Consider the following 115,343-nt stretch of genomic DNA (forward strand, 5'->3'; position numbering starts at 1 on the left):
TTTAGGATGGAAATCTCCTATCGATATCAGAAAAGCTTTACTAGGAGCTAGCTCCTAGTAAAGCTTAACAAATGGATAGCTTCAAAATAACATTTTAGGTCTCACATCATTGACAAAGGTACACAGATACAGAAGGTAAGATTAGAATAACTCAAAAAACTTAAACAAACCTAATCTCATCAAAAATAAAAGGGCCACTAGCCCTTTTATATGATTCCATTATAGTGCGGCACGCAATAGTGCTTCTGAATTTTCAACATTACGCACAGAGCGTGGTAAGAAGGCGCGAATATCATCCTCTTTATAGCCAACTTGCAAGCGCTTTTCATCAATCAAGATCGGCGTTTTTAAAATACGAGGGTTCTGGATGATCACATCAATCACCTCACTCACACTAAGCTCCTCAATGTCAAATTTTAAAGCTTTAGCATAGCGATTTTTTGAAGATACGATACTTTCTACACCATTTTCTGTTTTTGATAAAATGTTAAATAATTCTTCTTTTGTTAGAGGGTCTTTTGCTAAATTTTGTTCTTTATAAGGTAATTGGTGAGCATTAAGCCATGTTTTAGCTTTTTTGCAGCTCGTACAACTTGAAATTGTATAAATCTTAATCATGTCAATTCTCTCTTTCCTTACATGATACTATTATCATACCACAGGCCCTCCTTGAATAAAATCCGTCTTAGGACCTATTTTTATTCCTCGATTTCAATAGCATCATCCAACTCTAGAACGACATCTTCCTGCTCAAGAACTTCTTCTTTAACAGACGCTACTGGCTCATCTGATGCCTCAATCAAGCCAAAATGCACGCGTACTTTACGATCAATTTCTTCTAGAATTTCAGGATGATCCAACAAGTACTTCTTAGCATTTTCAGAACCTTGACCAATCTTAGCATCGTTATAAGAATACCATGCACCAGCTTTTTTAATAATTCCTAAGTCACTGGCAATCTTCACCAACTCTCCTGCTGCTGAGATACCCTCACCATACATGATTTCAACCAAAGCTTCCTTAAAAGGAGGTGCTACCTTGTTTTTGACTACCTTAATTTTTGTCTCACGCCCAATGACACTACCTTTTTGGTCACCTGTTCCCTCAACTTTATTTGAAGTACTACGAACATCTAAACGCACAGAAGCATAAAACTTAAGAGCACGCCCACCAGGAGTTGTTTCAGGGTTTCCAAACATAACACCAACTTTTTCACGCAACTGGTTAATAAAGATGGCAATTGTTTTGGTTTTGTTAATGGAAGCAGATAGCTTGCGCATCGCTTGGCTCATCATACGCGCTTGAAGTCCCACATGACTATCACCGATATCCCCATCAATCTCCGCACGAGGAACAAGAGCTGCCACCGAGTCAATAACTACCAAATCAACTGCACCTGAATCAATTAACTTCCCTGCAATTTCAAGCCCCTGCTCACCAGAGTCTGGTTGTGATAGGAGTAATTCATCAATATTGACTCCTAAAGCTTGTGCATACAAAGGATCTAAAGCATGTTCTGCATCAATAAAGGCTGCAATACCACCTTCTTTTTGAGCTTGAGCTACAGCGTGAAGGGCAACCGTTGTTTTACCTGAACTCTCCGGACCGTAAATCTCAATAATACGACCTTTAGGATAACCACCTGCACCAAGAGCAATATCTAACGCTAGACTACCTGAGCTCATGACTTGAACTTTTTGCTCCGCACGCTCGCCCAGTCGCATCACTGCCCCCTTACCAAAATCCTTTTCAATGGTTTTTAAGGCATCATCTAAGGCCTTTTTACGCTCATCACCAAATTTTTTTGTAATTTCATCTAATTTTTTACCAGATTTTTTAGCCATTTTTTCTCCTTTATTTAAATCTAGAGACACATCTTTTTTATTATACTAAACTTTAGCTTTTTAATAAAGTCTGACGGACTAAATTTAAAGCATGTAGTACTGCTACTCTTCGAATCGTAGAACGACTTCTTCCTCCTAAAGATAGCTGTAAAATCTCTGTCCCATTTACGCTCGCCAAAGCAATAAAGACAGTTCCTACTGCTTGACCTTCTAATTCCTCTGGACCAGCAACACCAGTTAAGGAAATCGCAAAATCTGCACCTATCTTTTCTCTTGCTCCTTCAGCCATTGCTTGTGCTGTAAAGGAACTCACCACTCCATGCTCTGCTAGATCTTCTATATTAATCCCTAACATTTTTGATTTCTCCTCCATACTGTAGGTAACAAAACCACCCGAAAAAATCTGAGACGCTCCTGAAATATCAGCAAGACTGGCTTGAAATAAGCCAGCGGTTAGACTTTCAGCTGCCGTAATAGTTTTATTGTTAGCTTTCAAAAGATTAACCACCACTTCTGATAGACTTGTATCATCACCATAAGCATAAAATAGTTGAGAAAGTGGTTCTCGTTCTAAGATTTTTGATTCAAACTGGTCTAGTTTAAGAGTAGCCTCTCTTTGACTTTTTGCCTTAGTTGATAAGCGCAAAGTCACCTCACCAGTTTTCGCATAAGGCGCTAAAGTAGGATCAGTCTGTGTTTGAATCAAATCATCTAATAAAGTGACTAACTGACTCTCACCCATCCCAAAAAAGCGTAAAACACGCGAATAAAGTTTTTTACCACTGTCCAAAAGTGGCAATAGCTCCTCTCTCACCATCGGTTTTAACTCCCCTGGAGGCCCAGGGAGGACAACATAAGTCGTACCATCAACTGTACTGAGTCCACCTACTGCAAGTCCTGTGCGATTTTGTAAAGCAGTTGATCCTTCAATAATCTGAGCTTGACGTTCATTATTTGGTGTTCGACTGCTAGATGGCCGATGTGAGAAAAACTCATCTAGGCGCTGTTTAGCAGATAAATCAGTAACCAATTCACGATTTAAAAATTGCGCTAGGGTTTGTTTGGTCAAATCGTCTTCTGTTGGCCCTAAACCACCACATAGAATGATCAAATCACTCCGTTTTTTTGCAATGTCTAAAATCGATAAAAGACGCTCCGCATTATCCCCAACTACTGTTTGAAAATAAACATCGATACCAATCTGCGCCATCTGCTCAGATAAAAATTGAGCATTGGTATTAACAATCTGCCCTGTTAAAATCTCTGTCCCTACCGCTATCAATTCTGCCTTCATCTTTGCCTCCTAACTATTTATTCGATAATGATGGTCTTACTGTCATACTTTTTTTAATTTGTTAACAAAGAAACCAGAGTAGCGTCAAAACTGAGTACTCTGGTGTCTTATCTTTTCATCTACTTGACTAACATTTTCAAGCCAGATTTAATATAGTTTTCAGCGGTGTCAGTTGTCCCTTCAAAAAAGGCACGTATTTTTTTCAATTCACTAGCTTTATATCCCAGAACCAAAAGGGCTTCCATTGCTTCTTCTAATTCTGGATTACCAGTAGCCTTTTGATGAGATTTTTTCTGCTCAGGAGCTGTTTCGACAAATTTTCCTGCTAATTCTAAAACCATCTGTTGAGCTGTTTTTTTTCCAATTTTTGGAAACTTTGTTAAGTATTTAATATCGCCACTATCAATCGCAGCAACCAAGCCTTCGTTATCATCAGCTGCAATAATGGCCAAAGCTGATGTTGGACCAATTCCTGTAACAGAAATTAAATTTAAAAAAACTGATTTTTCATGCTCATCATGAAAACCATATAACAACTGGGCATCCTCACGCACCACATGATGTAAAAAAATGCGAACTTCTTGATTAACTAAATCAGAAAAACTATAAGGATTGGCAACATGTATGATATAGCCCAAACCCGCTGTTTCTACCACAATATACTTAGCAGTAATTCGTGTCACTACCCCTTTAATATAATCGTACATCTCTTTTCCTTCTATTCATATTTTCCCATTTCACGTAAACTTTGGTGGTTTTCTTGAATACGTCTAAACATTTTTTCCATATCTGATGTCGTAAAATGAACTAGAACTGGTCGTCCATGAGGACAATTATAAGGATTTTGGCACTCAGATAATTGAGTCAGTAAATCTCTTGCAGAGTAGTCATCTAGCTTATGATTAGCTTTAATACTACGCTTACAAGACATCATAATGGCCAACTCTGACCTGTAACCCTTAATGGAGACCTGATTGGTTAATAGCAACATGTCACACATCTCATAAACCCCTGACTCAATCTCTTCTTCTTTAAACCAAATAGGATGCTCACGCAAAATAAAAGTATTTGGACCATAATCTTCTAAGTAAACCCCTACTTGATTTAAGAGAGACATCTTATCCTTTAGACGCAAAAAATCATCCTTAGGGAACTCAAATAAATAAGGGACTAACAGTTGTTGCGAAGAATTGTCAACCTGACCAATTTTTTCCCGATAGTATTCATATTTCACTCGTTCCTGGGCAGCATGTTGATCGATAATGTATAGACCTTCTTTACCTTGCGCAAACAAATAAGTACCGTGCATTTGACCAAAGTAATCTAGTTCAGGAAATGTGGAGCTGACCTCATTTTCAAGTCTTTCTACAGCCTTGTCAATCTGATTTTTACTCGATTTCACTGACCAATCAAAATCTGGATGTTCTGAAAATGTGCTATCTTCTCCAATTTCTCTTCTGTTAGCCATCTTAATAGAAAAACTAACAGCATCTGTTCTGTCAACTTCTTTGTCAACATCCTTGTCAACATTGTCAAATCCCTTGACAGTATTTTCTGCTACTTGAGCTTCATCAAGGAAAAAATCTTGCTTAACAGCATCGTATCTCAATGGACTACTTTTTAAATTGAGAGTCGTTTGAACCGGTTTTGAGAGAGAACGTGTACTTGATTTTGCTAAGTTTTCAAGAGCATCTGGAATCAAATCTTGTTGACGCAAACTTTCCATGATAGCTGTTTTAATTAAATGCATCAGCTCAGCTTCTTTTGAAATACGAACTTCTTGTTTAGTTGGATGAACATTAACATCAGCAAGATAAGGATCAATCTGAATATCAATGACAGCAATAGGAAAACGTCCAACCATTAGTTTGGATCCATATCCTTCTAAAATCGCTCGGTTGATCAAAAAATTTTTAATATAACGCCCGTTAATTAATAGTGTAATATAATTACGGTTTGCTCTAGTCAGCTCTGGCAAACTGATATAGCCTGAAATTTCAAAATCCAAATCACTGGTACTAATTTCCACCATCTTACGAGCAGTGTTCAAACCATAAATTCCTGAAATAGCTTGACGTAAATCACCTGTTCCGGTTGTCTTTAGCAATTCACGACCATCATTAATCAATGTAAAAGCAATTTCTGGGTGTCCTAAACTTAAGCGGTTGACCACATCAATAATATGAGCTTGCTCTGCTTGTAAACTCTTCATGTACTTCAAGCGTGCTGGCGTGTTAAAAAAGAGATTTTCGACCTTTATTTTTGTTCCAATGGGTGTTGTGACAGGCTCTTGTTTTTCAACTTTACCCCCATTGGCCACAAGTAAGGTACCACTTGGGTCTGCCTGACTAGCCGTTTTAATCGTTAATTTACTAATAGACGCAATAGATGGTAGGGCTTCACCACGAAAGCCTAAGGTTCTAATCCGAAACAGATCTGCTTGATTTTTAATCTTACTCGTTGCATGCCTTCTTAAACTAAGAGCAACGTCAGACTGACGCATTCCTTCTCCATTGTCTGTGATTTGAATCGACTTGAGTCCTGCTTCCTCTATCTCTATTGTGATTTGACGGCTGCCTGCATCAATAGCATTTTCTACCAGTTCCTTGACCACACTAGCAGGACGTTCAATCACCTCACCTGCTGCAATTTGGTTAGCTAAAATCTCTGGTAATTCGATAATTTTTGACATTGCTTCCCTTTCTAAAGCAGTTTTTTCAATTCGTATAAGGTTGACATAGCTTCCATAGGGGTAAGATTTAAGACATCAACCTTCTGTAATTGATCTAATACAGGATGTGAAGCTTCTTGAAAAAGGCTGAGCTGCGTACTAACGGCTTCTTTAGTAACAGCAGATGGATTCACCTGAGCAACTATCTGAGCCGAGTGTTCTTCTAAATCTTTTAAAATGGTGTCTGCACGATTCAGTAAATTTCTCGGTAAACCTGCAATCTTAGCCACATGAATACCGTAAGATTTATCAGCAGGACCTTCAGCAATTTTGTGCAAGAACGTCACTTCTCCATCTTGTTCTAAAATAGAGACATGAACATTGACTAACTGTGTCAATGTTTTTGACAAAGTTGTCAACTCATGGTAATGGGTAGCAAACATGGTCTTTGCCCCAACATGCTCATGAATATACTCAATAATGGACTGAGCAAGGGCCATACCATCATAAGTAGCCGTTCCACGACCCAACTCATCAAATAAAATCAAGGAGTGCGGGCTAGCTAATTGAATCGCTTGATTAGCCTCCATCATCTCAACCATAAAAGTCGATTGTCCAGAAATCAAATCATCTGCTGCCCCAATACGTGTGAAAATAGCATCAAAAATTGGAAAATTAACATAATCTGCTGCAACAAATGCTCCCATTTGAGCCATAATTACGGTCAAGGCGAGTTGACGCATATAAGTCGATTTCCCACTCATATTAGGTCCTGTAATTAACTGAATCGTAGTATCAGTATCAAAAGTAATGGTGTTTGGAATATACTCTTGTACTCCCATCACTTTTTCGACAACAGCATGACGACCATTTTCAATCGAAATCATTTGGTCAGTATTAAATAGCGGTCGAATATAGTGATTATTTTCAGCCACAACTGCTAATGATTGCAAGACATCAATAGTTGCCAGTAGGCGGGCTAATTTTTGAAGGCGCTGAATGTATTTTTCAACCTGAGCACGAATAGACATAAAGATATCATACTCAAGATTAGCTGACTCTTCACGTGCTTCTAACATATCCCCTTCAATCTTTGCCAATTCAACTGTACCATAACGCTCTGAGTTTTTTAGGGTTGCTTTTCGAAAGAAATGCTCTGGGACCAAGTCAAGATTAGAGTTGGTTACATGGAAATAATAGCCATCTTTTTTATTGTAGTCAACTTTTAGATTAGAAATGCCACTAGCTTCACGCTCTTTAGCTTCTATCTCAGCTATCCATCCTGCTCCTTCTTTCATCACACGGCGATAGCCATCTAGTTTTTCATCAAACCCTGTTTTAATAATATTACCTTCTAAAATTGTCATGGGAGCTTCTGGATTAATAGCTGAGCTAATCAAGTGTTCCAACTCTGGTAGGGGATCCAGTTGTGCAACCAACTGTTCTAAAGCAGGGCTATCAAACGTTTCTAAGATAGACTTAATCATAGGAACATTGGACAAGGTTTTTCCAAGTTGAAGGAGATCCTTAGGATTAGCTTTTCCAAAAGAAACTCGACTAGCCAAACGCTCAATATCATAGATTCCTTTTAAGCTTTCTGTTAAATCATGGCGCTCAAAAAAATGGTCTAAGAAAGCTTGAATCACCTCTTGACGATTTAAAATTTTAGTTTGATTCACCAAAGGCCGATCAATCCAGCTACGCAATAAACGAGTCCCCATAGCCGTCTTAGTCTCATCTAGTAGCCAGTACAAACTACCATGTTTCTTTCCTGTCCGAGCATTTTCTAATAAGTCTAAGCTTTTTTTCGTGGCGTAAGTCATCTGCAAAAAGTCCTTAATTTCGTAATGTAAAGCTTTTTGGAGATGGCTAAGTTCTCTTAGTTGCGTGGTTTTAACATAAGCTAATAACTTACCTGCACTGCTTTTTTCAAGAGGTGTCAAGGCGTTGTCAATAAGGTGTAAATCTTCTATGGCCTCCAAACTCTCAGATAATAACAAGTTGAGTTGTTTGGTTAAAAGGTGCTTTTCTTGTTCAGGTAGCTGATACCCCAAAACAACTTCTTTTGCCTTAAGGTTTAAAATCTCTGATGTGGCTGTATCAAAATCTGATAAGGTAGTTGTATGAAACTCCCCTGTTGATACATCCATATAAGCAAGGCCATAAGAAAGACCATCTGTATCAAGAGAGACTAAGAAATTATTACTAGCATCCTGACTACTGGAATCAATAGCTGTCCCTGGGGTAATGACCTGAACAACTTCTCTTTTGACCACACCGACAGCTTTTTTTGGATCCTCCATCTGCTCGGCAATCGCCACCTTATATCCCAACTCGACTAAGGTGTCAATATATTGTTGCGCTGCATGAAAAGGCATGCCTGCCATTGGAATAGGATGATCTGCATTTTTATTACGACTCGTCAAGGTCAGCTCTAAAATTTGGGCAGCTTTTGTCGCGTCCTCATAAAATAACTCATAAAAGTCCCCCATACGAAATAGCAAAAAAGCATCTGGATATTCTTTTTTAATATCCAGATACTGCTGCATGCCTGGGGAGAGTTTTTCTTTTGTCATGATGTCAACTCCTCATTTATTTTATCTTCAATAGATTTTGTCACATACTGTAAAAGATCACTAGTGTCTTGTAACTTTACACGATAAGCTTGAACAAGGGGATTTTGATTAAGCTCAACCTCTAAAAGAATAGCAGCCTCACTACTGCTTTCATAAGCTTGAGATTTCTCTAACTTTTGGTATAAAACTGCTTCTTGCTGATAAGCTTTCATCTTTATAGTTTGCTCTTGTAATTGTGGTAATGATTTAACTTCTTTTTCTAGAGCTTGATAAGAAATCACATTAGGATGCTGAGCTAGAAGACTAGCTAGATGATCTAACTGTTTTTGAAAAGGCATCATAGTGATAACTCAATATCGCTTTCTAAATTTTTTGCCATCGCTTCATCTCGACAAATCACAATCAATGTATCAGCGCCAGCAATTGTCCCTAAGATCCCCTCCTCGTTCTCAGCATCAATAATATTAGCTAAAACATCAGCTTCTCCTAAATTAGTATGGATGACCAACATAAAACTTGCACGCGCAACCTTTAAGATAAACGGTGATATGGCTTCTAAAAAACTGCTATCTGTTAGATTAGATAGGCTATAATACAATCGACCTTCACCGTCCCGTAATTTTAATAACCCAATTTCTCTCAAGTCACGAGACAAAGTGGCTTGTGTTACAGAAATACCCTCTTCCTCTAAAAGAGCCTTGATCTCTTCTTGTGTTCCCACACGGCCTTTCTGGATAATTCGTTTGATTCTATTTTGACGTTCTTGTTTGTTCATGATATCCTCAATCTTGTATAAATATGCTAACTGATTATATCAAAAATTCCTTATTTTTTCGACACTTAAAGCAGGAGACTTCCTAGAAATCTTCTATTTTTAGTCATCAATTGAGTGATTTTATGTTAAAATAGAATGACTGATTAACAAAGGAGTACCTTTATGAATAACAAAGAATTGATTGCTTTAGAAATCAATAAAGTTGTCCCTGACTTGGACAAAGAAACAATTTCCAACTTACTTGAAACACCTAAAAATTCTGACATGGGAGATGTGGCCTTTCCTGCCTTTAGCCTCGCTAAAATTCTTAGAAAAGCCCCTCAAATGATTGCATCAGAAATTGCAGAAAAAATCGATGCTTCAGCCTTTGAAAAAGTAGAGGCAGTTGGACCTTACATCAATTTTTTCCTCGATAAAAAGGCTATTTCTGTAAAAGTGTTGAAAGAAGTCATCCGCAATAAAGAGCATTACGCTGATCAAAGTATCGGGCAAGGAAAAAATGTTGCCATTGACATGTCCAGCCCAAACATTGCCAAACCTTTTTCTATTGGACATCTTCGCTCAACTGTTATCGGAGACAGCTTATCCAATATCTTTAAAAAATTAGGCTATCATACGGTCCGCATTAACCACCTTGGTGACTGGGGTAAACAGTTTGGTATGCTAATTGTTGCTTACAAAAAATGGGGAGATCAAAAAGCTGTTGAGGAAAACCCTATCAGTGAACTCTTAAAACTCTATGTTCGTATCAATGAGGAAGCTAAAGAACATCCTGAATTAGATGACGAAGCACGTGACTGGTTCCGTAAGTTAGAAAATGGGGATGAAGAAGCACTTAACTTGTGGCAATGGTTCCGCGATGAAAGTCTAGTAGAGTTTAACCGCCTTTATAAAGAGCTTGATGTTAAATTTGATAGCTACAACGGTGAAGCCTTTTATAATGACAAGATGGATGAAATCGTTGAACTGCTTGAAGAAAAAGGTCTTCTTGAAGAATCAGAAGGTGCTCAAGTTGTCAACCTTGAAAAATACGGTATTGAACACCCCGCTCTTATCAAAAAATCTGACGGTGCCACTCTTTATATCACACGCGATCTCGCTGCTGCCCTTTATCGCAAACGCCAATATGACTTTGCTAAGGCCATTTATGTGGTAGGGCAAGAACAGTCAGCCCATTTCAAACAACTTAAAGCTGTCCTTAAGGAAATGGACTATGACTGGAGTGAGGATATTACTCACGTTGCCTTTGGTCTAGTCACTAAAGAAGGTAAAAAACTTTCTACACGTAAAGGGAACGTTATCCTACTTGAACCAACTATTGCCGAAGCAGTTAGTCGTGCTAAAGCTCAAATTGAGAGCAAAAACCCTAACTTGCCAAACAAAGATGCCGTAGCTCATGCTGTGGGAGTTGGTGCCATCAAGTTCTACGACCTAAAAACAGACCGTACCAATGGCTATGACTTTGACCTAGAAGCTATGGTTTCCTTCGAAGGAGAAACTGGACCTTATGTGCAATATGCTCACGCACGCATCCAATCCATCTTGCGTAAGGCCGACTTCACACCAGACGAAACAACAACTTATAGCTTATCTGATACAGAAAGCTGGGAAATTATCAAATTGATCCAAGACTTCCCACGTATTATTGTCCGCAGTGCCGATAACTTTGAGCCATCTATCATCGCTAAATTTGCGATTAACCTTGCACAAAGCTTTAACAAGTACTATGCGCACACTCGTATTCTAGATGACAGTCCAGAACGTGATAGTCGCTTAGCACTTTCTTATGCCACAGCAACAGTCTTAAAAGAAGCCCTTGCTCTTCTTGGAGTAGAAGCACCAAACGAAATGTAAACAAAATCCCATTTGGTAAATACCAAATGGGATTTTCTTAATTCAGATTCTTTTTCCTTCGAATCGTAAAATCGGAACTAACGACCTCATCTACATCTAAAATAGAGATAAAGGCATCTGGATCCATATCTAATAAAATCGCCTTAACATCTCTTACTTCGCTAGGGTTTAACACCACATAGAGTACCTGATAAGAAGTTCCTGAGTAAGCACCTTGTCCCTGTAAAAAGGTTACTCCTCTATTGATCTCATTTAAAATTCGTTTTGCTACCAAATCTGATTGTTTCGTAATAATAATCATTCCTCGAACACGATAACCACCATTTTGAACAACCGTTACGACTTGACTAAAGACAAAACTGGCAATTAAGGTATAAAGCATATGTTGTAAATCAATATAAGTTAGAGAACCTAATAAAACCAGCAGATCTATGGTTAAAAGCGTCTGCCCCAATTTGAAGCCGAATTTTTCCTCTAAGACACGCCCGATAATATCTGTTCCACCTGTTGTGGCACCATATCGAAAAACAAGACCACTTCCTACACCTGCAAAAAGACCAGCGACCACAGCCACCAACATCATGTCATTCTTTAAGGGAATTTCAATTGGAACACGTTGCCATAGCCAGATAAAAATAGACATGGTGAGGGTGCCATAAATGGTTAAAACTAATGATTTTTTTCCAAAAACACGTGCCCCCAAGACAAATAACGGTAAGTTTAAGAGTAGGGAAGAATAGGCAGGATTAAGACCTATTAAAAAATTGATGATAAGAGTAACTCCTGCGATGCCCCCTTCAGCTAAATGATAAGCCATATTAAACTTGACAAAACCAAAAGTATATATTGCAACCCCCAAAGCAATCATTAGCAGATTCTTAAAGGTTAATCGTTTATCTTCTTTCATCACGTATCCCCCTTACCACAAAAAAGGAAATCGGGATCAATCATCATCTCCCAATTTCCTCCTTTCTATTTTTTCATTTTTCGATATTTACTTTTTGATGCCACAAATTCTGGACTCATGACTTCATCAACATTAAAGACTGAAACAAAAGCTTGCGAATCAAGTTCTCTCACTAAGATCTTAACATCACGAACATCTGTAGGGCTCAAAGCAACATACATCACATCTTTTTCTCGACCAGAGTAGGCTCCCTCTCCTTTTAAAAAAGTTACCCCTCTCCCCAAATCTTTCATAATAACCTTTGAAATCTCTTGGGAGTGATTAGAAATAATGATCATGCCCCGAACAGCATATCCACCATTTTGAACTAGATTAACCATCTGGCTGTACATAAAGCTAGCAATCAAAGCATACATCATCTTGGGAATAGTGATATAGGTCAGCGATAAAATCATCACAAAAATATCAAATGCAAGAAGAGCTTGGTTTAATTGGATTCCAAACTTGTCCTCAATAACACGTGCTACAATATCAGACCCTCCAATAGTCCCCCCATTTCTAAAGACCAATCCACCACCTAAACCAGCAGTGATGCCAGCGAGCAAGGATACTACCAAGTCATCATGTTCTAAATCAATGACAATAGGAACTTTCTGGAAGATCCAAATAAAAAAATAGAGACAGAAAATTCCCTCAATCGTATAAATCATTGATTTACGACCAAATAAGTAAGCTCCTAAAAGGATCAAAGGTAGATTAATCAGATAGCCTGAATAGGTAGGGTTAATTCCAAAAAGGGCATGTAACACTAGTGTCAAACCAGATAAACCATTGGCTGCAATTTGATTAGCCATATTAAAGTAAACAAATCCAAAAGCATAAATAGCTGCCCCAAAGGCAATCAGAATCATATTTTTCAGACGAAACTGATAATCCACTATCATACAAAATCTCCTAAACTCCTACTGATCCTCTTCTACAAATCTTCCAATGATATGAACATTCTCCGCTACTGAAACAAAGGCTGTCGGATCATATTTTTTCATCAAATACTTAAACTCAGCATACTCTGAACGGGTGATAATAGTGATCAAGACACATTTTTTCTCGTGATTATAAGTTCCTTCTGCATCATTGATACAGGTCACACCACGATTTAATTTTTTGTGAATCATGCGAGTGACTTTATCAGGATTACTGGTGATAATCATAGCCTGCATTTTCTTTTGCTTGGTAAAGACAGCATCCGTCACACGACTAGAGACAAAGATTGTCACCATGGAGTATAGAGCATACTGCCAACCAAACAAAAGTCCCGCAAACAACATAATGACAGCATTCACTGCTAAGGAAATATTACCAACATCACGGCCTGTTTTCTTACGGATCGTTAAACTAACAATATCTGTCCCACCACTTGAAATATTAGACTTCAAAGCATAACCTATGCCAACTCCCATCACCAAACCTCCAAAAATGGCGTTAATCAAGGGATCTTTGGTTAACGTTATTTCAGGCATAAACTGAATAAATAAGGTACTTAAAGTAACTGTAATAAAAGTAAATACTGTAAATTTATGCCCAATCTTATACCAAGCCAATACAATCAAAGGAATATTAATAGCATAAAAGGTAAGAGCTACAGGAATTGCAAAACCTAGTAGGCGGTGGCTTAGAGCTGACAGAACCTGTGCTAAACCAGTGACACCACTGGAATAGACATGCCCTGGCTGAAAGAAAAAGTTGACTGCAATACTGGATAAAAGGGCATAAAGCAGGGAAGCGGATACCTTCTCTGCATATTTTTCCCTTGAAATACTTTGTAGGGTTTGAAACAATCCTACTTTTTTAGCAGCCTGACCAACTGCATACTTTGTTTTCTTTTTAAAACTAGCTTTTTTAATCATTGTCCTCTACTTGCAAAGCAAGCTCTTCAAGTTGTTTTGGAGAAACAAGGCTAGGTGCTTGTGTCATAGGATCACTAGCCTTATTATTTTTAGGAAAGGCAATTACTTCACGGATATTATCTTTACCAGCCAATAACATCACCAATCGGTCTAGACCCAAGGCTAAACCACCGTGTGGTGGGAAACCATAGTCCATAGATTCTAACAAGAAACCAAACTGTTCATTAGCTTCCTCAAGAGAGAATCCTAGAGCTTTTAACATCCGCTCTTGTAAGTCTTTTTGATTAATCCTCAAGCTACCACCACCAAGCTCATAACCATTTAAGACAATATCATAAGCAATAGCTTTTACCTTACTAAGATCACCCTCAAGTTCATGTGCTGTATCTGCTTGCGGCAGGGTGAAAGGATGGTGAGCTGACATGTAGCGGCCTTCTTCTTCTGACCATTCAAACATTGGCCAATCAACAATCCACAAGAAATTAAATTGTGACTCATCAATTAAATCTTGCTCCTTAGCAATACGATTACGAAGAGCGCCTAAAGTATTATTCGCAACATCTAAGCTATCTGCTACAAAAAGGACCAAATCATTTTCAGAAAGCGCTAAGCGCTCAACAAGAGCTGACTCAATATCTGTTAAAAACTTAGCAACTGGACCTGCTAAGTTAGCATCATTATACTTCACCCAAGCTAGACCTTTAGCACCGAATTGTTTGGCAAACTCTGTCAACTTGTCAATATCTTTACGAGAATAAGCATCCGCCTTACCTTTGACAATAATTGCTTTTACTGTCTCAGCTTCTGAAAAGACTTTGAAATCAACTCCCTTTACAGTTTCTGTCAAGTCTTCTAGAAGCATTTCAAAACGAGTATCTGGCTTATCTGAACCATACTTGTTCATAGCTTCGTCATAAGACATACGTGGGAATGGCAAAGTGACTTCAATCCCTTTTGTATCCTTCATCACTTTTGCGAGTAAACCTTCTGTCAAGTCTTGAATCTCAAGATCTGTTAAAAATGATGTTTCTAAATCAACCTGTGTAAACTCAGGTTGACGGTCACCACGAAGATCTTCATCACGGAAACACTTAACAATTTGATAATAGCGATCAAATCCAGCATTCATCAACAATTGTTTTGTAATTTGAGGGCTTTGTGGAAGAGCATAAAAATGACCTTGACTCACTCGACTTGGTACAAGGTAATCCCTCGCTCCTTCTGGAGTGGACTTTGTTAACATCGGTGTTTCTACATCAATAAATTCAAGAGCATCCAAATAATTGCGAATAGAATGTGTCACCGCTGCACGCAGTTTAAAGTTTTCGAGCATCTCAGGGCGACGAAGATCTAGGTAACGGTAACGCAAACGTGTCTCATCACTGATTTCTGCACCATCTTTAATTTCAAAAGGAGTTGTTTTGGCTACATTTAGAATACGCAACTGCTCAACATGTAATTCCACCTCACCTGTAGGCAATTTATCATTAGCTTGACCACGTTTTTCAACTTGACCTGTCACTTCAATAACATACTCACTACGTAATTTTTCGGCTGTAGCCACAACTTCTGCTGAAGCATTTTCTGGGTTGATCACCAATTGCATGATGCCTTCACGATCACGCAAATCAATAAAAATCAAACCTCCTAAGTCGCGACGTCTAGCAACCCAACCTTTAAGAGTTAGGATTTGTCCAACATGTTCTGTGCGAACACGTCCTGCATACATTGAACGTTTCATATTATTTCTCTTCTCCATCTAAAATATTCATTCCTTCATATTATAACAAAAAGCGCTTAAAAACCCCACCCATTTCAAAAGAGTTTTTCGTTGCTTATCCTAAAATCTAGATAAGATTATCTTATCAGACAAAAACCTCAGTAAGTTCAACTTACTGAGGTTTTTGTTAGGCTAACTTTTCTACAATAGCCGCAAAGTTTTCTGTGATTTCAGTAAAGCTTGCGGTGTACTCTTCACGCGTCTGATTATTTTTAATAGTGACTTGGCCACTTTCTACTTCACTTTCGCCAAGCGTTATCACTAACTTCGCACCAAAAGTATCTGCTGACTTGAACTGCGCCTTAATTTTACGGTTAAGATAGTCTCGTTCTGCTTTAAAACCTTGATGACGAATAGCTTGTACCAACTCTAAAGCCTTCCCATTAGCACCAGCTCCTAAAACCGCTAAATAAACATCCAAACTTTCTTCAACTGGTAGGCTGATCCCTTGTTTTTCAAGAATTAAAAGCAAGCGTTCAAGTCCTAGTCCAAAACCAAAACCAGCCGTTTCTGGACCACCGAAATACTCAACCAAACCATCATAGCGACCACCTGCACAGATGGTCAAGTCAGAACGATCAACAGTTGTGATGAACTCAAAAATCGTGTGATTATAATAATCCAATCCACGAACCATATTGGTATCAATCACATAAGGAATCCCCAAGCTCTCAAGCATGTTACGTACTTGATCAAAATGTTCCTGACTCTCTTCATCTAGATAATCTAAAATAGACGGAGCATTTTCCACTGCTAGCTTGTCTTCTTTTTCCTTAGAATCTAGGACACGCAAAGGATTTTCTTCTAGACGACGCTGACTATCTTTTGAGAGCGTCTCACGAAGAGGGGTTAGATAGTCAATCAAAGCTTGGCGGTAGGTCGCACGACTCTCTGGGCTACCCAAAGTATTAAGGTGAAGGGTCACATCTTTAATCCCTAAAGTCGTAAATAATTGATAAGCCATAGCGATCGTTTCAACATCTGTGGCAGGGTTGGGAGAGCCAAAGCACTCAACACCAATTTGGTGAAACTCACGCAAGCGACCTGCTTGTGGACGCTCATAACGAAACATTGAACCAATGTAATAAAGTTTAACAGGTTTTTGAACCTCTGGAGCAAAAAGTTTGTTTTCAACATAAGAACGGACCACTGGAGCTGTTCCTTCTGGACGTAGAGTGATGTGGCGCTCACCCTTATCATAAAAATCATACATCTCCTTAGTGACAATGTCTGTTGTATCGCCAACAGAGCGACTAATCACTTCATAATGTTCAAACATAGGTGTTCGAATTTCAGCATAATGGTATTTCTTAAATGTTTCACGTGCAACTTCCTCCACATACTGCCATTTAGCAGACTCTTGTGGCAGAATATCTTGTGTTCCCTTAGGTTTTTGCAATTTCATCTGTATTGATACAAGGCCCTATCTTTGAAAAATAAAGCATCATCCTTCAAAAACTAGCTAGCGTCTATTAGTGATACGACACCGCTACAGCCTCTTCACCTTTCCCTTAATTTCCTACCTATTTTACCACATTCTGCCCTCAAAAACTATCACTAGAAAAGGAAAAGACTGGTCAAGAAAGAAATTTTTCTTACTCCTTCATCACAAAAGAATGTCTCACTTTTTATGAAAATACATGAAAACCATTGTCTTTATCAGGGATCTGCGATATAATTTTCTAAGAAAACGTTTGCATAGAAAGGTTGCTTATGAAAAAAGAATTTCGATTAGTTCCCTACGGGGATACCCCTTATCACACTGGTTTAGCTATTCCTGTTTTTTCTTTACGTAGCGAAAACGATTTCGGTGTTGGGCAATTTAGCGATTTAAAGGCCTTGGCAGATATCACCAAAGCAAGTGGGCTTGATATTATTCAGATTTTACCAATTAACGACACCAATGCCACTCAAACCTTTAAGGATTCTTCTCCTTATACCGCCACTTCTGTTTTTGCCCTCCATCCCCTTTATCTAGACTTAACACCATTTGAAAAAGAGCTTGATTCAGACAGTCTTACAACTTATCAAAAAGAGAAGGCAGCATTCAATCAGCTAGAGGCGGTGGATTATCCAAATGTTATCAAAAGAAAACTCTTTTATGCTCGAAAAGTCTTTGACAAACTCAAAAAAAGTCTAGCTCACGACAAAAACTTCAAAGCTTTTAAAGAAGAGAAAAAAAGCTGGCTAGAAGCTTATGCTTGCTTTAACTATTATCTCAAGCAGTATGATAGTACCGATTTTACAGATTGGAAAGAGCATGCCGTCTATCAAGATCATTTCTATAAAGAACTACAAAAAAATGCTGAAGCTAAAGATTTCTTAGACTTCCAAGCTTTCTTACAATTCGTCCTTCACCAACAGCTCCTTGAGGCTACTCAATATTGTCATAGCATCGGAGTCGCCATTAAAGGAGATATTGCCATCGGAGTCGGACTTTTCTCAGCAGACGCTTGGCAAAATCCTGATCTCTTTAATCTGGATATGCAAGCAGGAGCTCCACCAGATGCTTTTTCCACAACAGGACAAAACTGGGCTTTACCGACTTATAATTGGACACGTATGGCAGAAGATGGGTACGCTTGGTGGAAGGCCCGTCTTAACAGTATGGCAACCTATTTTGATGCCTACCGCCTAGACCATATCCTTGGTTTTTTCCGTATCTGGGAAATTCCAACCTACTCTGTTCGTGGTTTACTCGGACACTTCACCCCTGCCCGCGGTTACTCCGTTGAAGAATTGGAACAAATTGGTATTCCTTTCCGAGCTTGGGGAGGGGAAAAGCGGTTTGTTGAACCTTTTATCAAGGATTGGGTTATCGACCGTATTTTTGGACGTGATCAAAGAGATAGAATTATTCAAAATTACCTCAATTATGTAGGCTATAAAAATTATGAATTAAAAGAGCCTTTTAAAGACCAAAAGACGATCGAAGCTCTAGATATTGAAGAATATATCAAGGATGGACTCTACCAGTTGACAGAAAATGTCCTACTCATTAAGGATCATGAAACAGATGGGTACTATCATCCCCGTGTCTCTCTAACACAAACTATCTCTTATCAAGAATTAGGCTATGAATTCCAAGAAAAATTTGATTGGCTTCATAATGACTACTTCTATTATCGTAATAATCATTTTTGGAAGGAAAAAGCTCTAGAAAAGTTACCTGTCCTCAAAAATGCAACAGATATGCTTGCTTGTGGAGAAGATTTAGGGATGGTACCTGCCACTGTTCCAGAAGTAATGGCAGAAACGCAGATTTTAAAATTAGCTGTTGAACGTATGCCTGATGACCCTTCTCAATTTGTTCACCACTTGGATCACTTAGATTACCTCTGTGTGGCAACTCCCTCTAGTCATGATACTTCAACCCTAAGACAGTGGTGGCAAGAAGATTTTGCATTTACGCAACAATATTATAACCAAGTAATGCACTTCTTTGGAGAAGCGCCACAAGAGGCTGGTCCAGAGGTGATTGAGAATATCATTTATCGCCACCTCAATTCTAATGCCATGATTGTCATTTTCCCACTACAAGACCTATTTGCTCTTAACACTGAGGTAAGCAATCCGAATCAAACAATCGAGCGCATTAATGACCCTTCTAATCCCAAAAATAGTTGGGATTATCGCATGCACCTCTCTCTTGAGCAGTTGTCTGAAAAAGCGGACTTTATTCAACAGCTTCATCACATGGTTACCAACTCTCGTCGAAGCAGCAAAGGCTAAAAAATGCTGTTCTAGTACCCTTTCTTAAACCAGTGTTTGAGGAAAAAATCTTAGAAAGTCCTATTGATCCGCTATGTAACTGATACAAATGAGTTTTCTTTACTCCCTAACTTGTAGGCTAGGACGTAAAGGAGACTTTTTTCATTTATCTAGTAACATCTGAAAATAATGATCGTTTCAAAAGCTTGACATCTATTCTAAAAATAGTATAATTAGAATAGTTCTAAATAATATTTATAATCATTCTAAATTAGAGGTAAACAATTATGACAACTAAAGACTATGGTAAAGCGCCATTTGTAACCAATATTGAGACAGCTACACTTGAAAATACTAACTACCGCACAGCTCTCTGGACAGGAGAACTCTTACAAGTTACCCTCATGTCTATCCCAGTTGGTAGTGACATCGGTGCAGAAGTTCACAATGAAAACGACCAGTTCCTCCGTATTGAGCAAGGGCACGGCCGTGTTATTATGGGTGAATCTGCTGATAAGATTACGCTTGATACTGAAGTTGGACCAGAAGATGCCATTTTCATTCCAAATGGAACCTACCATAATGTCATCAACATCGGTCAAGAAGACCTTAAAATCTACTCTATCTATGGACCAGCCCACCACGCTCATGGGACAGTTCATGAAACCCAAGCCATTGCTATCGCTGCTGAAGAAGCAGAAGAGCACGGTCATTAAGATGAACATTTTTCAACTTCAATCTGTCGGCTTATCAGATAATGATAAGTCGATTTTAACTGACATTAGTTTTACCGTTGCAGAAGGCGAGCGACTAACCTTGGTTGGACCTTCGGGCAGTGGAAAAAGCTCTATCCTAAAACTCTTGGCAGGCTTAACATCTGCGACCAGTGGGACTATTTTCTTTCAAGGAAAAGACCTAGCAGAGCTGGACATGCCGACTTACAGGAGAGAAGTTTCTTATTGTTTTCAACAGCCAGTTCTCTTTGGGCAGACCGTCCAAGATAATCTCCAGTTTCCATTTACCATTCGTCAGCTAGCCTTTGACCAGACCAAAGCCCTCAAGGCTTTAGAAACTGTGAATCTAGCACCAGAATTTTTAAGCAAGAAAATCACAGAACTATCTGGAGGAGAAAAGCAACGCGTTGCCCTCATCCGTAATCTACTCTTTGAGCCAAAGGTATTACTCTTGGACGAAATCTCTGCAGGCTTAGATGCCGAAACCAAGGCCATTGTCAACAAGCTCTTAGCAGACTACCAAGCTGCTAGAAATACTCTGATTGAAGTCACTCATGACCAGTCAGAGATTGATGCAGCCCAAAAGATTTTAAGAATTGAAGGAGGTCGTATCCAAGGATGAACGTTTCAGTAGATAATCTCTCCCTAGCCCTTGTTTTCGGACTGGTCTTAGTAGCCACGGGCATCAGTCAGAAGGAAAAGCTGGGCTTGACTAAGGATATTGTCATGGCCGTTGTCAGAACTGTCCTCCAGCTAATCTTTGTTGGCTACGTTCTTAAGTTTATCTTCCAAGCTTCAAATGTTTTTCTTAGCTTGATGATGATTTTGATTATTCTTTTTAATGCCAGTGTCCAAGCTAACAAACGCAATCCCAATAGCAAGAAATCCTTGCTTCATCCCTTTCTAGCCCTTTTAACTTCGACTGGTCTGACCTTGACAATCTTGGTACTATCGGGTGCTATCAAGTTTACTCCTTCGCAGGTCATTCCCATTTCAGGAATGTTGGCTAGCAATGCCATGACGGCCATCGGCCTGTCCTATCGGGCTATGTACAAGTCTTTCACAGATAACCGCCAACAAGTTTTGGAAAAACTCAGTCTAGGTGCCAGTGTTAAATTGGCTTCACAGGAGATTTTGCGAGAGGCTATCAAAACAGGCATGCAGCCTACTATCGATTCAGCCAAAACAGTCGGTCTTGTCAGCCTACCTGGGATGATGTCAGGGCTAATATTTGCAGGAGTTGATCCGGTCCATGCTATTCGTTATCAGATTATGGTCATGTTCATGTTGTTGTCGGCGACCAGTCTGGCTTCTGTAATCGCCTCCTATGCAGCCTATCAGACCTACTTTACGGATAGGGCCCAGTTGAAATTTGACTAATCGTTTCAGACTAGAGATAAAAGAAAAACACAGATAACCTTAGTTAACGTTATCTGTGTTTTTAGTTGTTGTCCAGCTCATGTTTAATGGTCTCACTAATCTTCTCGATAGAGAATAAAGGTCACAACAAAGGAAACGACGACTGAAATAATCAAGCCAGCAATAGCTGTGTAAAAGTATTTTAGCGTGTCCTCTCCGATGTAGGCTGCAATAGTTAGAAGCCCTGGCGAGCCACCTGAGAAGTTTCTGGCCCCTAAAATTCCTAGGAAGAAGCCTCCTACACCTCCAGCTACCATAGAGCCGATTAACGCTGCTTTATTTTGCAAGGTTACACCATATAAAGCAGGCTCTGTGATTCCAAAGATAGCCGTAAGACCTGCCGAAGAAGCCAAGGCTTTTTTATTGGTGTCTTTTGTTTTAACAGCAATCGCTAGCGCAGCACCTCCTTGTGCCACGTTGGAAGCTAACATCCCAGGCTGGGCAATGGTGTCATAACCAATAGTCATTCGGTTATTGATACCAATGGACACCAAACCATAGTGGGTTCCTGTCATGACAAGGAAAGGAGAGAAGATACCGACAATCGTTGGAACTACCCAAGGACCAAAGTTTTCTAACCATTTAAAGAAATCACCTAGCCAGTTTCCGACAATTGCCCCAATCGGACCAAGAACCAAAAGGGTCACAAGCGCAGTGATTAAGGTTGTTACCATCGGTACCAAGAAAAACTTGACTGCCTTAGGCGATACCTTATCCGCAAAACGCTCCACATAGCTCATAAACCAGACGGCTAAAATCACTGGAATGACCGTAGAAGAGTAAGAAGCTAGAGTCAAAGGTAGGGAGAAGAAGCTCAAGCTCTTTCCAGCTTCCTTAGCTGTCGTCACCATTAAGGTAAAGGTCGGATGGAGCAAGATAGCCCCCATCAACATCCCTAACTGAGGGTTAGTTTTAAATTGGCGAGCAGCCGAAGCCCCTAGAAAGATAGGCAGAAAATAAAAACCAGCATCACCGATAAAATTTAAAATCTGATAGTTGACATCATCTGCCGTCACCACACCAAAGACCGTTAACAGCGATAGGACCGCCTTAATCATCCCAGCTGCTGTAATGACAGGTAAGATTGGGGTGAAAATGCCTGAAATCACAGCCAGAAGCGTTTGTAGAGGTCCCTGTTTCACCTCTGTCGAACGCACAGACTGGTCAGAAAGATTGTCAACTAAGGCTGCATAAACATGGGGAACATCATTACCAATCACCACTTGATACTGCCCACCGCTTTTTGTTAAGCCAAGCACCCCCTCTAATGCTTCTACTGCCGTGTCATTAGCCTTTTTTTCGTCAACCAGACAAAAACGTAATCGTGTTGCACAGTGGGTAAGATCAGAAACATTTTCCTCTCCCCCTACTTGCTTTAAAATCTCCTGTGCTAACCCTTTATAATCCATATCCCACTTTTCCTTCCTAGTCAAAAAGCAGAGCAGGTTCAACCTTAACAAGCCGAGCCTGTCCTGCTCTTTTCTTATGATGTCCAGACCTTATCTGTAATAGTCTTGATTAAACGTAATTTTTTCCACTCATCTTCTTCTGTCAAGATATTGCCTTCCTCAGTTGAAGCAAAGCCACACTGTGTTGAGATACCAAGATTTTTTAGAGGAACAAGCTGTGCTGCTTCTTGAATACGTGCCACAATCGCATCAACATCCTCTAGTTGAGGATCTTTTGAGGTGATAACGCCAAGAACCAACTCAACATTCTCACGACCATTCCAGATATCTACTAGCGGAGCAAAGTCTCCTGAACGCTCATCGTCATACTCAAGGAAGAAAATGTCATAGTTGAGCTGACCAAGATATTTTGAAATGGTATGATAGCCACCCTCAAAAAGATAAGTTGACTTAAAGTTCCCACGACAAACGTGTGTTGCGACTGTTAGGTCGTCTGGTAGCCCATCTAACACCTTGTTGATCACATAAACGTCATCTTCTGCAATTTTTTCAAAGACACGACGCTCTTCTGGCTGATCTTTGTAGTCTTCTAGTTGTTGAATCAAATAAGCCCAAGTTGTATCATCTAGTTGCACATAACGCGCTCCTAAGTCATAAAAATGCTTGATAGTATCTTGATAAGCCTGTGCTAGACCATCAAGAAAATCTGTCCAACTATCATAATAATCAGCATACAAATCACTACGGTGATCGCGGTTAATGACCAAAGATGGACTTGGAATGGTTACCTTAGGAGTTACCCCTTCAGGTGTGATTGACTTGAGGTACTCAAAGTCACGGTAAAATGGGTGGTTTGGGTTCTCTGCAACCTTACCATTAAGGCGGACATTGGTCGTACGCGTCTTAGCGCCGTGGAACTTATAAGAGTCTTCTTGAAGGTAAGCTTCAAAACCTGTTAACTCCCACAAGAAGTCTAGGTGCCACCATGAGCGTCCAAACTCTCCATCAGAAACAACCTCAAGGCCATTTTCAACCTCATGATGCACCAACTCTTTTACCAATTGGTCTTGAACAACTAGAAGTTCCTCTTTTGAGATGTCTCCTTTAGCAAACTGCTCACGCGCCTCTTTTAAAGCTTGTGGGCGAAGATAGCTACCAACATGGTCAAAATGAAATTGCGTTTTTGTCATCTGTCTTACTCCTTATATTGCGAAATCAATTGCCCCTATTGTAACGCGAAAAGATATTGCTGTAAAATATATATTTACTATTGTTTGTTATAGTTTTAGACTATAAAAACGCTTTGTTTTAATAAAACAAATAGTGAGCTCTGTCCTTTCCTAAAAAAACGAAAAAAATTGTCAAGTAACTTTACTTTACAAAAAAGATTTGTTATACTGTTAAAGTTGGCAAAAGCCGAAACATACATTTGAAAGGAAATAAAGAAAATGGCAGTACCTGCACGTCACACTTCAAAAGCGAAGAAAAACAAACGTCGTACACACTACAAATTGACTGCACCATCAGTACAATTTGACGAAACTACTGGAGATTACTCACGTTCACACCGTGTATCACTTAAAGGATACTACAAAGGACGTAAAATCGCTAAAGCTGAAGCTAAATAATTAGAAGGGAGATACCATGCGCGTAAATATTACACTTGAACACAAAGAATCTGGTGAACGCTTGTACCTTACTTCAAAAAACAAACGTAACACTCCAGACCGTCTTCAATTGAAAAAATACTCACCAAAATTGCGTAAGCACGTTGTGTTTACTGAGGTTAAGTAAGGGGTTCACTACACGTCATTAGACATCAAAACATTGATTTTAAGCGATTTTTGAATTTTTGAAGTTCATTACATTGCAATAAAAATCAACCGAATCACTACCTTTTTCACTACCTTTTTTTGAAATAAGATTATTGATTCGGACAATCAAAGGCAAGAGGAGCTTCATAATGAGGCTCCTCTTTTTCACTACCATTCCTGAAAATTTTAGAAATAGTCTTGTCTTTTCTAAAATTTGGGGAATCCAAAAAGGCGGAGATAACTCCGCCTTTTGATATTATCTAGCATTAAGGGCATAGATGTAACTAACATAACAAGCTAAATCGCCTATCTGTTTTCTATTCCCTTTCATGTCTTCAAACCAAGATAAATCGTGTCCCTGTATCTGAGCATAGTTAACGTAAATTTTTAAAGTATAAATCACTTTATTATGCTTAACAGTACGAGCCTCATCTCTAGCCTGTTTTTCTTCTCGGCTTAGCTGTAACCACTCCCCACGAACTTTGGCATAGTCAACTGATGCTGATACAAAATCATTCCAGTATTGAAGAGAATCCTCATCACCTTGCTTTAGTACACCGATAAGGGTTTGATAGTATGAGGTGCAAACCTCAAAACTCAAAGCGTCTTTTTCATTGGTAAAATCTTGATAAGTTATCGAAATCACTGCTCTTTTTACCCCCATTCAGCTTCATTTGCTTTAAAGTGTGTCGTTTTCGTTGATGATAGACTGCCAATCTCTTTCTTGGTCTGTTAGACGGGTTTTCAAGAGCTCTGAGATGTCCTTATAATCTACAACCAAGGTCATTTTCGCCATTAGGCTTGCTACTCTACGAAAGTCAAAGTCTTCAAGGAGGTCTATTCCTCTTGTGGCTATAAAGACCGTTCCTGCTCGATAGGCGGTCATATAGATAAAGTGTCTGCTGTCGTAGTTTTGATAGCTCAATGAGAACTTGTCATAGATTTTCTCTAGCTCTGATGATGAAACGGTATCCACATGCCAATTATTACCGTACTGGTCAAACTTCTCTAGCATAAACTGATAATAGACATCTCTAGGGACGTTTCTCAGGCTGATAGAGACATTGTAGCCTAGCTTCTCGGCATCTGCCACTTTGGCAAGGGCTATCAGTTTATCAAGGTCTCCCTCGATACTGAGCTTATGCCCAGAAGCATGATAAGTAACATCAGTTTGCACTAAAAGCACGTCTAGTAGCTTTTCTTGGGTCATGGTCGATTCCTTTCTCTTATAGAAGAAACTACCTAGCAAAAGCTAGATAGTCTTCTGGTATATTGTGATAATCAGTAAGACGTTAAAATTATAAGATTATGTCATCACCCTGAGTTTTTTGCCTTGCTCTCTCATTATCTCCCATCTCTTGAATTACTTTTTCTACCATCTCTTCAAGCTCTATCTGTTGAATGATTTCATCTGCTAATTCTTTAATCTTTTGATAGATTAGCTTCTTCGCTGAACTATCAGGAAGTTTCTGAGCGATTTTATTAAGTGCATCAATAGCCAGTGCTAAATCAGAAGGAGGATTGGTTATAAAAACTTTTTCTAAATCAGATAGTAACCTATTTCTCAAATCATCATCTAAATCTTTAACAGCCTGAATACTACTTTTAATAGCTTCCATAGTTATCATCTTCTCTCCTCCTTACGCTTGATGCTTGCCTTTCTTGCTAAGACCAAGAAGAGCTAGGATACCAAATCCTAAAAGACTAAGTAGTGAGCTGTTGTCGCCTGTTTCTGGGAGTGTAGCTGTTCTAGCGACACGTGAGTAGCTAGCTTTAGCTTGTGATGGGGCTTGTGGGCTAGCTACTGCGACAGGTTGTGCTGTTTGTGTAACTCTAGACACTTGAACAGTCGGGCGAGAAGTTGCTTCACTTGGAGTCACTGGACTAGTCGGAACCGCTGGCTTACTTGGTTCTGCTGGTGTTGCTGGACTTGTTGGAACCGCTGGTTTAGCTGGTTCTTCTGGAGTCTCTGGACTTGTTGGAACTGCTGGCTTAGATGGTTCTACTGGTCGCTCTGGACTTGTTGGAACTGCTGGTTTAGATGGCTCTTCTGGAGTCTCTGGAGTCGTTGGAACTTCTGGCTTAGTTGGTTCTGCTGGTGTTGCTGGACTTGTTGGAACTGCTGGTTTAGATGGCTCTTCTGGTCTCTCTGGACTTGTTGGAACCGCTGGTTTGCTTGGTTCTTCTGGTTTCTCTGGAGTCGTTGGAACTTCTGGTTTAGTTGGCTCTTCTGGAGTCTCTGGACTTGTTGGAACCGCTGGTTTGCTTGGTTCTTCTGGTTTCTCTGGAGTTGTTGGAACTTCTGGTTTAGTTGGCTCGGTTGGAGTTACTGGCTTGCTTGGTTCTACTGGGGTGATAGGTTGGTTGTTTTGCAAGTCGTACTGGAGTTTGAGCGCTTCATAGTTTTTCCATGCGGTATCAGCGTGACTTTGAGCTTCTTGGTAGTTGGCTGTAGCTGTCGCAAGGGCTTCTTGGGCGCTATCTGCCTCTGCTTTTGCCTTGTCATAGTTTGCTTGAGCCGTTGCTAGACTGGCTTGAGCGGTGTTGATGCGCTCAAGGTTGGCTTTAGCTGTCGCAAGGGCGCTCTGTGCTTGACGTAAGCTATCCTGTGAGGCGCTGGCTTGAGCTTTAGCCTTATCTAGCTCTGCCTGTGCTGTCGCAAGCTTAGTGGCTTCTGTTTGAGCGGTTGCTTGGGCGCTGGTGAGCGCTTTTTGGCTGGCTTCTGACTTAGACTTAGCTTGAGCGAGAGCTTGGGTGTAGCTTGTGGCATCTACCTGTGCTTTTTCGAGGTTAGCTGTGGCAGTCGCATACTTGGCTTTGGCACTTGCTAGTGCATTTTGAGCGTCTGTTAATTGTTCTTGGGCTTCCACTAATTGACTTGATTGACTTGTCAATGCTTTATAGCGTGTTTTAGCGTAATCCAAAGTCTTTTGTGCTGTCGCTACTCGTGCTTCCGCTTCTGCCAATTGTTCTTGACTTGCTTTCAAAGCGGTGTTCGCAATTGCTAATTTTGTTTGAATTGCACTGGTATCCACTGCTTGGTCAAGTTTAATTGGTTTCATGAGCTTTTCAGCCTGTTCTTTGGCTTTTGTGACTGTTTTGTCGGAGAATAAGTCGGGATTATTGAGTACGAGTTTGTTGGTGTCGGCACCGGAGGTGATTACTGTTACCATTTTATCACCTTGACCATTAAGTGTTGGGTTAATTGCTACGCCAAGTGTTTCGGGAGTTAATAACCCTCGTAAATGACCATAATTTGAATCTCTGTCACCTAAGATCATAGTAATAACATTTTCTTTAACATTATTAAGTAATTGTGTTAAAGTTATATTATGACTAAAATAAAGATTATGTCTATTATGCGTATAACCATCACTTAGAGTTTCATTTGCTTCAATACCATATTTAGAATTAGCAATACCTATAATGTTTTCATCATGGTCCAAACCGGTCGTGATAGACATCTGACCATATTTATTTTTGTACAAGTCTGCTTTCATTTCAGCGTGCTGACGTACAATTTCACTTGCTACTGCTTCTGGTAACCCAATAATTCTACGAATTGAATTTACAAAATCCACAAAGAAGACATTCATTTGTTTACGAACTGTTTCCGGTAAGTCGTTCAAATCATATACTGTATCATCGGCATCGATATTTGTTGTGAATACTTGTTCAATAATTTCTTGTTTTAATTCTAACGGGATATTACTTAAGTACGCGTTAATTACTTTCTCACCGTTTTCATATGTATCTTCATCTTTTATATTCGTTAACGCTTTAATTGCTTTTGCAATATCTGCTGGAATATTGGTTTCAATGGTCCATGTCGCTTGACCTTTGGTTGCTTCCGTCAACTCTGCTTTAGCAGCATCCACGGCTGATTGAGCTTGGTTTACAGAATCTTGCGCATTCACTGCGTCTGCTTGAGTGCGAGCTAAGTTGTCTTCTGCGTTTTCCACATCACCTGCTACTGTCTCAATGTCTTTAGCTAGTTGTGCATCTTGAGCTTGGGCTTCTGCCACTGCATTTTCTGCAATAGAAACATTAGTTTCGGCTACACTTACTTCTACATTAGCCTCATCTACCGCTTTTTGCGCATCTTCAACACTAACCCCACTAGTACTGATATTTTCAACAGCTTTTGCATCAGCATCTGCTTGTGCTTTAGCTTCAACTACCGCTAATTCTGCTTGGTCAGTAATTGCTTTTTGGTCATTATACGCTTGTGTTGCGTTATCAACAGCTGTTTGGTTTTGCTCAACAACTGTTTCTTGTGCAGTCACTTGCGCTTGTGCGTTGGTAACAGCATCTTGAGCTTGGGCTTTAGCACTGCTAGATGCGTCAACATTTTTAGCATCTTGTAAAGTCTTATCCGCATCCGATAGGGCTTTTTGAGTGTCTGCTTGATTAGCTTGGGCTGAAGCTAAGTCTTGTGAGGCTTGATTTAGCTTGTCTTGAGCCGTTCTTGCCTCAGTCTTAGCAGTTGCCACTTGGTCTGCGGTGACGGTAGCGCTCGTCTCGCTTGTGCTGACCGTAGCTTCTTCTAAACTATCCGCTTGTGCGTCTTGACTGGCAAAACCAAGACTGGCTGTTGCCACCAAAGCACCAGCCAAATAAAGGGCTTTTTGCTTGTTTCTTTTCATAACAGTTTTTATCTCTCCTTAATAAGATACGACTAAGATTAAAGTTAGTTGTGCTTATTATACCCCCCCCCCGAATCCTTTTGTCAAGGGGTTTTTGACGGTTTTTATCTATTTTTTTGCCCTTTTTTCTACCTATTTATTAAAAGAATCTCGCAGAGAAAAGCGGAGGATTAGGAAACTGCTTGGACAAGTCCCTACAGACTTGTCCCTTTTTTTATTGGTGTACACCAATAACATTATGAGGGTTCCCCTCATGCACCACAACGACTAAAAAAAGGAGAGAAGCTTGTGACTTCTACTCCTTTTTGGGGTCTTATTGTCAGAATTTTCTCGTTTTTAGAAAATCCCATTTTTTTCAAATTTGTGTACACAAATTTTACTATGGGGATAACTCCCCAAGACCCCGACTCAATAAGTGAAATTATAGAATTTCATTTCGCCTTTTACTCTAACTGTCGTTACCCTGTAAACATATCCTACCAAAATTCCGCGTCTTGTCAAGTTAATATTTGATGACACTTTGTTTACAGGTTTGTGACAGATAAAATGCTAGGCATTCAAAAGGCAAATGGTTGTAGCGCTCTACCACCCTTTTCCCTTGTATAAGGGAAAACTTTTTCTCATAGCCACTTGCCTTGCCAAGGCAAGTGGCTTCATTTTTGTTCAATTTAATTAAAGAAAGGAACGTCATTATGGCATTCAAAAAAAAAGCCAACACAGGTTACTCAACATCACTCGCTCAAGAGGTTCTCAATGGCGAAACGCTCTATATCGTCGGACTTGAGCTGGAAACACAGTATGAGTACATCGAGGGGAAACCCACACAAAACATCAAAGGCTATCAAGTCTGGATAGCTACTGACAATCACAACCCGTTCAAGGTCAAATTCCTCCCAAAAGACCGTCCGAGCTTAGACAGCTTTGCCATCGGACAAGAGGTCACTTTTGAGGGCTTAGAAGCCTTGGAATTTAAAAACAATATCTACTTCAAAGCAACCGCTATTAACAAGAAAGGATAAGCATGGTCAAACAAAGCCAAGAAGCGCTAGAGCGCTTCTTAACTAACAATCTAAACAACACCCTCAGTCTCAATGGTGAAACGAGTTATACCAACTCTTTTTCCATTAAGCTCTTAGAGGAAGATAAGGGATTTTTGTTTATCCCTAATCTCCCTGTTTCTTATGCCTTGGACAGTGAGCTTTACTTTAAAATTGCGGACATTTGCGCTGGGATACTCTACCCTTACAAAACACTGCTGGTTCAAAATAACACCGTCTTTGTTCCCTATCGTGAGCACGAGCCTAATTTGGCTCGTGCCTTATGTTTTCCTTGGGTGGATGGGATTCCCACTCGCCTTGAGGTAGGAGATATTGACCCCTTTATCCGCAGATACGTCACCCCAAACCATATCCCCATTATGGCAAATGACGTGTCGCTGGATATGGATGACGTGGTACACCTTGCCATCAGTGGCTTTTCAGGTTCTGGAAAATCCTATTTTCTAGAATACCTTATCAGATGCTTGAGGCATATCACAGATGACATTACCTTGGTTGACCCTAAAATGGCAGACATTTACCTCCTAGGGCAAGACCTCGGCTTACCTGTCCTATCGCCTACGCACGGCTCAAATCTCAACAGTTTTATCACTGAGGTCAACGAAGCGCTAGGGACAGTCATAGACAAGATTTATGCTCGGCAAAAACTGCTTTTGGAAAATCCCCATGCCAGCTTAAAGCGTACCTACTTGGTCATTGATGAACTCCTCGCCCTTGTCCAAGGGTCTTCTCGTCAAGCCAAAGAAACCTTTGCCCAACTCTTGGGGACGGTTGCCCTATTAGGACGTGCCACTAAGGTTTCCTTGATTTTAGTCTCACAGCGCTTTGATGCACCTGCTTTTGGGGGCAATTTAGCCGTTAGGGAACAAATCAACTGCTCCATTATCTTGGGTGAAATCAATACCAATACCACCCAATTTCTGCTCCCTAACGCTCATATTGATAGCATTGTGGTGCCAAGTGGTGTCGGTACAGGTATCATCAAGTTTAGTGACGGTAAGCATGACAGTCATATCATGCCCCTACTGACCCCACGTTATCGTAAAGGAGATAAGACATGAAGACTCTCCCTTACAATAGCTTGATGACAAGTCTCATGCTCATGGTCTTAGCCCTCTGTTTTCTGATGATTGGGGGGATAGGACTAGGACAGTTCCCAAGCCTCGGTCAACTTCTCTTGAGGCTGGGGCTGATGGGGTTTGCCCTAGCCAGTCTTAGCGGAAGCCTCTGTCTTGTACTTGCCAAACTTGGGGGCATCAAGGTCAGGACTTCCTTTTGGCTCACATGGCGCATGAGACACTTCTGCAAATTCCAAGCCCTTGACACCAAAAGCCCAATGGTCATCAGCCAACAAGCCCCTAGCGCTAAGGTTATCCACCAAGCCAACCTATCTCTCCTAACGCTAACCGTTACCTTGACCAAGCAAACAGGGAAACTACTCTGGTATTTGCCCCTAGCCCATGAAGCCCAAGAGAAACTGGTTGAGCTTTTCCCAAAGGTTAAAATCGAGCTCAACCATCATGCCGAGGGCTATCTCTTTAATGACATTACCAGATTAAAAGGCAATTTGTATCATGCCCAAGGCTACCAAAGATAAGGTCTTGGTCGGAGGCTTTGTCGCAGACAAGGAGCTTCCGAGCAAGACCTTGGCACTTTACCAGTTTGTGCCAAAGAGACTCATTATCTCTTTAAAAGACTCTATCAATCGTATTTTTGGGAGTTCTGGTCTTGGCATAGAACTCCCATTTTCACTGTGCCAGTGTGCCAAAGAGCACGAAAAATCACACCATAGAAAGGTTACACATGGTTAAAAAACAAAGAGCTATCATGTACACCCAGCAACTACGACTGCTTCCTGATAAGGATTGGAAACAAGCGGTCAAACGGATTGTCAAAGCGACTGAACCCACTCAATGGGCTGGGATTGTCCATGATAAAGACCTCACAGAAGACGGCGACCCTGTCGAGCCTCATCTGCATCTCATGCTGTATTTTAAGCATGCCAGAAGCCCTCGAAATGTCGCTTGGGAGATTGAGGGCAAGACAGGCAAACGTGAAGAGGTTAAAACCGAGCGCCTAGAATTTTTCCAGCGAGTCAATAATGGCTACAGCTACCTTGTCCACCATACCAAAGGCGCTCAAGACAAATACCAATATGACCCTAGTCAGGTCTTTAGTAATTTTGACTACCCTAAAAAGCTTGAGCAGATTGAAAAACAGGTGCAACGCCGTCAGAATCAAACAGATAACGAACTGATTGCCGACTACCTCAACCAGCTGTATGACGGTGTTTTAAGCTTGGAAGAGGTCGAAGCTGAGTTAACAGGTAGCCTCTATGCCAAGGCAAGCAACCGTTTAAAGGCGGTGGTCGAAAAACGTCAGGAATTTTTGATTAAGGACTACATTGCCTACATGACCAGCCAGAAACGCTATAAGACAGTGGTCTATATCTACGGAGAAGCAGGGCTTGGAAAGACCAAGCTTGCCAAGCATTATGCCAAAGAATTGGGTTTAGCCTACTTTATCACTGGGTCGAGTCGTGACCCCTTTCAGACCTACCATCAAGAAGCGGTGGTTATCTTAGATGAGCTACGCCCTCGCTCCTTTCGATACGATGACCTGTTAAAAATCCTTGACCCCTTTAACTTTGAGGTTTTAGTGCCATCACGCTATTATGACAAAGCACTCACAGCCGAGTACCTCTTTATCACCAGTCCTTATTCGCCCCTAGAACTTTATCAAGAAGCCTTTGGGGGCAAAGATAGGACAGATAGTTTTGAACAGCTCAATAGGCGCTTAGATACGGTTTTACAAGTCACGGATGACCTGATTTATCCCATGGCTTTTGATAAAACTGACCAGACCTATCACCCTATAGAGGACAAGGCTTTTACCAATTGGGTCAAACCCAAACCCAGCGAAGACCACCCAAAAGAAAATTTTTTAGCACAATTAGAAAGAAGCAAACATGACACAGAACCCAAAAGAGACCATTAACCACTTATTAGCATTGAAAAATCAAGGATTGCACCCCACTAAACTCGCTATCCTTGATGATATGTTAGAAGACTATATCCTAAACGAAAGTGAGATAAACACAATGACAGACGTTACCTATTATTCTAAGCTCTTAAAAGGTCACCTTTACCATTTAGAGCGTAGCGACAAACCACAAGAGCTAGAAGCAGAAATCATTGCGGAAATCCTCTCAACCGCTCGCCTCCTTATCACAGCCATCGAAACAGAAAGAGGTATCTAATGACCCCACTACTCCTTAACCTAACAGATACAGACTACCAAGCACTCAGAGCCTTTACACACCGCATCACTGCTGTAGAAGAGTTGCTTCAAGATGAAACCATGAAAAGGCACTACCCAAGACTTGAACAAGAGTTAGACACGATTTACAGCGAGCAAAACGCTTTTATCGCCCACTTGAAAACCAGACAAGAAAAGACCATCTAATGCCAACAGCTATTGAACAGGGGTATCTCCATTACTTAGACAAACGCTTAGACAAGCTTTATCAAAAATGGGATACCCCTCATTTATTTCTATCTCGTCCACTCCTTCTCAAAGAAATAGAAAGCCTTCAACAAGAACAAGCCCTATTTCTAGCCTATCTCAAACAGAAAGAAGACCAAGATGCCCCTAACACCAGAAGAACAAGAAACCCTAGACCAACTACTAGCCCTAAACGATGATGAAAAACTCCAAATAACCAAAGAACTCATCACACTACTTTTTAAAGATGATATTGAAAGGAATAAAGAACAGAAATGGAAACACTTAGATTAAATCGAATAGAAGAACTACTTAACACCCTTGTTGCAATTCTGCAACAAGGGGTGGAAAAGACTTTTTCTTACGGCATCGTAACACAAAAAGAGCTCCTAAATATTTTACAAATTTCACCAAATACACTGAAATCGTGGGAAAAGAAAGGGTTAAAACGTTTAGAACCTCCAATTGAGGGGACACGTACTGTCTATTACAAGATGGAAGACGTTATTGAATTTTTAACTATTTGACTTCAAAATGTGCTAGAATAGGATTATCAAATAAAGACTGTGAGGATTCTATTCTAGCCCTTTGATTGTCCAATTTAAGAGGCTATATGAGTAAAGAAATCATTCAACATAATTGCAAAAAGGTAACTAAAATAACAAAACAAAATGGTGATACCAGTTACTCTATAAAAGGTGTTTATATTGGAACAGACATCAAAACAGGAAAACGTATTACTAAAACCATTACAGCAAAAACACTTAGAAGTTTGGATAGAAAAATTGTTGAGGCTAAAATTGAATTTGAAAAATCTGGCTCAACTGTCAAAGAAACTATTCAGATTGATAATTTTGAAAGTCTAGCTGAGGCATGGTTTAGTAATTTCAAAACATGGGTATCATCACAAAATACCATTAACAGAGTACGTGGCTATCTTGATACCTATATTATTCCCCACTTTGGGGAATACAAGCCTGAACAAATCGAGCCTTCTGATGTGCAACTTTGGGTAAATAGATTAGCGCAAAGAGCCAAAAAATCAGTTGAGTCTGGAGTAAAACGTGCTCAAAAAGGAAATGCAAAAGATTTTGGTGCAATGGCTCACAAGGTTAGTGATATTTTTGACTTTGGTATTACAAATTGTGGTTTGACAGCAAATCCAGCAAAAGCGATTAAAATCCCACCTAAACCCAAATCAAACAAAGAACGTATCATGGTTCTCCATGATAACGACCTTAAATATTGGCTATCCTATCTTGATACCTTACCAAACACTAGGGCTAATAGACGATTTAAAGTTATATGTAATACGCTACTAGCTTCTGCATTACGTATCAACGAATTATTAGCGCTGGAAATCACTGACCTTGATTTTGAAACCAATGAAATTCTTGTCAATAAAACACTCATGTGGAAAAGCGCAAATAGAAAGCTAGGTACCAAAGGGGAAATGATTTGTAAAAAATCCCCAAAAACAGATGCTGGAAATCGTAGGGTTGCTGTCCCGATTTCAATTTTGGAAGACCTTAAACAATTCCACGAAGAGATGAACCTGTACTTTCAGAAGCATGGCTTGCCCAAGTCTAAACTCATTTTTCCGACTATCTATGGCAACTATATGTGTGACAGAAATGAACGAGCAACTCTCAAAAAACGTTTGTCTGCACTTGGACTGCCTGATTATGGTTTTCACCTTTTCCGCCATACACACGCTTCGTTGATGCTAAATTCTGGAGTTAATTGGAAAGAATTACAACATAGAATGGGACATAAATCTATTACAACCACTATGGATACTTACGCTGAATTAGCACCTAAAAAGAGGTTTGAAGCTGTCGATATTTTCCTAAATAAAATGGGGGAATTAACGACTTGATTTTATCACTACCTTCATCACTACCTTTTTATTTAAAAGTGCTATAAACCTTGATATAATAAGGTTCTTAACTTAATTATTTAATCCTTACTGAGGTTAAGTAAGGGGTTCACTACACGTCATTAGACATCAAAACATTGATTTTAAGCGATTTTTGAATTTTTGAAGTTCATTACATTGCAATATAAATCAATAAGAACTCTACCTTTTACTCTACCTTTTTTAGATGAATATATCATTTGGATATTGAAGTTAAGCCCTGTTATCATTTGGATGGCAGGGCTTTTTATATTTGGTACACTAACTTCTTATCTATATTTTGGTGGAGCTGAAGTTGACATCTACAAAGTTTAATGTTAAAATTCATTCAAAAATATATTTGAATGAGGTGTTTTATGATTCAAAATGTTATTACTTCAATAATCCTGTATTCTGGGACAGCCGTAGACTTACTTATTATCCTAATGTTATTTTTTGCCAAAAGAAAAAGCAGAAAAGACATCATTAACATCTATTTAGGACAATTTCTAGGCTCTGTTAGTCTAATATTGCTAAGTTTGCTTTTTGCATTTGTCTTAGATTATATTCCTAGTAAAGAGATTTTAGGTTTGCTCGGTTTGATTCCAATTTTCCTAGGCCTCAAAGTTTTGCTTTTAGGAGATTCTGATGGAGAAGCTATTGCCAAAGAAGGTTTGAGCAAAGATAATAAAAACCTGATTTTTCTAGTCGCTATGATTACTTTTGCAAGTTGTGGTGCTGACAATATTGGTGTCTTTGTCCCATATTTTACTACCTTAAATTTAGCGAATTTGATAGTGGCTTTACTTACCTTTCTAGTCATGATTTATCTCTTGGTTTTTTCTACCCAAAAATTGGCACAAGTCCCTTCTGTCGGAGAAACTTTGGAAAAATATAGTAGATGGTTTATTGCCGTTGTCTATTTAGGATTGGGGATGTATATCCTGATTGAAAACAACAGCTTTGACATGCTATGGGCTGTGTTAGGCTAGGAGAAAAAATTATGAAAAAAGATAGTATCTGTCAAGTGGATGTTATAAATCAACAAAATGTTACAACCGCAACGAACTACCTTGAAAAGGAAAAAGTCCAAAAATCACTTCGCATTTTATCAAAATTTACCGATAATAAACAGATAAATATCATCTTTTATCTCCTTGCCGTCGAAGAACTCTGTGTCTGCGATATAGCCTGTTTATTAAATCTCAGTATGGCATCTGCCTCCCACCATCTTCGTAAACTAGCCAATCAAAACATCTTGGACACTAGAAGAGAGGGGAAAATTATATATTATTTTATAAAAGATGAGGAAATCAGAGATTTTTTTAATCAACTAGGATAACAACTATTTTTACTACTTTCTACTTTTCCATGATTATAGGGGGATTATATAAGTAATAAACCCCACTGGCTAATTAAAGTCAGTGGGGTTTTTGAGTGTTGTCCGTAGAATATTTAAACTACTTAACTAACCTAGTTACTCAATAATAATATCAAAATGTTTTTTATCAACTTCTTTTGGAGCGACGTAACTAATATTTCGTTTGGCATTGAAAATATCAGATTCTTCCAGTGATGTAGAGAGGCCGCTCCATGGCTCTAATGCGATAAAGGGACTCTGATTTGTAGTTGACCAAATCACTAAATATGGAAAATCTTCAAATGCAATCGAAAGTTTTTTCTGATGATTTTTAGATTTCAAGGTTACCTTTCGTGATGCTAACTGATCCAATGTTATGGCATCATGTTCAAACAGTTGATAGGACAAGTCCAAGGTCTTTTGATTTTCCAAGAATGGCCGGCGATCTTGCAGATCAAGTAAGCCAGTTTCTGGAAAACTTCTAGGTACTGTACAAGATTCTACTTTTTCAAATTCTAAATAATAGTCTTCATAACTCTCACCATCCAACAAGGGACAATTAAAACCTGGGTGACCCCCAATAAAGTAAGGTAGCTTTCTATGTCCCTCAAGGTTTTTCACCCGATATTCAGTTCGAATTGTATTGCCAAGTAGTGAGTAGTTAATGGAAAGTTCAAATTCAAAAGGGTAATTTTTTACGGTTTCTTCATTTGATGAAATAGAAAATTCCAAAGAATTTTCAGTTCTTCTTACATTTTTGAACATCATTTTTCTCACAAGTCCATGCCTTGGAATTGTGCCTGTAAATGTCGGCCTTTCTGCAGGTTCATAGATAGCCCAATTATTTCGTAAACTTCCACAAATCGGAAATAGAACTGGTGCTTGACCGCTCCAATAGGTCGGATCGCCTTGCCAAAGATACTCGATACCATCCTTGTCTTTAATGGAAATAATTTGCCCACCTAATTCAGAAAATTGTACTGTTAAGTTCTCATTTTTTAATTCGAGCATAAAAACTGCCTCCCTTATATGAAAACAAGGATGCTAACTTGAGCTAGGCATCCTTGTATTAGTTTTATTCAATAACCTGTGTTTCCGCTACTTTTTTATACCAATAAGCACTTTTCTTTGGATAACGTTCTTGGGTCTCAAAGTCAACATAGAACAAACCATATCGTTTCTCGTATCCATTTGACCAAGAAAATACATCCATCAAGGACCAGATGAAATAACCTTTAACATTGGCACCATCTGAGATAGCATCTGAAATCACTTCTAAATGCTTTTTCACGTAGTCGATTCGACCATCGTCATAGACTGTACCATCTACAAACTCATCTTTATAGCCTAGACCATTTTCAGTGATGTAAATTTTCTTATAGTTTGGATAGTCATTTTTTACACGCATGATTTGATCATAAAGACCTTGTGGGTAGATAATCCAATCCCAATCCGTTTTCGGAATATCGACTGGAGATTCTCTACGACCAACTCCCTTGATTTGATACTTAGAACTTCCCTTTTCACCTTTACCATTATGGATAATTTCCGTTTCTCCATCATGAGCTCTCATCCAATCACTCATATAGTAATTGATGCCCAAGAAGTCGTTCAAATCTTTTGCAGCATCTAAGGCAGCAAAGTCTTCATCACGAAGGTCTAATTCCCCACCATTTACTTTCAGAATATGGCGAACACCTTCAAGGGTCTTTTCAGAATAGTAACCCAAGTATGTTGCGTCTAGGATAAATTTATTATGAATAATATCTTCAAGTTCCGCTGCACGAACATCGTCAGGGTTGCTTGGATCATAAGGATATTTCGTTGGCAATGCATGTACAACACCAATTTCTCCACTATAACCAGCATCCTTGTATAGCTTAACCGCCTTAGCATGTGAAACCATCATATTGTGGTGAGATTGAAATACCTTAGCTAAGTCATACTGAATCCCTGGTGGGAACTTCCCAACAAGATATTGTCCATCACCAATTGGTCCAATTTCATTAAAGGTTGTCCAATAATTAACTTCTGTAAATTCTTTAAAACAGAATTCTGCATAGTTAACAAAATGGTCAATATTTTCACGGTTTAAGAAATCGCCATTTGAATGTAAAGCTTCAGGAGTATCAAAGTGGTGAAGAGTTACAAATGGCTCAACGCCACGCTTATGACACTCAGCAAAAAGATTGTGATAGAATTCAACACCTTTTTCATTTACTTTTCCAAACCCAGTTGGGAAAATACGGGACCAAGCGATTGAAATACGGATTCCATTAACACCAAATTCTTCAGCCAACTTCAAGTCAACAGGATAGCGATTATAGAAATCACTTGCTGGCTCAGCCGTATACCAGTAATTATCTTCTAGGTATTTGTCCCAAGCAACTGGACCTTTACCGTCTGTTTTAGTAGCACCTTCAGCTTGATATGCTGCTGTTGCACCACCGAAAATAAAATCTTTAGGTAATGTTTTTGACATTTGTTTTTCCTCTTCATCTAAAAAGGGAAGTTGAGTTCCCCCAACCTTCCCTAATGTTGTCTATTTTAATTTTCCATTTGTTGTTTAACAAAGTCCAAAGCGCCTTGTCCATCACGAGTCAATTTGATGTATTGTGCACCTTCTGTCTTAGCTAATTTGATACCAAGTTTATCTGTTTCTACTTTCAAGTCTTCATAGTTTGACGCTACTTGAGGAGCAAGGATAACGAGCTGATATTGCGGCAAGATTTCACGGTGACCACCATAGCTTCCTGCTGCTGCAGTAACTGGAGCACCATATTCTTTAGCTGCTTTTGTCAAAGCATTTGCAAGAAGACCACTTGTTCCTCCACCTGCACAGAGAACCAAAACATTTGTTTGTTCAGTAATTTCTTTTGATTCAACAGTTTCAGTTGCTCCTGCTTTTTCAAGAATGGCATCAGCTTTTGCTGTATTGAAGTTTGCGGCAACTTTTTCTTTCAACTCATCTGAAGATTTACCAGTGCGTTCTTCTTCCAGCATTTGTTCATCATAAACTTTCAAAAATGGATAATAAATGGCAACATCGACAACTATCAAAACAGCAGCTAAGATGAATGATAGTACTTGGAAGTTAGTACCTAGAACAAGTCCTAGGGGAGCTGGGGTTACCCAAGGAAGATTTGCAGTAAAACTATTCATTCCCAATGTCTCGATAAAGAATTTAAAAATCCAAACGTTAACAATTGGGGTTAAGATAAATGGAATGAAGAAAATTGGGTTCAATACCAGTGGAGCACCGAACAAAATTGGTTCGTTAACTCCAAAGAAAGTAGGAACAACGGACGCACGTCCAATCGCTTTATTACGTTTTGATTTCGTCAACCACATAAACATGAACGGAACAACCAATGTTGCACCAGTACCACCCATCGTAACGATGAACATTTGAGTACCTGATGTCAAAATCTTATCAGCATGTTCCCCTGCTTGAAGCAATTGTAAGTTAGCTTCGGCATTGGCATAGGTTATGGCTGCAATAGCCGGTTCTACAATTGAAGGTCCGTGAATACCAACAAACCAGAAGAAGGCAAAGGCACCAAAGATAATGGTAATACCAACATAACCATCTGCTGCTTGGAACAATGGAGCTAATAGTGTACCAATTGATTCCGCAACATTTACACCTAGTGCATTATGTACAAGAAGTTCAATAGCGTAAAGCAATACGACTGACGCAGTAAATGGAATCAAGTCTTTAAATACTTGTGAAATATTCGGTGGAACTTCATCAGGCATGCGAATAGTGACATTGTTTTTCACACAAACCTTGTAAACATTAACCGTAATAAAGGCTGCAATGAAGGCTGTAAGCAAACCTTTAGTACCCATAAATCCAGTTAAGAAACCACCATCTTTTGCTGGATTAGCAGCCATCAACAGGAAGCCAACAATTGCTGCAAGCATTGTAGAAATGAAGTTAATTTGATTTGTGCTAGGCAATGAGCGGTTCATTGAATCGGTTAATGCTTTTGCAGTTGTACCAGCAACAAACAATCCAAGAATTCCCATTGAGTAATTGTATGGAGTCATCAAAAGTGTTTCAATATCAGCGCTCCATTTGAATCCCCAAGCATTAGGAACATAAGCAATTAAGATGAAAATACTTGAGAAAAGAATGACCGGCATGCCAGCGATAAAGCCATCACGAATAGCACGGAGGTAAATATTCCGAGAAATCTTCTCAAAGAAAGGTTTCCCTTTCTCAATTTGAGCAATCAACCCTTTCATTATTTTGCTCCTCTCTTATACAACTCAATCATATGTTTCATTAGGTCTTGAAGTAAGATTGTAGTCATCAAGTGATCTTGACCATGCATGAGCGTCACACTAAAGGCTAAATCCTCACCAGCCGCTTCTTTCTGCAACAAACTTGTCTGAGCATGGTGGGCTTCAACAATACAAGCATTGGCCGCTTCAACTAGTTCTTCTGCTTTTGCGTAATCACCTTTTTGAGCAGCAGCCAGTGCCTCCATCAATCGAGAACGTGCATCACCAGAAAATGCAACAATCTCAAAACCTAATAACGTAATTTCTTCTCTGTTCATAATATGAACCTCCTTTTAAAATTGAATTGATTTACAATAACCGTTGAATATGTAGTACAATATAGAACCTTTCACTATCATTTACAGGCTTATCAACCAATGATGTAATCATCTCAAAAATCTGACTTCCAACCTGATGGGCTCTTGGATTCTGGAGCTTGATGTACTGTTCCAAACTAGCAATCGATTCATTTGACTGATGGGATCTATCTAAGTAATTCAGAAAATAGGACAAATGAATCATAAAGCGATCATAAAAATTGCTATTTTCTTTTGTGCGTTTAATCCCATTCTCCGTTAGAATTTGTTCAACATCTGCTATAATTTTTTTGCTGATGTCCTGTTCTTCACTTGTGGGATGAATGGTTTCACCTTTTGCATTGATTAAGTGAAGTGCAATTTTACCAATCTCATCATTTGGAAAATCATTTAGCAGCTTTTCACGAAACATAGCTAAGGCTTCACGCGCCATTTTATATTCCAATGGATATTCGGCTGAAATATTGGGTAGCCTACTTTCTTGATAACTGTTCTTTAAAACCGCCTGATATGCACAATAGATATGATCTGTCAGTGTCACATATAGATATTCTTGTACAGGGTAATGATAAGTTTCTACCAGATGATTGATAACCGTGTAGGTTGCCGAAATAAAATCTAAGGGAATATCTTTTAATAAGGTGAGAAAATTTTCTTTGGCTTCATCATTTTTCAGTGAAAAAATATTTTCTATCTTGTCCTTAACAATTAAATCCCCTTTTTTCTTTTGAAAGGTTATACCTAATCCCATCACGACTGCCTGTTCCCCATGTTCATTTTTCACCAGGGCAGCGTTATTATTTAGTAACTGTATAATCCTAAACATGTATCCCTCCTATATTTTTAAGCAAAAAAGACTACAAACAAACCGAGAATATCCTACTCTCAAATCCATTTGTAGTCTTGCCTAATCGAATTAGTTACAATCCACTCTATTCTTGCTGATGAGATTATTATAGCATATTCTCAGAAAATGTAAACCCTTTCTTTTAAGAAAATGGTAATTTTTTTAATTATTTTTCTAGCCAAGAAGTTGCTGTTTGAGACAAGACTGCATCAAGTCCCTCAATATTTTCACGACCAACAGTACGTAACCATTCACGCGCAGCTTCTTCACCTTGTTCAATATAGACTGGCACAACACCCGCCCAAGTTGCACGACCGCAGAGAACACCGTTAAATTTAGCACCTGCTTCATGTGCAAACACTAGTGTATCTTGGAAAAGCTTAGCAGAAACACCTGCACTTAGATAGATGTATGGCAAATGAGTTGATGCTTCTTGTTGACGGAAATATTCGGCTGCTTCTTCTTTTGTATAGACGACTTCCCCTGTTCCAAAGCCTTCTACAAAATTCATGTTCACAGGTACTTCTACCTTGAGAACATCCACTCCAAAGCGTTCATCCGAAAATACTTTCATAGCCTCATTTACTTTTCGAGGTTTGACTTTTGCAAATTCCACACTGGCATTGTCTTCAATCGTTTCATCGTAGCTCAAAATTTCCAAGAAGAATGGTAAACCTTCAGCCTGACATTCTGAACCCAAGCGTTCAATATAGGCATGTTTTTGAAGGTTGACATATTGGTCTCCATCAACATCATAATAGAGTAAGAACTTGATAGCATCTGCCCCTTCTTCTTTTAGTCGTTTTACAGACCACTCCACTAGGCAATCTGGTAAGCGACTAGTAGAGCTGGTATCATAGCCAGTTTTTTCATAAGCTAGGAGCAAACCGCACTGTTCGTCACGGGCGCGTGATGCTGGCAAACCAAATTCAGGATCTAACAGAATTGAGGAAGAAAACTGTGTTAATTCCTCTGAAACTAGTTTCTTTAGTTCTTCCATCTGCTCCACAGTAGGTTCTTCTGCCTGATGTTTTGCCATCATTTTTTTCAGGGCTCCACGTTGGTCGAAGGCAAGAGCTGAAATGACTCCTGCTTCATTGCTTACTTTTTCCATATATTTTCTTTTTTCTACTGTTAATACCATCTTAAACCTCCTCGACTTCGATTTGAGAATACAACGATTCTGCATTTTCTAAATTGACGTAACCCGTCTGTTCTTCCTGGGCATTTAACATGCCCAAAACATTAGCCTTTTTAAGTAATTCTGTATCAGGTAAGGCATGTACCAAACTAGCTGCAATACCTGCAACTGTTGAATCTCCTGATCCTACTGGATTGACGACTTTGATTTTTGGAATTCTGACACGATAGAACTTGTCATTGTGCTTGGCAAAAGCCCCCTTTGCTCCTAATGAGACGACTATCCATTCAATTCCTTGAAATAATTGACCAGATAGAACTGCTTTTAATTCTTGAATATCATCTGTGACATTTTTGCCAATTAACTGTGATAACTCCTCTGTATTTGGCTTGATAACGGTCGGCTTCTGCTGGCTTTCTAAAACGTTTTTCAGTGCCTCACCAGAACAATCCAGAACAACAGCTACACCATATTTTTTACAAAGTTCTACAATTTCTACATAATAATTGCTTGCAAGTCCCTTTGGCAAACTTCCTGAAATAGCAACAACATCTACATTGTTCAGAATAATTTCAAGGTGTTCGATAAAATTCAAGGCTTCATGTTCTTGAATAGTTGGTCCTTGTTCTAAAATCTCCGTCTGTTTGCCATCATGAAGAACCGCAATGCAATTACGTGTTTCGTTCCCAATTTCTACAAAGGAATTTTTAATATCATTTCGAGTGAGTTGTTTCTTTACATAACTTCCAAGTTCACCACCAATGAAACCAGTAGCCACAACATCTTCACCGATTTGTTTCAAAACTCGTGTGACATTGAGCCCCTTGCCTCCAGCTGTTTTTTGGACTTTTTCTACTCTATTGACAGTATCCAAATGAAAGGTATCCAATTGATAGGCAATATCAACCGACGGATTTAAAGTGATCGTCAAAATCATGTGAGCCTCCTAGTCGTGGTATTCTCCACGATCCCACTTTTCAAGAAATTCCGTAAAGAACTCTGGATTAGCCTGCTCTTGATTGAGCGTTTCAACTGCAGCAATCTTTTCGATCAAACGTTTGTTTTCTTCAGTTGGTTTGTATTCTGCTTTAATAAAGGCTTCAATGATGTCGCACATGAGCAACTCACCCGTAATTTTGCCACCAAAACCAATGACGTTGGCATTTAACTCTTCCTTAGCATAAAGCGCAGAGGTCATATCACGAACCAAGGCTGATCGAATACCTGGAACCTTGTTTACAGCATTGTTGATTCCAACACCTGTTCCACAAATACAAATTCCCAAATCTGCTTGTCCGCTTGCAACAGCTTCACCAACTTTTTTACCAAAGATTGGGTAATGAGTACGAACATTGTCATAAGTCCCAAAGTCCAATACTTCATATCCTTGATTTTTCAAATAATCTACCACAGCGATTTTTTCATACGTTACAATGTGGTCACAACCGATTGCAATTTTCATCTCTTATTCTCCTTTGTTTACAACAATTAGCACATTTTATTTAGCATATCAACACGAATTTGGTGACGGCCGCCATCATACTCACCTTCAACAAATCCTTTAACGATATTTTTAGCAATTCCTTCTCCTACAATCTCACTACCGATTGTAATAATACGCGAATTGTTGTGTCCTCTTGTCATATAGGCAGAACGTTCGTCTGAAACTTCTGCAGCGATCATGCCTTTGACTTTAGTTGCGGTCATAAATGGACCAACACCATAAGCATCAATCACAATACCAAGATTTCCTTCCTCTTGATTAACTGCTGCAACTACTGCCAAAGTTGTATCAACAAAATCACTTCCATCACTGACATCTTTAAAGTCATATGATTTTTCTAGCAAATAATCTTTAATAACGTCTTTTAGTTTTGAACCCGCTGGATCAGCACCGATAATGATTGTCATAACCTATCTCCTAACAAAAATAGAAAGTTGTAGCCATATTTGGCAGAATATCTTTGTTTTGCAAAACTTAGAAAAAGCGTTTTCGCTTTTTATGTTTAAATTATACAACCAAATAAACATAAAGTCAACATATTTTGTTTTATTTTTGTTTATTTTTTTCGTATACAAACAAAAAACCAACATTTCACTGTTGGTTTTGATAACTTTATTATTTTGTAGAAATAATTTCGATGTGCTTACTTAATAATTGGTAATTTTCATCCTTTGCATTCATATCTGTCACTAGTGCAGTTACATCATTCAAATCACAAAAGGAAGTAAAATCATCTTTTCCAATTTTTGAGGCATCCAGCAGTAGATATTTTTCTAAAGAATGTTTAATGGCAATATTTTGCGTATAGGCTTCGGCTAAGGTAGAGGTCATGACATCAGTTCCCTTAAGTCCGTTACCTGAAAAGAAAATCTTGCTGAATCGCATTTTTTCTAAACTTGTATTGGTAATTTCTCCTACAAAAGATTCTGTCACTTGGCGATATTCTCCCCCCAAGAGAAAGACTTGAAACTCCTCGGTCTTCTTTTGAGATAGGATTGTAAAAACAGGCATACAGTTTGTGATGACTGTTAGGCGAGGATTTTTAATGGCCTCAGCCAGAAAGGCCACTGTTGTTCCTGGACCTAAAAATACCGTGTCTCCATCTTCTATCAGTTGTGCAGCCCTTTCTGCTATCTCTTGCTTGGCTTCCTTATTTTGAATGTGTTTCTCCGAATGGGAATATTCCCGATATTGAAAAGCCTTATTACTTCTAGCCCCGCCGTGAATTTTTGTTAAGACACCTTGCTCTTCCAGTTCAATAAAATCACGTCGAACAGTCATATCAGTAACATTTAGCAATTCAACAATCTCAGAAATTCGAACTGTACCTTTTTTGTTTACCAATCGTGTAATTTCTTCTAGTCGTTCTCGTTTATTCATGTTTAATCCTTTGTTGTTTTTTTACATTATATCAAAAATCAACAAGAATATGTTGGAATTTTGAACATTTGTTCAATGTAATCAGTACATCTGGCTAAAAAATTGAATTAATGATTTAATAGGCAGGGCTTTTTGATTTTTTATGTTTTTGCAGAGCTTTTATATTCCAAGTTAGGAATAGATATTTCAGAAATTTTATCACTTGATATTGCAATCCTCTCTATAACTTTTCCAATTTATCTATCTTTAAATAAATAAAACCCCTTTGTAATGCTGTAGAAGATAACTAACAAACAAAGAATAATAAGGCTAGGTTGCCAAAAACCTGCTATTTCTGCTAAACTCTGCCCTAAACGTTGCCCTATAAAGCGAACTAACATTAACACAATAGCATTAAAAATGACAGAGACCAATGAAATTATTATTGAGTGCATTATTGCTTCTGCAATACGTATTTTAAAAAGTTGTAATTTTGTTATGCCCAATATTTGTAACTGTCTAATATCTTCAATGTCTTTATTAGAAGATAATATTGTGATAGAAATAAAACTAGTAATAATAAGCACAATTGGTGCAGATAGATAGGCAATGAAGGAGGCTCTTGCTTCATGGACACTATTTATAGTATCCATAAATGAGTACATATTTCTGGTATAGAGGATGAATCCAGAAATGAGAGTTATCCCTATAGTCATCGAAGTCTGTATACTCTTCAAATAACTAGGATTGTATAGTAGGTTCCAAAAACTTGTATTGATTGCATAATTTTCAGATGGGAGAATCTTCATTAATAATTTTATTAAACAAATCTGGGTGGACGGAGATAGAACTTGAATAATTAATATATGAGTAATCAATAAAAATAAAATCATGCCAGATTGTGTCACAATCACTTCTCTATTATTGGTAAAACCTGCTGAAATAATAATACCTATACACAATAACCATAAGAATAGACGAACAGAAACATTAATAAACTTAGTCGCCTTAACTCTCCAATTTCTACCATTTGATTTTGAATTTGATTCTTTTTTTAATAATCGAATAGAATAAAAATAAGCTCCTAATCCAACAATTGTTGGTACTATTAAAATACTCAATAATACAGTCTGAATATTGGATGTAATAACCAAATCAGGTAATTCATCTCTTCCTAATAAATTTTGTAAAAATTTATAGTAACTATCTGTCACAACGAAGGAAAGGATTGTCCCAAAACTGCTAACAATGACTGCCATTATGGAAAACTGACCAGCGATAAGTATAGATAATTGAGATTTACTTGCTCCTAAAATCGTCCATAATTGATAATCCTTTTTAAAGATATCTATTAGCAATCTTATATTATTTGAAATGAGAAAAAATAGAGTAGTACCTCCAAATATAATCAACATCTGAAAAAGTTGCGAAGCATTGATATTTGAAATTCTTGATGAGCTAGTAATGCCAAATAAAGATGTCCCAACAATCAGGCTAGATACAAGTAATAATGGAATTGTCCCAAACCATTGTCTCTTTGAATACTGAAACTGATACACAATGAGTCTTAACATATACTCTCACCTCACTCGCCAATAGTTTCAAGTGCCTGATAAAGTTCTTCTGCTGATGGCTTAGTAATTTCTTGCGAAATACAACCATCTTTTAAAATAAATGCTTTATCTGTTTTAGATGCAAGCTCAATATCATGTGTAACCATTAAAACACACTTCCCCTCATCAGCCATCTTTCTAAGCGATTCAAAAATCAATTTCCGAGAAATACTGTCTAAAGCACCAGTCGGCTCATCAGCAAAAATAACCTTACTATCTGATAAAATAGCACGAGAAATAGCAATCTTCTGCCGTTCTCCTCCTGATAGTGTTGATACTAATGACGATAGGTCGGCTTTAAAATTCAGATTATCCAATAAGGTTTTTACTTGATTCCTATCGGCAGTCTTCCCTGAAAGTCTTAGAGGTAGTGTAACATTTTCCAATGCTGGTAGAGCAGGAACTAGATTATAATTTTGAAAAATAATAGCAATGTCTTCACGTCTAAATTTAGCCAGTTTGCCATCTTTTAGCCTATATGGATTCACACCATTTATAACAACCTCGCCACTAGAGGGCTCTGATAGACTCGCCAAGCAATTGAGTAACGTTGATTTTCCTGAACCACTGATACCTAAAATAGAGATAAATTCACCATAATCAACAGATAAAGAAACTCCTTTTAAAACAGAGACAGTCTTACTTTTATCAAGTAAATAATCTTTGGTTAGGTTTGTTGCACTAACAGCTACATGATTAACCATAATCATCCTCCTAACTTTATAAATATTTTTAAATGTTAATCTACAGTTAATGATATATTATGAGTAGAAAGTCCAAAATAGCTACTAGAACGATATGTCGTATATGGTTCCTAGCCTCATTCTTTTTATACACTTCCATTATATACTAATTAATAAAATTAAACTAAGAAAAATAAACTATCATCTGAGGTTACCTAGAGAATATATTACGCAGCAATCAACACTACATATAATAGTGATAGATAAACAATCTAGAGGTGTTCGCTATGAAAAAACTTGTAAAGCATCACTTAGTTTTATTATTAGATATCTGGCACTAGTTTTAGCAAAGCTAATCAGCGTTGGAGGAACCTTATTGACACCCTTAAGACCCTTAAGTAAGTTCTTTACCGTGATATCCATCCTATATCTTCTTAGTTTCCTACTATTGTTACGAGTCATTATTGAGCAACTATGAGGGGGAAACTTCGCGATATTAAGTTTGGCTTTGAATTACCTAGTCCTTACTAGTTGGCGGGCACAATCCTTTTTCCTCTGTTGCTTTACACTTGTCTTTACTTGGTTGACAGTCGTATTTACATTGCAGACAAGGTAGTTGAACGGATTATTACGGCTGGATTAGTCGCTCCTATCATCGAAGAGTTGCTATTTCGAGGCTTTTATGTCGAGGTATTAACAGAAAATTACTCTAAAAGAGTAGCTATCTGAGGAACCTCTCTCCTATTTGCCTTAGGGCATCTCTCCTATGACTAACTTACAAATCCTCTTAGGAGGAATCCTATTTAGCCTACTACTATTTTTAGCTAATGAGCGCTCTAAAATACTCACTATCTTGTTGCATATGGTTTTGAATATGGTTACGATCTGCATCAAATTTGATAATAAATCTGATTTATTCGGAGGTAGTTTTAGTATTGATGTTTCCTATATCACCATTTAATGTTTGGATTAGCTAGTTTACTGACAGTTATCATCCGTAAGACAAACAGGACAGATGCCATACGCTAAAGTTCGATGATGATCCTATCTATAATATCACCAAATGGGCAAATATCTAGCATCACTTCTCAGAGCTCACTTTATTTTTTATTGGTGTACACCAATAAAAAATCATGCACCACAACGGCTAAAAAAAGGAGAGAAGCTTGTGGCCTAACTTTAAGCTTTCTTTAGGGTTTATTTAACCTTAGTTTTAGGTTTTATCGCTAAACTGGGTTTAAGAAATCAGTGAATGAGGTTAAAAACGCAATGAAATCTAAAAAATTCTTATATTCAGGGCTGACGCTACTCAGCATGGCAACTCTGACAGCATGTTCTCTTGGGACGAGCTCAACGACTACTAGTGGGCAAAATGTTACTGCAACTAGCTCAAGCTCAACGGCAACAACTGTAACATCTGATATTGACTGGGATAGCCTACCAACCAAAAATGTTACGCTATCAAGTGATACACTTAATATCACAGAAACAGGAACTTATGTTCTTTCTGGTGAGACGACAGCAGGTGTAACTATCAATACTAGTGGTAATGTTCGTATTATCTTGGCTGGAGCGACCATTTCAAGTTCTGACAGCGCTGCAATCAATGTCGAAGCAGCTGAAAATGTTGAAATTGAACTCAAAGATGGAACAGAGAATACTGTTAAAGACGCCAATTCACACAGCAATACCGATATTGAAGGAGCCATTCATTCTGAGGCGAACCTTATCGTATCTGGATCTGGTAGTCTAAAAGTCGAAGCTAACTATCAAGATGGGATTGTTTCAACAGACAATCTTATCATCAATGGTGGGAACCTCACCGTAACAGCAGCTGATGATGCGATTCGTGGTAAAGACTCTGTTACCATCAACGGTGGTACCTTAAACTTAACCGCTACAGGAGATGGCATCAAGTCTAACAATGATGAGGATACCTCAAAAGGTAATGTCACTATCACAAATGGTAATATTACGGTCAAAGCTGGTGATGATGGGATAAAAGCAGAGTCTAGCTTAGTGATTGACGGTGGAGATATCAAGGTCAGCGAAAGTGCTGAGGCTCTTGAGGGAACTAATATTACCATCAATGGCGGTACGATTGATGCTTATGCAACCGACGATGGCATCAATGCTGCGAGTGACGTGACAGGTGCTGATATCTTCATCAAGGTGACAGGTGGAGATATTAAAGTTGAAGTGGGTGAGGGAGATACTGATGGCTTTGATGCTAATGGTGATATCTACATCTCAGGTGGTACCATAGCAGTCACAGCTCAGTCAGCCTTTGACTTTGATGATACTGCAGAATTAACAGGTGGTACTGTTACCGTAAATGGTGAACAAATCACAGAAATTACTGCTACAGGACCTGGTGCTGGTGGTCCTGGTGGAGGAGCCCCTGGCGGTAACGCTCCTGGTGGCTGGTAACAACTAATAAAAACCAAGGAAGCTTAAAAGCTTCCTTGGTTTTTTGTTTTCAAAAATAAGACTTTATTGACTACTTAGACCCTTTTTCAAACTTTTCCATAAGCCCACATCATCGGTCTGTAAAATCAATCCAGCATAGGATTTTCCGATTAAAATGATCAACCCAAGAGTTGTTAGGGTTAATACAATCAAGGAAATGATACTCTCTACTGTTGTCGCAAAGCCATTCATCAAACGAATCGGCATAAAGAAAGTAGAAGTAAAAGGAAGATAAGATCCTACCTGTAAGAAAACACTATCCGATGAACCTTGACCTAAAGTCATCGCTCCAAAGAAACAAGCAATGACGATATACATGATGGGTTGAATAGCTTTATTCACATCTTCTTGTCGTACAACTAAAGAACCTGAGAGTGCTGCTAACACCACATAAAGTAAGAGACCAAAGCCGACAAAGAACATCATAGACCAATCTAAATTCTCAAACACTGCCTTAATCAAAGGCTCGATGCTTTGCACCATCTCCTTAGTGCCCTCTGTATAATCCAATACTTTATAAGTTGCTACTCCTCCGAGAAGATAAATTCCTAGATGTGTCGTGATAACAAGAAAAATTCCTAAAATACGACCATAAAAGTAAAGTGGAGCAGGGACACTTGAGAAGATAACCTCCATGATTTTTGTGCCTTTTTCACTGGCAATCTCCTGTGCGGTCAGACCAGCATAAGTCAAAATCATCATGTAAAGCATAAAAACAAGACCAAAGAAGGCAATATACTTCCCTGCTTCTGCTAATTCCTGTCCTTTGACCAACTGTTCCTTATAAACGGGCTGTTGAGTTAGAGTCGTGAGCTGTTCTTGACTAAGCCCTGCTTGTTGGACATTAGAAGCTTGTTGTAAACCTTGAAGAATCTGGTCCACTCGAACTTTCATCTCACCTGACAGGGACGTTTTACCATGATAAATCGCTTCTATGATACCATTGTTTATTTCTACTTCTAGATAAGCTGCAATTTTTTCCTGATCAAAAGCAGAGCGCGCCTTTTCTATACTAGAGTACGACAAAGTGATGTCTTCTACACTTTTAAAAGCCTTAGTCACTTCGTTGCTAGAGCTGATGAGAGCAACCTTATCTTGATTATCAGTTGACTGGTCTGTGAGATAGCCAACACCTGCTGAAATAAAAATAAAGATAAAAGGTGACACCACCATAAAAAAGAAGGTCCATGATTTTACTTGTCTAAGATAGGTTTCTTTTGCAACTAACAGCAATTGTTTCATTTGACTTCCTCCGATTTCAATTTAAAGATTTCATCAATGGTTGGTGCCTGCTGGTCAAAGGTTGCGAGATATTTTCCTTGACTAATCGTATCAAAAAGTTCCTCACCAGCTCTTTCATCATCTAATAACAAGCGCCATTTTCCTTGATTGGTTGCTTCAACTGCTAAAACATGAGGCAGATTTTCAAGGCGCTCCTTAGGAATATCTGAGGAGACAAACAAACGTGTCCGCCCAAATTGTAGGCGAATATCCTGAATCGCACCATCTAAGACAATCTGTCCGTTGTGAATCATCAAAAGTTGATCACAAAGCTCCTCAACATTAGTCATGACGTGGTCTGAAAAGATGATAGTTGCTCCCTTTTCTTTTTCCTCTAAAATCACGCGCTTAAGCAGGGCTGTATTAACAGGATCAAGGCCAGAAAAGGGTTCATCAAGAATGATTAAACTTGGTTCATGAATCAGTGTCACAATTAACTGGATTTTTTGCTGGTTTCCTTTGGATAAGCTTTTAATTTTATCGGTCACTTTTCCCTTAACCTCAAGTTTTTCCATCCAAATCGGCAACTTTTCTGCAACCTCTTTACTCGTCATGCCTTTTAGGTTAGCCAGATAGCGGACTTGTTCAAAAACCGTCAACTTGGGCATAAGACTACGCTCCTCAGGAAGATAGCCCACTTTCGGATAGTCCTGTGTCCCAAAAGCTTGACCATCTAGCTCAATTGTTCCCTCATATGACACAAAACGCAACAGAGAGTGGAAAAATGTCGTCTTACCAGCACCATTTTTTCCCACCAAACCACAAATGCTTCCTGATGGAATGGCAAAAGAAATGGTTTTTAAAACATCTTTTGAACCATAACTTTTAGATAATTGCGATACTTTAAGCATATTCTAACCTCCTTTTTAAATATTATATACTTAAATAACAACGCTTTCAATAGCCTATTCATAAAAACATTTATGACAGGTGCTATACTCTGGTAACAAGACACAAGAAAACACCCCTTTTCAACAGGAGCGTTTTTCTTGTACCTCATTAAAAGAGGCTAGCGCTAAGATTCCCAAAAATTTTTGATGAGATAAGACTTATCATTAGCTATAGATGTAAACCGTGTTTTTCATGCTCTGTTTGATCTTGATCTATCTCAAGTGCCAGTAACTGAATGTGATGAGAAGATAGACAAGTATAAATTTGCTCTTTAACAGCTTGATCAGTAAGGTGACTGGTTTTACAAATGTGCACTACCGCTTGATGATTTAAACCGTCTGAGGTCCAGACATTTAATTGATTAAGGTTTTCAACCCCTTCTAAATCTAAAAGCTCTGCTTCTAAGCTGACGAAGTCTAACTCTTTTGGTGTCGCATTTAAAAATAATTTGCCATTGTCCCAAAATTTGGGCACTGCTTTTGACAAGATAAAAGCTGAGATCACTAAAGATAAGAGAGGATCAAGGAAATACCAGTCTGTAAAACGTAACACAATAGAGACCAGAATAACAGCTAACCAGCCTAAGATGTCTTCTAAAAAGTGCAGGCTTAAAATGGCTTCATTTACTGTTTTTCCCTTATGCACCACCAAACTCGCCAACACATTAATTATGATAGCAATGACACCTAAAATCAACATGCCTTCTTTATTAACCACTTCAGGGTGAAATAACTTGGGAAAATTTTCGACAATTAAGAAAACAGAGCCTAAGATCAAAATACTTGAAGTTATCATTGCTCCTAACAGACTAAAACGCTTGTAGCCTAAACTAAAATTCTGATCAGCCCTTTTATCCGACATTCTCTCTGTTACAAAAGATAAGCCAATCGCTAAAGCGTCTCCAAAATCATGGACTGCATCTGCTAAAATGGCACTGGATTTAAATAAAAGACCAAAAATCAACTCAATGATTGAAAATACTAAATTTAAGAGAAAAGCTATAAATACATTTCGTCTAGCCATCTTCCTACTCCTTTTGTATAATAGTAACAACTTTACTCCCTTATTATCCTAAAAAAAGTGAAAGGAAAATAGAGGCAAAACAAATACTCTGTTCATTTCTGAACATATTGCCTCATTTGTACAGATATGGATCGTCGTGTAAAAAAAACAAAAGAGGCTATCTACACCTCCTTTACTAGCCTACTCAATCAAAAAAGCTATGATGAGCTGACTGTTCAAGAAATTATCAATCTTGCGGATGTCGGACGAAGTACCTTTTATGCCCATTTTGACAGCAAAGAAATGTTGCTTGAGCACCTGTGTCGTGATCTCTTTCACCATACCTTTGAGCAAAAAGAAAATGACCTAGAAGGGCTAATTAGCCATATTCTAAGCCATTTCTATCGCAATCAGGACAAGGTTGCCAGTCTCTTGCTCTCAAGAAATCTCTACTTTATGAACCGCCTCAAACATGAACTGGATAAACACCTCTTTCCCCTCTTTTTAGAAAAAATACAAGGCGAACGAGCGAACTTGCCTGAGGAGCTTTTAAAACATCAGATTAGCTCTGCTTTTATTGAAAGTACGATTTGGTGGCTCAAGCAAAGACAGACCATCAGCCCAGAGGAACTTAGTCAATATCTTTTAGCTTGGATTTGCCCTCAGAATTAAAGTAAGTTTTTTAACCCTAGTAAAAATGACACATTGACCTTATGAGTTGACATAGCTATGCGAATATAGCGGGAATCTAGGCCCACAAAATCAGAACCATCTCTAACTTGAATACCCTCAGCTGCCAATTGCTCTTTTGCATTTTCTAGCCCTGTATTGATCAATAAATAATTGGTCTGACTAGGGAAGACTTGTACGCCTAGGGCTTTTAAAGATTGGATAAGAAAATCACGCTCATGCTCCAACAAAGCATAAGTCTCCTCCATATAAGTTTCATCTTCTAAAGCTAATATGGAGGCTCTTTGTGCCACACTAGAAGTTGCAAACAACTGACCTGATTGACCCAAAGCCGTCAATAGCTCCCGATGACCAGAAATCGCAAAACCTAACCGAAAACCTGCCATCGCATAGGTTTTACTAAAGCCATCAAAAACAATACAATGCTGACTCTGACTCGCTATCGTTTTAAAGGAAATAGCGTTCCAAGATGGTAAAAATTCTATGAAACTTTCGTCAATCACAAGAAGAACATCTTTTTCTTGGCACTTTTCATGGATTTTTTTTAATAACCCCATCTCAATAACCTGACCAGTTGGATTATTGGGATGACCTAACACCATGACATCTAGATCTGATTTAATCGCATCTAAGACTGATTCATTCAAGATAAACTGATCTTCTGCCTTTAGGAAATAGCGTTCTAATTGACAGCCTGCTTCTTGTAAAACATTAGCATACTCTTCATAAGTTGGTTCAATGACAAGAGCTGACTTAGGAGCACGCGCCAAGACCAAACGCCAAATCAAATCATCCACCCCACTGCCACAAAAAATATACTGGGGCGAGATGGCATACTTTTCAGATAGCTTATGACGCAAAAAGAGCGCTTCTCTATCTGGATAATGGTCTCCTTGCTCCAAAATATAGCTACTATGATTTTTAACACGCTTTGGTAATCCTAAAGGATTGGTATTGACTGAAACATTAAGCATTTCTTCCTCCTATTTCCTCATTAAAACCCTATTTTGACTCCTAGCAATGACAAATGATAATAAAAAGAAACTAACAATTGTTCCTTCCCGAACAAAAAGCGGAAAATGAAAATAAACACTTATCGCCACTGAACCTAAAATACTCAAAAAATCCACTCCATAGCGATAAAACGAAAAACTAAACCGCGTTCGCGCTTCTAGCAATTGACAGGCCTTTTCAATAGGAAATTGCAACACACCATAAGCAATAACGTGGCCAACTCCATAGCCTGCCAAGCTTGTTCCAAGAATAAACATTAAAAAAGCAAAGACATAGGAATGGATAGCCAATTGACTAAGCACAGTGTAGGTGAAAAAATTGATCACATACCCAAAGCCAAATAAACTCAACACCATCAGAAAATAATTTCGCCAGCTCCTTTTTTGATCTAGTAAAAGACAGACTAATAAAAATAATAAATTAATTCCTGTTGTAATGACACCAATCGTTATCCTCGAACTCTCAGATAGAGCAACATTAAAAGAGTTAAAACTACTCACCCCGATACCTGCTTTAATGGTCAGACTGACCCCTAAAGCTGACAGAGTATAATACCACAGAGAAAGCCAGACCAGTTTTAAGGACACCGCTATCAACTCCTTTTTTAGTATGATGATTATTATAAAGATTTTATGATAAAATAAATATGCTAAATCTCACACTTGGGAGAGAAAAAATGAAAAAAATTTCCTATAAAGGACAATACCATTTGCCAAAAGAGCTACCTAAAGTAGTCCTTGACCAATCCTTTTTAACAAGCTACTCACATGGAGAGCAAATCCATCAAGCAAATACACCCTTAGATTATCTCTTTTTTATGATCAAAGGAAAAGGCAAAATCCTTCTGACGCAAGAAAATGGAAAAACCACAATCATCCAATTTATTCACCAAAATGATTGGATTGGAGAGTTAACCATTTTAGGCGCAGAGACCGAAACACGAGAAATTCGCTCCATCGGACACACAATCTGTCTGGCTATTCCTATGTCAGTAGTAACAGCCTATCTTCTTAATGATATTACTTTTATTAGACTGATGGGAGCTTATGCTGGTCATAAACTGGTGAGTCGAACCATGCATTTTTCTAAGAACCAAAACTATATCTTAAAACATCGCTTAGCTAGTTTTATTTTAGAAGTCAGCTCTGATAACCTCTATCAAGAAAATCATATACAAGTGGCAGAATATCTAGGCGTGAGCTACCGCCACCTTTTGCACACCTTTAAAGATTTTCGACAAGAAGGACTCGTCACCAAAGTGGGACACCAGTGCTTTAGGATTAACCTAACAGAGATTGAAAAACTGGCTATCCAAGATCCTAATTAATTTGTGAAAAGGCTTACATTTTTATATTTTATTTGTTATACTCTTATGGTAGAGGGAATTGATTCCCAATCAACTAAAAAGAGGATTTTGATGTGGCAAAAGAACAAGACACACTGATTTACAACATTGACAAAAGCATCAAGAAAAAGGCTGATTTGATTAACTGCCATTACTGGGCTTATGCTGTACGTTCGATTATGGCAAGTGTCTATTTAGCTTTGGGACTAGCAATCTCAGCCTATAGCGCTGACAAACTTAATCATATCGTTGAAGGACTCGGCAAGTTTAGCTATGGCTTGATGTTTGGTTGGTGTTTAGTGATGATTTTATACATGAATGCTGAACTTGGGACATCTAATATGATGTATATGACCTCAGCCATTCATAGAAAAGTCATCCCAACCCGAACAGCCCTTAAAATTTTAGCAACCTGTATCTTCTTTAACTTTATTGGTGCAGTTATTGTCTGCTTCTTACTCTCTTACACAACTCCCTATCAAATTGGCCATGTTGCTCCTGATAGTTATCTGATTGAAGCCAGTATTGCTAAATTAGCGAAATCACCTCTCACACAATTTGTGGAAGGAATCTTTGCCAATATTGTTGTTAATATCGCTGTTTTTGTAACCATGCGGATGAAAGATGATGCTGGACGTGTCATTTCTCTTATCTTTATTATCTTTATCTTTGCTTTTTTAGGTTTTGAGCACGTTATCGCAAACTTTTCAACCTTCTCGCTAGCCTTTTTCTCAAATGGAGGACCTGTTGAGGGCATGACATTGGGCTCTATCCTATCTAACTTCTTTTTCTCAGGACTTGGTAACTATGTTGGTGGCGGTCTCTTAATCGGCTTACTTTATAGTTGGTTAAGTAATAAATCAGATCTTTACATTGACTAAATCAAAAAAGTCTGTAGAAAGTACTTCTATTTGAAGAATTTTCTACAGGCTTTTTCCTATCCTAAAATATATAAAAATTTTATATATAAAGTCTTGACTTTCTCTCCTAATAAGTATATATTTTATATATAAAATAATTATATATAAAATTTTTATATAAGGAGGTGGGATTATGTATTTTCCAGTCCCCTCACTCTTAACAGAGTTTCTCATCCTCGCCATCGTTGAAAAAAAGGCATCTTATGGCTATGAGATTAGCCAGACCGTTAAGCTCGTAGCTGATATCAAGGAATCAACCCTCTACCCTATCTTAAAAAAATTAGAAAAAAGTGGTTACTTAAGCACCTACTCCGAAGAACATCAAGGACGAAAACGCAAGTACTACACTATCACCAGCTCTGGGCACGCGCAACTGGATTTTTTAAAAACAGAGTGGAGCAACTACAGCCATACTATTACAGATATTATCGAAGGGAGATTAAGACATGAAAAAGACTGAGTATCTAGCTCAACTAGAAAAATACCTAAAAAAATTACCTCACGAAGACTATTTAGAAGCCATGGAATATTTTAATGAATATTTTGATGAAGCTGGACCTGAAGCAGAAGAGGCTGTCATCGCAGAGTTAGGCACTCCAAAAGAAGCCGCTCATGAGCTTATCACCAATCTCCTTGATAAACAATTTGACCAGCAGGTAGAAACACCAAAGCGCAGTCCTAAAGAAATTGTTAGTCTCATTATCTTGGCCATCCTAGCTGCACCAGTTGCTTTTCCTCTTGCCATCTCTATCTTAGCCATTAGTTTTGCTTTTATTGTTGCCATCTTAGCCGTCCTTTTTGCGCTTCTAATGACTGGATTAGGCTTTATCATTACAAGTGGGGTGACTTTTTACGAAACGCTCACTAATCTTTCTGGAGCTAGCTCAAGCCTAGCCTTTGGTATTGGCATTAGCCTTGGTTTACTTGGTGGAGGTATCTTACTCACTCTTATCACCATCACCTTGGGAAAATGGACTGGGCGACTTACTGTCAAAGGACTAAGAGCAGCTTTTAAAGGAGGCAAATAACATGAAATTAAAAAAACTCTGGATTACCGCACTCCTTCTCTGCCTATCAGGAGCAGTCTTAACCACTATTGGGCTGTCAGGAGGAGCTTTAAAAGAACTTGAGAAAACTTATATCACAACAAAACGACAAGACATCACCTTAGAGGAGTTCAAACAATTAGACATTCAACTAAAAAATCAAGGTCTTTGGATTGTTCCTTCTGACGACGATCAGGTACATCTTGAATACTATCAAGATACCAAACAAAGCCAGAAACCTATCCAGTACCAGTTAACAAATGGTAAGCTGACCTTAACAGATACCCTCACTGAGTTTTCAGGCATACATGTGGCTAATCTAAAAGATTGGGTTCGTTCACTCTCAAATCCCTATCAAAATCAACCTTACACCATCATGCTCTCCATTCCCAAATCCATGACTCTTGATACTATTAAAGCCCAGTCACAAACTGGTGAGATCTCAATTGATCAAGTCAATGTGAAAAATCTTACTATTACTAGCCAAGATGGTAGTGTCATATTGGGGGCAATCCAGCCAGAAACCACACAAATCAAAACGCAAACAGGTGCCATCTCCCTTTCTAAAACCAAACTAACTCAACCCATTCTAGAAAGTATCGATGGAGAAATATCAGATTATGGTAGCCATTTCACACAGGCTCAATTCAAAACACAAACTGCTGAGATTTACCTAGACCAGTCCCTATTTAAAGGTCAGACGACTATCGCTAGCACTGATGGTAATATCACCCTTCAATTGCCAGAAAACCAAGAATCTCAAACACACATTTCAGCTACTAGCACTGATTTCGGGCAAGTTTCTATTCCTAAAAGTTACGCGAATAACACAAATTCAAGTACCACATTAGATTTAAAAACCGATACAGGAGATATTTCCGTTAACCCTAGCTACAGTGAGAACGACGAGTAAAAAGAAACAGGCATGAGCCTGACCTTTAAGTGACTGAGCTTTCCTTTATCCATTCTCTTTTTAACCTTTAACAGTCTCCTATGTGCTGAAATTTTATACAAACTATGAAAAAATGCTAGCGTCAGCTAGCATTTTTTTAAAACAGTAAGAGACTAATAAGCGCCAAAATAGCAGGTCCACCTTGTGTCAGAATAATTTTCTTATTAGCAGTCAAAGCCCCATAGGTTGCGGCTAAAATCACAAAAAGTAAGAAAATCATCACAATTTCTTTAGGTTGAGTAGAGAAATAAATCCCATAAAGTAAAAATAATGCCACTAAGCCATTATAAATCCCTTGATTTTTAAAGAGATTGTTAACAGAGGCACGTGATAACTCCTCTTTGGACATATTAAAAACACGACTTGTGCTATCAGATTGCGTCGCAATCGTTTCTAAATACATAATATAAAAATGCTCAACAGCAACGACAGTTGCTAAAATAATAGTAATAATTGACATTAGTTTTTTTCTCCCTTTAAATACTCTATATCCTCTAATCCATTGACTAACTTATTAAGTAGTCTAGATAGCTCTACTTTTTCATCATCCGACAAAATGTGCTCCATCTCTTCTTTTATTTGTAAATGGTGTTCAGGCGGGGAAAGACTTAAATCACGCTTAGCTTTATCAGTAGCATAGACAATCATCTCCCTTTGGTTTTTAGGATTCCGTACTTTTTGAACATAACCTCGCTCCTCTAAAATTTTCATGTGTCGCGTAATGGCTGCACGATCAATCTGTAATAAATCTTCTAACGTTTTTTGGCTACAAGGCTCATGAGCTAATAATTCCTCTAAAAGCTGATAGCGCGTTAAACTAATAGCCAATCTCTCTTCAAATAACTGACTGATCTGTTGTTCGCTGACTTTTATTTGATATAAAAGTTTGGGAATAGCCGTCATTTTTTCTCCCTTTTTGTTGATTTATCAATTGTTGATAAATCAATTATACTATTTAAAAAGAAAAAAGCAAGACTTTCGTCTTACTTTTATGAATTTTTTTTGCTTTGACGTTTGTAAAGCCCTGCTCCTAATGCGACGAACAGTAGCATAAATAAGCTCAATACTAAAAACTCTTGTCCAGCCTGACCCGTCATTGAAATCGTTTGACGTAATCCAGCTACCGAATAACTCATAGGTAAGAAAGGGTTAATCATTTGGAAGAATTTATCGGTCAGAGGCAAAGGATATGTCCCTGCACAAGAAGCTAACTGTAACAACAACAAGATAATTGACGCAAAAGCACCAAAACGTTCATGCCAAGTATAAAGAGCTGTGACCATTGCCATAAAAGTACAACTAGCCAAAACAGTTAACAGATAGGTTTGCCACTCATGATTAGCTGTTAGGCCAATCAAATGGACAGCAAAGTATAAAATGGTCCCAGCTAAAACAGCTATCACGCCATTGACAGCAAGTTTACGAGAAATCCAATCAAGACGTCCTTTAGGCTCTTTTCCAGATACTGTTTTTGTAAAAATCATGTTACTTGATAAGGCCGCAACCATTAAAGCTACTGACATCATATATGGCGCCATTCCAACACCATTTGTTTTGACCTGATCTGTATCGGTGTGGTTTAACGTAACAGGACTAGAGAGGCTAGAGGCATTGTCATCATTAGTTGACACCGTTGACAACTTATCACTAGCACTTGTCAATCCACTCGCTAAAGAAGCAGTTCCCGTGTTTAAACTAGATAAACCATTCATCAAGCTTAAACCACCTTGGGCTAACTGAGAAGATCCTGATGAAATTTGACTAGCACCCGAACTTAATTGACCAGCACCATCAACCAATTGTGAAGATTTGCTATTTAATGTCGTTGCCCCTTCCTCAAGTTGACTAGCACCTGTAACTAGCTGACTACTATTACTTGATAATTGACTAGCACCTTGTGAAAGTGTCGAAACAGCAGAAGTATAACGCTCTACACCTACTTGAAGTTGATTGGCACCTTCACTAAGCTGATTTTGGAGAGTCTCTACCCCTCCTGCGACTTGTTGGCTTCCTGGAACCAATTGTCCAGATAAAGCTGACGAAATTTGTGTCAATCCACTTGACAAACTTGTCAAACTACTTGAAGCAGCGGGTAGTACTTGGTTTGCTACTCCTTGCAACTGATTAAGCCCCGCTTGTTGACTAGAGGTGTCAATAGACGACAAGGTAGATTGTAAACTAGAGACTTGACTCAAAATAGACTGTGCTTCACTTGCTAAAGAACTCCCACCTCCTAGAGCAGAGGTTAATTCAGCTTGCTTATCTGGTGAAAGTGATTGATAAGCTGAAGTAGCCTGAACCTTAGCTAGTGCAGAAGACTCCTCTGAGGCAGAACTTGCAATAGCTTGAGCACTTGTGGCAATGGCTGATAAATAACCTGATACATCAGGCAAGTTTGTTGTCTGAGAACCCAATCCCTGAATACTCGTGTTGAGTTGTTCCAATCCTTGGCTAAGTTGACTAATTTGAGCACTTTGACTTTCTGACAAACCAACTTGACTTGACAGACTGGTTAAGCCAGCTGTCAATTGATTAGCACCATCTACCAAGGTTTGAATCTGGCTCGATGCAGCACTTAGCTGATTAACACCGTTAAGCAAATTAGCTGACTGAGCATCTAGCTGACTAGCTCCACTAGCTAATTGATCGACACCATTTGTATAACTGGCAATACCTGAGCTAAGACTGGCAGAGCCTGAAGCTAATTGCGAAACACCTGCTGTGTATTGTCCTAAGCCCACTGATAAGCTTTCTGCCCCATCCGAGAAAGTCAAACTCGAACTTGCTAACTGATTTAAATTATCAGATAATGTTTGACTACCATCTGATAGCTGTTTAGAACCATCTTCTAATTGCTGGCTTCCTTTGCTAGCTTTTTCCAACCCATCTGATAATTGAGAAACATTTTTAAAAAGACTACTAGTATAGGTGTAGCTGATATTTTTAGCAACACTGTCTTTTAATTTGCTCATCGCTGTTTCAGCCATCTTACTTGCCACAAAACTGTGTCCTTTTGATGTTTGATAAGAAATGGTCATTTTTTCAGGATGATCAGTTAATAAACTAGCTGCATTTTGAGAGAGATCTTTGGGAAGAGTAACCACCATAAAGTAGGTTCCTTCTTGCAAACCTTTTTCTGCCTTTGATGCGCTGACAAAATGATAGTCCAAAGCCTTATTTTTAGACATATTATCTACCATATCATCACCGATACTCAATTTTTTCCCTTGATAAGTGGCTACCTTATCTTGGTTTACAACTGCAACAGGTAACTGACTCACTTTTCCATAAGGATCCCACATCGAACTTAGAAAAATAATATTATATAAAGCTGGTATCAATGCTAAACCGAGCATCGTCACCCATAACATCGGTTTTTTTAGAATTGTTCTCCATTCTTCTAGCATAATTTCTCCTCTTTTTAGACATATTGTCTAATTTTTTGATATAATCATATTATACGATTTCATTATGATATTACAATATAAAAACTTTATTTTTAGACATAGTTTATAAAAATGTCTATAAGGAGAAAAGATGACCGAAGACAACAGAAAACAACGCACAAAAAAAGCCTTAGAAAAGGCTATGGCGGATTTACTCAAACAGCAAAGCCTTGATAACATCACCACCATTAAATTAGTGCAAACAGCAAAAATTAGTCGCTCAAGCTTCTACACCCATTATAGAGACAAGTATGAGATGATTGAGCAATACCAACAGACTGTATTTGCTAACATTGAATATATCTTTGATAAGCACGATTTAGATAAAGAAGCTATTATATTAGAGGTTTTTGATTACTTAAACAGAGAAGAATTATTAGCTGCCCTTCTCTCTCACAATGGAACACGTGAAATCAAAACATTTATACGACACAAATTGCAAATCCTCCTCACTAGAGACCTGCGCTATCGTTTCTCAACAGAAGGGCGCTCTGAATTAGAAGAACTATATAGCGGTATCTACTTTAGTCACGCTATATTTGGGGTCTGCCAAAAATGGATTGCTAGAGGAAAAAAAGAATCCCCTCAAGAAATCACCAAACTCTTACTTCAACTCCTTGGTAAATAACAAACTCACTATTTTTAGTATGCCTAAATAAAGGAAATCTAGGCCATTCTAATCGCACACCTATTAAATTTACTCCATTAAAAAAGCATCCAAAAGATGCTTTTTTTATCATATTATCGGTTCTACTAATCTTGAAATGTTATATTTTCCCACTCTAAGTTTTCATTAACATAATAATTGGAATAATAGGATGACTGATTTTCAGAAACAACATAATATCCTGCTTTTAGTTGAGAATGTTCAATTTTTTTAGCATGATCTTCAAAATAAGAAATATCAGAATCAGTTGAAATATGCAGGGTGGTAGAACCCATACTAAAATATTTAAAAGGATCTAAGGTATTAATCCCCAAAACAGGTGCTGCACCATTTTTATTCGCCTCTTGTAGATCCTTTTTTAATTCTTGGTTGAGATCAGAAGCATTGGCTGAGAAGGCCTCACCAGACCATTCATCAATCTCTACTTTAACATTTTCTAAGCCTGAGGCTTCTAACGACTGTTCAAGGGAACGTCGATACAAATCCATTTTCTCGTTTTTAAATAAGGCAACATCAAAAAACTCACTAAAAAGTTGGCTATCTCGCTCATAAGAGTCTGAGTAATGTCCTGTATATAAATCAACAATTTCATTATAAGTATAGGTTAGCTCTTTCTTATTCTTGTCAATTCCAATAACGAAATGGTAGGTCATTTTACTCTGTCCAACCTTTTCTGTATAAGTATAACTCATTCTTTGATTATGTAGATTGGATTGATTTTCCAAGTGACTAATTTCCCCTTTAAAACCTGCCTTTTTATAAATAACAGGAACTCTTTTAGAACTGATTTCATAGGGAACACTTAAGGTACTATCATAAGCATAAAACAAACTAGCAATCGTACCAAGAAAAATTACTGAATATACAACACACACTGTAATAAACAGATACTTCGCTATCTTTTGAATCCTATCTTTTAACAACATAGCATCTTCCTTCACATTTCTTTCATCCTCATATAATTCGTAGGTTTTCACAATCTCAACTTTTACTAGCTTTAACCCAATAGACTTATAAGTTCTTGTAAGACAAAGCAAAAAGCCCACTGTTGTAGGCTTTTTGTAAGATATATCTTAAAATTAAAGCATTTTGTTGTAGAATTCAACGACAAGTGCTTCGTTGATTTCTGGGTGGATTTCATCACGTTCTGGAAGACGAGTAAGAGATCCTTCAAGTTTTTCAGCATCAAATGATACAAATGCTGGACGTCCAAGTGTTGCTTCAACTGCTTCAAGAATTGCTGGTACTTTAGCTGATTTTTCACGAACTGAAATCACTTGACCAACTTCAACACGGTATGATGGAATATCAACACGTTTACCATCTACAAGGATGTGACCGTGGTTAACAAATTGACGAGCTTGACGACGAGTAGTTGCAAGACCAAGACGGTAAACAACGTTGTCCAAACGACGCTCTAAAAGAGTCATAAAGTTGAAACCAAGAGTTCCACCTTTAACTTTTGAAGCTTGTACGAACAAGTTACGGAATTGTTTTTCACCCATACCGTAAGTGAAACGTAATTTTTGCTTCTCAGCTAATTGCAAACCGTATTCTGAAAGTTTTGAACGGTTATTTGGTCCATGTTGACCTGGAACGTAGTTACGACGAGCAAGTTCTTTGCCTGTACCTGTAAGAGACAAACCTAAACGACGGGCTTGTTTCCATGATGGTCCTGTATAACGTGACATAAAAATGTCCTCCTAAAAATAATATAATTTGTAGGAAATAACGTCTTAGAAGATCCTGATTCGTGCAGGAAATCTTCGCCTAAACAGCAAAGGTTACTTTTCTAGCTGACTTCCTGTTGACGAGCTTCATATCTTCCTGCTGTTATTTCACACAAATTACATTCTATCATATACCGAGATATTTGTAAAGTTCTATTGTCTTTAATTTAGAGTAGTTTTTTAAAATTAGACTTATTTTCCTTTATGTTAAGCCCCATCAGTATAACTTTTCCATACTTTAGCTCATGAAAAAACAGCCCACTGGACTGTGACTCGCTTCTTCATCTTTTAGCTCATGAAAAAACAGTCCACTGGACTGTTTTTTTAATCAAAATATCTAATTAGTGTTTTTTCTGTTAAAATATCTGAATATGTATATGACTCTACATAAGTATTATCAATAGCGCCAGGAATAGCAGCTTCATCTCGATACTCTACAATAAATAAAGAAGGATAGACTTCAATTAAGCGACCAACCTTGGTCTTTTCACGCTTACGACCATTTTCTAAGGTCAACTCAACCTCTTGTCCCTCATGTTTTTTTATATCTTCCTTTATTTTCTTCATCTTAGCAACATCTGAAAATGCATCACTCATCTTTTTCTCCTATCTTTCTTCAAATTGTGCAATGCTAGAAAACTTGTTATATTCTTTTTGGAACATTAATTTGACGGTTCCTCTAGCACCAGCACGGTTTTTTTCCAAAATAACTTCAATTGTATTATCTACCACATGATCTGGATCATCTTTATCACTACGATCATAATAATCATCACGATATAAAAAAGCTACGATATCGGCATCTTGTTCAATTGACCCTGATTCTCGAATATCTGATAAAACTGGTCGCTTATCTTGGCGTTGCTCCACTCCACGTGACAATTGGCTCAGCGCAATCACAGGAACACGTAATTCTTTGGCCAAAATTTTAAGTTGTCGGGAGATATCAGAAACTTCTTGTTGACGATTTTCTGGCTTTGTCCCAGTAATCAGCTGTAAATAATCAATGACAATTAAACCTAGACCACCCACTTCTTTTTCTAATTTACGTGCTCTAGCACGAATCTCGGTAATCTTAATCCCTGGAGTATCATCGATATAGATCGGAGCTTCCGCCAAGTTCCCCTGGGCAATGGTCAAACTTTGCCATTCCTCCTCTGTTAACTGCCCTGTTCGTAAGTGATGAGCGTCAACAAGACCTTCAGATGCCAACATACGATCAACCAGACTTTCTTTCCCCATTTCCAAAGAAAATATAGCCACAGGTTGTTTCATTTTAGTCCCAACATTTTGAGCAATATTCAACACAAAAGCAGTCTTACCGACAGCTGGACGTGCCGCTAGAATAATCAACTGATCAGGGTGTAAACCTGTTGTAATCTTATCTAAATCTCTGAATCCTGTCGGTAATCCAGTGACATCAGATGTTTGTTGCGCTCGAATTTCTAAATTTTCATAGTTGATGGCTAACACTTCTGAGATTTTACTAAAGCCACTCTTATTGCTTTTCTCATTGATATCAATCAGAGATTTCTCTGCCTCTGATATAATATCCTCTGAGGGGGTTGTCGCATCGTAAGCTTGGTTGACAGATTCTGTCAACCTGCTAATGATATTGCGCAACATTGCTTTTTCTGCAACAATCTTAGCATAATATTCTGCATTAGCACTTGTAGGCACGCTATTGACAATCTCTAAAAGATAAGTCATGCCTCCAATATTCTGTAAATCATCTTGATCACTTAAAATTGTTCGAATTGTCAAAGCATCAATCGCATCATCACGTTCGCTTAGAGTAATCATAGCTTCAAAGATGATCCTATGTGCATACTTATAAAAATCCTTAGGCTCAATATATTCTCGTACTGTAATTAACTTATCAGGCGATATAAATATAGACCCCAAAACAGACTGCTCTGCCAGTAAATCTTGAGGCGGAATGCGGACATCAAGTGTCTGTTCAGACAAGCTTGTCACCTCCCAATCATTTCATAAGTTTACGCTTGGTTGACACGGATATTGATAACCCCTTCAACCTCTTTATGAATTTTCACAGGAACATCAATTAAGCCGATAGCACGAATAGGTTGTTCAACCTTAATATGACGCTTATCAAGCTTAATCCCAAATTGCTTAGCTAATTCTTCAGCAATTTTCTTAGCAGTAATAGACCCAAAGGTTCTACCATCAGGACCAACTTTTTCTGTAAACTGAACCAGGGTTTCCTCTTTTTCCAACAAGGCTTTGATTTCTTTAGCTTCTGCTAGCAACTCTGCTTCTGCTTTTTCTTGGGACTTTTGTTTGCCACGCAATTCTCCAATTGCTTGACTGGTTGCCTCTTTGGCAAGATTTTTCTTAATAAGGAAATTTTGAGCATATCCTGTTGGAACTTCTTTTACTTCTCCTTTTTTCCCTTTACCTTTAACATCTTGTAAAAAAATAACTTTCATTTTTATGACTCCTTATATTGATAATCTGATCTTATCTTTGTTACTAATATCTCTCGAACTTGCTCAATCGTCTCGCCGTCAATCTGACAGGCAGCTAAATTAAAGTGACCGCCGCCACCAAGATCTTCCATAATCCGTTGGACATTGATTTTACTTCGACTTCGAGCTGAAATAGCGACTTGCCCTCTATTATTACGAGTCAGGACAAAGCTAGCCTCTATTCCTGACATCTCTAGCATCGTGTCTGCTGCTTTACTAGCAATGACATTAGTGTAAACTTTATCATCAGGACCACTTGCAACAATAATATTGGGTACGATACGCTCCCCTTGCAAAATTAATTCATTAATTGAACGGTATTCTTCAAAGTCAACAGCCGAGATATTTTGAATTTCCACACTATCACTGCCATTAGCCCTCAGATAACTGGCAACATCAAAGGTGCGACTAGTGACACGTGTCGTAAAGTTCTTCGTGTCAAGCATAATTCCTGCCATCAAAACACTAGCCTGTACCTTACTAAGCTTGTTGGTATGTGCATTTTGAAATTGGATTAACTCCGTCACTAACTCACTGGCACTACTAGCACCACTTTCTATAAACGTCAATACGGCCTGACTTGGAAAGTCTTTATCGCGTCTATGGTGGTCCACCACAATAACCTGCGTGAATTTCCTGTAAAATTCCTCTGAGAGTGTTAATTGGATTTTAGAATGATCAACCATAATGAGTAAGGATTCTTTGGTTACCTTACTCATGGCATCTTCCACTGTTATAAGATGACTTTTGGCATCGGCCATCAAACGTCCTAAGGCTTTTCTAATATCTGAAGTTAATTCGTTTGGATTATAAACAGTGTAAACTTTGTCAATGATATTAGAAGCAAAAAAATCCATCCCCACAGCAGATCCTAAAGCATCCATATCTAAATTTCTATGACCAACAATAAAAACAGAATCCACGGATCTGATACGATCAGAAATTGCAGTCATCATCGCTCGAGTTCGAGTTCGGGAGCGTTTAACCGTTGACACAGTACCACCACCAAAGTAAAGTAACTCTTTGTGCTCTCCAACTTCTTTGACAACAGCTTGATCCCCGCCTCTAACTAGGGCCATATTGAGATTTTCCAAAGCTACTCTGCCAATCGTATCGTGTTGATGGTCGCCATAAGAAACCCCTATACTCAGGGTTAAAGGCAGATTTTGCTCTTGAGAAGCATTTCTAAATTGCTCTATTAAGGCAAATTTTCCATTAATTAAATCATCTAAGACACCATAAGACGTGAAAAAATAGAATCGGTCCATATTAACCCGTCTATAAAAAATATCCTTTGATTTAGAAAAGCTTGAAATAAAATTGGCGATAAAACTATTGATTTGAGAAACTTCCGCATCTGATAATTCTTCAGTCAAATCATCGTAATTATCTATAGAAATAATCCCAATAACTGGTCTTGCAAACCTTAACTGAGTGCTAACCTTAGCATCAACAGTACTATCAAAAAAATAAAATAAACCAGATGACTCATCTAAATTCGTCAGATAGTAATTTTTTCCAACTCTAATGCGCTGATTACTGGTATTGGCACGTTTACTTTTAATCAAGCGGCTAATGCTTTGACTATTAAATTTACCGTCATCATCAGAAAATATGAGCTGAGCATAGGGATTAAACCACTCCACTGCATAAGTCTCTGGATGGAATTTAATGACGCCAACAGGCATGGTATCTAATAAGTTTTTTAAACTAACCTCTGTCTCATCATTAAGGCGTTCTATTTGCTCAATTTCATTCCACTCATATGTTATTTTTTGATAGTAAAGCAAATAAATTAATGTTGCTAGGGCTAAAAAAACAACAAAAAGAAGACCTATCTTTGAAGATATTATCAAGCTAAAAATTGCTACGATACCAAACAAAATCATACCAATCATGATCAACTGAATGGTGTCAAAACGAATCTTTTTCATTTATCTAACCTCTTAACTAGCAATTATAACATAAAATTGCCTTAAAATAGATTACAATTGCATGTTAAGTGAGATCTATCAATTCTTCCGACGCGCTTTATTATTCCCTTCTAAATAAACCATCAAGATAGAAATATCTGCTGGATTGACCCCAGAAATTCGACTGGCTTGACCAATGGTCTCAGGATTGATTTTCTTAAACTTCTGACGTGCTTCTGTTGCAATCGAGTCAATTGCATCCCAATCAATGTTACTTGGAATACGCTTTTCTTCCATGCGCTTCATCTTTTCAACCTGGTCTAAGGCCTTATTGATATAGCCCTCATATTTAATTTCTGTTTCAATCAGTTCAATGAGCTTCGCATCTAAATCCTCAGCTGCAGGGCCAACAAAAGAAACCACATCTTGGTATTTCACTTCTGGACGTCGCATAAATTCTTTAGCTGTCACAGCATCAGCTAGGGGTTTAAAGCCCATTTCTTCCACTTTTTTATTAGTTGCTGCGACAGGCTTTAATTTTATAGATTCTAGGCGATTAATCTCATTATCAAATTGGTTCTTCTTAATTTCAAAGTAGGTCCAACGCTGATCATCAACCAGACCAACCTGACGACCAATGGGGGTAAGTCGCATATCTGCATTATCATGACGAAGAATCAAGCGATACTCTGCTCGACTAGTTAAGAGGCGGTAAGGCTCCAGTGTCCCTTTTGTCACCAAATCATCAATCATCACACCAATATAAGCGTCACTACGTTTTAAAATTAACTCTGGTTTGCCTTGAACTTTCAGGGCTGCATTAATCCCAGCAATCAAACCTTGACCTGCTGCCTCTTCATAACCTGATGTACCATTGGTTTGTCCTGCTGTAAAAAGACCAGACACTAGCTTAGTCTCTAAAGTTGCACGCAGCTGATGAGGTAAGACGATATCATATTCTATTGCATATCCGGTACGAATCATTTCAGCTTTTTCCAAGCCTTTAATAGAGTGGAGCAACTCCTTTTGTACGTCTTCTGGCAAACTCGTGGAAAGTCCTTGGACATAAATTTCCTCAGTATCCCGTCCTTCTGGCTCTAAAAAGAGTTGGTGGCGTTCCTTATCTGCAAACCGAACAATCTTGTCCTCAATAGAAGGACAATAACGTGGGCCAACCCCTTTTACGATTCCTGAAAACATGGGAGCACGGTGCAAATTATTATTGATGATATCGTGACTATTTTGATTGGTGTAAGTCAACCAGCAGGGCACTTGGTCTGTAACATAATCTTCGTCTTTTGATAAAAATGAAAAATGATTTGGTGTTTCATCTCCTGGTTGAATTTCTGTAACACTGTAATCAATCGAGCTAGCTTTAATCCTTGGAGGTGTCCCTGTTTTGAAACGCCCAATTTCAAAGCCTAAGTCACGAAGATTGTCAGCCAATGTCACAGACGCTAAACTGTTATTAGGACCTGAAGCATATTTCAAGTCTCCTAAAATAATTTCTCCTCGAAGAGCCGTTCCTGTCGTTACAACAACTGCTTTAGCTGAAAAATATTGGTTTGTTGCTGTTCTAATCCCAATAGCTTTACCATCTTCCACTAAAATTTCATCTACCATCGTTTGACGAAGGGTTAGGTTCTCTTGATTTTCAACTGTCCGTTTCATACTAAGAGCATAAAGTGCCTTATCAGCTTGGGCACGAAGCGCACGAACTGCTGGACCTTTGCCAGTATTTAACATTTTCATTTGAATGTAAGTTTTATCGATATTTTTGCCCATCTCTCCACCCAAGGCATCGATTTCACGAACAACAATCCCTTTAGCTGATCCTCCAATCGAAGGATTACAAGGCATAAAAGCTAACATATCAATATTAATCGTTGCTAATAGAGTCTTACACCCCATTCGACTAGCAGCCAGGCTAGCTTCAACTCCTGCATGTCCTGCACCGATTACAATAACATCATAATCTTCAGTAAATGTATATGTCATATTTTCCTCTTTTCTAAAATTTCATCGAGATATGGAACTAAGTTTTTCTTGTTTTCATCGCGGCTAGTAATCCATAGAAAATCAGTATGCTCTTCTGGATCAAGAAGAATTGTTTTGGGCTGTTCCGGAAGTGTCACTTCATAGACCAGCCTTGTAAACACCGCCTCTTTCTCTTTATCAAGCTGACTATCTTCATGGATAATGGTCAGATTTTCCTTGGCTATCGAAATGCCAGTCTCTTCAAAGCATTCTCGAACAGCAGCATCACGAGGCAATTCATTCTCCTCGACACGACCACCTGGAATATCCCAATATTGAGGAAAAACATTGGGGTTGCCACGCTTAATCTGAGAACGTTGAATAATCAGGTGACTGTCTGCAACAGTCAGTAAAACATGGGCAATCAGTTTGACAGGCATGGTTCCTCCCTTTTTTCTAATTATCCTTATTAACAAAATGCTGCAACTGTCCCTTCCAGCCAGCTAGCTCCGTCTTGAGAAAAGCAGGATTGAGGTCAAGATTTTTCAAGTCTGTAAAAGCAATCCACTCACACTGGCGGATAGAATCACCTTCTTCCAGATAGGTAACTGGCTCAGACAGTGGGGTAACAAGATAAAGAAATTCGATCTGATGGTAAGATTTCTCCTGCAAGTTAAACTGATTTTCAACAATAAAAGCTAGCGGTCCAACCTCCACATCAATTCCAAGTTCTTCTTGCATTTCCCGTTGCACAGCCTCTTTGGTTGTTTCGCCAAGCTTAATAGCACCACCCAAGGTGTAATAGTTCCCCTCCGGTGCCCTTACAAGAAATAGTTTCTCATCTTTTACTAACAATCCCGTCGCACGAACACCGAAGATTTGATTGTCGTGTCTCGTTCTGAAATCCATCTTCTCTCCCCAATCGCAAAAAATAGCCAAAACTCTCGAAAATTGCAGGACAAAAAAGCCTACAATTCCCATGAGCTTTGACCATCATGATAATTGTTACTCTTATTCTATCAAAAGATTTGTAGAATTTCAAATCTAGTGTTACGCTAACGTTTCAATATATTCTAAGCCCCAAGCCTCAACAGCATCCAGTACCGAACGAAATTTTTCGCCCATCTCAGTCAAGCTATACTCTACACGAGGGGGGACTTCTGCATAGACCGTGCGACTAATAATGCGATCCTCCTCCAATTGTCTAAGGTGCCTTGTTAACATGGTTTGAGTAATACCTGGAATCAGTCGCTGTAATTCATTGAAGCGTTTCGTTCCTGTACTGAGTTGGTAGATAATCACCAATCCCCACTTACCAGTCAAGACTTTTTGTGTTGTTGCAAAAGGGCAAATACCATATTCACTAACTTTTTTCAAAAAAATTCTCCTTTATTTATCACAATAGTATCACTTTTGATACCAACAAATGCAAAAGTACCTACTTGCATAATGGAATGCTTCAGCTATAATTGTACTATATCAAAAAAATTGGAGGACATCAAATGTCAACAAACTTGGAAATTTTTAATGCCTATAACAATGCTCTCATCGCTGGTGATTTTGCAGCTCTTTTTGAAACAATGGCTAATGACATTATCTGGCATCAACCCGGAAATCATTCAACATCTGGTGCTAAAATTGGTAAGGAAGTACTCGGAGCACATCTAGCAACTTTCGCCGAAAAAACAAATGGAACTTTCAAAGTAGTGACAAACTGGGTATCCGATAATGATACTCTTGTTGCCGCTAACGTAACATTTCTCGGTACTCGAACAGATGGTGAAGAACTAAACATGAATGGCATCGATCTTTTCCGTATGGAAGATGGCAAAATCAAGGAAGTTTGGCTCTTCTCAGCCGACCAAAAAGCTGAAGATGCTTTCTGGGGATAAGATAAAAAGCTTAGCATGAGGGTGCTAAGCTTTTATTTTTGATTAAATATACTGACAAGCCTCTCCATCCTTATAGGCCATGTCGATCATACCTCCTCCCAAGCATTCTTGTCCATCATAGAAAACAACAGCTTGGCCTGGTGTGATCGCCCGTTGCGGCTCTGCAAAGATGACCTCTGCCTTGTCCCCTTTCACCTTGACAGTCACTTGACTATCTGGTTGACGATAACGAAACTTAGCTGTACATTCCAAAGTGAATTCTTCTGGCATCTGACGTGTAAAGTGGACTTGACTTGCTTGTAAAGAGGTTGACATAAGAGATTCATGATAGAAACCTTGGCCGACATAGAGAATATTTTGGGATAGGTCTTTTCCGACAACAAACCACGGAGTATTGTCCCCACCGATTTGTCCACCGATACCAAGCCCTCCACGTTGTCCAATGGTGTAATACATCAAGCCTGCATGTTCTCCCATGTCACGACCATCAACCGTCATCATACGGCCTTTTTGAGCAGGTAGATACTGACTGAGGAACTCTTTAAAGTTTTTTTCACCGATAAAACAGATTCCTGTCGAATCTTTCTTTTTAGCTGTTGCTAAACCAGCCTTCTCAGCAATGTCGCGAACTTCAGATTTTTGCAAATGCCCCAAAGGGAACATGGTTTTCTGCAATTGTTCTTGTGATAATTGGCTAAGGAAATAGGTCTGATCCTTACCATTATCTGCTCCACGTAGCATATGAACGGTACCATCTTCGTCACGTGACACCTGAGCGTAGTGACCAGTCGCAACATAGTCTGCTCCTAAATTCATAGCATAATCCAAGAAAGCCTTGAATTTAATTTCCTTATTACACATGACATCTGGATTTGGTGTACGTCCTGCTCGATACTCTGCCAGAAAATACTCAAATACACGATCCCAATACTCTTTTTCAAAGTTGACAGAGTAGTAAGGAATACCAATTTGGTCTGCCACAGCTGCCACATCTTTATAATCTTCTGTGGCAGTACAGACCCCAAATTCATCTGTGTCATCCCAGTTTTTCATGAAAACACCAACAACATCATAACCTTGCTCTTTTAAAAGAAGAGCCGTAACAGATGAGTCAACACCTCCACTCATACCAACAACAACACGTGTTTTAGAGTGATCACTCATTATTCTTCTCCCATCAATATAAGATACCTCAGCTTAAAATCAATACCAAAAACATTTAAGATTTTCCGTCTCTAAAATGTTAAGCTTGACCTTTTTGCTCAGGTTCAATGTTAACTTAGCAGTATGATCTAAGTCATCAAAATTCGATTTGAAGGTCGATTTTGAAACGCAAAACTTGCGCCTAAACATTATATCACGATGTATCTGGAATGCAAGCGTTAAACGATGTCATTTTTTATTCTCTTCAATAATTTGTTATAATAAAACTGCGTTAAAAAAGGAGATAAAATGATGAAAGCACTAAAATTTCAATCCGTTTTTGATATTATTGGCCCTATCATGATTGGACCATCATCAAGTCATACAGCAGGAGCAGTGCGCATAGGAAGAGTCGTCGCCTCAATTTTTCACGATATTCCAGAGGAAGTTGAGTTTGAACTCTATCATTCCTTTGCCAAAACTTATAGAGGACACGGGACTGACTTAGCTTTAGTTGCAGGGATTCTAGGAATGGAAACAGACGACCCTAGGATTCCTAAAAGCCTTGAGATTGCTCATCAAAAAGGCATTAAAGTCTATTGGAAACTCAACAAAGAAAGTAATACTCCTCACCCCAATACAGCTAAAATTACGGTCAAAAAGGAAAATAAGAGCATGAGTATTACTGGAGTTTCTATCGGCGGAGGGAATATTCAAGTCACTGAACTTAATGGTTTTTCTGTTTCTTTAAAGATGAATACACCAACCTTGATTATTGTCCATCAAGATATTCCTGGAATGATTGCTAAAGTCACCGACATCCTATCCTCACAACACATCAATATCGCCCAAATGAACGTGACACGTGAAAAAGCTGGCGAGAAAGCCATTATGATTATTGAAGTGGATTCTAGAGACTGTGAAAAAGCAATGTTAGATATCCAAAATATCCCTCATTTACATAATGTCACTTACTTTGATTAGAAAGGATTACTATGTTTTATTCCATAAAAGAATTGGTCCAACAAGCAGATGATTACCATAATGGTAGCGTTGCTGACTTAATGATTGCCACTGAAATGGAACTCTCTGGTCGCCACAAAGAAGAAATCATTTCTTTAATGTCTAAAAACCTTGATGTCATGCTTGACTCTGTTCAAAAAGGGCTAGATAATCGTCAGTCTATCAGTGGGCTCACTGGAGGAGATGCTCTAAAGATGGATCGTTACATCCAACAAGGACCTACCTTATCCGATACCACAATATTGATGACTGTTCGAAATGCCATGGCCGTTAATGAATTAAATGCCAAAATGGGACTGGTATGCGCAACACCTACAGCAGGTAGTGCTGGTTGCCTACCAGCAGTCCTATCAACGACTACCCAAAAACTCCAACTTAACCAAAAAGAACAGCTTGATTTTCTATTCTCAGCAGGTGCTTTTGGTCTTGTCATTGCCAACAACGCCTCTATCTCTGGTGCAGAAGGTGGCTGTCAAGCTGAGGTTGGGTCTGCCGCTGCCATGAGTGCTGCTGCCCTTGTCTTAACAGCTGGTGGGTCTGCTTACCAAGCAAGTCAAGCTGTAGCTTTTGTGATAAAAAACCTTTTAGGATTGATTTGTGATCCTGTTGCTGGGCTTGTTGAAGTCCCTTGTGTCAAGCGTAATGCTTTAGGTAGTTCCTTTGCATTTGTCGCGGCTGACATGGCTTTAGCTGGAATTGAATCAAAAATACCAGTTGACGAGGTAATTGATGCGATGTATCATGTTGGCTCTAGCCTCCCTACTGCTTTTCGTGAAACAGCTGAAGGAGGTCTCGCCGCTACACCTACTGGAAAACGTTATGCCAAAGAAATTTTTGGAAAATAATTCCGTTGACTTGATGAAATAGACTAAATCAAACTGCGTTTAACATCCCTATTTTTTATAAACCATCTAATAGAAATACTTTTTATTAAGGTTTAATCTCATGCACAAAAGTTTACACCTTGACAATCACCTTTACACTGTCTTTACAGGAGGAAACAATGAAAACAATACTATTTGACCTTGATGGCACTCTGTTAGACAGTAGTCCAGGCATTCGACACTGTTTTATCAAAACCTTTAAGGAGCTTGGACTGCCTGTACCAAATGATCAAACCATTCAGAGTTTCATAGGACCTCCTCTTGAAACCACTTTTAAAACAATTAATCCAAACCCTGAGTTTATTAAACTTGCCATTCAAACCTATAGACGCTATTATCAAGAAACAGGTGTTTATGAGGCTACTGTCTATGAGGGAATCGTGCAGGCTTTGGAAGAGTTAGTGAGGTCTGGCTATCAACTTTTTATCACAACAAGTAAAAATCAAGAAATGGCCACTCTTATGATGAAATATTTTAAACTTGACAACTACTTTACAGCTATCTATGGTTCTACACCAACAGCTTTTATCAAAGCCGATATTATCAAACGGGTTATAAATGATTATCATCTGACATCGCATGAAACTTGTATTATTGGAGATACCAAATTTGACATTATTGGTGGAAAAACAATAGGCATCAAGACCATTGCCATAACTTGGGGATTTGGACAATCTAAAGATTTAGCACAAGCAAATGCTGTCATTAAACAACCTTCTGATATCAAAAAAGCCCTTGAAACTATATAAGTTTCAAAGGCTTTTTTACATACCCCAGGCAGATAAACCTTGAGCATTATAAGCATTTAGAGCTGCGTTAACTTGATCTTGCACAGTAGCTGTCGAGCCCCATCCTGGCATAGTCTGAAAGAGACCAGAAGCACCCGACGCATTTGATGCAGTTGCATTACCATTTGATTCACGCGCAATAATATATTCCCAAGTTGATTGTGGAACGCCTGTTGCTGCTGCCATCTGTGCTGCTGCCTGACTGCCAACTGTACCCGCTGTATTTCCATTACTAAGCACATAACCTGTTTGCTGGACTGGAGCTGAGGCTTGACTATAAGCAACTGTCGTTTGTGGAGTAACGGACTGTTCTGCACTATTGGAATAAGCCACCTGCTCTACATAGACTGGAGCAATATCTGTAGCCTGAGTAACTGATGCGCTCTGCGTTGCTTCTGTAGAGGTCACCAAAGTATTAGTATCATCTGACATTGTGACATCAGCCATATCTACCTCTGATTCCGATACAGATACAGGTACAGGTACAGAAGTACTCTCTTTCTGAGAACTTGCACTTTCAACCAATAATTTTTTATTTAAACTACTAGTGGAAGTTACTGATAAATTTTTTTCTGACTTAGAAGAAACTTTTTCTTGTCCAAGAACTGTTAAAACTGCCACTAAACAAGTAAGTAATAGACTAGCTATAGTAGCTAGTAGTTTCATTCTTTTTACTTTAGCCAAATGTAATTCTTTACGACGCATATTTTTTATCCTACCTTTTTCTTTTCCGTTATCCATCATAGCTTTTAAATGTTACCTGCATTTTGATCTTGTGTTAAAAATGTTACAAAAAAATTTAGTTTTTACAAAAAAACGTTTTCATAATAGATAAAAAAATTCATCAGAAAAAACTGATGAATTTATACTATTAATACCAACCATTAGCTAGCCAGAATGACTTAGCTGCTGACCATGAACCATAACGAGAAGTAACGTAATTATCTGCTACTTTTTCTTGATTTTCAGGTGACAAATCACCATTCAAATATGAGATGGTTAATTGGTAACGACCATAATACTGACCATTTTGCGCTGTATAACTGCCACTAGATTCTTTTTGTGCAATCCACTCTTTTGCTTCCGCATCAGCTGCACTCAAACTGCTTGTGGTTACAATTTCTGTTGTGCTAGAAGTGGAGCTACTATTAGTTGTTGCTGTGCTAGCAGTAGATGATAACTCCAAAACTTGCCCAACAGATAAGATATTAGCATCAGTCAACTGGTTTAAAGAAACCAAACTATCCACACTCGTTTGATGAGTGGCTGCAATAGAAGATAGTGTATCACCTGATTGCACTGTATAGCTATCTGCATTAACCAAGGCTGGTGCAAAAATTCCAGCTGCTGTTGCCAAAGTAGCTACTCCTAGTTTGATAGAATTTTTCTTTTGATTTAGTACTGATTTGATAGTCATAATAGACTCCTTTATTTTTTCTTGATGTTCTATATGATATCCTTTCTTTATTACTTTAGTTTTGTGCTTTAGTTAAAAATGTTACAACTGTATTGAAGACAGATAAAAAACCGTCTTTAAACAAGACGGTTTTAAGGTGATTTAAGAAAGAACAAAAGAATTCCCAAACCAATCAAAATCATTAAGCTTATACTGTCTTTCCCTTGCCACTTCAGTTGACGAAACTTACTACGACCATCTCCACCTTGATAACCTCGTGCTTCCATTGCTGTTGCTAAAGCATCAGCTCTTTTAAAAGACGAAGCAAATAAAGGGATTAAAATAGGAATAACAGACTTTACCCTCTCTATCAAGTTACCTTCACCAAAATCAACCCCTCTTGCCCGCTGAGCATTCATAATTCTTGTCGTATCATCCATAAGAGTCGGCACAAAGCGTAAACTCAATGACAACATCAAGCCTATTTCATGTACTGGCACTTTAAACCGCTCTAATGGCTTTAAAAGAGATTCTACTGCATCAGCTAAGCTCAATGGCATGGTTGTTAAGGTTAATAAGGTTGAAAAGAAAATAATCAAAACAAACCGCATAAAAATCAAGCCAGCCTGACTTAGACTATAGTCTGTAATTTTAAGAAAAGCAAAGGACCAAATAACGGTTCCACCTTGAGTAAATAACATCTGAAAGATAGTCGTAAACAAAATCAAGCCTATCATGGGCTTTAAACCGCCAATAAAGAAGTGAAAAGGAATTTGAGAAAGTAAAACAACAAATAAAGTAAAAACAAGCATAATAACATTTGTGATGACATTATTAGCCCAAAATATGATACCAATAAAAATAAACATGGCTAGAAGTTTAGTCCTAGGGTCTAGACGATGAATAAAAGACTGACCTGGAATATAACGTCCTAAGATCAATTTATCCATGTCCCACCTCCTTAATAAACTCTTCTAACGTAATTGGTAAACGCTCAAATTGACACCCCTTAAGCGCCAATTTTTGAGCAAATTTAGTGATTTTAGGGACACCAAGTTGTTTTTCTTCTAATAACGTCACATCTTGAAAAACTTGCTGAGGAGAACCTGATAAAATGACACGTCCCTTCTCTAAAACATATACTTCATCAGCATAGTTTGCAACATCATCCATTAAATGTGTTACCAAGACCAAGGTCATCCCTGATTGATGTAACTCTTTAAATAAAGTCATCAACTCCAAACGTCCACTTGGATCTAAACCTGCAGTTGGCTCATCCAAAACCAAGACACTAGGTTCCATGGCTAGAATACCTGCAATCGCAACACGTCTCATTTGTCCACCTGATAAATCAAATGGATTTTTATCAAACAAGGATTCTGGAATACCTACCAAGTTCAATTTTTCACGCGCTATCTGCTCTGCTTGTTCTTTTGATACCCCAAAATTTTGTGGACCAAACGCCACATCTTTTAAAACTGTTTCTTCAAAAACTTGACTCTCAGGAAATTGAAAAACAAGACCAACTTCCTTTCTCAATGATTTGATGGCCTTATTTTTAGAAGTCGGTGTAATAGTACGTTCATTGACTATCACAGATCCCTTTGTTGGGATAAGTAGGCCGTTTAGAAGTTGCATAATGGTTGATTTTCCACTTCCAGTATGGCCGATAAAAGCAGTAAAACTCCCATCCTTAATTGCAAGGTTAATATCAAAAAGAGCAGGACCTTCAAATGGGGTGCCCTGCTGGTAAGTATAACTCACATTTTGGAGATAAATTCCCATAAACTCTGTTCCAATTCTTCTTCTGTTTGATAAGCCTCTGGTTTAAACCCAGAAAACTGTTGTTCAAGCGCTAAACTCAATTTTACCGTAAAGGGAAGGTCTAACCCTAAATCTAACAACTCTTCGCCTTTTGAAAAAAGCTCCCTGGGCGTGCTAGAAAAAGCTACTTGACCTTTTTTCATCACCAAAACTCGATCGCTAAGAGCCACCTCATCTAAATCATGCGTAATAGAAATAACGGTTACACCTGACGATTGATGAATAGACTTAATAGTCTCAATCAATTCTAAGCGGCCCTTAGGATCTAACATACTGGTTGCTTCGTCTAAGATAATAATATCTGGTTGCATAGCAACAACTCCTGCTATGGCAACACGTTGTTTTTGTCCACCAGATAGGCGTGCTGGTTCTCGTGTCCTAAACTCTGTCATTCCAACCAATTCCAAAGCTTGATTGACACGCTGGCGCATCTCCTCATAAGCCACACCTTGATTTTCCAATCCAAATGCAATGTCATCCTCAACAGTAGCCCCTACAAATTGATTGTCTGGATTTTGAAAAACCATACCAATTCTATGACGTAAATCCCAAACATTATTTTCCGTCAATTCTTGTCCCATGATCTTGATGACCCCTGACTCAGCAGGGAGCAGACCATCAATTAATCGAACCGTTGTGGACTTGCCACTCCCGTTGTGGCCAATAATTGATAACCATTCTCCTTTTTCAACTGAAAATGTTACACCATCTAGTGTATAGTGATCTTGATGGCTATCATATTTAAATTTTAGGTTTTCAACTTCTATACTTTTCATAAGCGTTATTTAAAGGTGTCTTTGAAAAGGAAACTTGCTCCTTTAAAGTAATCATAACCTGAATAAAGAGTAAAAAATAAAGAAATATAGAGCATAATTTGTCCAAGCAAGTTAAAATGACAAAACAGTAAAATCACCGCCAGCATTTGTGTCGCAGTTTTTATCTTACCTGGCATAGCAGCCGCTAGTACCTCACCACCAGTTTCAACCAATAACAGTCGCAAACCTGTAACAGCCAATTCCCGACAAATGATCAAAGCTGCAACCCATGCTGGAGCCATACCAAGACCAACCAACATGATAAATGCGCTCATCACCAACATCTTATCCGCCAATGGATCTGCAAATTTTCCAAAATTGGTCACGACCTTCCATTTCCGTGCCAAATAACCATCTAAATAGTCTGTCAAAGAGGCCACAGCAAATAAAACAGCTGCTACGATATGCCAAAATAAACTATTAGGTAAAGAACTCACTATCAAAAAAATAGGAATCATAATAATCCTAATAAGAGTCAATAAGTTAGGAATGTTTTCTTTTTTTATCATCTTAATAACTTTCTTTTATTCAATATTTAAGGTAATGTAACTAGCATCAGTTGCTGACAAACTGGATAAATCTACAGCTTGGCCACCAATTTTTACAGAGACACCATCGGCAGATCCTAAACTAATGACAGCATTTGAAACACCGTCTTGAAGCGTTACGGTGTGAGAAGGATACCCCTCCCCTAAAATAATACCAGCTTCATCAATATCTGCATTAGTGACGCTAAACCATGCTTCTGAAGCACCGTCAAGACTGACCTCGATTGTTATAGGTTGGGACATATTTTTCGCTGTCACTGTTAGAGTCTCTCCCCCTCCTTCAACACTCAAAGTAGGAGTCGGGGACTCTGTACTCGAGCTAGTCTGCTGCGAAGAAGTCCCTGAAGTCACAACATGAGAACTGCTAAACGATGAACTAGATTCAGATGAGTCAATCGACGTCACTTGTTGCAAAATCATATAGAGAACAAATACCAAAATCAACGATGCAATAGTCCCTAAGATAATAAGAGGATAGTACGACAGATTCTGGTCCTTACTTCCTGTCCGACTGCTTCTTTCCTTAAAACGTCGCTCTGTCTGTTTTGTAGCTTCAGCCAAGGTGAGAGCTGTCTCATCGCCTAACATTAAAGATGAACGCTCTGCTTGATATTCTCGCTCAATCTGCATCAAGTAATCAAAATCTAGATTTAATATCTCAGCATAACGACTTAAAGCTTGCTCTTCCTCATCTTTTGGGAGAGCTTCAAAATTATTTAGCTCCATCGCTAATAAATAAGCTTGAGGCACTCTTGTCTTTTTATAAATATCCTCAAGTGTTAAACCTTGTTTAACTCGTGTTTCACGTAAAACATCACCTATACGCTTCACTACCTTTTTCCTCTTTATCTATACGTTTATGTAGAGAATATTATAACAAATTTTTACAAGTTTTTCTGACTTATTATTTAGGAAAAATAACAAAATCTGATGTATCTATATTATCAATAAAGGCTCGACAATAACTCATAAACGTCCGATAATCTAATTCTTCTAGAATATTTGGAACGTCAAAATAATTTTGCTGATGAGATAAATACGTCATAAATTGATTGACTGTATTTTCAGTATAATTTAAGTCTCTTAAAAATTCGCCATATATCTCTTTTCTTACAATATCAAAATGTTCTGGATTAACATCTGGATCCGATGCAAACTGACGTACTGCTTGTCGAATGCGATTAGACATCACAATAGGTTCCTGCGTATCCATCGTCACCACAACAAACTGATAATCTTTTCCAATTTCTACCTCAAAGTCAAAGGAATGATCCACTTTCCCTCCCTCATAAAGAGATTGATAGCGTGTAGAAGTCATACCAAACAACAAGGCAAACAAAATCCTTATTGACAAACGGTAAGTGATCACATAATTAGGATCAATCACTGTACGACATCTAAACCCGACAGCTAATTTTGCTTGAACAATATCCATGTCAAATGACGAAGATGAGACAACAGGATAGTACTCGATTTCTGGGCGTGATGGCGCCTTCTTCTTTCTAATTTTCAGACTCTCCTGTTTTTCGTTGACAGATTTGTAAACTTCCTTGACATCGAAATTTCCTACCACGACTAAACTTAAATTAGAGGGATGATAATACTTGGTATAAAAAGATTCCAAGACCTCCTTATTGATAGCCTTAATGCTATCCACACTTCCTGCAATATCCTCGGATAAAGCTGTGCGGGGATAAAGATTTTTTAAAATCCCTAAATAAAGACGATAATCAACATCATCTTGATACATTTCAATCTCTTGCGTGATAATACCTTGCTCTCTAACAATAGACTCCTCATCAAAATAGGGGATCTGAACAAAATCTTGGAGCAAATCTAAACAAGCTAATAAGTTTTGACTGGTCGAAAAATAATAGCTTGTCCGATCAAAAGTTGTAAAAGCATTAACATCGGCACCAAGATTTGTAAAATCCTGTAAGACATCACGCCCTCCTGGCATTTCAAATAATTTATGCTCTAGAAAGTGAGCAACACCTTCTGGAAAGGGTATTTTTGTTCCTGTCAACTTTGTGTCAAGAGAGCCACTAAAACTTGTCAACATCGCATAGGATTCATGGTAGTCTTTTCGTGGTATCAAATATAAAGATAACCCATTTTTTAATTGTTTGTAATAGACAGTTTCCTCTAACTTTGGATAAGTATAAGTTTCTAACCCCCTTGTCATTACTGTCCCTCCAAAATATAAAGAGCTTGTAATTTTAATTGCTGTGCAACTCTCATCATATCTTTCTTACCAACTGTATTTATTTTTTGAAGCCACTCTTCTAACTCTAGAGCTTGCTCACCATAAATTTCCTTATTATATCTAAGTTCCATCAAACTATCTAGATAATCTTCTGCGATACGTGCTTGGTTAACCAACATCTTTTTAGTTTGCTCAATCTCACGCTTTGAAAATTTTCCTAAACGAATAGAGCTTAATTGTTGATTAATCAATCGCAATGTCCGTTGACGGTTTTCTCTGTCTATTCCCGCATAAATTTTTAAGTATTGCGTTGACACATCATATTGACTAGCGATTGTATAAGCTAAGCCTGCTTTTTCTCTAACATTAGTAAATAACTTAGAGTGAGCATATCCTCCTAAAAGACCGTTTACTAATAATAAAGCAAAATAATCATCGGATCCATATGTTACCGGTAGATGATAGGCTAGATTGAGAATGGTTTGATGTGTGTCTCGACGCTCTATTTTTTCTCGTGTTATATTAGTAAACTGATGTTCGACTGAAAATTGAGGACTACTTTTTCTATCTTCTAGAGGAAAATGATTCACTTTTTGAATCACACGATAATCCTCCACCTCTCCCAATACAAAAATATCAATCCTGTCTTGTTGTAACATGCGCTGAAATTCTTGAAAAACAGTATAACTGTCCTCTTTTTTTATCAATTCTGGGTTTCCATATTTAGAATACTTTAAAACAGTATCACCAAAATAAAGTTCCCTTACCGCAAGATCTGAAGCATAATAAGGATCTTCTAAATCAGCCACCAAACTATTTATCAAGTTTTGTTTTTCAATATCAAATTGCTTAGGTTTGTATTGAGCAACCGATACCAGAGGATGAAATAAAGCTGCTTCAAGAAACGAGAGAAGGCTGTCTAATATACTATCTCCCGACATCAAAAAAGATTCTTTGACAAAGCTAATATTAATATCTACCATATGGCTGAGACCTCTAGTAGAGATGGAAGTCGAAAAACTAGCCCCATAAAGTCGTGCTAATTCTTGTCTAAAAGCCTGCTGTGTACTATAAATAGAATTAACAGATTCTAACATTTGAGCGACTAGAGCTCTACGTGCTAGAGTTCTTTTATCTCTTTTCCCTGTAAATCTGACTTTTATATGATTTGTCTTAAATTTATTACTCTTTATAAAGTGTAAATAAACACCTTCTGCTATTTTCATTTTTCTTCCTTTTATCCAGAGTTATTGTCTTTCATTATACCATTTTTATGCTATAATGACTTAGATTTAGAAAGAGGTATCGTTATGCAATATAAATTATTTAATGAATTTATTACTCTACAAGCACTTCTCAAAGAACTTAGCATTATTCCAAGTGGAGGGGCTATAAAGGCTTTCTTATCAGAAAATGATGTTTATTTTAATGGGGCTTTAGAAACACGCCGTGGTAAAAAATTGCGCCTAAACGATTGTATTACTATTCCTGAGTTGGACATTGAAATTCTCCTAATTGAACCTAGTCTTGAGGAAAAAGCTAAACATCAAGAAGAATTGGATGAAAAAGCACGCGTCGCTGCCTTGGTGAAAAAGCTCAATCAAGAAAATAAAAAGAAAGCAATTAAGAAAAAAACAACACCATCTCGAAAAAATCCAACCCAAACTCAACAGAAAAAACCTATACGCTTTCCTGGAATATAATTATGTGGATTTCATCAATCACTCTAAATAACTTTCGTAACTATAACCATTGCCAAACAGACTTCTCACCTGACCTAAATATTTTTCTCGGAAAAAATGCCCAAGGAAAAACCAACATACTTGAAGCTATTTACTTTTTATCCTTAACACGTAGCCATCGAACAAGGCAAGACAAAGAGCTTATTCACTTTCAGGAAAAACAACTGACAGTCTCTGGGACCGTAGCCAAGCAATCTGGAGAGATTCCTCTAGAAGTTACCCTAACGCAAAAAGGGCGAGTGACTAAAGTCAATCACTTAAAACAAAATAAACTGTCTGATTACATCGGAAATATGACGGTTGTTCTTTTTGCTCCTGAAGATCTGCAACTAATAAAAGGTTCTCCTGCCTTAAGAAGAAAATTTATGGATATTGATTTAGGACAAATCAAACCACTATATCTATCAGTTTTAGCCCAATATAACCATGTTCTCAAACAAAGAAATAGTTATTTAAAATCAGTTGACAACGTTGACAAGGACTTTCTTGCAGTACTTGATCAACAATTATCCTACTATGGAAGCCGTGTCATGAAACACCGACTAGAGTTTATCACGACTATTCAGCATTATGCTCGAGAACATCAATACTCCTTATCAAGCCAAACTGAGAATCTAAAAATAAATTACCTCCCCTCTTTTACATTCTCAGACACTGATCAGCTAGAAAATTTATTCTTACAAGCTTTGCAGAAACAACATCAACGAGATATTTTCAAAAAAAATACCTCAATCGGACCTCATCGAGATGATATCGATTTTTTTATTAATGACATCAATGCCAGTTTCTGTAGTCAAGGTCAACATCGTAGCCTTATTTTATCACTCAAAATGGCTGAAATTGATATTATAAAAGAAGGAACAGGAGAGTCTCCCATTCTTTTACTTGACGATGTCATGAGTGAACTTGACAATACTCGTCAATTAAAACTTCTTGAAAACATCCAAAAAAACGTTCAAACCTTTGTCACCACAACAAGTTTAGAACATTTACATCATTTACCAAGTAACTTAAAAATCTTTACAGTAACAAAAGGGGAATTGACAGAAAAAAAAGCTTGAAATCTCAAGCTTTTTTTATTGTGCTTTGACAACACCCAGTAAGACAGCTCCAACAACAAAACAAAGGATACCTATAATCGTCCATTTGACTTCTTTTTTTGTTTTTGTCTCACCTAAAAATAAAATACCACCTATGATTGAAATAATCATTCCTAATTGTGAAAAACTAAAAGCAATTGCTAATCCTGCTGTTTTTGCTGCAAGTAACATAAAAATATTCCCAATTCCCCACAGAATTCCGACAAAAGAATTTTTTAAAACAACTGGTGCAAAACTAATTTGAAAACGCATCAACAACATTGCGCCAAGGACCATCCCAATTGACATTGGAAAAACAACTGATAAGGCATCAAATTTCATAATATTGTTAAATAAAATAGCATAAGAAAGGTAGCCAATCGTTGAATAAGTCAGAGCCCTAATGCCTTTTGAAAACTCTGTCAACTGACCTTCTGTTTGACTAATTTCCTCATCGCGTTTACTTGAAAAGTAAATACCTGATAGTAAAAAAGCTAGCGCAATAAAACCTAAAATAAATTGTATCGGACGGGTCCACTCCCCAAAAATAAAAACGCCAATGAGGCTTCCAAATAATAACTGAGCTCCACTTGATAATGGGTTAGCAACAGACACGCCCATGTATTTCATTGCATGAAATTGTCCATTTTGTCCCAAAGACCATAGCATTCCTCCCAATATCCCAAATAAAAGTAGTGTCCAGTCCATTGTCGGACGAACAACAACAAACACGATACTAGCAAAAAATAAAGCTCCAAGTGTCATCCCAAATGTTTGCTGGTTAGCTGTTCCCCCAATTTTATTACTTGCAAAACCAATACTTCCCCAAGCTAACATCGGTATTAGGGCGTATAAAATCCCCTCCATCTATTTTTCTCCCTTCATTATTAGTAGCTGTAATAGTTTATCTTATTTTAATTTTTTTGGCAAGTCTCATCAAATGACTACTCAAAAATAAAGAGATGAATTGTTCAACTTGCCCATTTAAACAAATCATCTCTTTTTTATCTCTTAACCCAATAAATCTTCTAAAATGACTCCAAATTTTTCAGCATTTGAAAGATCACCTTGAGCCAAAAATCCATTTAAAGCTTTGACCACCCACTTGGCTATTCCCAGTTGATCTGATAACTCCGAATAATTGAGGCTTTCAAGAATTTCAAGCAGTAAAACTTCATCAAGAAGCTCAAAAAAAGTTGACAATAAAGCGCCATCCACCTTATGTTGAGAAAAATAAGTGACTAGAAAAGCTTGGTCATCATCAGCCAATAAAAGGTGTAAGCTGAGTTTAGAGAGGAATAATTTTGCTAGTATTTTTAAAATCCTCTCATCAGCGTCACTTTCAGAAAAACATTCATGTAAAGTAAGAAGCTGCATCAAATCTTTCTTCTCATATGCTGTTTGCAGGTCCAACAAATCCTGATTAACTGACTCCTCATCTTTTCTATCTTCCTCTGAGCTCTTACTAGCATCAAACAATAAAATAGTACCTTTCCCCACTGAACGTTGCTCAAAATCAGCCAAACTCAAATCCATAGCCGCTAAAGCAGCAATAAACTTGTCAATAGCTAATTGAGTTTCCCCATTTTCAAAACGCGAAAGTGTAGATTTTGATAAATCAGCACCCTTGGCAACCTGTGTTAACGAATAACCTTTTAGTTCTCTAAGAACTTTAAATTCTTGTCCATAATTTGTCATACTTCTATTTTATCAATAGAGTTCCGAAAACGCAACTTTGTTTACAAAAAAAAAAAAACTGTTACAGATCTTTCTCTGTAACAGTTTCTCTCTTAGTGTAAGGAATAGTTTGGAGCTTCGTTGGTAATTTGTACATCATGTGGATGACTTTCAATCAGACCTGCCCCACTCATCTCAACAAACTGAGCATGTTCATGAAGAGCAGAAAGATTAGCAGCACCTGTGTAACCCATACCTGAGCGAATACCTCCAATCAACTGGAAGACAATATCAGATACCGCACCTTTATAAGCAACACGCCCTTCAATACCTTCTGGAACAAGTTTATTGGCTTCATTCACTGCACCTTGGAAATAACGATCGCTTGACCCTTTTTTCATAGCTGCAATAGAGCCCATTCCACGATAAGACTTGTATTTACGACCTTGGAAAATCTCTGTTTCACCTGGTGCTTCATCTGTACCAGCAAACATTGAACCTAACATAACAGCATTTCCACCAGCTGCTAAAGCTTTAACAATATCTCCTGAATATTTAATCCCACCATCAGCAATGATCGTTTTTCCATACTCACGCGCAACAGCTGCCGCATCATAGATAGCCGTCACTTGAGGAACACCGACACCAGCCACGACACGTGTTGTACAAATTGAGCCAGGACCAATCCCTACTTTAACCACGTCAACACCCGCTTCATAGAGGGCACGAGCACCCTCAGCAGTTGCGATATTCCCAGCAATCAGAGTTTTATCTGGGAAAGTAGCACGAATCTCAGCGATTTTACGGAGAACACCCGCAGAGTGACCGTGTGCTGTATCAATGACAATAGCATCAGCACCTGCATTAAAGAGGGCCTCTGCACGATCAAATGTGTCAGATGTCACTCCCACGGCAGCCGCCACCAAGAGACGACCAAATTCATCTTTAGCCGCATTTGGAAATTCGATAACTTTTTCAATATCTTTGATTGTAATCAAACCTGAAAGACGACCATTATCATCCACTAAAGGTAGTTTTTCAATACGGTGTTGGTGCAAGATTCGCTCTGCTGTCGCAAGATCTGTCCCAACAGGTGCTGTCACTAGATTTTCACTGGTCATATGCTCTGAAATCAAACTATTGTAGTCTGAGATAAAGCGCATGTCACGGTTTGTGATGATACCTACCAATTTACGATTATCCATTGTCTCAACAATGGGAACACCACTAATACGGTAACGCTCCATCAATTCTTCAGCTTCAGATACTTTACTATTTGGCGTTAAGAAGAATGGATCAATAATGACACCATTTTCTGAACGCTTAACTTTACGAACTTCTTCAGCCTGGTCTGCAATGGACATATTTTTATGGATAACTCCAAGCCCACCTGCACGCGCAATGGCAATTGCCATCTTACTGTCTGTAACAGTATCCATAGCTGCTGTAATAATCGGAATATTCAGTGTCAAATTTGGAGCTAGTTTGGTTGACATGTCAACTTCATTTGGAAGAACATGACTTTCAGCCGGAATAAGTAATACATCATCAAAGGTGTAACCTTTTTTCAAAAATTTAGTGTCCCAATTTGACATTAAAAAATCCTCTTTTCTTTAGTTTAGCGTTTAACGCCTATTTTTTATTGTTACTATGATAACACTCTAACACGATTTGTCAATCATTATTACTATATCAGCTCAGAAATCATTTTAAAAATAGTTAATCCCCATAGCTGCTTTGACGTCTGACAAGGTTTGAGAGGCTGTTTCTCTAGCTTTTTGACTCCCCTTTTCAAGCATACGGTAAACCTCTCCCATATCTTTAGCAAATTCTAAACGGCGTTCACGAATAGGGGCTAACTCACGTTCCATAATCTCTAAAAGATAACGCTTGGTTTTCACATCACCTAAACCACCTCTTTGATAGTGCTCCTTCATAGCAGCGATCTCATCTTGGTCTTCTGCTCTGCCAAAAACATCTAAGTAATGAAAGACCATATTCCCCTCAATCTTACCTGGATCTTCTACTCTGATATGGTCTGGGTCAGTGTACATACTCATCACTTTTTTTCTTACTGTATCTGCATCGTCAGCAAGATAAATACCATTATTCAAAGATTTAGACATCTTAGCATTTCCATCCAAACCAGGTAGGCGACCTGCAGCTTCATTTTCAGGAAAAATTCCTTCTGGCTCCACTAAAACATCTGTTTGATAAGTATGATTAAAGCTACGCACAATCTCACGCGTTTGCTCAATCATAGGTTTTTGGTCTGTCCCTACAGGCACAAAATTTGCCTTAAAAGCTGTAATATCTGCTGCTTGAGAAATTGGATAAACTAAAAATCCTGTGGGAATTGATTCACCAAAACCTTTTTGAGCAATTTCTGTCTTAACCGTTGGGTTGCGCTCTAGACGCGCTAAAGATACCAAATTCATATAATACATCGTTAGCTCTGCCAACTCTGGAATCTGGCTTTGAATAAAAATAGTCACTTTATCTGGATCAAGACCTGCCGCAAGATAATCAAGTGCAACATTACCAATTGACTCAATGACCTTGTCTGGTGTTTTAGCATAGTCTGTGAGGGCTTGTTGGTCAGCGAGAAAAACAAACATGTCATATTTGTCTTGATTTTGTAGCAAAACACGATTTTTCAAAGAGCCAACATAGTGGCCAATGTGTAACTTTCCTGTTGGTCGATCACCTGTTAAGATAATGGGTTTCGTCATTTTTTCTCCTTTTCATTTATAACACAAAAAATCCCCACACAAAAAATTGTGTGAGGGCGTTATTTCTTGATAACACGGTACCACCTCAGTTAGTAGCTCAACTACTATCTCTATTCCTCAAAAAAGGATTGCACGATAAGGGGTGCCTACCTGAAGATTATGGTTTCTCTTCATCTTTTTTACCAGTCCATTTCAGAACAACCAAACTACTGGCTCACAACAACCGCCAGCTCTCTGAAAGCTGATTAAACCTACTTTTCTGATTAAAATTCATTCTACGCTATTTACAGATTTTTGTCAAATATCTCTCAATTCTATTTCTAACTTGACCGCACTAGTTTCATACTTCATAATAGTTTTGTTAAAAATGTTTGATAGGAGAAACAATATGCCTAAACTAAAAGATCTAAGTCTTGTCACGATAGGTTGTCTAATAGCCGCTACTGGACTAAATACTATGCTAATGGATAACAATATTGTATCAGGTGGAATCGGCGGGCTCGCTATTAGTATGAATAAATTATTTGGGTGGAATCCTGGTAATTTTGCACTCCTAGCTAATATCCCTTTACTGATCCTTTGTTATATTTTTTTAGGGCGCACTACTTTATTAAAAACACTTTATGGTGCTTGGATTTACCCTATTTTCATTAAATTAACAGAAAAGTTACCAACTCTTACGCATCAGCCCCTTCTTGCTGCCTTATTTGGTGGAGTTATATTAGGCGTGGGATTGGGACTGGTTTTTTTAGGAAATTCCTCTACAGGAGGTACAGCTATCCCCACTCAAATCATCCATAAATATAGTCCCTTATCATTAGGAGTGGTGATGACGATTGTTGATGGTTTGGTGGTTGCAACTGGTCTAGTTGCCTTTGATATAGATACTGTTCTGTATTCTATTCTCTCTCTTTTAACGATTAGTTATGTGGTTGATATTGTTACTTCTGGATTCCAATCTTCTAAAAATGTCATGATTGTCTCTCAACAACACCAGAAAATCAAAAACCATATTACGACTGATCTTGATCGAGGCGTAACGGAAATTCCTATTTTAGGAGGTTATACAGGACAAGAGAGACTCATGCTCATGACAACTATCTCTAGTCTTGAATTTCCAAAACTACAAAAAGAAATTCTTAAACTTGATGAGACCGCCTTTATTATCGTTGTCCCTGCAACACAGGTCATGGGACGCGGATTTAGCCTCACTAAACAACACCAACTCAAGGAAGATGACCTTATCCCTCCTATGTAAAACCCCAATAGCTTGAAAAAGGGGCTTTTTTCCTGTAAAATGAGAGTGACTATATATAAACGAGGTATTCACATTGCTTACAGTATCAGACGTATCGCTACGTTTTAGCGACCGTAAACTTTTTGATGATGTCAACATCAAATTTACAGCAGGAAACACCTATGGCCTTATTGGTGCTAACGGTGCAGGGAAGTCAACTTTTCTTAAAATTTTAGCAGGTGATATTGAACCCACAACTGGTCATGTCTCACTTGGACCTAACGAGCGCTTATCTGTCTTACGTCAAAATCACTTTGACTATGAGGATGAACGTGCTATTGATGTCGTTATTATGGGAAATGATGAGCTTTACAGAGTCATGAAGGAAAAAGACGACATTTACATGAAACCTGATTTCTCTGAAGAAGATGGTGTTCGTGCAGCTGAATTAGAAGGAATTTTTGCTGAACTCGGTGGCTGGGAGGCAGAAAGCGAGGCTGCGCAGCTTTTACAAAATCTAAACATCTCCGAAGATCTCCACTACCAAAATATGAGTGAGTTAACAAACGGAGATAAGGTTAAAGTCCTTTTAGCTAAAGCACTTTTTGGTAAACCTGATGTTCTCTTACTTGACGAGCCTACTAACGGTCTTGATATTCAGTCTATCAATTGGTTAGAAGATTTCTTAATCGACTTTGAAAATACCGTTATCGTTGTTTCACACGACCGTCATTTCCTCAACAAAGTTTGTACCCATATGGCTGACCTTGATTTTGGAAAAATTAAAATCTTTGTCGGAAACTATGATTTCTGGAAACAATCTAGTGAGCTTGCAGCAAAACTTCAAGCAGACCGAAATGCAAAAGCAGAAGAAAAGATCAAAGAGTTACAAGAATTTGTTGCACGTTTCTCTGCTAATGCTTCTAAATCTAAACAAGCAACTTCTCGTAAAAAAATGCTGGATAAAATTGAATTAGAAGAAATTATTCCTTCTAGCCGTAAGTATCCTTTTATTAACTTTAAAGCAGAACGCGAGATGGGAAATGACCTCCTCACTGTTGAAAATCTGAAAGTCACTATCGATGGAGAAGTCATCTTAGATAATATTAGCTTCATCCTACGTCCAGGAGACAAGACTGCCCTTATTGGACAAAACGATATCCAAACCACAGCTCTTATTCGTGCGCTTATGGGGGATATCGAATATGAAGGAACCATCAAATGGGGCGTCACCACTAGCCAGTCATACCTACCTAAAGATAATAGTCGAGACTTTGCAAGCGGGGAGTCTATCCTGGACTGGTTGCGTCAATTTGCAAGTAAAGAAGAAGACGACAACACTTTCCTTCGTGGCTTCTTAGGTCGTATGCTCTTTTCTGGTGATGAGGTTAACAAGTCTGTCAACGTCTTGTCAGGAGGAGAAAAAGTGCGCGTAATGTTATCAAAACTCATGCTTCTAAAATCAAATGTACTTGTGCTTGATGATCCGACCAACCACTTAGATTTGGAATCTATTTCAAGTCTTAACGACGGTCTAAAAGCCTTCAAAGAGTCGATTATCTTTGCCAGTCATGACCATGAATTCATTCAAACCCTAGCTAATCATATCATTGTTATTTCAAAAAATGGCGTGATTGACCGTATTGATGAAACCTATGATGAATTCTTAGAAAATGCTGAAGTTCAGGCGAAAGTTCAGGAACTTTGGAAATAAAAAGCGTCCAACGCTTTTTATTTTTACACTGATAGCCATAAGGAGACCACATGACTTTTTTTACAAAGTACCGTAATATCATTTTCTATTTAATGAGTTTTCTTTTTCCAATCCTCATTATGTTTGGAGTCCTCTTATCTTTTGATATCACCTGGGGAAGTGAGACAACTATATTAGCTAGTGATGGTTTTCATCAATATGTCATCTTTGACACTACTCTTAGAGATATTTTACATGGAAAAGATAGTCTATTTTACAGTTTTACAAGTGGACTAGGATTAAATTTTTATGCTCTCATGAGTTATTATTTGGGGAGTTTCTTTTCTCCCTTGACCTATTTTTTTGATAAATCCTCAATGCCTGATGCCGTTTATCTCTTTACTCTTCTAAAATTTGGGCTCATTGGACTCTCTAGTTACTTTAGTTTACACAAAGTTTACAATAAGCTAGAACGATCGTTTACTCTAGTCCTCTCTACGTCCCTTGCTTTAATGAGCTTTTTAACCAGTCAGCTTGAACTGAACAAGTGGTTAGATGTCTTCATTCTAATTCCACTTATTCTATTAGGATTGCATCGTCTGATTAACAAGGAAGGAACCTTACTTTACTACGCTACTTTAACCATACTGTTTATCCAAAATTACTATTTTGGATTTATGACAGCTCTATTTTTACTCCTATGGTTCTTTGCGCAGTCCTCTTGGGATTTCAAACATCGTATCAAGAGATTCTTAGATTTCTCTATTGTTTCCATCTTGTCAACCTTGTCAAGTATGGTTATGCTACTTCCTACTTATCTTGATTTAAAAACCCACGGGGAAACCTTTGATACCTTTACAAACTGGCTTTCTGAAGATGCTTGGTGGCTAGATATTTTTGCAAAAAATATGGTTGGTGCTTATGACACTACTCAATTCCATGCCCTACCCATGATAGCGGTCGGTCTTCTTCCACTGACTCTCAGCCTGATTTTCTTTTTCCTTCCATCTATTAAGTGGTCTGTCAAATTATCCTATGGCATATTACTGATTATTCTTATTGCCAGCTTTTACTTAGAGCCTCTTGATCTCTTTTGGCAAGGAATGCACGCACCAAATATGTTCCTTCACCGCTATGCTTGGGTTTTCTCTTTTATTTTGATTTACATGTCCGCAGAAACCTTGTCAAGAACAAGTCAATGGACACTGAAACTGATAACCCCTAGTTTTTTATTTTTAGCGATAGGATTTGGACTTACCTTCTTTTACTCAGACCATTATCCATTTCTAACGTCTGCCAACTTTATGCTAACAGGTAGCCTCCTATTGGCCTACTTTATCATTTTATTTAGTCTAATTAAAAATTACATTGACAGTCAGTGGTTTAAATTATTTCTCTCTTTCTTCATGATTTTAGAAGTCAGTTTAAATAGTTTCTATTACGTCAAAGGTTTATCAACTGAATGGAACTTTCCCTCTAGAGAAGGCTATACTAAAAACCTCACTGCCATTGACAGTCTTGTCAACTTTGCAAACGAAAACACATCAACCTTTTTCAGAATGGAACGACTTTTACCACAAACAGGAAATGATAGTATGAAATTTGCTTATAATGGCATTTCTCAATTTTCATCTATTCGTAATCGCGCCTCAAGTAGCCAACTAGATCGCTTAGGTTTTCGATCAGATGGAACTAATTTAAATTTACGCTATCAAAATAACACGCTTATTGCTGACAGTCTCTTTGGTATTAAGTATAATCTATCTCAAGCAAATCCAGATAAATATGGCTTTGAGCAAGTCAAAACAGTCGATGAGATGAGCCTTTATGAAAATCGTTTTTCAACACAGCTTGCCATCTTGACAAACAGCGTATATAAAGATAGCGATTTCACTATTAATACCTTAGATAATCAAACCAATCTCCTTAATAATCTAACGGGACTAAACTACAATTATTTTACACGTCTATCCTATTCACCAATCAGTCAAAATACACAACTTGGACAAAAAGTAACTGTTAAGGAGGTTAATGGAAAAACCCAAATAACCTATCTCCTTACTACACCTCAAAATAGCCAAATATATGTTAGCATGCCTAATATCACTTTTGAAAATGATGATCAAAATAATGTCCAAATCACTGTTAATCATAAAACGACTAATATGGTCACTGACAATGCCTACTCATTTTTTAATATTGGCTATAACAAAGAAGCACAAACATTAGCTGTCACCTTCCAATTTTCAGGGAATAAGGAGATAAGTTTTAATCCTCCAAATTTCTATGCTTTAAATTTAGACTATTATACCGAAGCTATCGAAAAACTGTCTACAGCACCTGTTTCAGTACAAGAAAAAGGCAATAAAGTTGTCATCAAGTATGATAGTAATAAAGACACCTCGTTATTTTTAACTCTTCCTTATGACAAAGGTTGGAAGGCCTATCAAAATAATAAAGAGATACCGATTAGAAAAGCTCAAAAAGGATTTATGGCAGTTGATATCACTAAAGGTAAAGGGGAGGTAACATTAATTTTTATTCCAGATGGTTTTAATATCGGACTACTGTGCTCACTAGCTGGACTTAGCCTTTACTTAAGCTACGCTTACTTTTATAGACCAATAAAAAAAGATTAAAATATAATAAAACTCTCTTCTTGCTAACTGATAGCTACTAAAAAATCGGATATTACTTGAAATAATGTCCGATTTTTTTCTTTTATTAACTTTTAGATGGCAGGAGAAACTAATTCCCTTAATCAAAAAAACCTTATTACTAAGGTTAAGGTTTCTTTGATGTCTTATCACTCCGGCAGCAGGACTCGAACCTGCGACATCATGATTAACAGTCATGCGCTACTACCAACTGAGCTATGCCGGAAATTATAGTCCGTACGGGATTCGAACCCGTGTTACCGCCGTGAAAAGGCGGTGTCTTAACCCCTTGACCAACGGACCAATTTTAGGGATAACAAATAACTTATAAGCTATTATACCATAACATTTGTTTTTGTCTAGCTCTCTTATACTTTTTCTCGTAATATTTTCTTATTGACAAAAACTCCTTATTTTTGATAGAATGGAGGAGTTGATAAAGTGGTTCCATAGCTCAGCTGGATAGAGCATTCGCCTTCTAAGCGAACGGTCGCAGGTTCGAATCCTGCTGGAATCAAAAAAACCTCATCAATTTTGATGAGGTTTTTCTGTTGCCAGTAACCAGTTGATTAACACTAATGGTAAAATAACCAAATACAGAGCATACTCTTGCCAATAATCACTAGTCACCTTGGCTAAAAAAACACCAATCATAAAACTAATCAAAATCCAAACGGTATATAATGATTTCTTTAACAATTGATGGTCTTTTTCTGCAAGGGCTTTTGTTAACATCCAGGCAACATTTTTCATATTCCCTGTCATCATAACATTAGCATAAGCCACTCCCCTAATTTTTTTAAAAGTATCAAGCTGAATGGAGGCAAAAAACGCCAAACCTGCCAGAGTAACATTTGAAGACACAATAGGACTGCTAAATGCAATCAATAACATCAAAATTAATAGAAAAAAACTTCCTAAGAAATGCCAATGATAGCCTTTTTTTTGTGCCCAACGTCTTCCAAAATACACAAAAGACTGTCCTAAAATAAAAAATAAAATAGGTAAGATATAACTAAAACTTTCAGCGTACTTTCCTTCAGCTAAACGAATCATCATATAAATCAAATTACCAGTTTGCACTCCCGCAAATCTTCCTTCTTGTGTTGCAAAAGTGAAACTATTAACAAAACCGCTGATAAATGTGACTAGGGTAGCCACCCTTATCCCTTCAAACATTCGATGAGTATTAGTCGAATTCATACTATTTCCTTTTGTCTAATATTTGCAACTATTTATGATAAGGACTACCTTGTTGAATCATAAAGGAACGATAAATTTGTTCAATTAACACTAGCTTCATCAACTGATGAGGGAGGGTCATCCGCCCAAAGCTCACTTGCAAATGGGCACAATCTTTCACTCTTTGATCCAATCCTAAACTCCCCCCTATAATAAAAGTTAACGTAGAATACCCTTGAACTGTCGCAGCTAACAACTTTTGACTCAACTCTTTTGAATCGAGCTCTTTTCCTTCAATAGCTAAAACAATAATATAATCTCGTTCTCCAATTTTATCTAAGATACGAGCACCCTCTTTACTTAATATCTGTTGCTTTTCTGCATCGGAAGCTGTATCTGATATTTTTTCATCTGGTAGCTCAATCTGCTCTAGTTTAGTGAAGCGACTCAAACGTTTGGCATACTCCGCTATTCCTAATTTTAAATATTTTTCTTTTAAACGTCCTACTGTGATAAGTTTTACTTTCATACGTTTTATTGTAACATATCCACATTAACTTTAACAGGTTATCCACAAAAAAATCTGAATTGTCCCTCTAAAACCTTGATATTTCCGTATTTTTTTGAGATAATCTTTCTTATCCACAACTTGTGGATAACTTTTTGTAAACAGTTTAAGCTTCCCTTAAGTTTTAGGGCGTATGCTTACTAAAAAATAGTGGAGGATATCTCATGAAATTGAACCCCTTAAAAAAAGGACAAGGAAAATTTTTACTCAGTTTAGTTGCTGCTGGTGGATGTGGCGCGTTCTTAGCGGTAGCTATTTTAAATGGTACACAATCTAGTAGTCTTGCTAATCAAGTCACAACTAGTAAGGTGACCTATAATACTGAAACCTCTACAACTGAAGCCGTAAAAAAAGTACAGAATGCTGTCGTCTCAGTGATTAGCTATCAAACAAATACCAACACGAGTGAACTTGACTCTCTATATAGTCAAATTTTTGGACAGGAAAATTCCAAATCTAATAGTGATCAACAAGAAGCTGATATTTCAAGCGAGGGGTCCGGAGTCATTTATAAAAAATCAGGCAATGAAGCCTATATTGTAACCAATAACCATGTTATTAGCGGAGCTGAAAAAATCGAAATCATGCTGTCTGACGGTAGCAAAGTAGTGGGCCAACTAGTAGGAGCTGACACCTACTCAGATCTAGCAGTTGTTAAAATTAGCTCAGATAAGGTCACAAGTACTGCAGAGTTTGCTGACTCTGATAAACTGAATGTTGGAGAACCAGCTATTGCTATTGGAAGTCCTCTAGGAAGTGAGTATGCCAATTCTGTTACCGAAGGGATTGTTTCTAGTCTAAGCCGTACTGTTACTTCTCAAAACGAAGACGGAGAAACGATTTCAACCAATGCCATTCAAACAGATGCTGCCATCAACCCTGGTAATTCAGGTGGCCCTCTCATCAATATTAAAGGACAGGTCATTGGGATAAACTCTAGTAAAATCTCTGCGAGCGGTTCCCTAACAGATAGTGTTTCTGTAGAAGGGATGGGCTTTGCTATTCCCTCTAACGATGTCGTCTCTATTATTAATCAACTGGAGCAAAATGGTAGTGTAGAGCGTCCAGCTTTAGGAATTACCATGTTAGATCTCAGTCAACTATCAACAACTTATCTTGAAAAATTATCTCTTCCAGGAGAGATTACTACTGGTGTTGTAGTGGTTAATACTCAAGACAATATGCCTGCTAGTGGGAAATTAGAAGCAAATGATGTTATTGTTTCTATTGACGGGGAAGAAGTAACTAGTATAAGTGATCTTCAAAGTATTCTATATAAGCATAACATTGGTGATGAACTAGAGATTACTTACTATAGAGGACAAGAGAAAAAGACAGCCAAAATTCAACTGGAAAAATCAACAAAAGATTTACAAACAACAAACAGCAGTAACTAAACATTAGACCGGTACATTTTAACAATAGTCTATCGCCTAACAAGCACAGACTATATTGACCTGGAGTGGTTTACCTCATTTGATCAATAGGATAAACCACTCTATTTTTGCAGATATAAATGACTATAAGGAGAACTTAAATATGGAGGAATTTCAGTCTATTCTGATAACAGATATTCTCCCGAATCCCTATCAACCAAGAAGAGAATTTGATGCTATTGAACTTGAAGAACTTACTGACTCAATCAAAGAAAATGGCATTATCCAGCCAATAATTGTTAGAAAATCTGAAATTTATGGATTTGAATTAATTGCTGGAGAACGTCGATTACGAGCTTCTGCATTAGCTGGCTTAACTTATATTCCAGCTATCATCAAAAATATTACATCTCAGGAAAGTCAACAACAAGCTATCGTCGAAAATCTGCAACGATCTAATTTAAATCCCATCGAAGAGGCGAAAGCCTATTTGCAACTAAAAAATTCTGGTCTAACCCATGATGACATTGCTAAACAAATGGGGAAATCACGTCCTTATATTTCAAATAGCTTACGTTTAATGAAGCTCCCCCCAGCTATCCAAAAAGCTTTGGAAAATAAAAGCATTAGCCCTGGGCATGCACGTCTTCTCATTAAACTTGACCCTAAACAGCAGGCTGAGCTATTTGAACAAATTCAAAAACAAGGGTGGAGTGTTAGAGACTTAGAAAAACAGCTAAAAAAACAAAAAAATACAACTCCCAAAAATAAAAATACTGACCCGCATCTCAATCACTGGGAAGAAGAATTAAAAAAAGAACTTGGATTAACCGTACAGATTAAAGCCAAAAGTAATCAGAAGGGAAAAATTATATTATCCTACCATAACTTCGAAGAATTCAACAGAATTATTAACAAGTTAAAATAACTTGTGCGTAAGAAAAAATCACTGACAAACTTATACACAGGTATTCATTCAAAAGTTTACTGTAATAACAATGTTTTTACGTTATCCACATTTTGTGGATAACTTTTTTTAACACTGTGGATTTTATTGAAATACTTGTGGAAAACTATCTGGCTTTATGATACAATAAGTTATCAACAATTCTTCACAGGAGTTTACTATGACAGAAAATGAACGCATTTTTTGGAATAGGGTTCTTGAATTAGCCGAAAGCAGATTAACACGTGGTGCTTTTGAGTACTATTTAACAGATATTAATCTTCATAGTATTGAAGATCAAATAGCCATTATTGTCATTCCAGATAGTGATAGGAGGCTCTTCCTTGAAAAAAATCTAAGTGACATTATATTAACGGCTGGTTTTGAAGTTTTCGATTTAAAAATCACTGACCACTATGTCCTAAAAAATGAACTTCCAGAAACAAAAAAAGATGAGGCGCTTCCTTCTGCAAATCTTGCTAAACCAGCCGTAGCTGATGTCGAATCTAATCTCAAAAGCCAATACACTTTTGATAATTTTATTCGAGGAAAAGGAAATGAATGGGCTTTAAGTGCCTCCATCGCAGTCGCACAAGACCCAGGTGGAACCTACAATCCACTATTTATCTATGGTGGACCTGGTTTAGGAAAAACCCATCTACTCAATGCTATTGGGAACACGATCTTAGAAAATAATCCCAACACGCGCTTAAAATACATCACTGCTGAAGACTTTTTGAATGAATTCACGAGACATATGCGACAAAATGAGGGGAAAGGCTTCCAAGAAAAATTTCGAACATTAGACCTTTTACTCATCGATGATATCCAATTCCTGGCAAGGCGCAATCTCTCAGGAACCCAAGAGGAGTTCTTCCATACTTTTGATGCTCTACATAAAGCCAACAAGCAGATTGTTCTAACCAGTGATCGTACACCTGATGAACTAAAAGACTTACAAGATCGTATCATCACGCGCTTTAGTTGGGGGTTAACTATTGATATTACCCCTCCAGATTTTGAAACAAGGGTTGCCATTTTAATTGATAAAGTTAAAGAATACCCTTACGAATTCCCAATTGAGACGATTAAATATTTAGCGACACAATTTCACTCCAATGTCCGAGAATTGGAAGGCGCACTCAAAGATATTAATTTAGTTGCAAATGTGAAACAGTTGGATCTTATCTCCATTGATACCGTTTCAGAAGCGATTCGAGCTCGAAAAAATGATCGAGCTAAAACCAGCTCTATATCTATAGAAGCGATTCAAGAAGAAGTCGGAAAATTTTATAGCGTTACCGTCCGTGAAATCAAAGCAACTAAGCGAAATCAAGATATTGTTCTAGCTAGACAAGTAGCCATGTTCCTATCTCGCGAACTAACAGATAGTAGCCTTCCTAAAATCGGTAAAGCATTCGGAGGAAGAGACCACTCTACAGTTCTTCATGCTTATAATAAAATCAAAAACATGATTGAAAAAGATGATGGTCTGCGTTTAGAAATTGAAAATTTGAAAAATAAAATTCTCTGATGTGGACAGTTATTCACACTTATCCACAACCTGTGCACAACTTCTAAGCTAGAAGTGGCCTTTCCTTTTCTTATTTTTCCACAGTTTCCACAAGACCTACTATTACTACTATTACTATACTAATTTATAAAGGATTTCCACATGATTCAATTTTCTATCAATAAAAATCTATTTCTTCAAGCCTTAAATGCGACCAAACGTGCCATTAGTAGCAAAAATGCAATTCCTATCTTATCTACAATCAAAATTGAAGTAAACCCTAATGGGATTACCTTAACAGGCTCAAATGGACAAATTTCTATTGAAAACTTTATTTCAACCTCTAATCAAAATGCAGGCCTATTAATCACCTCTGTCGGAAGTATCTTATTAGAGGCAAGTTTTTTCATTAACATTGTTTCAAGTTTGCCAGATGTTAATATTGATTTTAAAGAAATAGAACAACAACAAATTGTTTTAACAAGTGGTAAATCAGAAATTACCCTAAAAGGAAAAGATGTTGAACATTATCCCCGTATTCAAGAAGTTGCTGCTTCCAAACCTTTGGTATTAGAAACAAAATTATTAAAAAGTTTAATTTCAGAAACGGCTTTTGCTGCTAGTACCCAAGAAAGTCGTCCTATTTTGACAGGGGTTCATCTTGTCTTAAGCCAAAATAAAGAATTTAAAGCAGTTGCAACAGACTCGCATCGTATGAGCCAGCGCAAATTGACTTTAGATAAAATGACAGATGATTTTGATGTTGTCATTCCAAGTAAATCTCTTCGTGAATTTTCTGCTGTTTTTACGGATGATATTGAAAGTGTCGAGGTATTTTTATCAAATAATCAAATGTTGTTTAGAAGTGAAAATATTAGTTTTTACACTCGTCTTCTTGAAGGGAATTATCCAGATACTGATCGTCTTTTGATGAATCAATTTGAAACAGAGATTATTTTTAAAACTCAAGCTCTTCGTCAAGCGATGGAACGTGCTTACTTAATTTCAAATGCGACTCAAAATGGTACCGTCAAGTTAGAGATTAACTCAGGGCTTGTTAGCGCCCATGTTAACTCACCAGAAGTTGGAAAGGTAAACGAAGAAATTGATACCGAGCATCTTGTTGGAGAAGATCTCTTTATTAGCTTTAATCCAACTTACTTGATTGAAGCTCTCAAGGCTTTAAAGAGTGATACGGTCCGTGTCCAATTTGTTTCACCAGTTCGTCCTTTTACCTTAACGCCAGGAGATGATAGCGAAAACTTTATTCAATTGATTACACCAGTCCGTACGAATTAAGATAAGTTTAAGTCTCATACTTTATACTATGAGCATCCTAAAACTTTTCTTTTTCATAAATCTCCTAAATGCCCAGCTTTCTGACTGGGTATTTTTTTGATATAATGACAAAAAAGAGATAAGGAGTGGAGTATGTACCAAGTGGGATCCTTTGTTGAGATGAAAAAGCCCCATGCCTGTGTGATCAAATCAACTGGTAAGAAGGCTAATAAATGGGAGGTTATCCGTCTAGGAGCGGATATCAAAATTCGCTGTACCAATTGTGACCATGTGGTGATGATGAGTCGATATGATTTTGAGAGGAAGATGAAGAAGGTTCTGCCAAGCGAAGTCTAGTTGTAAGCGGTTAGCTCGACAAATTCGAGCTTTATGCATAGCTAGTAACCTGTCCCAAGTTGAGTTGGTAGAAGCAATTTTATATTTTCTATAATCTTGTCTCCAAGTGGAAAATGATGCTTTTGAATACTTGAACGAAGCATACAAGCAACCAGTTGAAAATAGAGAAATTTTTCTGTCTATCCTCTATATGATCATTTAGCTTCTCAGAGTTTGGATTTTGCAATGGGGATAAAATAATTTTCAGAGTCCTGTCATTTGGCAGGATTTTTATCTACTTTTCTGCTATAATAGTCATGATTGAATTTTTAATTGGAGAGTAAGAAAATATGGCTTTAACAGCAGGAATCGTAGGTTTACCAAACGTTGGTAAGTCAACCCTATTTAATGCAATTACAAAGGCAGGTGCAGAAGCTGCCAACTATCCATTTGCTACTATTGATCCAAACGTTGGCATGGTAGAAGTACCTGATGAGCGTTTGCAGAAATTGACCGAACTCATCACTCCTAAAAAGACAGTGCCAACGACTTTTGAATTTACTGATATTGCTGGTATCGTAAAAGGTGCTTCAAAAGGTGAAGGACTTGGAAATAAATTCTTGGCCAATATTCGCGAGGTTGATGCGATTGTTCATGTAGTTCGTGCTTTTGACGATGAGAATGTCATGCGGGAGCAAGGTCGTGAGGATGCTTTTGTAGATCCTTTGGCAGATATTGATACCATCAATCTTGAGTTGATTTTAGCCGATCTTGATTCTGTCAATAAACGCTATGCGCGTGTAGAAAAAATGGCTCGTACGCAAAAAGATAAGGAATCTGTTGAAGAGTTTAATGTTCTTCAAAAAATTAAGCCAGTTCTTGAAGATGGGAAGTCAGCACGAACAATCGACTTCACTCCAGAAGAAGAAAAAGTTGTAAAGGGGCTTTTCCTCTTGACGACTAAACCAGTCCTCTATGTTGCAAATGTCGATGAAGATAAAGTAGCTTCGCCAGATGATATCGACTATGTTCAACAAATTCGTGACTTTGCAGCAACAGAAAATGCAGAAGTAGTGGTCATTTCTGCGCGTGCTGAAGAAGAAATTTCAGAGTTAGATGAAGAAGATAAACAAGAATTTCTAGAAGCAATCGGTTTAGCAGAATCTGGCGTAGATAAATTGACACGTGCAGCCTATCATCTCCTTGGACTTGGTACCTACTTTACAGCAGGAGAAAAAGAAGTCCGTGCTTGGACCTTTAAACGCGGTATCAAGGCACCACAAGCAGCTGGTATTATTCACTCTGATTTTGAGCGTGGCTTTATTCGTGCGGTAACGATGTCTTATGATGATTTAATCAAGTATGGCAGTGAAAAAGCGGTTAAAGAAGCTGGACGACTTCGTGAAGAAGGAAAGGAATACGTTGTTCAGGATGGAGACATCATGGAATTCCGCTTTAATGTGTAAGATGAAAATTGGTTGGAAAGTATTTTCCAGCCTTTTTGGTCTAGAGTTAAAAACAGATACAATATAGAAAGAGGAGAAGAATGGTCAAATTGATTGTTGGTCTGGGAAACCCAGGTGCTAAATATCATGAAACGAAACACAATGTTGGCTTTATGCTGGTAGATCAAGTTGCTAAAACTTTAAACTTATCTTTTAGCTTGGATAAAATTTTTAAAGCAGAGGTTGCGAGTGGTTTTTTTAATGGTGAAAAGATTTACCTAGTGAAACCAGTCACTTTTATGAATGAAAGTGGTATTGCAGTGAAAGCTTTATCAAGTTATTTTAATATTGCCATTGAAGATATGATTATCATCTATGATGATCTGGATATGGCTGTTGGTAAAATTCGTTTTCGTCAAAAAGGTTCAGCAGGTGGACATAATGGCATCAAGTCTATTATCAAACATCTTGGGACCCAAGAATTTGACCGTATTAAAATTGGTATTGGACGTCCCAAATCAGGGCAATCGGTGGTTAGTCATGTCTTAAGTACTTTTGACCAAGAGGATTATGCTAGTATTTTGGCGACTTTGGATCGAGTAGAATCGGCCCTTGATTTTTATCTGTCAACAGGTGATTTTGCGGCAACAATGCAGAAGTATAATGGGTAGTTATGAATATTATTGATTTATTTTCCAAGGATAAAAAAATTCAAGCTTGGCAAAAAGGGTTTGCACAAAACGAGCGCCACTTAGTGATGGGCTTATCAGGAAGTAGTCGTGCTCTAGCGATTGCTTCTGCCTTTCAAAAAAATGGCGGTAAGATTATTGTTGTTTTATCGAGCCAAAATGAAGCAGAGCAGTTGTTGGCAAATTTATCTGCGGTCTTGGATGACATCTTTTTGTATGATTTTTTTGCCGATGATATGGCAGCAGCTGAATTTATTTTTTCTTCATTTGATAAAAGTCAGTCCCGTTTACGCGCATTGGATTTTTTACTTGGAGATAAAGATGGAATTTTGGTGACCAGTTTTGTTGGGATGCGAGTATTACTGCCTTCCCCTGAAACTTATTCTACCTACCATTTACAACTACAAGTAGGTGAAGAAAAAGATTTAGAGAAACTGACTAAATTTTTATTGCGAAATGGCTATAGTTCGGTCAAACAAGTTCTTAGTCCAGGAGAGTTTAGCAGACGAGGGGATATTTTAGATATTTATGAACTCTCAAAAGATCAAGCTTATCGGATTGAATTTTTTGGTGATGAGATTGACGGTATTCGGACTTTTGATATTTCCTCTCAAAAGTCTCTTGAAAGTTTAGACAGCATTTCTCTCTCGCCTATTGACCCACAGGTCTTAACGGAGGCTGATTGGCAGCGTGGTTTAGAGTTTTTAAATCAGGCTATTCAGACGGCAAATAGTGAGCAGGAGCTTTATTTAAGGGAGCTTATTTCAACATTAGAGGCTGGTTATCGGCATAAGGATTTAGGACGGTTTTTATCTGTTTTTTATGAAAAAGAATGGACTTTGTTGGATTACTTACCTAAAGGGAGTTGTTTAGTCTTTGATGATTTTCAAAAACTGGTGGATAAACAAGCTAAATTTGAGCTTGAACTGGCTAACCTTTTAACAGAAGATTTACAACAAGGAAAAGCAGTCTCTCGTCTTTCTTATTTTGCAAATCCTTATCACAATTGGCGTTCCTATCAGCCAGCCACTTTCTTTTCAACTTTCCATAAGGGCTTGGGGAATTTAAAATTTGATGCGGTACACCACCTGACACAGTATGCCATGCAGGAATTTTTTAACCAAATTCCTTTGTTAGTTGATGAAGCGAAGAGGTACAAAAAAAATGGCTCTACAGTTTTGTTTCAGGTGGATTCTGATCAGTCTTCGGAACGGTTGAAAAAGCTGTTTGAAGAGTACGGATTTGAAGTTTTGATCACACAGGCAGATCAACTTCAAGAAGGTCAAATTCAGCTTTTTGTTGGTCATCTGTCAAATGGGTTTCATTTTGCCGACGGGCGTCTTGTCTTGATTACTGAAAAGGAGATTTTTCACCGTAAAGTCAAGCGTAAGCTTCGTCGCCAATCCATCAGTAATGCTGAGCGCTTGAAAGATTATAATGAGCTTTCTAAAGGAGATTATGTAGTCCATCAAGTGCATGGTATTGGGCAATTTCTAGGGATTGAGACACTTGAAGTTTCAGGGATTCATCGTGATTATGTAACCATTCAATATCAAAACTCTGATCGCATTTCTCTGCCTGTTGAGCAGATTGAAACTCTTTCTCGCTATGTAGCAAGTGATGGTAAAGTACCTAAGGTTAATAAGCTAAATGATGGGCGTTTCCAAAAAACAAAGCAAAAAGTAGCTAAACAGGTTGAGGATATTGCAGATGATCTGCTTAAACTTTATGCTGAGCGCCACCAACAAAAAGGGTTTGCTTTTTCACAAGACGATGAAGAGCAGGAGCGTTTTGATCAAGACTTTGCCTTTGTGGAAACTGATGACCAAATCCGCAGTATAGCAGAAATCAAAAAAGATATGGAAAAAGCTCGTCCAATGGACCGTCTCTTGGTAGGAGATGTTGGGTTTGGTAAGACTGAGGTGGCGATGCGAGCGGCATTTAAGGCCGTTAATGATGGTAAGCAGGTAGCTGTTTTGGTCCCTACAACAGTTCTTGCTCAACAGCATTATGAAAACTTTAAAAAACGATTTGAAGATTACGCTGTTGAAGTTGATGTCATGAGTCGTTTCAAGACAAAAAAGGAACAAGATGAGACGCTCGAAAAAACTAAAAAAGGGCGTGTAGATATTCTTATTGGGACGCATCGTTTATTGTCAAAAGATGTTATTTTTGCTGATTTGGGTTTAATTATTATTGACGAGGAACAACGCTTTGGTGTTAAACATAAGGAGCGTCTAAAAGAGTTAAAAACGAAGGTTGATGTGTTGACATTGACTGCAACACCTATTCCTCGTACCTTACATATGTCGATGTTAGGGATTCGTGACTTATCTGTTATTGAAACTCCTCCTACCAATCGTTATCCCGTTCAGACTTATGTTCTAGAGACGAATCTTGGGATGGTGAGAGAAGCTGTTTTACGTGAGATGGAGCGTGGGGGGCAAGTCTTCTATGTTTATAATAAGGTGGAGACCATTGAGCAAAAGGTGGTAGAATTAAAGGATCTGCTACCTGAGGCAGAGATTGGCTTTGTTCATGGCCAGATGGGAGAAATTCAGCTAGAAAATACCCTATTGGATTTTATCAATGGTGTGTATGACGTCTTGGTGGCAACAACTATTATTGAGACGGGAGTCGATATTTCCAATGTGAATACTCTCTTTATTGAAGATGCTGATCATATGGGCTTATCGACTTTGTATCAACTGAGAGGACGTGTTGGACGGAGTAATCGGATTGCCTATGCTTATTTGATGTATCGTCCAGACAAGGTACTAACAGAAGTTTCTGAAAAACGCTTGGAAGCTATTAAAGGGTTTACAGAGCTTGGTAGTGGTTTTAAAATTGCTATGAGGGACTTGTCTATTCGTGGTGCTGGTAATATCTTAGGGAGTGCTCAAAGTGGCTTTATTGATTCCGTTGGTTTTGAAATGTATTCACAATTGCTAGAAGAGGCTATTGCTAAAAAACAAGGGAAATCTCAGGTTCGCCAAAAAGGGAATGCGGAGTTGTTATTGCAAATTGATGCTTATATTCCAAGAGAGTATGTGGATGATGAACGTCAAAAAATTGAAATTTATAAACGCATTCGCTCCATTGAGACACGCCAAGATTATGAAGAGTTGCAAGATGAGTTAATAGATCGCTTTGGAGAGTATCCAGATCAAGTGGCTTATTTAATTGAAATCGGTCTTGTTAAGGCTTATCTGGATCAAGTGTTTGTTGAGATGGTGGAGAAAAAAGAAGGACAGTTATATGTTCGATTTGAAAAACGTTCGCAGACAATCTTTTTAACTCAAGACTATTTTGAGGCTTTATCAGCGACAGATTTGAAAGCTCGTATTAGTGAACATCAAGGAAAAATTGAGGTCATCTTTGATATCAGACGTCAAAAAGATTATGAGATTTTAGAGGAATTAGTCAAGTTTGGAGAAAAATTTGGAGAAATTAAAGCAAGAAAAGCACAGTTCAGTGAAGATAAAGGCTAGTTTATTTATTGTTATAAGTGGTCTCATCTCTAAGGTACTTGCAGCCTTATACCGTATTCCTTATCAAAATTTAGTTGGCGATCGTGGTTTCTATGCTTATCAACAACTTTATCCTATTTTAGCGATTATTTCGACCTTAGGCTTAGTTGGGCTTCCGAATTTAGTCTCAAGTTTATACCATAGTCGAAAAAAAATAAGTTTATCTAGTTTCTTTTTCATAGAAATTCTCTTTTCTGTTCTAGCTAGTCTCCTTTTTTTCGGTATGGGACCTTTTTTGGCTAAGCTGATGGAGGCTCCTTCTCTAGCTTTGGCTCTCCAGTTGATTGGGGTAAACTGGCTTTTTCTTCCCTTTATTTCTTTTTACCGTGGCTTAGCTCAAGCACAACAAGAGATGAAGTTAACAGCTGTTAGTCAGGTATTAGAGCAATTTGTTCGAGTTGGTGTGATTATCTTATCAGCTATTTTTTACCTTACTAAAGGACTTGATATCTATCAAACAGCTACTCTGGCTTCCTTAGGAAATAGTTTAGCTAGCTTGGTGGTACTAGGTTATCTACTTGCGGTGAGTCCGTATAAATTAAGGGATTATTTTGGGCAATGGAATTGGGATTGGTCCTTTTTAGGAACTTTAGGCTTGGAAAGTTTTAATTTCCTTCTTTTTTCAATTTATCTCTTATTATTTCAATTGGTCGATGCTTTTAGTGTGAAAAGTGCATTGGAAAATTCAGGTCTCTCAGCTTTAGATGCTGAGACAGCTAAAGGGATCTATGATCGAGGACAGCCTTTAATTCAGTTTGGATTGGTCTTTGCCACGGCTTTATTTACCTCGCAACTCCCTCATCTGACAAGGGCTTATCAAAAAGATAAAAAACGATATGTTAAAGAAAGTCAGTCATTCTATGATGTGATCGTTTACTTGAGTTTGACCCTAACCTGTGGCTTTTTGAGCCTTTTAACTCCAATAAATCAAGTCCTTTTTGAAGATCATTTAGGCGACAAAGCTCTAGCAATCTATACCAGCTTAATATTCTGGACCAGTTTGTTACAATTTTTCCATCAGAAGTATTTCATTGAGGGGAGAAGCCGCCAGGCCATTTGGTATTTAGTGATGGGCTTAGCATTGAAAATAGGACTCACTTATCCTCTCACCTACTTATTAGGACCAGTAGGAGCTTCCTTAGCAACGATTTTACCGTTTCTTATTCTTTTAGTTTTATTTTTGAAAAAAGCAGAGCTTAGTCAGGATTGGCGTTATAACTACAAATTTTGGTTAGGCTTAGTTATGATGGTACTTGTGGTAAAGATGTCTAATCAGTTATTACCTAGTGAAAGTCGTTTGGGTCTATTATTGAATGTTATGATATCAGGGCTGGGTGGAGCAAGTTTTTTCTTGTATTATTGTAAAGCTTGGCAGGTTTTTGAAGAGGACTTATGGGCTTTTCTACCAATTTCAAAAAAAAAGTGATAAAATATGAAAAAGAGTTTGAGGTGACGAGATGAGATTAGATAAATATTTAAAAGTATCGCGTATCATAAAACGTCGTCCTGTCGCTAAAGAAGTAGCAGACAAAGGACGTATCAAGGTGAACGGGGTGTTAGCAAAAAGTTCTACAGATTTAAAAGTCAACGATGAAGTTGAAATCCGTTTTGGCAATAAACTTTTGACTGTACGAGTCTTAGAAATGAAAGATAGCACTAAAAAAGAAGATGCTTTAAAAATGTACGATATCATTAGTGAAACAAGGATTGAAGTAGATGAAGAAGCCTAGTGTTGTTCAGTTAAATAATGACTATATTAACGATGAAAATACCAGACAGCGTTTTGAGGAAGAGGAAACACGACAAAAAAATCGTTTTATGGGGTGGGTTTTGATTTGTGTCATCCTACTTTTCATTCTTCCGATTTTTAATTTGGTTCAAAATTATAGTGCATTGCAAAAAAAAGAAGCTGAAATCACAAAATTGCAGACAGAATTTAAACAGTTGAAAAACGAAAGTAAAGTCAAGCAAGATTTTGCTAAAAAACTTAGTGATGAAGACTATGTTGCTAAATATGCGCGTGCCAAATACTATTTTTCAAAGACAGGAGAAACAATTTATCCCGAACCGGATTTATTACCGAAGTAATATGGAAAATTTACTAGAAAAAGTAACCTTATTTTTATCCTACTCAGACGATAAGTTAGAAGAGTTAAAACAAAAAAATCAAGCTCTACATTTAGAAGAGTCTGATATTGAGCGACAACAATGAGTTGGGTAGCTATTGTTTTATCCCTATACTTTAGTGTGTGGCCTTCTGTAGGGGATACTAGTTCAAAAAAGAATACTTTTCCCCTAGAAGAAATGATGCCCTTGGTGAAAAGTTTAGAAAATCCATTTTTTTCTTTTGACAAAATTCCTGCTAAACCTATCAGCACTCACTTAATAGTGACTTATAAAGATCAGGACCTAACACAGGAAAAAGACTATCTCCCTTCAAAAACAGTTTTGGATATAGTGATGTTGACTTATAATCAAAATGCGCAACCGATTTTTAAACTGTCAGATGGGAGTTATATCCTAGCCAGTAAACTAAATATTGTAGATAGCTCTTCGTTGCTAGCAGAGGAAACTCCAGAAGTTTACTGGGTTAAAGCAGATGCAAGTTATTATGAAGCCCCTTATACAACTGGTGTGAAGAAACGATCTGGGATTGATAAATCTTATCAGAAGGTTTCCATTACTGAAAAAGTCCAAACTCAATATGGTATTTATGCAAAAATAAGCGATAAAGTATGGGTACCAATAACAGATTTAAGCCAAACTGATCATCGGATGGAGGCAGTGCAACTTCTTTTAAATAAAAAGTACAATCAGTCTAATCTTTCGATCTATGTCAAGCAACTTCAGTCAGATGAGGTGGCAGAGATAAATGCTGATAAAAAAATGTATTCAGCTAGCATCAGTAAGCTTCCTATCTTATACTATACCCAAAGACAAATTACTAATGGGGAGTTACAGCCCACACAACAATATCAGTATATTGATGCTGTTAATGCTTTTTCATCTGCTTATAAACCTGAAGGAAGTACAGTCCTCCCTCATACTGCCAATCATCAAGATTATAGTATTGATGATTTGGAAAAAGCCGTGGCACAAGAGTCTGATAATGTTGCCAGTAATATGCTAGCTTATTATGTAACCCAGCAGTTTGATCCTACTTATACTAAAGTGATTGCTGCTGTCGTAGGGGAAACTTGGGATATGTCAAAACGAGAAGTATCTGCTAAGATGGCTGGTAAGATGATGGAAGCTCTTTATTATCAAGATGGCAAGATTATGGATTATTTGTCTCATACTGAGTTTGATAACCAGCGTATTGCAAAGGATATTTCAGATCGTGTGGCCCATAAGATTGGAGATGCTTATGATTATAAACACGATGTTGCAGTCGTTTATAGTGATTCTCCCTTTGTCTTATCCATTTTTACGAATGAATCTTCGTATGATGAGATAACACGTATTGCAAATGATATTTATAATATATTAAAATGATGGATAAAAAAGTTTTAAAAGAAGTTCAAGAGAAAAAAGAATTTAACCATCATGATAAGGTTTTAATTGCCTTATCAGGTGGTATAGATTCAATGAATCTCTTGGATTTTTTATATCGTTATAGAGATGATTTAGAGATTTGTTTAGGCTTGGCACATTTCAATCATAAACAACGACCAGAATCAGACAGAGAAGAAAGTGAATTGTCACAGCTAGCAAAAGAGTTAGGTTTACCCTTTTATACAGCTCATTTTGAAGGGAGATTTTCAGAAAGTCTGGCTAGAGATCAGCGGTATCAATTTTTTAAGAAAATTATGGAAACTGAAGGTTACACAGCCTTAGTGACGGCTCATCATCAGGATGATCAAGCAGAAACTGTTTTTATGCGTATTTTACGGGGGAGTCGTCTGAGACATTTAAAAGGTATGAAGCGGGTTCAGCCGTTTGCAAATGGTGAACTCATTAGACCCTTTTTATCTATCTCAAAATCAGAACTAGCTAACTTACCCCATTTTTATGATAGCAGTAATGCCACTTTGGACTATTTAAGAAATCGCATTCGAAATCTTTATCTACCAACACTTGAGAAAGAAAATCCTAAATTGAAACAGCAATTGCTCAATCTTTCCCATGAAGTTAGTTTATTGACTGAAGCACTAGATTCCTTATTAGCTAGTCATACGATAGAGGATATAGAATGGTTCCAAAAACAAACCTACCCTATCCAGTATTATCTTTTTCAAACTTATCTAGAGGCTATTCCAGACTTGCAGTTAACGAAAGCCCAATTTTATGATTTACTAACTATGCTACGAAGTGATAAGAATTATTATCTTCCCATCAAGCAAGATTATCACTTCATCAAAAATTATAGTCACTTCGAAATAAAAAAAATCAGTCCAC

Annotated in this window: 115 protein-coding genes, 3 tRNA genes, 2 pseudogenes and 1 other annotated feature (1 of these 121 running past the window's edge); of the genes and pseudogenes, 52 read left to right on the plus strand and 68 right to left on the minus strand. The window is 38.0% G+C overall.

What is annotated here, in order from left to right:
• Positions 1-219: 219 nt before the first annotated feature.
• From spx to argR, 8 genes are all read right to left on the minus strand, one after another.
• Positions 220-618, minus strand: a complete 399-nt coding sequence (spx, locus tag ACVRWY_RS00530; RefSeq protein ID WP_354367284.1) for a transcriptional regulator Spx — start codon at positions 616-618, stop codon at positions 220-222.
• 80 nt (positions 619-698) lie between these two features.
• Positions 699-1,844 (minus strand): recombinase RecA, encoded by a 1,146-nt coding sequence (gene recA / locus ACVRWY_RS00535; protein WP_354367282.1) that lies wholly within the window; start codon positions 1,842-1,844, stop codon positions 699-701.
• A 52-nt stretch (positions 1,845-1,896) separates the two neighbouring features.
• Positions 1,897-3,138, minus strand: a complete 1,242-nt coding sequence (locus tag ACVRWY_RS00540) for a competence/damage-inducible protein A (protein WP_354367280.1) — start codon at positions 3,136-3,138, stop codon at positions 1,897-1,899.
• A 119-nt stretch (positions 3,139-3,257) separates the two neighbouring features.
• Positions 3,258-3,845 (minus strand): Holliday junction branch migration protein RuvA, encoded by a 588-nt coding sequence (gene ruvA, locus ACVRWY_RS00545; protein ID WP_354367278.1) that lies wholly within the window; start codon positions 3,843-3,845, stop codon positions 3,258-3,260.
• A gap of 11 nt (positions 3,846-3,856) precedes the next feature.
• Positions 3,857-5,830, minus strand: a complete 1,974-nt coding sequence (mutL, locus tag ACVRWY_RS00550) for a DNA mismatch repair endonuclease MutL (RefSeq protein WP_354367276.1) — start codon at positions 5,828-5,830, stop codon at positions 3,857-3,859.
• A gap of 11 nt (positions 5,831-5,841) precedes the next feature.
• The gene (gene mutS, locus ACVRWY_RS00555; RefSeq protein WP_354367274.1) at positions 5,842-8,385 is read right to left on the minus strand and encodes a DNA mismatch repair protein MutS; all 2,544 of its coding nucleotides are present in this window, start codon (positions 8,383-8,385) and stop codon (positions 5,842-5,844) included.
• A complete protein-coding gene (locus ACVRWY_RS00560; RefSeq protein ID WP_354367272.1) occupies positions 8,382-8,726 on the minus strand; it encodes a YlbF family regulator in 345 nt (114 codons plus the stop codon). Before ACVRWY_RS00560 ends, mutS begins: the two co-directional genes overlap by 4 nt.
• Positions 8,723-9,160, minus strand: a complete 438-nt coding sequence (argR, locus tag ACVRWY_RS00565) for an arginine repressor (protein WP_354367270.1) — start codon at positions 9,158-9,160, stop codon at positions 8,723-8,725. The genes ACVRWY_RS00560 and argR overlap by 4 nt, the downstream gene beginning before the upstream one ends.
• Before the next feature lie 162 nt (positions 9,161-9,322).
• Between argR and argS the strand changes: the two genes are divergently transcribed.
• Positions 9,323-11,014, plus strand: a complete 1,692-nt coding sequence (argS, locus tag ACVRWY_RS00570; protein ID WP_354367268.1) for an arginine--tRNA ligase — start codon at positions 9,323-9,325, stop codon at positions 11,012-11,014.
• Positions 11,015-11,051: 37 nt separating this feature from the next.
• Here argS and ACVRWY_RS00575 read toward each other — a convergent pair whose 3' ends face one another.
• The 5 genes from ACVRWY_RS00575 to hisS all read right to left on the minus strand — a co-directional run bounded on the left by ACVRWY_RS00575 (position 11,052) and on the right by hisS (position 17,013).
• Positions 11,052-11,921, minus strand: a complete 870-nt coding sequence (locus tag ACVRWY_RS00575) for a YitT family protein (RefSeq protein WP_354367266.1) — start codon at positions 11,919-11,921, stop codon at positions 11,052-11,054.
• Between the two features lie 65 nt (positions 11,922-11,986).
• The gene (locus ACVRWY_RS00580) at positions 11,987-12,865 is read right to left on the minus strand and encodes a YitT family protein (RefSeq protein ID WP_354367264.1); all 879 of its coding nucleotides are present in this window, start codon (positions 12,863-12,865) and stop codon (positions 11,987-11,989) included.
• An 18-nt stretch (positions 12,866-12,883) separates the two neighbouring features.
• Complete coding sequence (locus ACVRWY_RS00585) at positions 12,884-13,828, minus strand: YitT family protein (protein WP_354367262.1); 945 nt, start codon at positions 13,826-13,828, stop codon at positions 12,884-12,886.
• The gene (gene aspS, locus ACVRWY_RS00590) at positions 13,821-15,569 is read right to left on the minus strand and encodes an aspartate--tRNA ligase (RefSeq protein ID WP_354367260.1); all 1,749 of its coding nucleotides are present in this window, start codon (positions 15,567-15,569) and stop codon (positions 13,821-13,823) included. The genes ACVRWY_RS00585 and aspS overlap by 8 nt, the downstream gene beginning before the upstream one ends.
• Positions 15,570-15,735: 166 nt before the next feature.
• The gene (gene hisS / locus ACVRWY_RS00595; RefSeq protein ID WP_354367258.1) at positions 15,736-17,013 is read right to left on the minus strand and encodes a histidine--tRNA ligase; all 1,278 of its coding nucleotides are present in this window, start codon (positions 17,011-17,013) and stop codon (positions 15,736-15,738) included.
• Between the two features lie 308 nt (positions 17,014-17,321).
• Here hisS and ACVRWY_RS00600 point away from each other — a divergent pair, with 308 nt between their 5' ends.
• The 4 genes from ACVRWY_RS00600 (at position 17,322) to ACVRWY_RS00615 (ending at position 21,433) form a co-directional block, all read left to right on the plus strand.
• Positions 17,322-19,340, plus strand: a complete 2,019-nt coding sequence (locus ACVRWY_RS00600) for a 4-alpha-glucanotransferase (protein WP_354367256.1) — start codon at positions 17,322-17,324, stop codon at positions 19,338-19,340.
• Between the two features lie 266 nt (positions 19,341-19,606).
• The gene (locus ACVRWY_RS00605; protein ID WP_354367254.1) at positions 19,607-20,035 is read left to right on the plus strand and encodes a cupin domain-containing protein; all 429 of its coding nucleotides are present in this window, start codon (positions 19,607-19,609) and stop codon (positions 20,033-20,035) included.
• Between the two features lies 1 nt (position 20,036).
• Positions 20,037-20,675: an ABC transporter ATP-binding protein gene (locus tag ACVRWY_RS00610; RefSeq protein WP_354367252.1), complete on the plus strand. Its 639-nt coding sequence runs from the start codon at positions 20,037-20,039 to the stop codon at positions 20,673-20,675.
• Positions 20,672-21,433 (plus strand): ABC transporter permease, encoded by a 762-nt coding sequence (locus ACVRWY_RS00615; RefSeq protein WP_354367250.1) that lies wholly within the window; start codon positions 20,672-20,674, stop codon positions 21,431-21,433. The genes ACVRWY_RS00610 and ACVRWY_RS00615 overlap by 4 nt, the downstream gene beginning before the upstream one ends.
• 95 nt (positions 21,434-21,528) lie before the next feature.
• Here the strand turns inward: ACVRWY_RS00615 and ACVRWY_RS00620 are convergent, their stop codons facing one another.
• Complete coding sequence (locus ACVRWY_RS00620) at positions 21,529-22,881, minus strand: PTS transporter subunit EIIC (RefSeq protein ID WP_354367248.1); 1,353 nt, start codon at positions 22,879-22,881, stop codon at positions 21,529-21,531.
• A 74-nt stretch (positions 22,882-22,955) separates the two neighbouring features.
• Positions 22,956-24,071 carry a vitamin B12 independent methionine synthase gene (locus tag ACVRWY_RS00625; RefSeq protein WP_354367246.1) on the minus strand — a complete coding sequence of 372 codons (1,116 nt, stop codon included), beginning with the start codon at positions 24,069-24,071 and terminating at the stop codon, positions 22,956-22,958.
• A gap of 258 nt (positions 24,072-24,329) precedes the next feature.
• Here ACVRWY_RS00625 and rpmF point away from each other — a divergent pair, with 258 nt between their 5' ends.
• On the plus strand, positions 24,330-24,509 hold the full coding sequence (gene rpmF / locus ACVRWY_RS00630) for a 50S ribosomal protein L32 (RefSeq protein ID WP_018164771.1): 180 nt from the start codon (positions 24,330-24,332) through the stop codon (positions 24,507-24,509).
• Between the two features lie 16 nt (positions 24,510-24,525).
• Positions 24,526-24,675, plus strand: coding sequence for a 50S ribosomal protein L33 (rpmG, locus tag ACVRWY_RS00635; protein ID WP_001265622.1), 150 nt, complete (start codon positions 24,526-24,528; stop codon positions 24,673-24,675).
• Between the two features lie 276 nt (positions 24,676-24,951).
• Here the strand turns inward: rpmG and ACVRWY_RS00640 are convergent, their stop codons facing one another.
• From ACVRWY_RS00640 to ACVRWY_RS00655, 4 genes are all read right to left on the minus strand, one after another.
• Positions 24,952-25,359 (minus strand): hypothetical protein, encoded by a 408-nt coding sequence (locus ACVRWY_RS00640; RefSeq protein ID WP_277650069.1) that lies wholly within the window; start codon positions 25,357-25,359, stop codon positions 24,952-24,954.
• Positions 25,360-25,374: 15 nt separating this feature from the next.
• On the minus strand, positions 25,375-25,905 hold the full coding sequence (locus ACVRWY_RS00645; protein ID WP_354367243.1) for a hypothetical protein: 531 nt from the start codon (positions 25,903-25,905) through the stop codon (positions 25,375-25,377).
• 88 nt (positions 25,906-25,993) lie between these two features.
• Positions 25,994-26,323 (minus strand): hypothetical protein, encoded by a 330-nt coding sequence (locus ACVRWY_RS00650; RefSeq protein WP_354367241.1) that lies wholly within the window; start codon positions 26,321-26,323, stop codon positions 25,994-25,996.
• Positions 26,324-26,335: 12 nt separating this feature from the next.
• Entirely contained in the window at positions 26,336-29,341 is a 3,006-nt protein-coding gene (locus tag ACVRWY_RS00655; RefSeq protein WP_354367239.1) for an SEC10/PgrA surface exclusion domain-containing protein, read from the minus strand.
• 692 nt (positions 29,342-30,033) lie between these two features.
• Here ACVRWY_RS00655 and ACVRWY_RS00660 point away from each other — a divergent pair.
• The 10 genes from ACVRWY_RS00660 (at position 30,034) to ACVRWY_RS00705 (ending at position 35,782) form a co-directional block, all read left to right on the plus strand.
• Positions 30,034-30,360, plus strand: coding sequence for a hypothetical protein (locus ACVRWY_RS00660; RefSeq protein ID WP_354367237.1), 327 nt, complete (start codon positions 30,034-30,036; stop codon positions 30,358-30,360).
• Between the two features lie 2 nt (positions 30,361-30,362).
• Entirely contained in the window at positions 30,363-31,460 is a 1,098-nt protein-coding gene (locus tag ACVRWY_RS00665; protein WP_277281435.1) for an ATP-binding protein, read from the plus strand.
• Complete coding sequence (locus tag ACVRWY_RS00670; RefSeq protein WP_354367235.1) at positions 31,457-31,996, plus strand: hypothetical protein; 540 nt, start codon at positions 31,457-31,459, stop codon at positions 31,994-31,996. The genes ACVRWY_RS00665 and ACVRWY_RS00670 overlap by 4 nt, the downstream gene beginning before the upstream one ends.
• Positions 31,974-32,210 carry a hypothetical protein gene (locus ACVRWY_RS00675; protein ID WP_354367233.1) on the plus strand — a complete coding sequence of 79 codons (237 nt, stop codon included), beginning with the start codon at positions 31,974-31,976 and terminating at the stop codon, positions 32,208-32,210. The genes ACVRWY_RS00670 and ACVRWY_RS00675 overlap by 23 nt, the downstream gene beginning before the upstream one ends.
• On the plus strand, positions 32,203-33,396 hold the full coding sequence (locus ACVRWY_RS00680; protein ID WP_354367231.1) for a Rep family protein: 1,194 nt from the start codon (positions 32,203-32,205) through the stop codon (positions 33,394-33,396). Before ACVRWY_RS00675 ends, ACVRWY_RS00680 begins: the two co-directional genes overlap by 8 nt.
• Positions 33,368-33,658, plus strand: a complete 291-nt coding sequence (locus ACVRWY_RS00685; RefSeq protein WP_354367229.1) for a hypothetical protein — start codon at positions 33,368-33,370, stop codon at positions 33,656-33,658. Before ACVRWY_RS00680 ends, ACVRWY_RS00685 begins: the two co-directional genes overlap by 29 nt.
• The gene (locus tag ACVRWY_RS00690) at positions 33,658-33,864 is read left to right on the plus strand and encodes a hypothetical protein (RefSeq protein WP_354367227.1); all 207 of its coding nucleotides are present in this window, start codon (positions 33,658-33,660) and stop codon (positions 33,862-33,864) included. The genes ACVRWY_RS00685 and ACVRWY_RS00690 overlap by 1 nt, the downstream gene beginning before the upstream one ends.
• A complete protein-coding gene (locus tag ACVRWY_RS00695; protein ID WP_277650078.1) occupies positions 33,864-34,103 on the plus strand; it encodes a hypothetical protein in 240 nt (79 codons plus the stop codon). The genes ACVRWY_RS00690 and ACVRWY_RS00695 overlap by 1 nt, the downstream gene beginning before the upstream one ends.
• Before the next feature lie 75 nt (positions 34,104-34,178).
• Positions 34,179-34,430 carry a MerR family transcriptional regulator gene (locus ACVRWY_RS00700; RefSeq protein WP_277650079.1) on the plus strand — a complete coding sequence of 84 codons (252 nt, stop codon included), beginning with the start codon at positions 34,179-34,181 and terminating at the stop codon, positions 34,428-34,430.
• An 86-nt stretch (positions 34,431-34,516) separates the two neighbouring features.
• Positions 34,517-35,782, plus strand: coding sequence for a tyrosine-type recombinase/integrase (locus tag ACVRWY_RS00705; protein ID WP_354367224.1), 1,266 nt, complete (start codon positions 34,517-34,519; stop codon positions 35,780-35,782).
• A gap of 143 nt (positions 35,783-35,925) precedes the next feature.
• On the opposite strand, the pseudogene ACVRWY_RS00710 reads toward ACVRWY_RS00705, so the two are convergent.
• Positions 35,926-36,149: pseudogene (locus tag ACVRWY_RS00710) on the minus strand (FanG protein).
• Between the two features lie 28 nt (positions 36,150-36,177).
• Between ACVRWY_RS00710 and ACVRWY_RS00715 the strand changes: the two are divergent.
• Together ACVRWY_RS00715 and cadX are read left to right on the plus strand one after the other, a co-directional pair.
• Complete coding sequence (locus tag ACVRWY_RS00715) at positions 36,178-36,792, plus strand: CadD family cadmium resistance transporter (RefSeq protein WP_354367222.1); 615 nt, start codon at positions 36,178-36,180, stop codon at positions 36,790-36,792.
• 11 nt (positions 36,793-36,803) lie between these two features.
• Positions 36,804-37,142, plus strand: a complete 339-nt coding sequence (gene cadX, locus ACVRWY_RS00720; RefSeq protein WP_000711078.1) for a Cd(II)/Zn(II)-sensing metalloregulatory transcriptional regulator CadX — start codon at positions 36,804-36,806, stop codon at positions 37,140-37,142.
• 135 nt (positions 37,143-37,277) lie between these two features.
• On the opposite strand, the gene ACVRWY_RS00725 is transcribed toward cadX, so the two are convergent.
• The 12 genes from ACVRWY_RS00725 to ACVRWY_RS00780 all read right to left on the minus strand — a co-directional run bounded on the left by ACVRWY_RS00725 (position 37,278) and on the right by ACVRWY_RS00780 (position 48,935).
• A complete protein-coding gene (locus tag ACVRWY_RS00725) occupies positions 37,278-38,171 on the minus strand; it encodes an aldose 1-epimerase family protein (RefSeq protein ID WP_354367220.1) in 894 nt (297 codons plus the stop codon).
• Positions 38,172-38,235: 64 nt separating this feature from the next.
• Complete coding sequence (gene lacG / locus ACVRWY_RS00730; RefSeq protein WP_354367218.1) at positions 38,236-39,642, minus strand: 6-phospho-beta-galactosidase; 1,407 nt, start codon at positions 39,640-39,642, stop codon at positions 38,236-38,238.
• Positions 39,643-39,707: 65 nt separating this feature from the next.
• Entirely contained in the window at positions 39,708-41,411 is a 1,704-nt protein-coding gene (locus ACVRWY_RS00735) for a lactose-specific PTS transporter subunit EIIC (protein ID WP_354367216.1), read from the minus strand.
• On the minus strand, positions 41,411-41,728 hold the full coding sequence (locus ACVRWY_RS00740) for a PTS lactose/cellobiose transporter subunit IIA (protein WP_354367214.1): 318 nt from the start codon (positions 41,726-41,728) through the stop codon (positions 41,411-41,413). The genes ACVRWY_RS00735 and ACVRWY_RS00740 overlap by 1 nt, the downstream gene beginning before the upstream one ends.
• Positions 41,729-41,759: 31 nt before the next feature.
• Positions 41,760-42,593: a PRD domain-containing protein gene (locus tag ACVRWY_RS00745; protein ID WP_354367212.1), complete on the minus strand. Its 834-nt coding sequence runs from the start codon at positions 42,591-42,593 to the stop codon at positions 41,760-41,762.
• Positions 42,594-42,780: 187 nt separating this feature from the next.
• Positions 42,781-43,758: a tagatose-bisphosphate aldolase gene (lacD, locus tag ACVRWY_RS00750; protein ID WP_354367210.1), complete on the minus strand. Its 978-nt coding sequence runs from the start codon at positions 43,756-43,758 to the stop codon at positions 42,781-42,783.
• Between the two features lies 1 nt (position 43,759).
• The gene (locus tag ACVRWY_RS00755; protein ID WP_354367208.1) at positions 43,760-44,692 is read right to left on the minus strand and encodes a tagatose-6-phosphate kinase; all 933 of its coding nucleotides are present in this window, start codon (positions 44,690-44,692) and stop codon (positions 43,760-43,762) included.
• A gap of 9 nt (positions 44,693-44,701) precedes the next feature.
• Complete coding sequence (lacB, locus tag ACVRWY_RS00760; protein ID WP_029172311.1) at positions 44,702-45,217, minus strand: galactose-6-phosphate isomerase subunit LacB; 516 nt, start codon at positions 45,215-45,217, stop codon at positions 44,702-44,704.
• 26 nt (positions 45,218-45,243) lie between these two features.
• Positions 45,244-45,666: a galactose-6-phosphate isomerase subunit LacA gene (gene lacA, locus ACVRWY_RS00765; protein ID WP_018031056.1), complete on the minus strand. Its 423-nt coding sequence runs from the start codon at positions 45,664-45,666 to the stop codon at positions 45,244-45,246.
• A 208-nt stretch (positions 45,667-45,874) separates the two neighbouring features.
• Positions 45,875-46,639 carry a DeoR/GlpR family DNA-binding transcription regulator gene (locus ACVRWY_RS00770; RefSeq protein WP_354367205.1) on the minus strand — a complete coding sequence of 255 codons (765 nt, stop codon included), beginning with the start codon at positions 46,637-46,639 and terminating at the stop codon, positions 45,875-45,877.
• 236 nt (positions 46,640-46,875) lie between these two features.
• Positions 46,876-48,192 (minus strand): beta-carotene 15,15'-monooxygenase, encoded by a 1,317-nt coding sequence (locus tag ACVRWY_RS00775; protein ID WP_354367203.1) that lies wholly within the window; start codon positions 48,190-48,192, stop codon positions 46,876-46,878.
• An 11-nt stretch (positions 48,193-48,203) separates the two neighbouring features.
• A complete protein-coding gene (locus ACVRWY_RS00780; protein WP_354367201.1) occupies positions 48,204-48,935 on the minus strand; it encodes an ABC transporter ATP-binding protein in 732 nt (243 codons plus the stop codon).
• A 558-nt stretch (positions 48,936-49,493) separates the two neighbouring features.
• Between ACVRWY_RS00780 and ACVRWY_RS00785 the strand changes: the two genes are divergently transcribed.
• Together ACVRWY_RS00785 and ACVRWY_RS00790 are read left to right on the plus strand one after the other, a co-directional pair.
• Positions 49,494-49,643: a CPBP family intramembrane glutamic endopeptidase gene (locus ACVRWY_RS00785; protein WP_427894219.1), complete on the plus strand. Its 150-nt coding sequence runs from the start codon at positions 49,494-49,496 to the stop codon at positions 49,641-49,643.
• Positions 49,644-50,183: 540 nt separating this feature from the next.
• A complete protein-coding gene (locus ACVRWY_RS00790) occupies positions 50,184-51,344 on the plus strand; it encodes a carbohydrate-binding domain-containing protein (protein ID WP_354367197.1) in 1,161 nt (386 codons plus the stop codon).
• A gap of 63 nt (positions 51,345-51,407) precedes the next feature.
• Here ACVRWY_RS00790 and ACVRWY_RS00795 read toward each other — a convergent pair whose 3' ends face one another.
• From ACVRWY_RS00795 to ACVRWY_RS00805, 3 genes are all read right to left on the minus strand, one after another.
• Entirely contained in the window at positions 51,408-52,625 is a 1,218-nt protein-coding gene (locus ACVRWY_RS00795) for an ABC transporter permease (RefSeq protein ID WP_354367195.1), read from the minus strand.
• On the minus strand, positions 52,622-53,515 hold the full coding sequence (locus ACVRWY_RS00800; RefSeq protein WP_354367193.1) for an ABC transporter ATP-binding protein: 894 nt from the start codon (positions 53,513-53,515) through the stop codon (positions 52,622-52,624). Before ACVRWY_RS00800 ends, ACVRWY_RS00795 begins: the two co-directional genes overlap by 4 nt.
• 208 nt (positions 53,516-53,723) lie before the next feature.
• On the minus strand, positions 53,724-54,578 hold the full coding sequence (locus ACVRWY_RS00805; RefSeq protein ID WP_354367191.1) for a cation diffusion facilitator family transporter: 855 nt from the start codon (positions 54,576-54,578) through the stop codon (positions 53,724-53,726).
• A 126-nt stretch (positions 54,579-54,704) separates the two neighbouring features.
• Here ACVRWY_RS00805 and ACVRWY_RS00810 point away from each other — a divergent pair, with 126 nt between their 5' ends.
• Positions 54,705-55,229: a TetR/AcrR family transcriptional regulator gene (locus ACVRWY_RS00810; RefSeq protein ID WP_354367189.1), complete on the plus strand. Its 525-nt coding sequence runs from the start codon at positions 54,705-54,707 to the stop codon at positions 55,227-55,229.
• Here ACVRWY_RS00810 and ACVRWY_RS00815 read toward each other — a convergent pair.
• A complete protein-coding gene (locus ACVRWY_RS00815) occupies positions 55,226-56,221 on the minus strand; it encodes a pyridoxal phosphate-dependent aminotransferase (protein WP_354367187.1) in 996 nt (331 codons plus the stop codon). The two genes, ACVRWY_RS00810 and ACVRWY_RS00815, sit on opposite strands and share 4 nt — an antisense overlap.
• A gap of 9 nt (positions 56,222-56,230) precedes the next feature.
• Positions 56,231-56,848 (minus strand): DUF6198 family protein, encoded by a 618-nt coding sequence (locus ACVRWY_RS00820; protein ID WP_354367185.1) that lies wholly within the window; start codon positions 56,846-56,848, stop codon positions 56,231-56,233.
• An 89-nt stretch (positions 56,849-56,937) separates the two neighbouring features.
• Here ACVRWY_RS00820 and ACVRWY_RS00825 point away from each other — a divergent pair, with 89 nt between their 5' ends.
• From ACVRWY_RS00825 to ACVRWY_RS00845, 5 genes are all read left to right on the plus strand, one after another.
• Positions 56,938-57,588: a cyclic nucleotide-binding domain-containing protein gene (locus tag ACVRWY_RS00825; protein ID WP_354367183.1), complete on the plus strand. Its 651-nt coding sequence runs from the start codon at positions 56,938-56,940 to the stop codon at positions 57,586-57,588.
• A gap of 92 nt (positions 57,589-57,680) precedes the next feature.
• Positions 57,681-58,487: a formate/nitrite transporter family protein gene (locus ACVRWY_RS00830; RefSeq protein ID WP_354367181.1), complete on the plus strand. Its 807-nt coding sequence runs from the start codon at positions 57,681-57,683 to the stop codon at positions 58,485-58,487.
• 172 nt (positions 58,488-58,659) lie between these two features.
• Positions 58,660-58,986: a PadR family transcriptional regulator gene (locus tag ACVRWY_RS00835; RefSeq protein WP_354367179.1), complete on the plus strand. Its 327-nt coding sequence runs from the start codon at positions 58,660-58,662 to the stop codon at positions 58,984-58,986.
• Positions 58,973-59,554 carry a DUF1700 domain-containing protein gene (locus tag ACVRWY_RS00840; RefSeq protein ID WP_354367177.1) on the plus strand — a complete coding sequence of 194 codons (582 nt, stop codon included), beginning with the start codon at positions 58,973-58,975 and terminating at the stop codon, positions 59,552-59,554. The genes ACVRWY_RS00835 and ACVRWY_RS00840 overlap by 14 nt, the downstream gene beginning before the upstream one ends.
• A gap of 1 nt (position 59,555) precedes the next feature.
• The gene (locus tag ACVRWY_RS00845) at positions 59,556-60,485 is read left to right on the plus strand and encodes a DUF4097 family beta strand repeat-containing protein (RefSeq protein ID WP_354367175.1); all 930 of its coding nucleotides are present in this window, start codon (positions 59,556-59,558) and stop codon (positions 60,483-60,485) included.
• Positions 60,486-60,621: 136 nt separating this feature from the next.
• Here ACVRWY_RS00845 and ACVRWY_RS00850 read toward each other — a convergent pair whose 3' ends face one another.
• The 3 genes from ACVRWY_RS00850 to ACVRWY_RS00860 form a co-directional block, all read right to left on the minus strand.
• Positions 60,622-60,984 carry a DUF1304 domain-containing protein gene (locus ACVRWY_RS00850; RefSeq protein ID WP_354367173.1) on the minus strand — a complete coding sequence of 121 codons (363 nt, stop codon included), beginning with the start codon at positions 60,982-60,984 and terminating at the stop codon, positions 60,622-60,624.
• On the minus strand, positions 60,984-61,427 hold the full coding sequence (locus tag ACVRWY_RS00855; protein WP_354367171.1) for a MarR family winged helix-turn-helix transcriptional regulator: 444 nt from the start codon (positions 61,425-61,427) through the stop codon (positions 60,984-60,986). Before ACVRWY_RS00855 ends, ACVRWY_RS00850 begins: the two co-directional genes overlap by 1 nt.
• Before the next feature lie 86 nt (positions 61,428-61,513).
• Positions 61,514-63,931: a YhgE/Pip family protein gene (locus ACVRWY_RS00860; RefSeq protein WP_354367169.1), complete on the minus strand. Its 2,418-nt coding sequence runs from the start codon at positions 63,929-63,931 to the stop codon at positions 61,514-61,516.
• Between the two features lie 130 nt (positions 63,932-64,061).
• Here ACVRWY_RS00860 and ACVRWY_RS00865 point away from each other — a divergent pair, with 130 nt between their 5' ends.
• Complete coding sequence (locus ACVRWY_RS00865; protein ID WP_354367167.1) at positions 64,062-64,598, plus strand: TetR/AcrR family transcriptional regulator; 537 nt, start codon at positions 64,062-64,064, stop codon at positions 64,596-64,598.
• 125 nt (positions 64,599-64,723) lie between these two features.
• On the opposite strand, the gene ACVRWY_RS00870 is transcribed toward ACVRWY_RS00865, so the two are convergent.
• From ACVRWY_RS00870 to ACVRWY_RS00915, 10 genes are all read right to left on the minus strand, one after another.
• Positions 64,724-65,614 carry a hypothetical protein gene (locus ACVRWY_RS00870; protein WP_354367165.1) on the minus strand — a complete coding sequence of 297 codons (891 nt, stop codon included), beginning with the start codon at positions 65,612-65,614 and terminating at the stop codon, positions 64,724-64,726.
• 102 nt (positions 65,615-65,716) lie between these two features.
• Positions 65,717-66,328, minus strand: coding sequence for a 30S ribosomal protein S4 (gene rpsD, locus ACVRWY_RS00875; RefSeq protein ID WP_354367163.1), 612 nt, complete (start codon positions 66,326-66,328; stop codon positions 65,717-65,719).
• 363 nt (positions 66,329-66,691) lie between these two features.
• Positions 66,692-66,964, minus strand: coding sequence for a Veg family protein (locus ACVRWY_RS00880; RefSeq protein WP_354367161.1), 273 nt, complete (start codon positions 66,962-66,964; stop codon positions 66,692-66,694).
• A gap of 9 nt (positions 66,965-66,973) precedes the next feature.
• Entirely contained in the window at positions 66,974-68,335 is a 1,362-nt protein-coding gene (dnaB, locus tag ACVRWY_RS00885) for a replicative DNA helicase (RefSeq protein WP_435533026.1), read from the minus strand.
• Between the two features lie 29 nt (positions 68,336-68,364).
• On the minus strand, positions 68,365-68,817 hold the full coding sequence (gene rplI, locus ACVRWY_RS00890) for a 50S ribosomal protein L9 (RefSeq protein ID WP_354367157.1): 453 nt from the start codon (positions 68,815-68,817) through the stop codon (positions 68,365-68,367).
• Positions 68,818-68,819: 2 nt separating this feature from the next.
• Positions 68,820-70,790, minus strand: coding sequence for a GGDEF domain-containing protein (locus ACVRWY_RS00895; protein WP_354367155.1), 1,971 nt, complete (start codon positions 70,788-70,790; stop codon positions 68,820-68,822).
• Between the two features lie 78 nt (positions 70,791-70,868).
• On the minus strand, positions 70,869-72,767 hold the full coding sequence (gene mnmG / locus ACVRWY_RS00900) for a tRNA uridine-5-carboxymethylaminomethyl(34) synthesis enzyme MnmG (protein ID WP_354367153.1): 1,899 nt from the start codon (positions 72,765-72,767) through the stop codon (positions 70,869-70,871).
• Positions 72,764-73,186 carry an NUDIX hydrolase gene (locus tag ACVRWY_RS00905; protein ID WP_354367151.1) on the minus strand — a complete coding sequence of 141 codons (423 nt, stop codon included), beginning with the start codon at positions 73,184-73,186 and terminating at the stop codon, positions 72,764-72,766. The genes mnmG and ACVRWY_RS00905 overlap by 4 nt, the downstream gene beginning before the upstream one ends.
• Positions 73,187-73,202: 16 nt before the next feature.
• Positions 73,203-73,655, minus strand: coding sequence for an NUDIX hydrolase (locus tag ACVRWY_RS00910; RefSeq protein WP_354367149.1), 453 nt, complete (start codon positions 73,653-73,655; stop codon positions 73,203-73,205).
• 141 nt (positions 73,656-73,796) lie between these two features.
• Positions 73,797-74,123, minus strand: a complete 327-nt coding sequence (locus tag ACVRWY_RS00915; protein WP_014638837.1) for a winged helix-turn-helix transcriptional regulator — start codon at positions 74,121-74,123, stop codon at positions 73,797-73,799.
• Between the two features lie 125 nt (positions 74,124-74,248).
• Here ACVRWY_RS00915 and ACVRWY_RS00920 point away from each other — a divergent pair, with 125 nt between their 5' ends.
• Entirely contained in the window at positions 74,249-74,638 is a 390-nt protein-coding gene (locus tag ACVRWY_RS00920; protein ID WP_024389859.1) for a nuclear transport factor 2 family protein, read from the plus strand.
• Positions 74,639-74,680: 42 nt separating this feature from the next.
• On the opposite strand, the gene mnmA is transcribed toward ACVRWY_RS00920, so the two are convergent.
• Positions 74,681-75,802, minus strand: a complete 1,122-nt coding sequence (gene mnmA, locus ACVRWY_RS00925) for a tRNA 2-thiouridine(34) synthase MnmA (RefSeq protein ID WP_354367146.1) — start codon at positions 75,800-75,802, stop codon at positions 74,681-74,683.
• Positions 75,803-76,093: 291 nt separating this feature from the next.
• Between mnmA and sdaAB the strand changes: the two genes are divergently transcribed.
• The 3 genes from sdaAB (at position 76,094) to ACVRWY_RS00940 (ending at position 78,437) form a co-directional block, all read left to right on the plus strand.
• Complete coding sequence (sdaAB, locus tag ACVRWY_RS00930; RefSeq protein WP_276761433.1) at positions 76,094-76,765, plus strand: L-serine ammonia-lyase, iron-sulfur-dependent subunit beta; 672 nt, start codon at positions 76,094-76,096, stop codon at positions 76,763-76,765.
• 11 nt (positions 76,766-76,776) lie between these two features.
• Positions 76,777-77,649, plus strand: a complete 873-nt coding sequence (gene sdaAA, locus ACVRWY_RS00935; RefSeq protein ID WP_354367144.1) for an L-serine ammonia-lyase, iron-sulfur-dependent, subunit alpha — start codon at positions 76,777-76,779, stop codon at positions 77,647-77,649.
• Between the two features lie 158 nt (positions 77,650-77,807).
• Positions 77,808-78,437, plus strand: a complete 630-nt coding sequence (locus ACVRWY_RS00940) for an HAD-IA family hydrolase (RefSeq protein WP_354367142.1) — start codon at positions 77,808-77,810, stop codon at positions 78,435-78,437.
• Between the two features lie 15 nt (positions 78,438-78,452).
• Here ACVRWY_RS00940 and ACVRWY_RS00945 read toward each other — a convergent pair.
• From ACVRWY_RS00945 to yfmF, 9 genes and pseudogenes are all read right to left on the minus strand, one after another.
• Positions 78,453-78,725 (minus strand): annotated as a pseudogene (locus ACVRWY_RS00945) (transglycosylase SLT domain-containing protein); the annotation flags it as partial.
• Between the two features lie 622 nt (positions 78,726-79,347).
• On the minus strand, positions 79,348-79,893 hold the full coding sequence (gene apf / locus ACVRWY_RS00950) for an aggregation-promoting factor (protein WP_354367140.1): 546 nt from the start codon (positions 79,891-79,893) through the stop codon (positions 79,348-79,350).
• 131 nt (positions 79,894-80,024) lie between these two features.
• Positions 80,025-80,822, minus strand: coding sequence for an energy-coupling factor transporter transmembrane component T family protein (locus tag ACVRWY_RS00955; protein ID WP_354367138.1), 798 nt, complete (start codon positions 80,820-80,822; stop codon positions 80,025-80,027).
• Entirely contained in the window at positions 80,815-81,657 is an 843-nt protein-coding gene (locus ACVRWY_RS00960) for an energy-coupling factor transporter ATPase (RefSeq protein WP_354367136.1), read from the minus strand. Before ACVRWY_RS00960 ends, ACVRWY_RS00955 begins: the two co-directional genes overlap by 8 nt.
• Positions 81,633-82,472 carry an energy-coupling factor ABC transporter ATP-binding protein gene (locus ACVRWY_RS00965; protein WP_354367134.1) on the minus strand — a complete coding sequence of 280 codons (840 nt, stop codon included), beginning with the start codon at positions 82,470-82,472 and terminating at the stop codon, positions 81,633-81,635. Before ACVRWY_RS00965 ends, ACVRWY_RS00960 begins: the two co-directional genes overlap by 25 nt.
• A gap of 5 nt (positions 82,473-82,477) precedes the next feature.
• On the minus strand, positions 82,478-83,020 hold the full coding sequence (pgsA, locus tag ACVRWY_RS00970; protein WP_354367132.1) for a CDP-diacylglycerol--glycerol-3-phosphate 3-phosphatidyltransferase: 543 nt from the start codon (positions 83,018-83,020) through the stop codon (positions 82,478-82,480).
• 15 nt (positions 83,021-83,035) lie between these two features.
• Entirely contained in the window at positions 83,036-83,890 is an 855-nt protein-coding gene (locus tag ACVRWY_RS00975; RefSeq protein WP_354367130.1) for a helix-turn-helix domain-containing protein, read from the minus strand.
• Between the two features lie 73 nt (positions 83,891-83,963).
• Positions 83,964-85,244 (minus strand): EF-P 5-aminopentanol modification-associated protein YfmH, encoded by a 1,281-nt coding sequence (yfmH, locus tag ACVRWY_RS00980; RefSeq protein ID WP_354367128.1) that lies wholly within the window; start codon positions 85,242-85,244, stop codon positions 83,964-83,966.
• A complete protein-coding gene (yfmF, locus tag ACVRWY_RS00985) occupies positions 85,244-86,491 on the minus strand; it encodes an EF-P 5-aminopentanol modification-associated protein YfmF (protein WP_354367127.1) in 1,248 nt (415 codons plus the stop codon). The genes yfmH and yfmF overlap by 1 nt, the downstream gene beginning before the upstream one ends.
• 84 nt (positions 86,492-86,575) lie before the next feature.
• Between yfmF and yaaA the strand changes: the two genes are divergently transcribed.
• Both yaaA and recF read left to right on the plus strand, forming a co-directional pair.
• Positions 86,576-86,968: a S4 domain-containing protein YaaA gene (gene yaaA / locus ACVRWY_RS00990; protein WP_354367126.1), complete on the plus strand. Its 393-nt coding sequence runs from the start codon at positions 86,576-86,578 to the stop codon at positions 86,966-86,968.
• Positions 86,969-86,970: 2 nt separating this feature from the next.
• Positions 86,971-88,068: a DNA replication/repair protein RecF gene (gene recF, locus ACVRWY_RS00995; protein ID WP_354367125.1), complete on the plus strand. Its 1,098-nt coding sequence runs from the start codon at positions 86,971-86,973 to the stop codon at positions 88,066-88,068.
• Between the two features lie 15 nt (positions 88,069-88,083).
• On the opposite strand, the gene ACVRWY_RS01000 is transcribed toward recF, so the two are convergent.
• The 4 genes from ACVRWY_RS01000 to trpS all read right to left on the minus strand — a co-directional run bounded on the left by ACVRWY_RS01000 (position 88,084) and on the right by trpS (position 92,495).
• Positions 88,084-88,953 carry a GRP family sugar transporter gene (locus ACVRWY_RS01000; protein WP_354367124.1) on the minus strand — a complete coding sequence of 290 codons (870 nt, stop codon included), beginning with the start codon at positions 88,951-88,953 and terminating at the stop codon, positions 88,084-88,086.
• A gap of 144 nt (positions 88,954-89,097) precedes the next feature.
• The gene (locus ACVRWY_RS01005) at positions 89,098-89,784 is read right to left on the minus strand and encodes a helix-turn-helix domain-containing protein (protein ID WP_354367122.1); all 687 of its coding nucleotides are present in this window, start codon (positions 89,782-89,784) and stop codon (positions 89,098-89,100) included.
• Positions 89,785-89,876: 92 nt separating this feature from the next.
• Positions 89,877-91,358: an IMP dehydrogenase gene (gene guaB / locus ACVRWY_RS01010; protein ID WP_276761371.1), complete on the minus strand. Its 1,482-nt coding sequence runs from the start codon at positions 91,356-91,358 to the stop codon at positions 89,877-89,879.
• A 114-nt stretch (positions 91,359-91,472) separates the two neighbouring features.
• Positions 91,473-92,495, minus strand: coding sequence for a tryptophan--tRNA ligase (gene trpS / locus ACVRWY_RS01015; protein ID WP_354367120.1), 1,023 nt, complete (start codon positions 92,493-92,495; stop codon positions 91,473-91,475).
• A gap of 49 nt (positions 92,496-92,544) precedes the next feature.
• Positions 92,545-92,769: a binding site (T-box leader), on the minus strand.
• A 114-nt stretch (positions 92,770-92,883) separates the two neighbouring features.
• Between trpS and ACVRWY_RS01020 the strand changes: the two genes are divergently transcribed.
• From ACVRWY_RS01020 to ACVRWY_RS01030, 3 genes are all read left to right on the plus strand, one after another.
• Positions 92,884-93,753, plus strand: a complete 870-nt coding sequence (locus ACVRWY_RS01020) for a YitT family protein (protein ID WP_354367118.1) — start codon at positions 92,884-92,886, stop codon at positions 93,751-93,753.
• Positions 93,754-93,826: 73 nt separating this feature from the next.
• Positions 93,827-95,446, plus strand: coding sequence for an ATP-binding cassette domain-containing protein (locus tag ACVRWY_RS01025; RefSeq protein WP_276761379.1), 1,620 nt, complete (start codon positions 93,827-93,829; stop codon positions 95,444-95,446).
• Between the two features lie 50 nt (positions 95,447-95,496).
• Positions 95,497-98,064 (plus strand): YfhO family protein, encoded by a 2,568-nt coding sequence (locus tag ACVRWY_RS01030; RefSeq protein WP_354367115.1) that lies wholly within the window; start codon positions 95,497-95,499, stop codon positions 98,062-98,064.
• Between the two features lie 170 nt (positions 98,065-98,234).
• Here ACVRWY_RS01030 and ACVRWY_RS01035 read toward each other — a convergent pair.
• Both ACVRWY_RS01035 and ACVRWY_RS01040 read right to left on the minus strand, forming a co-directional pair.
• Positions 98,235-98,308, minus strand: a tRNA-Asn gene (locus tag ACVRWY_RS01035).
• Positions 98,309-98,313: 5 nt separating this feature from the next.
• Positions 98,314-98,385 (minus strand) — tRNA-Glu (locus tag ACVRWY_RS01040).
• Positions 98,386-98,525: 140 nt separating this feature from the next.
• On the opposite strand from ACVRWY_RS01040, the gene ACVRWY_RS01045 reads away from it, so the two are divergent.
• Positions 98,526-98,599 (plus strand) — tRNA-Arg (locus ACVRWY_RS01045).
• A gap of 11 nt (positions 98,600-98,610) precedes the next feature.
• Here the strand turns inward: ACVRWY_RS01045 and ACVRWY_RS01050 are convergent.
• Together ACVRWY_RS01050 and rlmH are read right to left on the minus strand one after the other, a co-directional pair.
• Complete coding sequence (locus ACVRWY_RS01050) at positions 98,611-99,285, minus strand: YoaK family protein (protein WP_354367113.1); 675 nt, start codon at positions 99,283-99,285, stop codon at positions 98,611-98,613.
• Between the two features lie 28 nt (positions 99,286-99,313).
• Positions 99,314-99,793, minus strand: a complete 480-nt coding sequence (gene rlmH, locus ACVRWY_RS01055) for a 23S rRNA (pseudouridine(1915)-N(3))-methyltransferase RlmH (protein ID WP_354367111.1) — start codon at positions 99,791-99,793, stop codon at positions 99,314-99,316.
• 203 nt (positions 99,794-99,996) lie between these two features.
• Here rlmH and ACVRWY_RS01060 point away from each other — a divergent pair, with 203 nt between their 5' ends.
• The 14 genes from ACVRWY_RS01060 to tilS all read left to right on the plus strand — a co-directional run.
• A complete protein-coding gene (locus tag ACVRWY_RS01060; protein WP_354367109.1) occupies positions 99,997-101,229 on the plus strand; it encodes a S1C family serine protease in 1,233 nt (410 codons plus the stop codon).
• Between the two features lie 115 nt (positions 101,230-101,344).
• Positions 101,345-102,136, plus strand: coding sequence for a ParB/RepB/Spo0J family partition protein (locus ACVRWY_RS01065; RefSeq protein ID WP_522732348.1), 792 nt, complete (start codon positions 101,345-101,347; stop codon positions 102,134-102,136).
• A gap of 199 nt (positions 102,137-102,335) precedes the next feature.
• Positions 102,336-103,688 (plus strand): chromosomal replication initiator protein DnaA, encoded by a 1,353-nt coding sequence (dnaA, locus tag ACVRWY_RS01070; protein ID WP_354367105.1) that lies wholly within the window; start codon positions 102,336-102,338, stop codon positions 103,686-103,688.
• 141 nt (positions 103,689-103,829) lie between these two features.
• On the plus strand, positions 103,830-104,966 hold the full coding sequence (dnaN, locus tag ACVRWY_RS01075; protein ID WP_354367103.1) for a DNA polymerase III subunit beta: 1,137 nt from the start codon (positions 103,830-103,832) through the stop codon (positions 104,964-104,966).
• 132 nt (positions 104,967-105,098) lie between these two features.
• Positions 105,099-105,302 (plus strand): DUF951 domain-containing protein, encoded by a 204-nt coding sequence (locus ACVRWY_RS01080; protein WP_354367101.1) that lies wholly within the window; start codon positions 105,099-105,101, stop codon positions 105,300-105,302.
• A gap of 329 nt (positions 105,303-105,631) precedes the next feature.
• Complete coding sequence (gene ychF, locus ACVRWY_RS01085; RefSeq protein WP_354367099.1) at positions 105,632-106,747, plus strand: redox-regulated ATPase YchF; 1,116 nt, start codon at positions 105,632-105,634, stop codon at positions 106,745-106,747.
• 80 nt (positions 106,748-106,827) lie between these two features.
• Positions 106,828-107,397 (plus strand): aminoacyl-tRNA hydrolase, encoded by a 570-nt coding sequence (gene pth / locus ACVRWY_RS01090; RefSeq protein WP_354367097.1) that lies wholly within the window; start codon positions 106,828-106,830, stop codon positions 107,395-107,397.
• Between the two features lie 2 nt (positions 107,398-107,399).
• A complete protein-coding gene (gene mfd, locus ACVRWY_RS01095) occupies positions 107,400-110,906 on the plus strand; it encodes a transcription-repair coupling factor (protein WP_354367095.1) in 3,507 nt (1,168 codons plus the stop codon).
• Positions 110,857-112,371 (plus strand): oligosaccharide flippase family protein, encoded by a 1,515-nt coding sequence (locus tag ACVRWY_RS01100; protein ID WP_354367093.1) that lies wholly within the window; start codon positions 110,857-110,859, stop codon positions 112,369-112,371. The genes mfd and ACVRWY_RS01100 overlap by 50 nt, the downstream gene beginning before the upstream one ends.
• Before the next feature lie 31 nt (positions 112,372-112,402).
• Positions 112,403-112,675: an RNA-binding S4 domain-containing protein gene (locus ACVRWY_RS01105; protein ID WP_354367091.1), complete on the plus strand. Its 273-nt coding sequence runs from the start codon at positions 112,403-112,405 to the stop codon at positions 112,673-112,675.
• The gene (locus ACVRWY_RS01110; RefSeq protein WP_354367089.1) at positions 112,662-113,033 is read left to right on the plus strand and encodes an FtsB family cell division protein; all 372 of its coding nucleotides are present in this window, start codon (positions 112,662-112,664) and stop codon (positions 113,031-113,033) included. Before ACVRWY_RS01105 ends, ACVRWY_RS01110 begins: the two co-directional genes overlap by 14 nt.
• A 1-nt stretch (position 113,034) precedes the next feature.
• On the plus strand, positions 113,035-113,157 hold the full coding sequence (locus tag ACVRWY_RS01115) for an SP_0009 family protein (RefSeq protein ID WP_354367088.1): 123 nt from the start codon (positions 113,035-113,037) through the stop codon (positions 113,155-113,157).
• A 95-nt stretch (positions 113,158-113,252) separates the two neighbouring features.
• Positions 113,253-114,440 carry a serine hydrolase gene (locus ACVRWY_RS01120; protein ID WP_354367086.1) on the plus strand — a complete coding sequence of 396 codons (1,188 nt, stop codon included), beginning with the start codon at positions 113,253-113,255 and terminating at the stop codon, positions 114,438-114,440.
• Positions 114,437-115,343 carry the 5' portion of a tRNA lysidine(34) synthetase TilS gene (gene tilS, locus ACVRWY_RS01125; RefSeq protein WP_354367084.1) on the plus strand. 371 nt of this gene lie beyond the right edge of the window, so 907 of the gene's 1,278 nt are visible here — the first part of the coding sequence; its start codon is at positions 114,437-114,439; its stop codon lies beyond the right edge, outside the window. Before ACVRWY_RS01120 ends, tilS begins: the two co-directional genes overlap by 4 nt.

The organism is Streptococcus porcorum, assembly GCF_053203725.1.

What these genes read in the sequence shown, in the direction of transcription:
- ACVRWY_RS01115 (WP_354367088.1), top strand. Translation starts at nt 113,035, where the DNA reads ATGGAAAATTTACTAGAAAAAGTAACCTTATTTTTATCCTACTCAGAC.
- ACVRWY_RS00715 (WP_354367222.1), top strand. Translation starts at nt 36,178, where the DNA reads ATGATTCAAAATGTTATTACTTCAATAATCCTGTATTCTGGGACAGCC.
- ACVRWY_RS00755 (WP_354367208.1), bottom strand. Translation starts at nt 44,692, where the DNA reads ATGATTTTGACGATCACTTTAAATCCGTCGGTTGATATTGCCTATCAA.
- ACVRWY_RS00845 (WP_354367175.1), top strand. Translation starts at nt 59,556, where the DNA reads ATGAAATTAAAAAAACTCTGGATTACCGCACTCCTTCTCTGCCTATCA.
- mfd (WP_354367095.1), top strand. Translation starts at nt 107,400, where the DNA reads ATGAATATTATTGATTTATTTTCCAAGGATAAAAAAATTCAAGCTTGG.
- pgsA (WP_354367132.1), bottom strand. Translation starts at nt 83,020, where the DNA reads ATGATAAAAAAAGAAAACATTCCTAACTTATTGACTCTTATTAGGATT.
- ACVRWY_RS00725 (WP_354367220.1), bottom strand. Translation starts at nt 38,171, where the DNA reads ATGCTCGAATTAAAAAATGAGAACTTAACAGTACAATTTTCTGAATTA.
- ACVRWY_RS00645 (WP_354367243.1), bottom strand. Translation starts at nt 25,905, where the DNA reads ATGACCCAAGAAAAGCTACTAGACGTGCTTTTAGTGCAAACTGATGTT.
- ACVRWY_RS00585 (WP_354367262.1), bottom strand. Translation starts at nt 13,828, where the DNA reads ATGATTAAAAAAGCTAGTTTTAAAAAGAAAACAAAGTATGCAGTTGGT.
- ACVRWY_RS00745 (WP_354367212.1), bottom strand. Translation starts at nt 42,593, where the DNA reads ATGTTTAGGATTATACAGTTACTAAATAATAACGCTGCCCTGGTGAAA.
- dnaA (WP_354367105.1), top strand. Translation starts at nt 102,336, where the DNA reads ATGACAGAAAATGAACGCATTTTTTGGAATAGGGTTCTTGAATTAGCC.
- sdaAB (WP_276761433.1), top strand. Translation starts at nt 76,094, where the DNA reads ATGAAAGCACTAAAATTTCAATCCGTTTTTGATATTATTGGCCCTATC.
- aspS (WP_354367260.1), bottom strand. Translation starts at nt 15,569, where the DNA reads ATGAAACGTTCAATGTATGCAGGACGTGTTCGCACAGAACATGTTGGA.
- ACVRWY_RS00865 (WP_354367167.1), top strand. Translation starts at nt 64,062, where the DNA reads ATGACCGAAGACAACAGAAAACAACGCACAAAAAAAGCCTTAGAAAAG.
- rplI (WP_354367157.1), bottom strand. Translation starts at nt 68,817, where the DNA reads ATGAAAGTTATTTTTTTACAAGATGTTAAAGGTAAAGGGAAAAAAGGA.
- ACVRWY_RS00815 (WP_354367187.1), bottom strand. Translation starts at nt 56,221, where the DNA reads ATGCTTAATGTTTCAGTCAATACCAATCCTTTAGGATTACCAAAGCGT.
- ACVRWY_RS00605 (WP_354367254.1), top strand. Translation starts at nt 19,607, where the DNA reads ATGACAACTAAAGACTATGGTAAAGCGCCATTTGTAACCAATATTGAG.
- ACVRWY_RS00560 (WP_354367272.1), bottom strand. Translation starts at nt 8,726, where the DNA reads ATGATGCCTTTTCAAAAACAGTTAGATCATCTAGCTAGTCTTCTAGCT.
- lacA (WP_018031056.1), bottom strand. Translation starts at nt 45,666, where the DNA reads ATGACAATCATTATCGGTGCTGATCCAGCGGGTTCAAAACTAAAAGAC.
- rpmF (WP_018164771.1), top strand. Translation starts at nt 24,330, where the DNA reads ATGGCAGTACCTGCACGTCACACTTCAAAAGCGAAGAAAAACAAACGT.
- ACVRWY_RS00740 (WP_354367214.1), bottom strand. Translation starts at nt 41,728, where the DNA reads ATGAACAGAGAAGAAATTACGTTATTAGGTTTTGAGATTGTTGCATTT.
- hisS (WP_354367258.1), bottom strand. Translation starts at nt 17,013, where the DNA reads ATGAAATTGCAAAAACCTAAGGGAACACAAGATATTCTGCCACAAGAG.
- ACVRWY_RS00735 (WP_354367216.1), bottom strand. Translation starts at nt 41,411, where the DNA reads ATGAAAGGGTTGATTGCTCAAATTGAGAAAGGGAAACCTTTCTTTGAG.
- ACVRWY_RS00940 (WP_354367142.1), top strand. Translation starts at nt 77,808, where the DNA reads ATGAAAACAATACTATTTGACCTTGATGGCACTCTGTTAGACAGTAGT.
- ACVRWY_RS00805 (WP_354367191.1), bottom strand. Translation starts at nt 54,578, where the DNA reads ATGGCTAGACGAAATGTATTTATAGCTTTTCTCTTAAATTTAGTATTT.
- ACVRWY_RS00965 (WP_354367134.1), bottom strand. Translation starts at nt 82,472, where the DNA reads ATGAAAAGTATAGAAGTTGAAAACCTAAAATTTAAATATGATAGCCAT.
- ACVRWY_RS00780 (WP_354367201.1), bottom strand. Translation starts at nt 48,935, where the DNA reads ATGGTTAATCATGTAGCTGTTAGTGCAACAAACCTAACCAAAGATTAT.
- ACVRWY_RS00615 (WP_354367250.1), top strand. Translation starts at nt 20,672, where the DNA reads ATGAACGTTTCAGTAGATAATCTCTCCCTAGCCCTTGTTTTCGGACTG.
- ACVRWY_RS00700 (WP_277650079.1), top strand. Translation starts at nt 34,179, where the DNA reads ATGGAAACACTTAGATTAAATCGAATAGAAGAACTACTTAACACCCTT.
- ACVRWY_RS01120 (WP_354367086.1), top strand. Translation starts at nt 113,253, where the DNA reads ATGCCCTTGGTGAAAAGTTTAGAAAATCCATTTTTTTCTTTTGACAAA.
- ACVRWY_RS00860 (WP_354367169.1), bottom strand. Translation starts at nt 63,931, where the DNA reads ATGCTAGAAGAATGGAGAACAATTCTAAAAAAACCGATGTTATGGGTG.
- rpmG (WP_001265622.1), top strand. Translation starts at nt 24,526, where the DNA reads ATGCGCGTAAATATTACACTTGAACACAAAGAATCTGGTGAACGCTTG.
- ruvA (WP_354367278.1), bottom strand. Translation starts at nt 3,845, where the DNA reads ATGTACGATTATATTAAAGGGGTAGTGACACGAATTACTGCTAAGTAT.
- ACVRWY_RS01080 (WP_354367101.1), top strand. Translation starts at nt 105,099, where the DNA reads ATGTACCAAGTGGGATCCTTTGTTGAGATGAAAAAGCCCCATGCCTGT.
- ACVRWY_RS00680 (WP_354367231.1), top strand. Translation starts at nt 32,203, where the DNA reads ATGGTTAAAAAACAAAGAGCTATCATGTACACCCAGCAACTACGACTG.
- yfmF (WP_354367127.1), bottom strand. Translation starts at nt 86,491, where the DNA reads ATGAAAATAGCAGAAGGTGTTTATTTACACTTTATAAAGAGTAATAAA.
- ACVRWY_RS01050 (WP_354367113.1), bottom strand. Translation starts at nt 99,285, where the DNA reads ATGAATTCGACTAATACTCATCGAATGTTTGAAGGGATAAGGGTGGCT.
- lacB (WP_029172311.1), bottom strand. Translation starts at nt 45,217, where the DNA reads ATGAAAATTGCAATCGGTTGTGACCACATTGTAACGTATGAAAAAATC.
- ACVRWY_RS00650 (WP_354367241.1), bottom strand. Translation starts at nt 26,323, where the DNA reads ATGATAACTATGGAAGCTATTAAAAGTAGTATTCAGGCTGTTAAAGAT.
- ACVRWY_RS00800 (WP_354367193.1), bottom strand. Translation starts at nt 53,515, where the DNA reads ATGCTTAAAGTATCGCAATTATCTAAAAGTTATGGTTCAAAAGATGTT.
- ACVRWY_RS00910 (WP_354367149.1), bottom strand. Translation starts at nt 73,655, where the DNA reads ATGGATTTCAGAACGAGACACGACAATCAAATCTTCGGTGTTCGTGCG.
- argR (WP_354367270.1), bottom strand. Translation starts at nt 9,160, where the DNA reads ATGAACAAACAAGAACGTCAAAATAGAATCAAACGAATTATCCAGAAA.
- guaB (WP_276761371.1), bottom strand. Translation starts at nt 91,358, where the DNA reads ATGTCAAATTGGGACACTAAATTTTTGAAAAAAGGTTACACCTTTGAT.
- ACVRWY_RS00705 (WP_354367224.1), top strand. Translation starts at nt 34,517, where the DNA reads ATGAGTAAAGAAATCATTCAACATAATTGCAAAAAGGTAACTAAAATA.
- apf (WP_354367140.1), bottom strand. Translation starts at nt 79,893, where the DNA reads ATGACTATCAAATCAGTACTAAATCAAAAGAAAAATTCTATCAAACTA.
- argS (WP_354367268.1), top strand. Translation starts at nt 9,323, where the DNA reads ATGAATAACAAAGAATTGATTGCTTTAGAAATCAATAAAGTTGTCCCT.
- ACVRWY_RS00825 (WP_354367183.1), top strand. Translation starts at nt 56,938, where the DNA reads ATGAAAAAAATTTCCTATAAAGGACAATACCATTTGCCAAAAGAGCTA.
- ychF (WP_354367099.1), top strand. Translation starts at nt 105,632, where the DNA reads ATGGCTTTAACAGCAGGAATCGTAGGTTTACCAAACGTTGGTAAGTCA.
- recA (WP_354367282.1), bottom strand. Translation starts at nt 1,844, where the DNA reads ATGGCTAAAAAATCTGGTAAAAAATTAGATGAAATTACAAAAAAATTT.
- ACVRWY_RS00960 (WP_354367136.1), bottom strand. Translation starts at nt 81,657, where the DNA reads ATGGGAATTTATCTCCAAAATGTGAGTTATACTTACCAGCAGGGCACC.
- ACVRWY_RS01030 (WP_354367115.1), top strand. Translation starts at nt 95,497, where the DNA reads ATGACTTTTTTTACAAAGTACCGTAATATCATTTTCTATTTAATGAGT.
- yfmH (WP_354367128.1), bottom strand. Translation starts at nt 85,244, where the DNA reads ATGACAAGGGGGTTAGAAACTTATACTTATCCAAAGTTAGAGGAAACT.
- ACVRWY_RS01060 (WP_354367109.1), top strand. Translation starts at nt 99,997, where the DNA reads ATGAAATTGAACCCCTTAAAAAAAGGACAAGGAAAATTTTTACTCAGT.
- ACVRWY_RS00600 (WP_354367256.1), top strand. Translation starts at nt 17,322, where the DNA reads ATGAAAAAAGAATTTCGATTAGTTCCCTACGGGGATACCCCTTATCAC.
- lacD (WP_354367210.1), bottom strand. Translation starts at nt 43,758, where the DNA reads ATGGTATTAACAGTAGAAAAAAGAAAATATATGGAAAAAGTAAGCAAT.
- ACVRWY_RS00775 (WP_354367203.1), bottom strand. Translation starts at nt 48,192, where the DNA reads ATGTTAAGACTCATTGTGTATCAGTTTCAGTATTCAAAGAGACAATGG.
- ACVRWY_RS00580 (WP_354367264.1), bottom strand. Translation starts at nt 12,865, where the DNA reads ATGATAGTGGATTATCAGTTTCGTCTGAAAAATATGATTCTGATTGCC.
- ACVRWY_RS01005 (WP_354367122.1), bottom strand. Translation starts at nt 89,784, where the DNA reads ATGACAAATTATGGACAAGAATTTAAAGTTCTTAGAGAACTAAAAGGT.
- ACVRWY_RS00655 (WP_354367239.1), bottom strand. Translation starts at nt 29,341, where the DNA reads ATGAAAAGAAACAAGCAAAAAGCCCTTTATTTGGCTGGTGCTTTGGTG.
- ACVRWY_RS00665 (WP_277281435.1), top strand. Translation starts at nt 30,363, where the DNA reads ATGGTCAAACAAAGCCAAGAAGCGCTAGAGCGCTTCTTAACTAACAAT.
- cadX (WP_000711078.1), top strand. Translation starts at nt 36,804, where the DNA reads ATGAAAAAAGATAGTATCTGTCAAGTGGATGTTATAAATCAACAAAAT.
- spx (WP_354367284.1), bottom strand. Translation starts at nt 618, where the DNA reads ATGATTAAGATTTATACAATTTCAAGTTGTACGAGCTGCAAAAAAGCT.
- ACVRWY_RS00895 (WP_354367155.1), bottom strand. Translation starts at nt 70,790, where the DNA reads ATGAAAAAGATTCGTTTTGACACCATTCAGTTGATCATGATTGGTATG.
- rpsD (WP_354367163.1), bottom strand. Translation starts at nt 66,328, where the DNA reads ATGTCACGTTATACAGGACCATCATGGAAACAAGCCCGTCGTTTAGGT.
- ACVRWY_RS00620 (WP_354367248.1), bottom strand. Translation starts at nt 22,881, where the DNA reads ATGGATTATAAAGGGTTAGCACAGGAGATTTTAAAGCAAGTAGGGGGA.
- ACVRWY_RS00640 (WP_277650069.1), bottom strand. Translation starts at nt 25,359, where the DNA reads ATGGGGGTAAAAAGAGCAGTGATTTCGATAACTTATCAAGATTTTACC.
- ACVRWY_RS00955 (WP_354367138.1), bottom strand. Translation starts at nt 80,822, where the DNA reads ATGGATAAATTGATCTTAGGACGTTATATTCCAGGTCAGTCTTTTATT.
- ACVRWY_RS00660 (WP_354367237.1), top strand. Translation starts at nt 30,034, where the DNA reads ATGGCATTCAAAAAAAAAGCCAACACAGGTTACTCAACATCACTCGCT.
- ACVRWY_RS00675 (WP_354367233.1), top strand. Translation starts at nt 31,974, where the DNA reads ATGCCCAAGGCTACCAAAGATAAGGTCTTGGTCGGAGGCTTTGTCGCA.
- ACVRWY_RS00855 (WP_354367171.1), bottom strand. Translation starts at nt 61,427, where the DNA reads ATGACGGCTATTCCCAAACTTTTATATCAAATAAAAGTCAGCGAACAA.
- mutS (WP_354367274.1), bottom strand. Translation starts at nt 8,385, where the DNA reads ATGACAAAAGAAAAACTCTCCCCAGGCATGCAGCAGTATCTGGATATT.
- ACVRWY_RS00685 (WP_354367229.1), top strand. Translation starts at nt 33,368, where the DNA reads ATGACACAGAACCCAAAAGAGACCATTAACCACTTATTAGCATTGAAA.
- ACVRWY_RS01020 (WP_354367118.1), top strand. Translation starts at nt 92,884, where the DNA reads ATGCCTAAACTAAAAGATCTAAGTCTTGTCACGATAGGTTGTCTAATA.
- ACVRWY_RS00770 (WP_354367205.1), bottom strand. Translation starts at nt 46,639, where the DNA reads ATGAATAAACGAGAACGACTAGAAGAAATTACACGATTGGTAAACAAA.
- dnaN (WP_354367103.1), top strand. Translation starts at nt 103,830, where the DNA reads ATGATTCAATTTTCTATCAATAAAAATCTATTTCTTCAAGCCTTAAAT.
- ACVRWY_RS01000 (WP_354367124.1), bottom strand. Translation starts at nt 88,953, where the DNA reads ATGGAGGGGATTTTATACGCCCTAATACCGATGTTAGCTTGGGGAAGT.
- mnmG (WP_354367153.1), bottom strand. Translation starts at nt 72,767, where the DNA reads ATGACATATACATTTACTGAAGATTATGATGTTATTGTAATCGGTGCA.
- ACVRWY_RS00795 (WP_354367195.1), bottom strand. Translation starts at nt 52,625, where the DNA reads ATGAAACAATTGCTGTTAGTTGCAAAAGAAACCTATCTTAGACAAGTA.
- ACVRWY_RS00610 (WP_354367252.1), top strand. Translation starts at nt 20,037, where the DNA reads ATGAACATTTTTCAACTTCAATCTGTCGGCTTATCAGATAATGATAAG.
- ACVRWY_RS00880 (WP_354367161.1), bottom strand. Translation starts at nt 66,964, where the DNA reads ATGAGTGATGCATTTTCAGATGTTGCTAAGATGAAGAAAATAAAGGAA.
- sdaAA (WP_354367144.1), top strand. Translation starts at nt 76,777, where the DNA reads ATGTTTTATTCCATAAAAGAATTGGTCCAACAAGCAGATGATTACCAT.
- ACVRWY_RS00695 (WP_277650078.1), top strand. Translation starts at nt 33,864, where the DNA reads ATGCCAACAGCTATTGAACAGGGGTATCTCCATTACTTAGACAAACGC.
- yaaA (WP_354367126.1), top strand. Translation starts at nt 86,576, where the DNA reads ATGCAATATAAATTATTTAATGAATTTATTACTCTACAAGCACTTCTC.
- ACVRWY_RS00670 (WP_354367235.1), top strand. Translation starts at nt 31,457, where the DNA reads ATGAAGACTCTCCCTTACAATAGCTTGATGACAAGTCTCATGCTCATG.
- pth (WP_354367097.1), top strand. Translation starts at nt 106,828, where the DNA reads ATGGTCAAATTGATTGTTGGTCTGGGAAACCCAGGTGCTAAATATCAT.
- ACVRWY_RS00835 (WP_354367179.1), top strand. Translation starts at nt 58,660, where the DNA reads ATGTATTTTCCAGTCCCCTCACTCTTAACAGAGTTTCTCATCCTCGCC.
- mutL (WP_354367276.1), bottom strand. Translation starts at nt 5,830, where the DNA reads ATGTCAAAAATTATCGAATTACCAGAGATTTTAGCTAACCAAATTGCA.
- ACVRWY_RS01110 (WP_354367089.1), top strand. Translation starts at nt 112,662, where the DNA reads ATGAAGAAGCCTAGTGTTGTTCAGTTAAATAATGACTATATTAACGAT.
- trpS (WP_354367120.1), bottom strand. Translation starts at nt 92,495, where the DNA reads ATGACGAAACCCATTATCTTAACAGGTGATCGACCAACAGGAAAGTTA.
- lacG (WP_354367218.1), bottom strand. Translation starts at nt 39,642, where the DNA reads ATGTCAAAAACATTACCTAAAGATTTTATTTTCGGTGGTGCAACAGCA.
- ACVRWY_RS00920 (WP_024389859.1), top strand. Translation starts at nt 74,249, where the DNA reads ATGTCAACAAACTTGGAAATTTTTAATGCCTATAACAATGCTCTCATC.
- ACVRWY_RS00575 (WP_354367266.1), bottom strand. Translation starts at nt 11,921, where the DNA reads ATGAAAGAAGATAAACGATTAACCTTTAAGAATCTGCTAATGATTGCT.
- ACVRWY_RS00905 (WP_354367151.1), bottom strand. Translation starts at nt 73,186, where the DNA reads ATGCCTGTCAAACTGATTGCCCATGTTTTACTGACTGTTGCAGACAGT.
- recF (WP_354367125.1), top strand. Translation starts at nt 86,971, where the DNA reads ATGTGGATTTCATCAATCACTCTAAATAACTTTCGTAACTATAACCAT.
- ACVRWY_RS00790 (WP_354367197.1), top strand. Translation starts at nt 50,184, where the DNA reads ATGAAATCTAAAAAATTCTTATATTCAGGGCTGACGCTACTCAGCATG.
- ACVRWY_RS00840 (WP_354367177.1), top strand. Translation starts at nt 58,973, where the DNA reads ATGAAAAAGACTGAGTATCTAGCTCAACTAGAAAAATACCTAAAAAAA.
- rlmH (WP_354367111.1), bottom strand. Translation starts at nt 99,793, where the DNA reads ATGAAAGTAAAACTTATCACAGTAGGACGTTTAAAAGAAAAATATTTA.
- ACVRWY_RS00850 (WP_354367173.1), bottom strand. Translation starts at nt 60,984, where the DNA reads ATGTCAATTATTACTATTATTTTAGCAACTGTCGTTGCTGTTGAGCAT.
- ACVRWY_RS00625 (WP_354367246.1), bottom strand. Translation starts at nt 24,071, where the DNA reads ATGACAAAAACGCAATTTCATTTTGACCATGTTGGTAGCTATCTTCGC.
- ACVRWY_RS00690 (WP_354367227.1), top strand. Translation starts at nt 33,658, where the DNA reads ATGACCCCACTACTCCTTAACCTAACAGATACAGACTACCAAGCACTC.
- mnmA (WP_354367146.1), bottom strand. Translation starts at nt 75,802, where the DNA reads ATGAGTGATCACTCTAAAACACGTGTTGTTGTTGGTATGAGTGGAGGT.
- ACVRWY_RS00810 (WP_354367189.1), top strand. Translation starts at nt 54,705, where the DNA reads ATGGATCGTCGTGTAAAAAAAACAAAAGAGGCTATCTACACCTCCTTT.
- ACVRWY_RS01105 (WP_354367091.1), top strand. Translation starts at nt 112,403, where the DNA reads ATGAGATTAGATAAATATTTAAAAGTATCGCGTATCATAAAACGTCGT.
- ACVRWY_RS00540 (WP_354367280.1), bottom strand. Translation starts at nt 3,138, where the DNA reads ATGAAGGCAGAATTGATAGCGGTAGGGACAGAGATTTTAACAGGGCAG.